General features: G+C 66.9%; 99 protein-coding genes and 3 pseudogenes (2 of these 102 cut by a window edge). 61 read left to right on the top strand and 41 right to left on the bottom strand.

All coding sequences use genetic code 11. From position 1 onward, the window contains the following. Positions 1–887: the 3' portion of a transglycosylase SLT domain-containing protein gene (locus tag K307_RS29165; RefSeq protein ID WP_042884375.1), read on the top strand. It extends 649 nt beyond the left edge of the window; 887 of the gene's 1536 nt are visible here — the last part of the coding sequence; the start codon falls outside the window, past its left edge; its stop codon occupies positions 885–887. Positions 888–967: 80 nt separating this feature from the next. Here K307_RS29165 and K307_RS29160 read toward each other — a convergent pair whose 3' ends face one another. From K307_RS29160 to K307_RS29150, 3 genes and pseudogenes are all read right to left on the bottom strand, one after another. Further along, positions 968–1255 (bottom strand): hypothetical protein, encoded by a 288-nt coding sequence (locus K307_RS29160; protein WP_042884373.1) that lies wholly within the window; start codon positions 1253–1255, stop codon positions 968–970. Between the two features lie 211 nt (positions 1256–1466). Further along, on the bottom strand, positions 1467–1838 hold the full coding sequence (locus tag K307_RS29155; RefSeq protein WP_042884371.1) for a cupredoxin domain-containing protein: 372 nt from the start codon (positions 1836–1838) through the stop codon (positions 1467–1469). Positions 1839–1841: 3 nt separating this feature from the next. Next, a pseudogene (locus K307_RS29150) lies at positions 1842–2730 on the bottom strand (metallophosphoesterase family protein); the annotation flags it as partial. A gap of 174 nt (positions 2731–2904) precedes the next feature. On the opposite strand from K307_RS29150, the gene K307_RS29145 reads away from it, so the two are divergent. Together K307_RS29145 and K307_RS29140 are read left to right on the top strand one after the other, a co-directional pair. Further along, a complete protein-coding gene (locus K307_RS29145) occupies positions 2905–3537 on the top strand; it encodes an RNA polymerase sigma factor (protein WP_042884367.1) in 633 nt (210 codons plus the stop codon). After that, the gene (locus K307_RS29140) at positions 3524–4327 is read left to right on the top strand and encodes an anti-sigma factor family protein (RefSeq protein ID WP_042884365.1); all 804 of its coding nucleotides are present in this window, start codon (positions 3524–3526) and stop codon (positions 4325–4327) included. Before K307_RS29145 ends, K307_RS29140 begins: the two co-directional genes overlap by 14 nt. A 34-nt stretch (positions 4328–4361) precedes the next feature. On the opposite strand, the gene K307_RS29135 is transcribed toward K307_RS29140, so the two are convergent. Both K307_RS29135 and K307_RS29130 read right to left on the bottom strand, forming a co-directional pair. Then, positions 4362–6620, bottom strand: a complete 2259-nt coding sequence (locus K307_RS29135) for a xanthine dehydrogenase family protein molybdopterin-binding subunit (RefSeq protein ID WP_042887525.1) — start codon at positions 6618–6620, stop codon at positions 4362–4364. A gap of 15 nt (positions 6621–6635) precedes the next feature. Next, positions 6636–7100 carry a (2Fe-2S)-binding protein gene (locus K307_RS29130; protein ID WP_042884363.1) on the bottom strand — a complete coding sequence of 155 codons (465 nt, stop codon included), beginning with the start codon at positions 7098–7100 and terminating at the stop codon, positions 6636–6638. A gap of 405 nt (positions 7101–7505) precedes the next feature. On the opposite strand from K307_RS29130, the gene K307_RS29125 reads away from it, so the two are divergent. Continuing rightward, the gene (locus K307_RS29125; protein ID WP_042887524.1) at positions 7506–8570 is read left to right on the top strand and encodes an acyltransferase family protein; all 1065 of its coding nucleotides are present in this window, start codon (positions 7506–7508) and stop codon (positions 8568–8570) included. Between the two features lie 3 nt (positions 8571–8573). Here K307_RS29125 and K307_RS29120 read toward each other — a convergent pair whose 3' ends face one another. The 4 genes from K307_RS29120 to K307_RS29105 all read right to left on the bottom strand — a co-directional run bounded on the left by K307_RS29120 (position 8574) and on the right by K307_RS29105 (position 12351). Further along, entirely contained in the window at positions 8574–9461 is an 888-nt protein-coding gene (locus K307_RS29120; RefSeq protein ID WP_042884361.1) for a c-type cytochrome, read from the bottom strand. A gap of 100 nt (positions 9462–9561) precedes the next feature. Continuing rightward, positions 9562–9966: a nuclear transport factor 2 family protein gene (locus K307_RS29115; protein WP_042884358.1), complete on the bottom strand. Its 405-nt coding sequence runs from the start codon at positions 9964–9966 to the stop codon at positions 9562–9564. A gap of 221 nt (positions 9967–10187) precedes the next feature. Then, a complete protein-coding gene (locus K307_RS29110) occupies positions 10188–11729 on the bottom strand; it encodes an RNA-guided endonuclease InsQ/TnpB family protein (protein ID WP_051975219.1) in 1542 nt (513 codons plus the stop codon). Beyond that, positions 11710–12351, bottom strand: a complete 642-nt coding sequence (locus tag K307_RS29105) for an IS607 family transposase (RefSeq protein WP_042884356.1) — start codon at positions 12349–12351, stop codon at positions 11710–11712. Before K307_RS29105 ends, K307_RS29110 begins: the two co-directional genes overlap by 20 nt. Before the next feature lie 765 nt (positions 12352–13116). Between K307_RS29105 and K307_RS29100 the strand changes: the two genes are divergently transcribed. From K307_RS29100 to K307_RS29060, 9 genes are all read left to right on the top strand, one after another. After that, the gene (locus K307_RS29100) at positions 13117–16509 is read left to right on the top strand and encodes a diguanylate cyclase (RefSeq protein WP_042884355.1); all 3393 of its coding nucleotides are present in this window, start codon (positions 13117–13119) and stop codon (positions 16507–16509) included. Positions 16510–16603: 94 nt separating this feature from the next. Then, positions 16604–17305 (top strand): histidine utilization repressor, encoded by a 702-nt coding sequence (gene hutC / locus K307_RS29095; RefSeq protein WP_051975218.1) that lies wholly within the window; start codon positions 16604–16606, stop codon positions 17303–17305. A gap of 962 nt (positions 17306–18267) precedes the next feature. After that, entirely contained in the window at positions 18268–19953 is a 1686-nt protein-coding gene (gene hutU / locus K307_RS29090) for a urocanate hydratase (RefSeq protein ID WP_042884351.1), read from the top strand. A gap of 82 nt (positions 19954–20035) precedes the next feature. Beyond that, positions 20036–21334, top strand: coding sequence for an MFS transporter (locus K307_RS29085; RefSeq protein ID WP_042884349.1), 1299 nt, complete (start codon positions 20036–20038; stop codon positions 21332–21334). Further along, positions 21331–22296 (top strand): formimidoylglutamase, encoded by a 966-nt coding sequence (gene hutG, locus K307_RS29080; RefSeq protein WP_042884348.1) that lies wholly within the window; start codon positions 21331–21333, stop codon positions 22294–22296. Before K307_RS29085 ends, hutG begins: the two co-directional genes overlap by 4 nt. A 563-nt stretch (positions 22297–22859) precedes the next feature. Then, complete coding sequence (locus K307_RS29075) at positions 22860–24170, top strand: dicarboxylate/amino acid:cation symporter (protein ID WP_042884346.1); 1311 nt, start codon at positions 22860–22862, stop codon at positions 24168–24170. Between the two features lie 171 nt (positions 24171–24341). Continuing rightward, complete coding sequence (locus tag K307_RS29070; protein WP_042887522.1) at positions 24342–26312, top strand: sensor histidine kinase; 1971 nt, start codon at positions 24342–24344, stop codon at positions 26310–26312. Beyond that, the gene (locus K307_RS29065; RefSeq protein ID WP_042884345.1) at positions 26302–27630 is read left to right on the top strand and encodes a sigma-54-dependent transcriptional regulator; all 1329 of its coding nucleotides are present in this window, start codon (positions 26302–26304) and stop codon (positions 27628–27630) included. Before K307_RS29070 ends, K307_RS29065 begins: the two co-directional genes overlap by 11 nt. A 484-nt stretch (positions 27631–28114) precedes the next feature. Continuing rightward, positions 28115–28711 carry a helix-turn-helix domain-containing protein gene (locus K307_RS29060; RefSeq protein WP_022533782.1) on the top strand — a complete coding sequence of 199 codons (597 nt, stop codon included), beginning with the start codon at positions 28115–28117 and terminating at the stop codon, positions 28709–28711. Between the two features lie 66 nt (positions 28712–28777). Here K307_RS29060 and K307_RS29055 read toward each other — a convergent pair whose 3' ends face one another. Continuing rightward, complete coding sequence (locus K307_RS29055; RefSeq protein ID WP_042884342.1) at positions 28778–29860, bottom strand: ornithine cyclodeaminase; 1083 nt, start codon at positions 29858–29860, stop codon at positions 28778–28780. A gap of 26 nt (positions 29861–29886) precedes the next feature. Then, complete coding sequence (locus K307_RS29050) at positions 29887–30765, bottom strand: dimethylarginine dimethylaminohydrolase family protein (RefSeq protein ID WP_042884339.1); 879 nt, start codon at positions 30763–30765, stop codon at positions 29887–29889. Positions 30766–30930: 165 nt separating this feature from the next. Between K307_RS29050 and K307_RS29045 the strand changes: the two genes are divergently transcribed. After that, entirely contained in the window at positions 30931–31353 is a 423-nt protein-coding gene (locus K307_RS29045) for an Lrp/AsnC family transcriptional regulator (protein ID WP_042884337.1), read from the top strand. Between the two features lie 16 nt (positions 31354–31369). On the opposite strand, the gene K307_RS29040 is transcribed toward K307_RS29045, so the two are convergent. Beyond that, positions 31370–33127 carry a chloride channel protein gene (locus tag K307_RS29040; RefSeq protein ID WP_042884335.1) on the bottom strand — a complete coding sequence of 586 codons (1758 nt, stop codon included), beginning with the start codon at positions 33125–33127 and terminating at the stop codon, positions 31370–31372. Positions 33128–33255: 128 nt separating this feature from the next. Between K307_RS29040 and K307_RS29035 the strand changes: the two genes are divergently transcribed. From K307_RS29035 to K307_RS29010, 6 genes are all read left to right on the top strand, one after another. Further along, positions 33256–34395 carry an HPP family protein gene (locus K307_RS29035; protein WP_042884333.1) on the top strand — a complete coding sequence of 380 codons (1140 nt, stop codon included), beginning with the start codon at positions 33256–33258 and terminating at the stop codon, positions 34393–34395. Between the two features lie 1042 nt (positions 34396–35437). Next, positions 35438–36658, top strand: coding sequence for an AI-2E family transporter (locus tag K307_RS29030; RefSeq protein WP_042884332.1), 1221 nt, complete (start codon positions 35438–35440; stop codon positions 36656–36658). After that, positions 36658–37413 carry a paraquat-inducible protein A gene (locus K307_RS29025; protein ID WP_042884330.1) on the top strand — a complete coding sequence of 252 codons (756 nt, stop codon included), beginning with the start codon at positions 36658–36660 and terminating at the stop codon, positions 37411–37413. Before K307_RS29030 ends, K307_RS29025 begins: the two co-directional genes overlap by 1 nt. Beyond that, positions 37410–38147, top strand: coding sequence for a paraquat-inducible protein A (locus tag K307_RS29020; protein ID WP_042884328.1), 738 nt, complete (start codon positions 37410–37412; stop codon positions 38145–38147). Before K307_RS29025 ends, K307_RS29020 begins: the two co-directional genes overlap by 4 nt. Continuing rightward, the gene (locus K307_RS29015; RefSeq protein ID WP_042884325.1) at positions 38134–39789 is read left to right on the top strand and encodes an intermembrane transport protein PqiB; all 1656 of its coding nucleotides are present in this window, start codon (positions 38134–38136) and stop codon (positions 39787–39789) included. The genes K307_RS29020 and K307_RS29015 overlap by 14 nt, the downstream gene beginning before the upstream one ends. Further along, the gene (locus K307_RS29010) at positions 39786–40397 is read left to right on the top strand and encodes a PqiC family protein (protein ID WP_042884323.1); all 612 of its coding nucleotides are present in this window, start codon (positions 39786–39788) and stop codon (positions 40395–40397) included. The genes K307_RS29015 and K307_RS29010 overlap by 4 nt, the downstream gene beginning before the upstream one ends. Before the next feature lie 42 nt (positions 40398–40439). On the opposite strand, the gene K307_RS29005 is transcribed toward K307_RS29010, so the two are convergent. Further along, a complete protein-coding gene (locus K307_RS29005) occupies positions 40440–41000 on the bottom strand; it encodes a nucleoside 2-deoxyribosyltransferase (RefSeq protein ID WP_042884321.1) in 561 nt (186 codons plus the stop codon). 200 nt (positions 41001–41200) lie between these two features. Between K307_RS29005 and K307_RS29000 the strand changes: the two genes are divergently transcribed. From K307_RS29000 to K307_RS28980, 5 genes are all read left to right on the top strand, one after another. Then, complete coding sequence (locus K307_RS29000; protein ID WP_042884316.1) at positions 41201–42142, top strand: 2-hydroxyacid dehydrogenase; 942 nt, start codon at positions 41201–41203, stop codon at positions 42140–42142. Positions 42143–42216: 74 nt separating this feature from the next. Next, a complete protein-coding gene (locus K307_RS28995; protein ID WP_042884313.1) occupies positions 42217–42411 on the top strand; it encodes a DUF1059 domain-containing protein in 195 nt (64 codons plus the stop codon). A 207-nt stretch (positions 42412–42618) separates the two neighbouring features. Further along, positions 42619–43401 (top strand): molybdate ABC transporter substrate-binding protein, encoded by a 783-nt coding sequence (modA, locus tag K307_RS28990; RefSeq protein ID WP_051975217.1) that lies wholly within the window; start codon positions 42619–42621, stop codon positions 43399–43401. 18 nt (positions 43402–43419) lie between these two features. Beyond that, the gene (gene modB, locus K307_RS28985) at positions 43420–44133 is read left to right on the top strand and encodes a molybdate ABC transporter permease subunit (protein WP_042884309.1); all 714 of its coding nucleotides are present in this window, start codon (positions 43420–43422) and stop codon (positions 44131–44133) included. Between the two features lie 8 nt (positions 44134–44141). After that, entirely contained in the window at positions 44142–44864 is a 723-nt protein-coding gene (locus K307_RS28980; protein WP_042884307.1) for an ATP-binding cassette domain-containing protein, read from the top strand. Here the strand turns inward: K307_RS28980 and K307_RS28975 are convergent. Next, positions 44834–45250, bottom strand: a pseudogene (locus tag K307_RS28975) (class IV adenylate cyclase); the annotation flags it as partial. The gene K307_RS28980 and the pseudogene K307_RS28975 overlap by 31 nt on opposite strands. A gap of 56 nt (positions 45251–45306) precedes the next feature. Here K307_RS28975 and K307_RS28970 point away from each other — a divergent pair. Both K307_RS28970 and K307_RS28965 read left to right on the top strand, forming a co-directional pair. Beyond that, positions 45307–45948, top strand: a complete 642-nt coding sequence (locus tag K307_RS28970) for an IS607 family transposase (RefSeq protein WP_042884305.1) — start codon at positions 45307–45309, stop codon at positions 45946–45948. After that, complete coding sequence (locus K307_RS28965) at positions 45929–47470, top strand: RNA-guided endonuclease InsQ/TnpB family protein (protein WP_051975215.1); 1542 nt, start codon at positions 45929–45931, stop codon at positions 47468–47470. Before K307_RS28970 ends, K307_RS28965 begins: the two co-directional genes overlap by 20 nt. A gap of 9 nt (positions 47471–47479) precedes the next feature. Here the strand turns inward: K307_RS28965 and K307_RS49900 are convergent. The 7 genes and pseudogenes from K307_RS49900 to K307_RS28935 form a co-directional block, all read right to left on the bottom strand. Continuing rightward, a pseudogene (locus K307_RS49900) lies at positions 47480–47600 on the bottom strand (adenylate cyclase); the annotation flags it as partial. A gap of 16 nt (positions 47601–47616) precedes the next feature. Next, positions 47617–48216, bottom strand: coding sequence for a LysE/ArgO family amino acid transporter (locus K307_RS28960; RefSeq protein ID WP_042884303.1), 600 nt, complete (start codon positions 48214–48216; stop codon positions 47617–47619). A gap of 185 nt (positions 48217–48401) precedes the next feature. Then, positions 48402–49196 (bottom strand): TOBE domain-containing protein, encoded by a 795-nt coding sequence (locus K307_RS28955; RefSeq protein ID WP_042884301.1) that lies wholly within the window; start codon positions 49194–49196, stop codon positions 48402–48404. A gap of 79 nt (positions 49197–49275) precedes the next feature. Then, entirely contained in the window at positions 49276–50055 is a 780-nt protein-coding gene (gene fabI, locus K307_RS28950; protein ID WP_042884299.1) for an enoyl-ACP reductase FabI, read from the bottom strand. 52 nt (positions 50056–50107) lie between these two features. Further along, positions 50108–52501: a DUF3141 domain-containing protein gene (locus K307_RS28945; RefSeq protein ID WP_042884298.1), complete on the bottom strand. Its 2394-nt coding sequence runs from the start codon at positions 52499–52501 to the stop codon at positions 50108–50110. Between the two features lie 285 nt (positions 52502–52786). After that, entirely contained in the window at positions 52787–53647 is an 861-nt protein-coding gene (locus tag K307_RS28940) for a tyrosine-protein phosphatase (protein WP_042884296.1), read from the bottom strand. 51 nt (positions 53648–53698) lie between these two features. Continuing rightward, on the bottom strand, positions 53699–53944 hold the full coding sequence (locus K307_RS28935) for an RNA-binding protein (protein WP_042887518.1): 246 nt from the start codon (positions 53942–53944) through the stop codon (positions 53699–53701). A gap of 428 nt (positions 53945–54372) precedes the next feature. On the opposite strand from K307_RS28935, the gene K307_RS28930 reads away from it, so the two are divergent. Continuing rightward, a complete protein-coding gene (locus K307_RS28930; protein WP_042887517.1) occupies positions 54373–55908 on the top strand; it encodes an anion permease in 1536 nt (511 codons plus the stop codon). A gap of 57 nt (positions 55909–55965) precedes the next feature. After that, positions 55966–56661 carry a transglycosylase domain-containing protein gene (locus tag K307_RS28925; RefSeq protein ID WP_042884295.1) on the top strand — a complete coding sequence of 232 codons (696 nt, stop codon included), beginning with the start codon at positions 55966–55968 and terminating at the stop codon, positions 56659–56661. Between the two features lie 264 nt (positions 56662–56925). Here the strand turns inward: K307_RS28925 and K307_RS28920 are convergent, their stop codons facing one another. From K307_RS28920 to K307_RS28900, 5 genes are read right to left on the bottom strand one after another with little or no spacing between them, the layout of a single operon-like run. Continuing rightward, positions 56926–57150 carry a formate dehydrogenase subunit delta gene (locus K307_RS28920; RefSeq protein ID WP_042884294.1) on the bottom strand — a complete coding sequence of 75 codons (225 nt, stop codon included), beginning with the start codon at positions 57148–57150 and terminating at the stop codon, positions 56926–56928. Next, positions 57147–58013: a formate dehydrogenase accessory sulfurtransferase FdhD gene (gene fdhD, locus K307_RS28915; RefSeq protein ID WP_042884292.1), complete on the bottom strand. Its 867-nt coding sequence runs from the start codon at positions 58011–58013 to the stop codon at positions 57147–57149. Before fdhD ends, K307_RS28920 begins: the two co-directional genes overlap by 4 nt. Positions 58014–58028: 15 nt before the next feature. Next, the gene (gene fdhF / locus K307_RS28910) at positions 58029–60911 is read right to left on the bottom strand and encodes a formate dehydrogenase subunit alpha (protein WP_042884290.1); all 2883 of its coding nucleotides are present in this window, start codon (positions 60909–60911) and stop codon (positions 58029–58031) included. A 36-nt stretch (positions 60912–60947) separates the two neighbouring features. Further along, positions 60948–62510 (bottom strand): formate dehydrogenase beta subunit, encoded by a 1563-nt coding sequence (locus K307_RS28905; RefSeq protein ID WP_042884289.1) that lies wholly within the window; start codon positions 62508–62510, stop codon positions 60948–60950. Next, a complete protein-coding gene (locus tag K307_RS28900) occupies positions 62507–63040 on the bottom strand; it encodes a formate dehydrogenase subunit gamma (protein WP_042884287.1) in 534 nt (177 codons plus the stop codon). Before K307_RS28900 ends, K307_RS28905 begins: the two co-directional genes overlap by 4 nt. 150 nt (positions 63041–63190) lie before the next feature. Here K307_RS28900 and K307_RS28895 point away from each other — a divergent pair, with 150 nt between their 5' ends. Beyond that, positions 63191–64291 (top strand): substrate-binding domain-containing protein, encoded by a 1101-nt coding sequence (locus tag K307_RS28895; protein WP_042884286.1) that lies wholly within the window; start codon positions 63191–63193, stop codon positions 64289–64291. On the opposite strand, the gene fdxA is transcribed toward K307_RS28895, so the two are convergent. The 3 genes from fdxA to K307_RS28880 all read right to left on the bottom strand — a co-directional run bounded on the left by fdxA (position 64288) and on the right by K307_RS28880 (position 67457). Then, positions 64288–64617 carry a ferredoxin FdxA gene (gene fdxA / locus K307_RS28890; RefSeq protein WP_042884285.1) on the bottom strand — a complete coding sequence of 110 codons (330 nt, stop codon included), beginning with the start codon at positions 64615–64617 and terminating at the stop codon, positions 64288–64290. The two genes, K307_RS28895 and fdxA, sit on opposite strands and share 4 nt — an antisense overlap. A 128-nt stretch (positions 64618–64745) precedes the next feature. After that, on the bottom strand, positions 64746–66467 hold the full coding sequence (locus K307_RS28885; RefSeq protein ID WP_230626161.1) for a M30 family zinc metallopeptidase: 1722 nt from the start codon (positions 66465–66467) through the stop codon (positions 64746–64748). A gap of 522 nt (positions 66468–66989) precedes the next feature. Beyond that, positions 66990–67457, bottom strand: a complete 468-nt coding sequence (locus K307_RS28880; protein WP_042884284.1) for a hemerythrin domain-containing protein — start codon at positions 67455–67457, stop codon at positions 66990–66992. Positions 67458–68187: 730 nt separating this feature from the next. Here K307_RS28880 and K307_RS28875 point away from each other — a divergent pair. The 4 genes from K307_RS28875 to K307_RS28860 all read left to right on the top strand — a co-directional run bounded on the left by K307_RS28875 (position 68188) and on the right by K307_RS28860 (position 71466). Beyond that, positions 68188–68856, top strand: coding sequence for a recombinase family protein (locus K307_RS28875; protein ID WP_080745259.1), 669 nt, complete (start codon positions 68188–68190; stop codon positions 68854–68856). A gap of 195 nt (positions 68857–69051) precedes the next feature. Beyond that, entirely contained in the window at positions 69052–69552 is a 501-nt protein-coding gene (locus tag K307_RS28870) for a hypothetical protein (RefSeq protein ID WP_051975214.1), read from the top strand. A gap of 263 nt (positions 69553–69815) precedes the next feature. Beyond that, positions 69816–70577 carry a PIG-L deacetylase family protein gene (locus K307_RS28865; RefSeq protein ID WP_230626158.1) on the top strand — a complete coding sequence of 254 codons (762 nt, stop codon included), beginning with the start codon at positions 69816–69818 and terminating at the stop codon, positions 70575–70577. Between the two features lie 277 nt (positions 70578–70854). After that, positions 70855–71466, top strand: a complete 612-nt coding sequence (locus K307_RS28860; protein ID WP_042887511.1) for a UdgX family uracil-DNA binding protein — start codon at positions 70855–70857, stop codon at positions 71464–71466. 175 nt (positions 71467–71641) lie between these two features. On the opposite strand, the gene K307_RS28855 is transcribed toward K307_RS28860, so the two are convergent. The 3 genes from K307_RS28855 to K307_RS28845 all read right to left on the bottom strand — a co-directional run bounded on the left by K307_RS28855 (position 71642) and on the right by K307_RS28845 (position 74422). Beyond that, positions 71642–72349, bottom strand: coding sequence for an RraA family protein (locus K307_RS28855; RefSeq protein ID WP_042884282.1), 708 nt, complete (start codon positions 72347–72349; stop codon positions 71642–71644). A gap of 32 nt (positions 72350–72381) precedes the next feature. Next, the gene (locus K307_RS28850) at positions 72382–73308 is read right to left on the bottom strand and encodes a hydroxyacid dehydrogenase (protein WP_230626155.1); all 927 of its coding nucleotides are present in this window, start codon (positions 73306–73308) and stop codon (positions 72382–72384) included. A 133-nt stretch (positions 73309–73441) separates the two neighbouring features. Beyond that, entirely contained in the window at positions 73442–74422 is a 981-nt protein-coding gene (locus K307_RS28845; protein ID WP_155301289.1) for a Bug family tripartite tricarboxylate transporter substrate binding protein, read from the bottom strand. A gap of 88 nt (positions 74423–74510) precedes the next feature. Between K307_RS28845 and K307_RS28840 the strand changes: the two genes are divergently transcribed. Next, positions 74511–75437 (top strand): LysR family transcriptional regulator, encoded by a 927-nt coding sequence (locus tag K307_RS28840; protein WP_042884279.1) that lies wholly within the window; start codon positions 74511–74513, stop codon positions 75435–75437. Positions 75438–75600: 163 nt separating this feature from the next. Here the strand turns inward: K307_RS28840 and K307_RS28835 are convergent, their stop codons facing one another. Genes K307_RS28835 through K307_RS28815 form a run of 5 tightly spaced genes read right to left on the bottom strand, consistent with a single transcriptional unit; the run spans position 75601 to position 80959 of the window. Beyond that, entirely contained in the window at positions 75601–76056 is a 456-nt protein-coding gene (locus K307_RS28835; protein ID WP_042884277.1) for an ion channel, read from the bottom strand. 11 nt (positions 76057–76067) lie between these two features. After that, positions 76068–77117 (bottom strand): DUF2955 domain-containing protein, encoded by a 1050-nt coding sequence (locus K307_RS28830; RefSeq protein ID WP_042884275.1) that lies wholly within the window; start codon positions 77115–77117, stop codon positions 76068–76070. Next, the gene (locus tag K307_RS28825; protein WP_042884274.1) at positions 77107–78249 is read right to left on the bottom strand and encodes an HlyD family secretion protein; all 1143 of its coding nucleotides are present in this window, start codon (positions 78247–78249) and stop codon (positions 77107–77109) included. Before K307_RS28825 ends, K307_RS28830 begins: the two co-directional genes overlap by 11 nt. Then, entirely contained in the window at positions 78246–79814 is a 1569-nt protein-coding gene (locus K307_RS28820; RefSeq protein WP_042884273.1) for an efflux transporter outer membrane subunit, read from the bottom strand. Before K307_RS28820 ends, K307_RS28825 begins: the two co-directional genes overlap by 4 nt. Before the next feature lie 17 nt (positions 79815–79831). Next, a complete protein-coding gene (locus tag K307_RS28815) occupies positions 79832–80959 on the bottom strand; it encodes an AI-2E family transporter (RefSeq protein WP_042884272.1) in 1128 nt (375 codons plus the stop codon). Between the two features lie 325 nt (positions 80960–81284). Between K307_RS28815 and K307_RS28810 the strand changes: the two genes are divergently transcribed. Further along, positions 81285–82745, top strand: a complete 1461-nt coding sequence (locus K307_RS28810; protein ID WP_042884271.1) for a patatin-like phospholipase family protein — start codon at positions 81285–81287, stop codon at positions 82743–82745. Positions 82746–82900: 155 nt separating this feature from the next. Here K307_RS28810 and K307_RS28805 read toward each other — a convergent pair whose 3' ends face one another. Continuing rightward, a complete protein-coding gene (locus tag K307_RS28805) occupies positions 82901–83464 on the bottom strand; it encodes a winged helix DNA-binding protein (protein WP_230626153.1) in 564 nt (187 codons plus the stop codon). A 108-nt stretch (positions 83465–83572) separates the two neighbouring features. Here K307_RS28805 and K307_RS28800 point away from each other — a divergent pair, with 108 nt between their 5' ends. The 14 genes from K307_RS28800 to K307_RS28735 all read left to right on the top strand — a co-directional run bounded on the left by K307_RS28800 (position 83573) and on the right by K307_RS28735 (position 100093). Beyond that, entirely contained in the window at positions 83573–84691 is a 1119-nt protein-coding gene (locus tag K307_RS28800; RefSeq protein ID WP_042884268.1) for an LLM class flavin-dependent oxidoreductase, read from the top strand. Then, positions 84678–85205: a flavin reductase family protein gene (locus K307_RS28795; protein WP_051975212.1), complete on the top strand. Its 528-nt coding sequence runs from the start codon at positions 84678–84680 to the stop codon at positions 85203–85205. The genes K307_RS28800 and K307_RS28795 overlap by 14 nt, the downstream gene beginning before the upstream one ends. Before the next feature lie 26 nt (positions 85206–85231). After that, positions 85232–86011, top strand: a complete 780-nt coding sequence (locus K307_RS28790; protein ID WP_042884266.1) for a cyclase family protein — start codon at positions 85232–85234, stop codon at positions 86009–86011. 45 nt (positions 86012–86056) lie between these two features. Then, positions 86057–87109, top strand: coding sequence for a porin (locus K307_RS28785; RefSeq protein ID WP_042884265.1), 1053 nt, complete (start codon positions 86057–86059; stop codon positions 87107–87109). A 191-nt stretch (positions 87110–87300) separates the two neighbouring features. Further along, entirely contained in the window at positions 87301–88638 is a 1338-nt protein-coding gene (locus K307_RS28780) for an MFS transporter (RefSeq protein ID WP_042884263.1), read from the top strand. Positions 88639–88775: 137 nt separating this feature from the next. Next, positions 88776–90971, top strand: coding sequence for an indolepyruvate ferredoxin oxidoreductase subunit alpha (locus K307_RS28775; RefSeq protein WP_042884262.1), 2196 nt, complete (start codon positions 88776–88778; stop codon positions 90969–90971). A 79-nt stretch (positions 90972–91050) separates the two neighbouring features. After that, a complete protein-coding gene (locus K307_RS28770; RefSeq protein ID WP_051975458.1) occupies positions 91051–92511 on the top strand; it encodes an indolepyruvate oxidoreductase subunit beta family protein in 1461 nt (486 codons plus the stop codon). Between the two features lie 37 nt (positions 92512–92548). Further along, positions 92549–93004 carry an acyl-CoA thioesterase gene (locus tag K307_RS28765; RefSeq protein ID WP_042884261.1) on the top strand — a complete coding sequence of 152 codons (456 nt, stop codon included), beginning with the start codon at positions 92549–92551 and terminating at the stop codon, positions 93002–93004. A 62-nt stretch (positions 93005–93066) separates the two neighbouring features. Then, positions 93067–95391 (top strand): bifunctional salicylyl-CoA 5-hydroxylase/oxidoreductase, encoded by a 2325-nt coding sequence (locus K307_RS28760; RefSeq protein ID WP_042884260.1) that lies wholly within the window; start codon positions 93067–93069, stop codon positions 95389–95391. A 60-nt stretch (positions 95392–95451) separates the two neighbouring features. Next, positions 95452–96576 (top strand): cupin domain-containing protein, encoded by a 1125-nt coding sequence (locus tag K307_RS28755; RefSeq protein ID WP_042884259.1) that lies wholly within the window; start codon positions 95452–95454, stop codon positions 96574–96576. 70 nt (positions 96577–96646) lie between these two features. Further along, on the top strand, positions 96647–97558 hold the full coding sequence (locus K307_RS28750) for a fumarylacetoacetate hydrolase family protein (RefSeq protein WP_042884258.1): 912 nt from the start codon (positions 96647–96649) through the stop codon (positions 97556–97558). Between the two features lie 52 nt (positions 97559–97610). Continuing rightward, complete coding sequence (locus tag K307_RS28745) at positions 97611–98645, top strand: carbon-nitrogen hydrolase family protein (RefSeq protein WP_042884257.1); 1035 nt, start codon at positions 97611–97613, stop codon at positions 98643–98645. 12 nt (positions 98646–98657) lie between these two features. After that, positions 98658–99416 (top strand): Asp/Glu racemase, encoded by a 759-nt coding sequence (locus K307_RS28740; protein ID WP_419187203.1) that lies wholly within the window; start codon positions 98658–98660, stop codon positions 99414–99416. Between the two features lie 59 nt (positions 99417–99475). After that, positions 99476–100093: a flavin reductase family protein gene (locus tag K307_RS28735; RefSeq protein ID WP_042884254.1), complete on the top strand. Its 618-nt coding sequence runs from the start codon at positions 99476–99478 to the stop codon at positions 100091–100093. 15 nt (positions 100094–100108) lie between these two features. Here K307_RS28735 and K307_RS28730 read toward each other — a convergent pair whose 3' ends face one another. Further along, a complete protein-coding gene (locus tag K307_RS28730) occupies positions 100109–100567 on the bottom strand; it encodes a MarR family winged helix-turn-helix transcriptional regulator (RefSeq protein WP_042884253.1) in 459 nt (152 codons plus the stop codon). 204 nt (positions 100568–100771) lie between these two features. On the opposite strand from K307_RS28730, the gene K307_RS28725 reads away from it, so the two are divergent. The 6 genes from K307_RS28725 to K307_RS28700 all read left to right on the top strand — a co-directional run bounded on the left by K307_RS28725 (position 100772) and on the right by K307_RS28700 (position 107909). Continuing rightward, a complete protein-coding gene (locus K307_RS28725; protein WP_042884252.1) occupies positions 100772–101845 on the top strand; it encodes an AraC family transcriptional regulator in 1074 nt (357 codons plus the stop codon). 240 nt (positions 101846–102085) lie between these two features. Continuing rightward, positions 102086–102874, top strand: coding sequence for an SDR family oxidoreductase (locus K307_RS28720; RefSeq protein WP_042884251.1), 789 nt, complete (start codon positions 102086–102088; stop codon positions 102872–102874). An 82-nt stretch (positions 102875–102956) separates the two neighbouring features. Continuing rightward, positions 102957–104246, top strand: coding sequence for a styrene monooxygenase/indole monooxygenase family protein (locus K307_RS28715; protein WP_042884250.1), 1290 nt, complete (start codon positions 102957–102959; stop codon positions 104244–104246). Between the two features lie 75 nt (positions 104247–104321). After that, positions 104322–104846, top strand: a complete 525-nt coding sequence (locus K307_RS28710) for a flavin reductase family protein (RefSeq protein ID WP_042884249.1) — start codon at positions 104322–104324, stop codon at positions 104844–104846. 86 nt (positions 104847–104932) lie between these two features. After that, a complete protein-coding gene (locus K307_RS28705; protein ID WP_042884248.1) occupies positions 104933–106534 on the top strand; it encodes a phytoene desaturase family protein in 1602 nt (533 codons plus the stop codon). Positions 106535–106652: 118 nt separating this feature from the next. Next, the gene (locus K307_RS28700; protein ID WP_051975211.1) at positions 106653–107909 is read left to right on the top strand and encodes an adenylate/guanylate cyclase domain-containing protein; all 1257 of its coding nucleotides are present in this window, start codon (positions 106653–106655) and stop codon (positions 107907–107909) included. 72 nt (positions 107910–107981) lie between these two features. On the opposite strand, the gene sodB is transcribed toward K307_RS28700, so the two are convergent. Together sodB and xseA are read right to left on the bottom strand one after the other, a co-directional pair. Next, positions 107982–108563, bottom strand: a complete 582-nt coding sequence (gene sodB, locus K307_RS28695) for a superoxide dismutase [Fe] (protein WP_042884247.1) — start codon at positions 108561–108563, stop codon at positions 107982–107984. Positions 108564–108753: 190 nt separating this feature from the next. Then, positions 108754–110139 carry an exodeoxyribonuclease VII large subunit gene (gene xseA / locus K307_RS28690; RefSeq protein WP_042884245.1) on the bottom strand — a complete coding sequence of 462 codons (1386 nt, stop codon included), beginning with the start codon at positions 110137–110139 and terminating at the stop codon, positions 108754–108756. Between the two features lie 1085 nt (positions 110140–111224). Between xseA and K307_RS28685 the strand changes: the two genes are divergently transcribed. From K307_RS28685 to kdsB, 5 genes are all read left to right on the top strand, one after another. Further along, the gene (locus K307_RS28685; protein WP_042887503.1) at positions 111225–111845 is read left to right on the top strand and encodes a MotA/TolQ/ExbB proton channel family protein; all 621 of its coding nucleotides are present in this window, start codon (positions 111225–111227) and stop codon (positions 111843–111845) included. Between the two features lie 18 nt (positions 111846–111863). Continuing rightward, positions 111864–112295 (top strand): ExbD/TolR family protein, encoded by a 432-nt coding sequence (locus tag K307_RS28680; protein ID WP_042884244.1) that lies wholly within the window; start codon positions 111864–111866, stop codon positions 112293–112295. A 149-nt stretch (positions 112296–112444) separates the two neighbouring features. Beyond that, positions 112445–113548: a tetraacyldisaccharide 4'-kinase gene (gene lpxK, locus K307_RS28675; RefSeq protein WP_042884242.1), complete on the top strand. Its 1104-nt coding sequence runs from the start codon at positions 112445–112447 to the stop codon at positions 113546–113548. Then, positions 113529–113741 carry a Trm112 family protein gene (locus K307_RS28670; RefSeq protein ID WP_042884241.1) on the top strand — a complete coding sequence of 71 codons (213 nt, stop codon included), beginning with the start codon at positions 113529–113531 and terminating at the stop codon, positions 113739–113741. Before lpxK ends, K307_RS28670 begins: the two co-directional genes overlap by 20 nt. An 11-nt stretch (positions 113742–113752) precedes the next feature. After that, positions 113753–113955, top strand: partial view of a 3-deoxy-manno-octulosonate cytidylyltransferase gene (gene kdsB, locus K307_RS28665; protein WP_042884240.1) — the start only. 607 nt of this gene lie beyond the right edge of the window; 203 of the gene's 810 nt are visible here — the first part of the coding sequence; the start codon lies at positions 113753–113755; its stop codon lies beyond the right edge, outside the window.

Below are 113955 nucleotides of genomic sequence, written 5' to 3'. Positions count from 1 at the left end.
GCCTGCGCCAGTCCGGCAAGGCACCGATGCAGCTGGTGCTGCTGCCCGACGCCCTCGAAGACGAAGACGTGCTCGAGATGGTCAATGCGGGCCTGCTGCCGATCGTCGTGGTCGATGACTGGAAGGCGGCCATGTGGGCGCAGATCCTGCCCGACATCAAGGTACGCCAGGACCTGGCAGTGCGCGAAGGCGGCTATATCGGATGGGCCTTCCGCAAGAACAGCCCGCAGTTGCGGCAGGCAATCGACGATTTCTATGTCAACCACGTCAAGAAGCAGGGCGTGGCGGAATACCTGCTCAAGCAATACATGCGCCGGATCAAGCAGATCAAGAACAACACCGAGGATACCGAGTACAAGCGCTTCCAGCAGACCGTTGCCTTCTTCGAGAAGTACGGCAAGGACTATCACTTCGACCCGCTGATGCTCGCCGCACAGGGGTTCCAGGAATCACAGCTCAACCAGCAGGCGCGCAGCCGCGTGGGTGCGGTCGGCATCATGCAGATCATGCCTGCCACCGGCAAGGAGCTCAGGGTGGGCAATATCCAGGTGGCCGAGTCCAACATCCACGCCGGCGCCAAGTACATGGACCGCCTGATGACGAAGTACTTTCCCGACGCGCATTTCTCGGAATCCGACCGGCCGCTGTTCGCCTTTGCCAGCTACAACGCCGGGCCCGGCAATATCGCCAAGATGCGCAAGGAGGCAGCGGCGCGCGGGCTGAATCCCGACAAGTGGTTCAACAATGTCGAGATCGTGGTGGCGGAGAAGATCGGCATCGAAACCACCACTTATGTGCGCAACATCTTCAAGTACTACGCAGCCTACCGGCTCATGGAGGAAAGGGAAGCCGCGCGTGAGCGGGCACTGAAGCAGGTCCGGAAATAGCCAGCCGATCCGGCGCCATTACCGGCGGGAAGGATGTGGAACCGGGCCGCAGCGAGATGCGTCCGGTCAGGTCGCGAGGATCAGTCAGCCAGGCCGCTGCCGTCGATATAACCCAGCGCATCGCGTACCGCGCGCCGGGCCTTGAGCACATAGCAGACCTGGCGCTCGCGGATGGCCAGTGCCACCACTTCAGCCTGCATCAGTTCCTGGAACATGTGCGCGGCGCGCGGCAGGCTCAGCCCGGCAAGTTGCGCCAACTCGGCGGCGGGCAGCCCGTCCTCGCCGGCTTCCAGCAGCGCGCGGCAGATCGTGGCCCGCGCGGGCTCGGTCATCAGGGCAAGCGTCAGCGCGCTCTCTTGGGTCTCCATGGCCACACCTCGATCCTCTGGCATTGTGCTCCGCCCGCGCATGACGGGCGGCTGCCGGCCCTCTCCAGGCGCCGTTTTTCTACGTTCTACGCGGCTCGAGGGGCAAAGGCAATAGAGCAGCCTATGGGCTGCGCGATTACAACACGCTGCCGCAGGCCGGCCAGGGCCGTGGGCAGGCGCTGCCGGCGTGACCTCCTCAGTGTGACCTCGCCTACGTGACCTCGATAATGCCGTTCATCGTCTCATGCCCCGATCCGCAGAAGATGTCGCACAGGAAGCCGTAGTTGCCGCGGCCGCGCGCCGTTGCCGGCAAACGCACGGTCACGCCCGGCGCCACGTCGGCACGCACGCCGAAATCCGGCACGCTGAAGCCCATGATCACGTCCTGTGCCGTGAGTTCGAATACGACAGACTCGCCGGCACGCAGCGGGATGTGATCCGGGGTAAAGACGAACTTGCGCGCGTGGATGCGGATGACGCGCGGCGCAGCCGCATCGCCCCGGCCAGCCCCTGCCAGCAAGGCCGCCGCGAGACCGAGCATCCAGCCCAGCGCCGCGCGCCGGCCGGGCATCGATGAATTCATGGCAGGCTCCGGTTCAGGTCGTGATCGGCTGCTCGGCCAGCGCGAACGCGCCGGGCGCCGGTTTCGCTTCGACCTCGCGCCAGCCTAGCCCGCGATAGGGCTGCGCGGCGTCCCACGGCACCGGCAGGCGCTGCGGCTGCGACCCCGGCGGCGGCAGGGGAAACATCAGCGAGCGTGCGGCGTGATGCGCAATGTGGCCCGTCGTGTGGTGATGCTCCTGGTGGATGTGGCCGTAGAACACGGTCACGTTCGGATAGGGCATCAGCGTGTCGATCACCTGCGCACCGTCGCGCGTGGCCCAGTCCCATTGCGGATACAGGTCGAACAGCGGGCGGTGCGTGAACACCACGATGCGCGCGCCCTTTGGTTGCCGCGCCAGGTCCGCCGCCAGCCACGCGCGTTGCGCATCCCCGACCCGCCCCGCGGGATCGGACACATTGTCGAGCACGACAAAATGCACGCCTTTGTGATCGAAGGTGTAGTGCGTCGGCCCGAACAGCTCCTGGTAGGCCGCGCCCGCATCGAGGCTGGCGTCGTGCTCGCCCGGCATCAGGTGGATCGTCCTGACGCCCAGACCGGCAATGACGGACTGGAACTCGCGCAGGCGGCGCCTGCGCTCCTGCGGGTCGTCGGTGGTGTGCGTGAGATCGCCGGTAAACATGATGAAGTCCGGCGGCTGACGCAGCGCATTGACGGCGGCGATGGCCTTGGGCAGCGTGCCCCGCGCATCGGGATTGGCCGGCCCCTGGAAGCCCCAGTGCGCGTCCGAAAGCTGCACAAAGTAGAAATCCTCATCGCGCCCGAAGGCCCAGCCCGGCAGCCCCGAGGCAAAGACCGCGCCGCCGGCGGCGCCCGCCAGCCGCAGGAAATCCCGTCGTTTCAGTGTGTCCATGGTGCCTCCGTCTGGTTGCAGGGATGTACCTGTCATACCGGCTTGCGGGAGGCTTTATTCCCGGCAATGCCGATCCGGCAAAAATCCGCCCGCACCGGGAATAAACTGAGTGGAACCCCGGTATACCCGGGACGTGCGCCACCGGCGCCGGTGCACAAACCGACCGAGGCACGAATGCAGCACGCATCCGACGATCGCCGCCGCTTCGATGAACTGGTGCTCCCGCACCTGGATGCCGCCTACAACCTCGCGCGCTGGTTGTCGGGCAGCGCCAGCGAGGCCGACGACGTGGTCCAGGAAGCCTTCCTGCGCGCTTACCGGCTCTTTGGCAGTTTCCACGGCGACCAGCCGCGGCCGTGGCTGCTGGCGATCGTGCGCAATACGTGGTTCACAGCCTGCCAGAAGCGCAAGGCCGCCGGCGAGGTGTGCAGCTATGACGACCTGCACGAGAACCAGCCCCTGCCGGCCTGGCACGATGGCCAGGACAGCCCCGAGCAGTGGCTGCTGCGGCAGGAAGACGTGCGGCTGGTGCACCGTGCGCTGGAGCAGCTTCCGGTGGTCTATCGGGAAGTGCTGGTGCTGCGCGAACTGGAGGAGCTGCCCTACCGCGACATTGCCCGCGTCGCGGATATCGCCATCGGCACGGTCATGTCACGGCTGGCGCGCGGGCGGCGGATGCTGGCGGCGGCAGTGACGGCGCTGCAGCAGCAGGGCACGGCGCAAGGGCCGGAACAGGCTCGCCCGCCATCCGGCGCGCTGGCGCCAGCACCGCACCCCGCCGGGGAGACAGGTCATGGACTGCAATGAGGTTTGCGAACTGCTGCCTGCCTGCGCCGACGACGAACTCGGCGCGGCGGAAAGCCTGCGCCTGGAGCAGCACCTGGCGCAATGTGCCGCGTGCTCGGCCGAACTGGGACGCCTGCGCGCGCTGCGCACGGCTGTACGGGAAGGCGCGACTTATCATCGCGCAAGTCCCGCCCTGCGCGCCCGGATCGCTGCTGCGCTGCCCGCGGCCGGCGTGCCGGCAGGGGGTGAGGCATCGCGCCCGCGCTGGCTCGAGTGGTTTGCCTGGCGCCCGGCCGTCAACGCCGGGCTGGCGGCATTGACCCTGGCCTCGATGGCGTTCGGGCTGACGTTGTTCATGCTGCAGGATTCCCCGCAAGACGCCATGGCCCGGGAGGTAGTCAGCAGCCACGTGCGCGCGCTGATCGCCGACCACGCCGTCGACGTGGCATCGACGGATCGCCACACGGTCAAGCCGTGGTTCAACGGGCGGCTCGACTACGCGCCGCCCGTCCATGACATGGCGGCCGAAGGCTTTCCGCTCGTCGGCGGACGGCTCGACTACATTCACGGGCAGCGGGTGGCGGTGCTGGTCTATCGACGCAACCAGCACCCGATCGATGTGTTCGTGCTGCGCGGCGCGGGCACGCGCAGGGCGGCGCCGGACCTTGACGGGGCCCTGACCCGGCAGGGCTACCAGATCGCGTACTGGCAGGCAGGCGGCATGGACTACTGGGCCGTGACCGATGCCTCGGCGGCCGACCTGCAACGCTTCGGCAAGGCATGGCGCATGGCCGGCGGCAGCACGCAATAGCGCGCACCGCCGCCGGTCATACTGCCCGCTCCGCCTACGCCATCACGAACGGCAACTGCCGCTGGCGCTTGCCCGTCAGCGCGAACAGCGCGTTGGCCACCGCCGGCGCGATCGGCGGCACACCGGGCTCGCCCAGGCCGGTGGGGTTCTCCTGCGAGGGCACGAAGAAAACCTCCACCACCGGCGCGTCGGTGATGCGCGGCGGCGGATAGTCCGGGAAGTTGCTGTTCTTCACGGCGCCGTTCTCGATCTCGATGGCAAACCCCGGCTTCGTCATCGCCAGCCCGAAGATGCACGCGCCCTGGATCTGCGCCTCGGCCGACATCGGGTTGACCACGCGGTTGGCATGCACGCCGGCGGTGACGCGATGCACGCGCGGCTCGCCCTTCACCAGCGACACGTCGACCACGTAGGCCACCACGGTGTTGAACGACTCGTGCACGGCCACGCCCCAGGCATGGCCCTTGGGAAGCTTGCGCTTGCCGTAGCCGGACTTGTCCACCGCGAGCTGCAGCGCGGCGCGGTGGCGCGCGTGCTTCTTCTCGTCAAGCCGGGCCAGGCGGAATGCCACCGGGTCCTGCTTGGCGGCGCCGGCCATTTCGTCGGCCAGCGTTTCCTTGACGAAGGCGGTGTGCGTGTTGCCCACCGAGCGCCACCACAGCACCGGCACGTCCACCTGTGGGTGGTGCACCGACATCTGCAGCGGCAGGTCATAGTCGTTCTCGACGATGCCTTCGGTCATGGTGGCATCGACGCCGTTCTTGACCATGAAGGCCTCGAACGGCGTGCCCTTCAGGATCGACTGACCGACGATGGTGTGCTGCCAGCCCACCACCTTGCCCTGCGCGTCCAGCCCGATGCGGGCGCGGTGCAGGTGCAGCGGGCGGTAGTAGCCGCCGCGGATATCGTCCTCGCGGCTCCAGATCACCTTGAGCGGCTCGGTGTGGCCGGCGGCGACCCAGGCCTTGAGCACGTTGGCCGCTTCCACGATGTAGTCCGAGGTCGGCACAGCACGCCGGCCGAAGCCGCCGCCGGCCATCATGGTGTTGAGCACGACCTTGTCCGGCGCGAGGCCCAGCGTGCGCGCGATCGCGGCCTGGTCGACGGTCTGGAACTGCGAGCCTACCCATACCTTGACCGCCTGCACCTTGCCGCCTGCGACTTCCGGTTGCAGCGTGCAGTTCAGCGGCTCCATCGGTGCGTGCGCCAGGTAGGGGAAGCGGAAGTCCGCCTCGATCTTGCGCGCCGCGCCGTTGATGGCCGCGCCGATGTCGCCCTCGCCCGCGCGCGCCACTGTGCCCGGTTGCGCGGCCAGCTTCGCGTATTCATCGAACAGCGCCTGCGACGAGACCTTCGAGCCCGCGTCTTCCCACTGGATATCGAGCGCATCGCGGCCCATCTTGGCCGGCCAGTAGCCGCTGGCGATCACCGCCACGCCGCTGCCGCCGCGATCGACCGGCACCTGCATCACGCCGCGCACACCCTGCACCGCGCGTGCCTTGTCGGCGCTGAAGCTCTTGACCTTGCCGCCGAAGCGCGGCGGGCGCGCCACCGTCACCACCACCATGTCCTTCAGGCGCGTGTCGATGCCGAACGGCGTGGTCGCTTCCATCTTGCCGCGCGAGTCCAGCCGCGGCGTGGGCTTGCCGACGATGCGGAACTGCGACGGGTCTTTCAGCGTGACCCGCTGCGGCACCGGCAGCTCCATCGCCGCGGGCGCCAGTTCGCCGAAGGTGGCGCGATGGCTGCCGGACGTGATGACGCCCTGCTCCACCTTGCAGCTGGCCGGATCGACCTTCCACTGCTGCGCTGCCGCCGCCACCAGCATGGCGCGGGCGCGCGCGCCCAGTTCACGGTATTGCTCGAACGAGTGGTTCAGCGCCGTCGAACCGCCGGTCATCTGCATGCCGAAGGCGGGGTCCTTGTATGGGTCGCCGGCCGGCGCGAGCGTGGCGCGGACGTTGCGCCAGTCGGCGTCCAGCTCCTCGGCCAGCGCCATCGGCAGCGCGGTGTGCACGCCCTGGCCGAACTCGAGCCGGTTCACGGCCACGGTGACGGTGTTGTCCGGCGCGATGATCAGGAACGCCTGCGGCGGCGGCGCCGTGGTCCTGGACCTGGCCGCGTCCTGCGCCTGCGCCAGCGGCGCCACGCCCAGTGCCAGCCCGCCGCCGGCCAGGCCAGTCAGCTTCAGGAAACTGCGCCGGTCCAGCGTGGCGATGCCGCTGTGTTGACGCGCTTCGCCATCATTGCCGCCCTGGCCGCCGGCCAGTGCCTCGATGCCTCGGATTCGCATGATCATTCCTCCCGCTCAGGCCAGCGCACGGGCGGCGTCTTTGATCGCCGCGCGGATGCGCTGGTACGTGCCGCAGCGGCACAGGTTGCCGGCCATGGCCTGGTCGATGTCAGCGTCGCTGGGCCGCGGCTTGGTGCGCAACAGGCCGATGGCGCTCATCACCTGGCCGTTCTGGCAGTAGCCGCATTGCGCGACATCGTGCTTGATCCACGCGTCGAGCACGGCGCGCCCGACCTTGTCGGTGGCGATGCCCTCGATGGTGGTGATACGCGCGCCGGCGGCGGCCGATACCGGGGTCACGCAGCTGCGCGTGGCCTGGCCGTTGATATGCACGGTGCAGGCACCGCACACGGCCATGCCACAGCCGAACTTGGTGCCGGTCATGTCGAGGTTGTCACGCAGCGCCCACAGCAGCGGCGTGGACGGGTCCACGTCGACTTCACGGGTCTTGCCGTTGACGTTGATATTGAGGGTGGTCATGGGGGACACTCCTTGGGTACGTTGCCCGCTTGTTCTTCCTTCTTACGGGTGCCCCGGCCAACACAATCAACGCCGGGAAGCGGCGCCGTGGGTTGCGCAAGGGGTGGCGGGGGCACGGCCCGTGCGCCACAGCCTGGCGCAAGGGACAAGTGAGGATAGTGCAATTTCGGTCACCTTGCCGGACGCGATGCGCCCTACCCTGCGCCCCGCGCCGATTTGCCCGAACTTTGTGCAACGGGCCGCTGTCAGTCATGGATTCAACACTTTTTGATTCCGCACGCTGAAACAGTGCCGTCAACTATTCCAGAACACCACCTTCCCCGGGTCGGCACCGCATCAACGCCGCAGGCCTCGTCACCGCCGGCCCGATCCGCAGTCCGTGCACACGCGACCCAGTCCCCCGCCATCACACGGCTCGACAGCATCCAGGCCCTGCGCGGACTGGCCGCTGCCTTCGTGGTGGTCTTCCACTCGGGCCTTGCGCTCGGCGGCCCGGACGCGCCGGTGCTAGGCTGGCTGACCGACAACGTGATCAAGCGCGGCCATGTCGGCGTCGATGTGTTCTTCGTCATCAGCGGCTTCATCATCGCGTGGGTCGCGGTGCTGGCCCGGCCCACGCCGGAGCGCCCGCTCAGCTTCCTCATCCGCCGCGGCTTCCGGCTGGCGCCGCCGTACTGGACCATGTCGGCGATCCATGCGCTGCTGCTCAACCCGGTGACGCCGGCGGCGTTCGCCGCATCGCTGGCCTTCCTGCCGACTTCCACCGCGCAGGCGCCCTATTACGGCTATCCGGCGCTGTATGTGGGCTGGTCGCTCAACTATGAGCTGGCGTTCTACGGGGCCTTTGCGCTTGGCCTGCTGCTGGCCGGGCGGCGCGCGCTGCTGGTGGTGCTGGCGCTGTTCGCGCTGGCCACGCTGGTGCTGCCGTGGTGGCGCTTCGGGACGCTGGTGGGCGATCCCGCGCAGGGCTACCCGTTTGCCTCGCCGTGGCTGGCGATGGCGAGCAACCCGCTGGTGCTGGAGTTCCTGCTGGGCTGCCTGCTGGCTTGGGCCTATGCGCGCTGGCGCCACCTGCTGACGCCCGCGATCGCGCTGGGCATGCTGGCGACCGGCGGCGCGGCGTTCGCGCTGTCGCTGCCGCTGGTCGGGCCGGACTTCAGCCTGATCGGCCGCGGCCTGCCCGCGGCGCTGCTGCTGGCAGGCGTGGTGGCGGCCGAGCACGCCGGCGTGCTGCGCGTGCCGCGCGCGCTGGTGTGGCTGGGCGAGCTGTCGTTCGCGCTCTACCTGACCCACCCCACGGTGATCGAAGGCGTCAAGCGGCTGATGCCGCAACTGACGCCGGACCAGACCGGGCTGCAGCTGCTGCGCTTTGCCATCGACGCGGCGCTGGCGCTGGGCCTGGCGCTGCTGCTGCACCGCTGGGTCGAGTTGCCCGGCATCGCCGCCGGCCGGCGGCTGGCGCGCGGGTGAGCCTTACTTGCGCGGCATGCCGGCAAGGTAGAGATACAGCGCCGTCAGCTCGGTATCGTTCATGCGCCCGAACGAATCGAACGGCATCACGCGGCTCAGCTGCGTGCCGTCGGGCCGCTTGCCGCTGCGCATCATCTCGATAAAGGCCGAGGCCTGGCCGTAGCGCGACATCGCTCCGCCCGAGACCGGTCGCAGGTCCGCCGCGGGCGGCCAGTCCGGCGGCGCCCCGGGGATCTTGCCGCCGCTGAAATCGTGCCCGTGGCAACCCAGGCAGGCATTGGCGACATAGCCGCCGTACTGCGCCGTGGCCGTCGGCACCATTGCAGGCTGCGCCGGCAGGCTGTGGTCGATCTTGGACGCCGCATCCCGCACCACGCCTACGCCATAGAGCGCGCGCACCATCCACGGCAGGCGGATATCGGCCGGCGCGCCCATGCCCGGCGGCAGGCTGCGCAGGTATCCCACCAGCGCCCCCAGGTCTTCGTCGCTGAGGCGGTTGTAGTCCTCGCTCGGCATGATCAGCAGCGGACGCCCCGAAGGCGCCACGCCGTGCCGGATGCTCCTTACCCAGTCAACGTTCCGGTAGCCAGCGATGTGGGGATTGCCGCTCGTCAGGTCGGGCGCGCGCACGCTCAGGCCGCTCGGATCGTCGAACACCTGCTTGCCGCCAGCGCCGGCGCCATGGCACTCCATGCAGCCGCGCGATTCATACAGGTACTTGCCATGAGCGATCGATGCGGGGTCCTCGCGCAAGGCCACGGGCGTCACCCTTACCGGCACGATGCGCGCCGCCTTGCGCTCGCCCACCCACACCGCGGCATAAGCCGCCGCAGCGACGACCACGGCCGTGCCGACCAGCCCCAACGCCGCCACTCGCAGAAAACGCGCCATTTCCCTTCCCCTGTCCGCCCGCCCTGGATTCAGCAGCTTGCAGCCAGGGACCGGGGGGCTGTCTGTGGGGAAGGACACTAAGCGGCGGGGCTCGCTCCGATCAGGCCAGCCCGGCCGGGGCGCGGTCGATAAAGCCGGTCATGCGCGCCAGCCGGCCGTCGGCCGACACGGAGGCGAAATCCGTGCCGACCACCAGCGCGGGCTCGCCCGCCGGGCCAAGCTCCCAGGTAAAGCGCAGGTGCTCGCCATGCGCGTCGACCGGGCTTACGCGGGTGAAGCGGAACCCGGGGAATTTCGCCTGCACCGCGGCGATCATGGCGTCGATGCCGGCATGACCGTCGCCGCGCATCAGCGGATCGACATAGCTTGCCGATTCCGTCCACGCCAGCGCGATCAGCTCACGCCGGCGCGCGGCATCGGTTTCGTTCCAGGCGGCGAGGTAGCGGTCGGCGAGAGTGGCGTGGTCGGCAGCGGGGGTGGCTTGGGCTTGGATGGCAGCGGACATGGCGTTCTCCTGGTCTTGGTTGGGAATCCTGAAAGGCTGGCGTCAGGCCATGGCTGCATGATGGTCGCGGCGGCACCGCGGCGCGATTACCCGTGAGGTTATTGGCGGGGTTACTGGGGGCAACTGCGAAGCTCGAAGCCAAGCTTGCGGAAGAGCTGCTGCGAGGTCACATTGCCGGGCGAAATCCTAGCTCGGCAGAAGGGAAAGCCGCTCTTCCAAATCTAAGCAAGCCTACGCATCGCTGATGGCGACGTCTTTGCAGATTTGGACGCGCGGTCACCAACCCGAGCGCGCGGTAACGCGCGCATTCGCTGCCGGTACTCCGGCAGGCGCATTGAATTCACATTGGCGCTCCCTCTCGGGACTCCCGTCCATCCTTGCGGATGGAATCGCCAATCACACCGCCCGATAATCTGAACGGGGCCCGAGCAGGGCAGATGGGAGCAGTCCACAGCCTCGCCGACTTGCGTCAGCAGCCGCCGCAGACCGTTTTGACAGGCATTCTCGTCGCGCAGGTGGCAGGTGCCGCAGCCCGGGCAATCCCACTCCCGAATTGCGGGCGCTATCCCGCCCTCGACAACGTGACCACACGCATGGCACGTTCGCGTGGTGCCGGTTTCATCCAGCACCAGCGCATGCTTTCTGGAGCGCGTCGCGACCCACGAGACAATGTCCTTGAATGCACCGTGCATCGTTCTGTTTCTTACCGCGCGGTTGTATTTGCGGCCCTTGCCGTGGTTGGTGTTCTCCGGCACGTAGTTGCCGATCCCAATCACGTCGTAGTGCCTGCAGAGCTGGTTCGCCAGCGAATACATGAAGTGCTTTTTCTGTTCTCGCACTTTGGTTTGCATTCGCTCCACAGCGTCGTCCAAACCCTTCCAGCGGCGACTGGGACGCCAATGCGTCGACACCGTGCCATCGCCGTGGACGGTATCTACCCACAGCGACTTTGCTATGCACCGGTCACGCAGACTCGTTAGCCGATCGAGAATGCGCTCCGACTCCTTCAACTTCTCAAGATTGGACAATTCGAAGGCGCGCCCCTCAGTATCCAGAGCGTAGCCAAAGTTCTTCAGGTTCGGATCGATGTAGACCACGCGCGTGCCGCGTTGCCTGGCCTTCTTCTGCCCCTTGAACGTGAACACAGCGAAATAGCGGTCGCGGCCCTCGCGGACGATCCGGCAAGTGCGAGCGCTCGCGATCTCCTTGGGTGTCTTCTCCATCTTCAGGCGCAGCGACAGCCGCTGTCCTTGCGCGTTCGCGCCGAACGATAGGTTGAGCCAACCGAACTGGGAAACATTCCAGCCTTTGCCTGGCTCGTCGTATTCCAGGCTCATCCAGTGCTTGGCCCATGCCTTGTACTTGACCCAGCCCACGTCTGGGCCGCAGCGCTGTCCGTTCTTCGACTTTCGATGCGAGGCAATGGCCTTGGCCATGCGCAGCGCGACATTCTTCAGCGGTGAAGAAAACACGCAGCGCAAGAACGGATGACGCTCCTTGAGCGGCGGCACGAGGTTGCGAAGCCCGATCTCGGAATAGACCTCCGACAGGAGCTTCTTGGTTCGCGCCTCATCAAGATAGCCATAGCCGCCGACGATGGACAACTCCGCCATGCGCGTCTCGACTTCGTCCTTGAGTCGATTCCATAGCCAGTTGCAGATTTTGGATTGCCCGTCGAGCTTGCCCGCAGCATCAGCGTCCACCACCAGACGGACCTTCCTCGCGAACTGGATAGTGCTGGGATCAGCCCTCTTGAATGGCATCTGCAGCCTCTTTCAGGGCTTTCATGGCGTGACGATTCTTGTGGGAACGGCTGCCATAGAGGCGCGCCGAAAAGACGCTAATGATCTCAAGCACGTCGCAGGCAAGATCCTCCTCATACGTCGAATCGCCTTTGGCATTGATGATGACGACTTCCGTTCCGAATTGCTCGCACAGAGCAAAAACGAGCTCTGCACCAAATCGCAAGAGCCGGTCCTTGTGTGTGATGACAAGCCGATCAACGCCTCCGGCACAGATACGTTTGAGCAGTTGCTTGAGGCCCTTCATCTCATAGTTCATGCCGGAGCCGAGATCCCGGATGAGTTCGAAGGGCCATCCCTTCGCAGCGCAGAACGACTCCAGCACCTGGCACTGACGCTCCAGATCGGCCTTCTGGTCGTGGCTGGAAACGCGCGCATAGGCGAGCGTAGTACGCCCGCGCTCTGCTTCCTCGACCTTCTTGCCGGCCAACTCCATTAGAGCGGTCAAATTATAGCGACGATGACCACCCGGAGTCCGATCGGCGGAGATCTTCCCGTCGAACTCCCATCGGCGAAGCGTGCCAGGGTGGATGCCCAGCATCGCGCACGCCTCCTTCATCGTAACTTTAGCAAGTATGCTCATGGGTGATCATAATTACGCACCTATAAGCAGTTTACAAGGGGCTGCTCACTTGCCCCTATCAGAAAGCGCCCGGATACAGCCGCACAGCAAGTAGGAGCCCAAGCCACTGTGCTGCGCCCCCGGAGCGACCGCGATCAGCGCGATGACGGGGCCTTTGTAGAGAGGAAAATCAGTGGCGAGAACAGTCCCAGCCAATTCTCCGGAAGGCAGTTCCGCAACGAAGGAGGCCGTTGGCAGAAAGGTCCCATACCCATTGCTTACGATGGCCGAAATCTTGCGGGCCCATAGCTGCCGCGGTGCGCTATCTACCGTACGTGCGAAGGCCGCATAAGCCAGCGTAGCGAGCTGTTCCAGGTCACCACTGGCGAGACCTCGTACCGCCAGGTTGCACGATCCAGGTTCGAGCCCGGAACACGCGCGTTCCCAAAGAGGTTCTGCGTGCTTTTCAGTTTTCTGAAAGCCGGCACACATGACTGTTGATTTCTCCCCGATCGGCATCCACCACTGGCATGATCCGCGCAACTGCCAGCCCTCGCGTCGTCTCGAACCACCTCCTACCAAAAAATCGCCCTGAACACCAGTGGCAAATAGCGCCCCCACCTGCCCGCTGTCCCTGTTATGGCGAGCCCCCCACCTCCGTTACATTCCGCTCTACGCTGGCCGGCAGTGCGTCCGCGCGCGGCCGGCGGCCTAAGCCGCCCGGGCGCGCCGACCGTGCCGACTCCTCCCAACCCATCATCACCGCCTTTTGCACCACTCCCGTCCATGACGCCCGACACGGCCCCACCGAGCCACCAGGCCGCCACCGCCCTCCCCGCCCCGCCGCGCCGCCGCTGGCAGCAATTGCTGCTGGCGGGCACCGGCTTTTTCGTGCTGGCGGCGGCGGGCCTCTGGCTGGCGCGACTGCCCGGCACCGTAGCGGCGATCTGGCTGGCCAATGCCTTCGGGCTCGGGCTGCTCTTGCATCGCCCGCGCGCGGAGGGGCCCTGGCTGCTGGCGGGCATGCTGGCCGCCGGCGTGCTGGCCAACCACGCCGCCGGCGACAGCCTCAGCACCGCGCTGATGCTGTCCGGCGCCAACCTGTTCGAGATCCTGTGCGCCGCCGGGCTGCTGCGCTTGCTGGACCGGCATGCCGGGCTCGATCGCCATGGCCCGCTGGCCGCCTTCGCGGTGATGCTGGCGGTGGCCGGGATCCTGGCGCCGGCGCTGGGCGCCAGCGCCGGCGCCGCGGTCGTCGCCCATGCCTATGGCAGCCCCTTTGCGCCGGTGTGGTGGACCTGGTGGCAGTCCAGCGCGCTGGGCATGGCGGTGCTGCTGCCGATGATGCTGTCGATGACGGCCGCGCGCGTGCGTGCCGCCTTCGCGCGGGCGCTGCTGGCGCCGCAGGCGGGCCTGCTGGCGCTGAGCCTCGGCTTCGGCGCCTTCGCCCAGTGGCAGGGCCACGACCCGTTCGCGGCGATGTCGCTGCCGCTGGTGCTGGTGGCGCTGGCCGGCAACCCGTTCGCCACCGCGCTGCTGACGCTGGTGGCGACGCTGTGCATGGAGGTGCTGATGCTCGCCACCCACGGCCATGAGCCGGTGCCGGTGCCGCTGTCGGCGGCGGTGATCATGGTGTTCCCGGTCTGCATCGCCTACCTGACCGAGCAGAACCGGCAGGGCGCCGCCAGCCTGCGCCGTAGCGACAAGCGCTTCCGTCAGGCGATGGAGCATTCGGCGATCGGCATGGCGCTGGTCGGCAAGGACGGCCGCTGGCAGACCGTCAACCGCGCCTTGACCGAGCTGCTCGGCTACAGCGCGGACGAGCTGTGCGAGCTCAGTTTCCAGCAGATCACCCACCCCGACGACCTGGACGACGACCTGCGCGCGGCCCGCAGCCTGCTGGCGGGCGAGGTCGAGTCCTACCGCCGGGAAAAGCGCTACCGCCACAAGGACGGCCAGTACCGCTGGGCGCTGCTGGCGGTATCGGTGGTGCGCGACGAGCACAGCGGCGAGCCGCAGCATTTCATCACGCAGGTCGAGGACATCCACACCCGCAAGCTTGCGCAGCAAGAACTGGAACGGCTGTCGCGCCGCATCCAGCTGGCGGTGGAAGCCGGCGGCGTGGGCATCTGGGAATGGGACTTCACCAGCGCCGGCATTACCTGGGACGCACGCATGCATGCGCTGCACGGCACCGATCCCGCCGCGGGTGCGCCGGTGGTGGACCAGTGGATCGAGATGCTGCATCCGGAGGACGTCAACCGCGTCAGGGGCGAGATGCGCCAGGCCATCCGCGGCGACGCCCCGTTCGATACCGAATACCGCATCGTGCGTCCCGGCGGCGAGGTGCGCCACGTGCGCGCGATGGCGACTGTTACCCGCAACGCCGACGGCATCGCATACGCGCTGGTCGGCACCAACTGGGACATCACCGAGCAGCGGCACCTGACCGAGGCCTTGTTCGAAGAGAAGGAACGCCTGCACATCACGCTGCGCTCGATCGGCGATGCGGTGATCTGTACCGACGCGGCCATGCGCGTGACCTTCATGAACCCGATCGCCGAGCAGCTGACCGGCTGGACCATGGCCAGCGCCACCGGCCTGCCGCTGGAGCAGGTCTTCCGCATCGTCGACGAATCCACCGGCAACGCGATACCCAGCCCGGTCGAGGCCTGCCTGCGCACGCTCGTGCCTGCCTACCTGCAGGACGGCGCGGTGCTACAGAGCCTGACCGGCGAGCGCCACGACGTGCAGGACTCGGCCGCGCCGGTGCTGACCGCGCGCGGCGAGGTGCTGGGCGCGGTGCTGGTGTTCCAGGACATCACCACCGCGCGCGCGCTGCAGCGCGAGCTGGCGCGCTCGGCCATGCACGATGCGCTGACCGGCCTGCCCAACCGCACCTGGTTCGAGAAGCGCCTGCGCGAGGCCTGCGATGCCGCGCGGCTGCAGGGCCACCGCGCTGCGCTGTGCTTTATCGATCTGGACCGCTTCAAGATCGTCAACGACACCGCCGGCCACGGCGCCGGCGACGTGCTGCTGCGCGAGCTGGGCTACCTGATCCGCAACCACGTGCGGCCCGACGACGTGCTGGCGCGCCTGGGCGGCGACGAGTTCGCGCTGCTGCTCAAGGACTGCACCGTGGACCAGGCCGAGCAGGTGTGCCAGGACGTGATCGACGCCATCCGCGGCCGCCGCTTCCCGTGGGAGGGGCGCGTCTACGACGTGGGCGCCAGCATCGGCATCGCCGCGATCGACCTCGACGTGCCGCCGGTCAGCGAACTGATGAGCCGCGCCGACGTGGCCTGCTACGCCGCCAAGGCCGCCGGCCGCAGCCGCGTCTCGGTCTACCGCCGCGACGAGAGCGACGCGCGCCGTCATCACCGCGAGCTGGAAATCGCCGCCGGCATCCATTCCGCGCTGGAAGCCAACCGCTTCCGCCTGTTCGCGCAGGAGATCCGCGCGCTGCAGCCAGAGGATGCCGATGAGGGCAGCGAACCCCGCCACATCGAGATCCTGGTGCGCATGGTCGACGAGCACGGCGAGCTGATCATGCCCGGCGCCTTTATCCCCGCGGCCGAGCGCTACGACCTGATGGGCCATATCGACCGCTGGGTGATCCACCACGTGCTGCGCGGCTACGGCGAGCGGCTGCGCGCAGTGCCGGGGCTGTCGGTGTCGATCAACCTGTCGGCCAACTCGCTGGGCGAGCCGTTCCTGCTGCCCTTCCTGCATGCCGAGCTGGAAGCGAGCGCGCTGCCCGCCAGCCGCATCCGGCTGGAGATCACCGAGACCGCGCTGATCAACAACATGTCCGCGGCCAACCGACTGGTGCTGGAGATGCGGCGCGCGGGCTGCACGGTGTCGCTGGATGACTTCGGCTCGGGGCTGTCGTCGTTCGCGTACCTGAAGCAGTTCCCGGTGGATTACCTGAAGATCGACGGCAGTTTTATCCGGCAGTTGGTGGATAACGCGGTGGACCGCGAGATCGTCAGCGCGATCAACGATATCGGCCACCGGCTGGGCGTGCTGACCGTGGCGGAGTGGGTGGAGGATGAACGCACCCTCGACGCGCTACGCGCGATCGGCGTCGATTATGCGCAGGGGTATGCGATCGGGCGGCCGGAGCCGCTGGATGCGTTCCTGCAGTCGTGTGGGCCGCGGGATGTGGAGATGTCCTGACGGCGGCGGGGCTGCTGGCGCGGCGTGATAAATTCGGCGGCTCTCGCTACCTCGCCTATCCAAGGGGAACCCGTTGTCGCTCGTGTCCGACTCTATGCCGGCGCCGCTTTATGCGCGCGTCAAGCAGCACATCAGCAGCAAGATTGCTGACGGTAGCTGGCCGCCCCATCATCGCGTGCCGTCGGAGACGGAGCTGGTGGAGGCGCTTGGGGTGAGCCGGATGACGGTGCATCGCGCGTTGCGGGAGTTGACGGCGGAGGGGATGTTGGTGCGGTTGCAGGGGGTTGGGACGTTTGTGGCCGAGCCCAAGCGGCGGACTGCGCTTTATGCGGTCAACAATATTGCCGATGACATTTTTTCACGCGGGCATCGGCATCGGGCGCGGGTGATCAGTCTGGGAGAGGAACGCGCCGGGCCGGCGCAGGCGGCGGCTTTGGATGTGGCGCTGGATCAGCGGGTGTTTCATTCGATGATCGTGCATTACGAGGATGATGTGGCGATTCAGTTGGAGGATCGGTATGTCAATGCTGCGGTGGCGCCGGATTATCTGGAGCAGGATTTCACGCTTGAAACGCCCTATCAGTATCTCTCTCGTGTTGCGCCGTTGACTGAAGGGGAGCATGTGGTAGAGGCCGTGTTGGCGTTGCCCGAGGAATGCGCGTTGCTGAACATCGAGCGAGGCGAGCCTTGTTTGTTGATTCGGCGGCGGACGTGGTCTGCGGGGCGGGTGGTGACTTCGGTGCGGTTGGTGCATCCGGGGTCGTTGCATCGGCTGGAGGGGAGGTTTACGTCTTAGCGGTTTTGCGGTCTTGTGTGTCGATGTTCGACAGCCCTCGCTGTTGGTGACATGTTGTCGTTGTTGAACCGCTTGGTTCCGCCCTCCTGGGCGGGTCTTTTGTCCGAGCGACAAAAGTAACCCAAAGCGCATCGCCTGAGCGGCTGGCTATCAAGGGGGCGCTTCTGGTCGTATAGGCGGCTTTGGTTTCCGTGAGGCGCGGTCGCGATTCCACCCTGCTACGCCAGGTGAGTCAGTGACGGTGCCTGCGTCGACCGGCTTTTGAACGATCCCCATGCAGGGTGGTGGCCGCCTGCTTACCACCGTATCGCATCAACGCGTTCGGCTGCGCTTCGCGCGGCGTCCAATGGTGGCTGACCCACCGACCGCGTTCTACTCCAGCGATGGTTCTTGAGCCCGTGACCGGCGTCGTCGCTGCGAGCGCAGCGACGCACTTCCCTGCGCGAGCGCCTCGCCCCCAGCTGATGAGCCGCGCGCAGCGCAGCCGTAGGCGTTGACGCGATGCCCGTGTCAGGAGGCGGCCTACGCCCTGCATGGGGATCGTTCAACAGTGGGCCTTCGCAAGGGCACTGTCACTCACCTGGCGTAGCAGGCTCGAACGGCTGACCACATAAAATCGGAAATCACCGCCGCCCGAACCCCCCACGCCGCCTCCTTGATAAAGGCCAGCCGCAGGCGACGCGTTTTTGGTTACTTTGTCGCTCGGACAAAGTGACCCGCCCAGGAGGGCGGAACAGAGCGGTTCAACAACGACAACATGTCACCAGCTGCGCGTGCCGTCGAGCATCGCCAAGATGTTAGCCGCAGCGCACGCCTCGGCCCAAAACCATCCAAATCCCTCCCCCACATCCGGGAATACCCCAATTCATCCATACTTGTATATACAAGACTATACATGCCTATGCGCCGCCGATAAAACCACCGCGCCGCCCAATGCACAGCAAGCCCCAAAGGAGCACTTCGTGACCAATCCCACCCGCTTCCGCGACACCGAAATCCGCGCCCCCCGCGGCACCAAACTCACCGCCAAGAGCTGGCTCACCGAAGCCCCCTTGCGCATGCTGATGAACAACCTCGACCCCGAGGTCGCAGAAAACCCGAAAGAACTCGTCGTCTACGGCGGCATCGGCCGCGCCGCCCGCAACTGGGAATGCTACGACCGCATCGTCGAAGCCCTCACCCGCCTGGAAGACAACCAGACCCTGCTGGTCCAGTCCGGCAAACCCGTCGGAGTGTTCCAAACCCACCGCGATGCCCCCCGCGTGCTGATCGCCAACTCCAACCTGGTCCCCCACTGGGCCAACTGGGAACACTTCAACGAACTCGACGCCAAGGGCCTGGCCATGTACGGCCAGATGACCGCCGGCAGCTGGATCTACATCGGCAGCCAGGGCATCGTGCAGGGCACCTACGAAACCTTCGTCGAAGCCGGCCGCCAGCACTACAACGGCGACCTGAAGGGCCGCTGGGTGCTGACCGCCGGCCTCGGCGGCATGGGCGGCGCGCAGCCGCTGGCCGCGACGCTGGCCGGCGCCTGCTCACTCAACATCGAATGCCAGCAAAGCCGCATCGATTTCCGCCTGAAGACCCGCTACGTCGACGAACAGGCCACCGACCTGGACGACGCCCTCGCCCGCATCGACCGCTACACCTCGCAGGGCAAGGCGATCTCGATCGCCCTGTGCGCCAACGCCGCCGAAGTGCTGCCCGAGCTGGTGCGCCGCGGCGTGCGCCCGGATATGGTCACCGACCAGACCAGCGCCCATGACCCGCTCAACGGCTACCTCCCCGCCGGCTGGAGCTGGGACGAATACCGTGAGCGCGCGCAGCGCGAACCGGCGGTGGTGGTCAAGGCCGCCAAGGCCTCGATGGCCGCGCACGTGCAAGCCATGCTGGCGTTCCAGAAGATGGGCGTGCCCACCTTCGACTACGGCAACAACATCCGCCAGATGGCCAAGGAAGAAGGCGTGGCCAACGCCTTCGACTTCCCCGGCTTCGTGCCCGCCTATATCCGCCCGCTGTTCTGCCGCGGCATCGGCCCGTTCCGCTGGGCCGCGCTGTCGGGCGATCCGCAGGACATCTACAAGACCGACGCCAAGGTCAAGGAACTGATCCCCGATGACGAGCACCTGCACCGCTGGCTCGACATGGCGCGCGAGCGCATCAGCTTCCAGGGCCTGCCTGCGCGCATCTGCTGGGTCGGTCTGGGCCTGCGCGCCAAGCTGGGCCTGGCATTCAACGAGATGGTGCGCAGTGGCGAGCTGTCGGCACCGATCGTGATCGGGCGCGACCACCTGGACTCGGGCTCGGTCGCCAGCCCCAACCGCGAGACCGAAGCCATGCAGGACGGCTCGGATGCCGTGTCGGACTGGCCGCTGCTGAACGCGCTGCTCAATACCGCCAGCGGCGCCACCTGGGTCTCGCTGCACCATGGCGGCGGCGTGGGCATGGGTTTCTCGCAGCATTCCGGCGTTGTGATCGTGTGCGACGGCACTGACGAGGCTGCCGCCCGCATCGCCCGCGTGCTGCACAACGACCCCGCCACCGGCGTGATGCGCCATGCCGACGCCGGCTACCAGATCGCCGTCGACTGCGCGCGCGAGCAGGGCCTGGACCTGCCGATGTTGCGTAACTCATTGCGCGACTGATCCCGCGGCCGACAAGAGCCGTTGTGCCGAGCCGGGCCGCCGAGCGCGCCCGGCCAACTCCATTTCCTTTACGGAGACACCCATGTCCATCGACACCACCGCCGGCGTGGCGGTCGCGGCGCCGCAGGCGCAGCTGTCACGCGCGCGCGCCATTGCCGCCATCACCATCGGCAACGGCCTGGAGTTCTACGATTTCGTGGTCTACAGCTTCTTTGCCACGCTGATCGGCCGCCTCTATTTCCCCGTCGACAATCCCACCGGGCAGTTGCTGATGTCCTTCGCCACCTTCGGCGTCGGCTTCCTGATGCGCCCGCTGGGCGGCCTGCTGATCGGCATGTACGCCGACCGCGCCGGGCGCAAGCCGGCCGTGTCGCTGACGCTGTGGCTGATGGGCTTGAGCTCGCTGATCTTCGTGGTGACGCCGCCGTACGCGCAGATCGGCATCCTGGCGCCGATCATGGTGGTGGTGGCACGGCTGGTGCAGGGCTTTGCCATCGGCGGCGAAATGGGCGCGTCGACTGCGCTGCTACTGGAATACGCCGATGACCGCACGCGCGGCTTCTACACCGCGTGGCAGCCGTTCAGCCAGGGTCTGGCGGCGCTGCTAGGTGCCATTACCGGCCTGGTGCTGAGCAATGTGCTGGCGCCGGCCGATCTGGAAGCCTGGGGCTGGCGCCTCGCCTTCCTGATCGGCATCCTGGTCATTCCCGTTGGCCTGGTGATCCGCCGCCGGCTGGAAGAAACCGCCACGCCAGTGCGCCACGGCGAGCACGCCGCGCAATGGCCGCTGCTGCGCCGCCACGGGCGCGAGGTCATCGCCAGCATCCTCCTGATGATCGGCCTGGCCTCCTCCACCTATATCGTCGTCTACTACATCAGCAACTACGCCGTGAGCGTGCTCAAGATGCCGCTGTCACTGAGCATCTGGGCCGCCTGCGTCGCGGCGCTGGTGCAGGTGGTGCTGTCGCCGTTCGCGGGCTGGCTGAGCGACCGCATCGGCCGCAAGACCGTGGTGCTGTGGTCGCGCGTGGCGCTGCTGGTGATGATCTACCCCGCCTTCGTGCTGATCAACGCCGAGCCGTCGCTGGCGCGCCTGCTGCTGGTGGTCGGTTGCCTGTCGGTACCGATGTCGATGACCGCGCCGGCCTCGATGGTGCTGGTCAGCGAGGTGCTGCCGCAGCGCCTGCGCGCCACCGGGCTGTCGATCGCCTATTGCGTGGCGATCGCGATCTTCGGCGGCTTTGCGCAGTATTTCTCGACCCGGCTGATTCAGATCACCGGTGATGCCAATGCGCCGGCGCTGTATGTGATCGGTTGCGGACTGGTGTCGCTGATCGGGCTGGCGATGGTGCCGGAAACGCTGGGGCGCCGCTTGAAATGAGCGAGCTTGCAACCCTGGCGGCGCCGCTGGCACCGGACACGGTCTGGCGCGGCCGCCGCGATGCCGGCGAGGTGGGCGACACCCGCCGGCTGTTCGAGATCGTCGCCGGGCGCGCCACGGCGCGCGAGGCGGGCGTGCCGGTGCTGCTGGGCTTTTGCTGCGATGCCGGCGTGCTGCGCAACCAGGGCCGCCCCGGCGCCGCCGGCGGCCCGCGCGAGATCCGCCGCGCGCTCGCCGGCGTGCCGGCCCACGGCATCGGCCGCTTGATCGACGGTGGCGATATCGGCTGCGAAGGCGATGCGATGGAACACGCGCAGCAGCGGCTGGGCGCAGCGGTCGCCGCCGAACTGGCCGCGGGCGCGTTCCCGCTGGTGCTCGGCGGCGGGCACGAAGTGGCGTGGGGCACGTGGCAAGGGCTGCGCGCACACCTGGATGCGCATGGCGATCGCGGCCGCGTACTGATCGTCAACCTCGACGCGCACTTCGACCTGCGCAGCAGCCGGCCCGGCAGCTCGGGCACGCCGTTTGACCAAATCGCTGCGGACTGCCTGCGCCGCGGCGACCGCTTCGACTATGCCTGCCTGGGCGTGAGCCGGCTCGGCAATACCGCCGCGCTGTTCGCGCGCGCCAATGCGCTGGGCGTGCACTATGTCGAGGATGTCGACATGCAGGAACGGCACCTCGACGCACGCCTGGCCACGCTGGACGAGTGGGTGGCCGACGCCGACCACGTCTACCTGACCATCGACCTCGATGTGCTGCCCGCGGCCGTGATGCCAGGCGTTTCGGCCCCGGCGGCCTATGGCGTGCCGCTCGCCGTGGTCGAAGCCGTCACCACGCGGCTGCGCGACAGCGGCAAGCTGCGCGTGGCCGATATCGCCGAGTTCAATCCCCTTTATGACCGCGACGGCTGCAGTGCGCGCGTGGCGGCGCGGCTGTGTTATCGGCTGCTCGGCGGCTAGCGCAAACCCCTCCTTTTTAGCCGTCCCCAGGCCCCTCGCCACCGCCTCCGGCGGCCCCGGTTGGGGCGCCTCAAACATCACTTTCCCCTCCGCTCCGACAGGCAACCGCGCGTGCCAGGCTCGCGCAAATTCGCGGGTTAACACCTAGAACGCCGTTCGGGTTTCCGAACACCACCCTCGCGCCCCAGTCCGGATTCCCGAACTGTGCGCCGGAAGCACATCATTTTCCCCTTTGAATTCAACAAGTTGTAGGGCAGCCGAGACCCCTTCGAGCTGGCACGGCGCGTGCAATATAGGCCGCCGCTAACAGCGCCCAACAGGTCGGCCGGCACGTTTCCCAGCGTCCCGGCCCATGCCAAAAAACAAAGGAGGAAACACATGACTGACCCCGCCTTGCCCACCCCCCACATCGCCGCCCAGGCGAGCCGCAGGCACCTGTTGCCGCGCTGACAAAACACACGGCCGGCCCGGCGCCCCAAACGCCGTCCAGCCATCCCGCAATACAGACGCCCGTCCCCTGCATCAATACTCGCCGGGGAATGGACGCACAGGCCTGATCCACGATGAAACTGAATCGACTGCCCACCCTGATCTTCATTGCGATGCTGCTCGGCGTGCTGGTCGGCACCGCCGCGCACAACATGGCGCCGGACGCCGCCACCGCCAAATCGATTGCGGACCACCTGTCCATCCTGACCGACGTGTTCCTGCGGATGATCAAGATGATCATCGGGCCGCTGGTGTTCGCCACGCTGGTGGCCGGCATCGCCAGCATGGGCGACGGCCGCGCCGTGGGCCGCATCGGCCTGAAGGCGATGATGTGGTTTGTCGCCGCCTCGATCACCTCGCTGCTGCTCGGCCTGGTGATGGCCAACCTGCTGCAACCGGGCCACGGCATGAACCTGCCGCTGCCGGCCGCAGACGCCGCCTCGAACCTGAAGACCGGCGCGCTGAACCTGCGCGACTTCATCGCCCACATGTTCCCCAAGAGCTTTGCCGAGGCGATGGCGCACAACGAGATCCTGCAGATCGTGGTGTTCTCGCTGTTCTTCGGCTTCGCACTGGGCACCGTCAAGGACGGCGTCGGCAAGCCCGTGCTGCAAGCCATCGAGGGCCTGGCCGCCGTGATGCTGAAGGTCACCAACTACGTGATGGCCTTCGCGCCGGTGGGCGTGTTCGGCGCGATCGCTGCGGTGATCACCGCGCAGGGCCTGGGCGTGCTGGCCGTGTACGCCAAGCTGCTGGGCAGCCTGTACCTGGCGCTGGCCCTGCTGTGGGTCGCGCTGGTCGCCGGCGGCTACTTCTTCCTGGGCCGTGACGTGTTCCGCCTGCTCAAGCAGATGCGCGCTCCGCTGATGATCGGCTTCGCCACCGCCAGCAGCGAATCGGCCTACCCGAAGGTGATCGACCAGCTGACCCGTTTCGGCGTCAAGGAGCGCATCACCAACTTCGTGCTGCCGCTGGGCTACTCGTTCAACCTGGACGGCTCGATCATGTACACCTCGTTTGCCGCGCTGTTCGTGGCGCAGGTGTATGGCATCCAGCTGTCGCTGACCCAGCAGATCACCATGCTGCTGGTCCTGCTAATCACCAGCAAGGGCATCGCCGGCGTGCCGCGCGCCTCGCTGGTGGTGGTCGCCGCCGTGCTGCCGATGTTCGGCCTGCCGGAAGCCGGCATCCTGCTGGTGCTGGGCATCGACCACGTACTCGACATGGGTCGCACCGTGACCAATGTGCTGGGCAATGCGATTGCCACCGCCGTCGTCGCCAAAAGCGAAGGCGCCATCGGCGCGCCGGTACCGTCCGAGGAGGATGAACCCGTCGCGGATACCACCACCGGCCTAGCATCTGTCCAGGTCGTGGCGGGCAAGTAACAGCGTCCGCCAGGCGTGCCAAGGCCCGGTTGCCGACGAGGCAACCGGGCCTTTTTGCATTCCGGCGCAGAAACTGTCCGCCCTGGTGTGGTAAAAGTAGGCACCCGCGCCGGCCCACTCGCCACCTGCTTGCGGCGCGGCGGCTATGCCACCTGCCTTACCCAACACCTGATGACCGGCCCGCTACACCCTCCCGGCGATACTACCCGCCCGCCCTCCTCCCATGCAGCGTCCGATGCCGGCACCGCCGGCGCCACGGGCCTGGCGCGCCTGCCTCACGGCCTGCGCGGCGCCGCCCCGCTGCTGGCCCTGCTGGCGCTGGCGGTGCTGGTGGGCCTGGCGGGCGCGCTCGGCTACCGCTATAGCTACGACACCGCGCTGGCGCGCCAGGCCGAGCGCGGCCAGGTGCAGCTGCGCCTGTACACCCAGGCACTGGAAAGCGAGCTGGCCCACTACGACTACGTGCCCGGCCTGCTATCGCTGGACGAGCGCATCGCCGCGCTGCTGCTGCGCCCGGACGACCCCGCGCGCGCGGCGCGCGCCAATGACTACCTCGCCGCCCTCAATATCCGCGCCGGCACGCGCGTGGTCTATGTGCTGGATGCGCACGGCAAGGTGCTGGCCACCAGCAACTGGCAGCGCCCCGACAGCTACCTGGGCGAGGACCTGAGCTTCCGCCCCTACTTCCGCTCGGCCATGGAAGGCCAGCTGGGGCGCTTCTACGGCGTGGGCACCACGCGCAGCGAATCCGGTTATTACCTGTCGGCGCCACTGGGCGAGCGCTATAATCCGTCCGGCGTGGCGGTGGTCAAGATCGGCCTGGAGCCACTGGAGAACCGCTGGCAGGGCGCCGACAGCCAGATGCTGTTGACCGACGAGAACGGCGTGGTGATCCTGGCCTCGGACCCGTCGTGGAAGCTGGCCGCGCTGCGCCCGCTGTCGGCCGAGGCGCGCGAGCGGCTGTCGCGCAGCCTGCAGTACAACCGCGCCCCGCTGCCGCAGCTGCCGCTGGAGACGGTGCGCAAGCTCGCCAATGGCAACGGCGGCAGCAGCGACGAACTGGTGCGCCTGCGCCGCGGCCCGCCGATGCTGGCGCAGCACGCCGCGCTGCCGGGCACCGACTGGCAGCTGACGCTGCTGACCAATACCTCGCAGGCGCGCGTGGCCGCGCTCAACACCGCCGCGCTGGCGGGCGTGCTGACCGCCTTCGTGCTGCTGCTGGGCGCGGCCTGGAACGTGCGCCGGCGCATCGTCAACGAACGGCTGGCGGCGCGCGCGGCGCTGGAAGCGGCCAACAGCGAGCTGGAACGCAAGGTTGCCGAGCGCACCGCCGACCTGTCCGCCGCCAACCAGCGCCTGCAGGCCGAGGTGGCCGAGCGCATCCGCGCCGAGACCGTGCTGCGCCAGGCGCAGGATGGGCTGCTGCAGGCCGGCAAGCTGGCCGCGGTGGGCCAGATGTCGACCGGCATCGCGCATGAGCTGAACCAGCCGCTGGCGGCGCTGCGCACCATTTCCGGCAATACCGGCAAATTTCTCGAGCGTGGCGACTACGGCACGGTGCGCGCCAACCTTGACACCATCATCGGCCTGGTCGAACGCATGGGCCGCATCACCGGCGCGCTCAAGTCGTTCGCGCGCAAGTCCGGCAACGGCAAGCGCCAGGCACGCCTGGCCGAGGGGGTGGACAACGCGCTGTTCCTGCTGCAGACGCGCGTGGACGCGGTCCAGCCCGAACTGCAGCGCGATATCGACCCGACGCTGGCGGTGGTGTGCGATCCCAACCGCCTCGAGCAGGTGCTGGTCAACCTGCTCGGCAATGCGCTCGATGCCGTCGCCGGAAAACCCGGGCCGCGCATCGCGCTGCACGCGCACATCGCCGGCGGCATGGTCCACCTGACCGTGCGCGACAACGGTTCGGGCCTGTCGGAAGAAGCCTTTGCGCGGCTGTTCGAACCGTTCTTTACCACCAAGCCCGCCGGGCAGGGACTGGGGCTGGGCCTGACCCTGTCGGCCGGCATCCTCAATGAAAGTGGCGGCAGCCTGTCCGCCACCAACCACCCCGACGGCGGCGCCTGCTTTACGCTGGTGCTGCCGCTGGCGCCGCAGGACGCCACCTCCAAGGACGCATCCCATGCCGGCTGACCTGACCGTACTGATCGTCGAGGACGATGCCGACGTGCGCCTGGGCTGCGAGCAGGCGTTGCGCCTGGAAGGCATCGCCACGCGCGGCGTGGGCAGCGCCGAGGCGGCGCTGCGCGAGGTCGGGCCGGGCTATGCGGGCGTGGTTGTCAGCGACATCCGCCTGCCCGGGCAGGACGGCATGGCGCTGCTGGCGCAACTGCGCGAGCGCGACCCGGCGCTGCCGGTGATCATGATCACCGGCCACGGCGACGTCGGCCTGGCGGTGCAGGCGATGAAGCAAGGCGCCTACGACTTCCTGGAGAAACCGTTCTCGCCCGAGCAGCTGGTGGACGCCACCCGGCGCGCGCTGGAACAGCGCCGCCTGGCGCTGGAAGTGTCAGAACTGCGCGATCGGCTGGCGGGACGCCAGAAACTCGAAACCCGCCTGATCGGCCATTCGCCCGCGGTCGAGCGGCTGCGCCGGCTGATCGCCGACCTCGGCGGCACCGACGCCAACGTGCTGATCCATGGCGAGACCGGCACCGGCAAGGAACTGGTGGCGCGCTGCCTGCACGAGTCCAGCCAGCGCCAGGCGCGCAACTTTGTCGCGATCAACTGCGGCGGGCTGCCCGAGCAGCTGTTCGAAAGCGAGATTTTCGGACACGAGGCGGGCTCGTTCACCGGTGCCGCGCGACGGCGCATCGGCAAGATTGAGCATGCCGAGGGCGGCACGCTGTTCCTCGATGAAATCGAGAGCATGCCGATGCCGCTGCAGATCAAGCTGCTGCGCGTGTTGCAGGAGCGCGTGGTGGAGCGGCTCGGCTCCAACCAGCCTGTGCCGGTCAACGCGCGCGTGGTGGCCGCCACCAAGGCCGACCTGCGCTTGCTGTCCGATGCCGGCCAGTTCCGCGCGGACCTGTACTACCGCCTGAACGTGATCACGCTGGAACTGCCGCCGCTGCGCAAGCGGCGCGAAGACGTGCCGGCGCTGTTCGAACACTTTGTCGCGCACGCCGCGCTGCGCTTCGGGCGCGAGGCGGTGCCGGCCACCCCAGCCGAGCTGGCCGCGCTGGTGGCCTACCCGTGGCCGGGCAATGTGCGCGAGCTGCGCAACCTGGCCGAGCGCCATGTACTGGGGCTGGGCTGCAACCCGGGCCACGGCACCACCGCACCCGAGGCCCTGCCGCTGGCGCAGGCGGTCGAGCAGTTCGAGCGCGCGCTGATCGCCGACGCCATGCGGCGCCACGACGGCAACCTGAGCCGCGCTAGCGAAGCGCTGGGGGTGGCCAAGACCACGCTATTCGACAAGGTGCGTAAATATGGATTGCAAGGGTTGTAAGCCAGTTGTAAACCTGACCTTGCATCCTCCCGCTGCCAGCGATCCATCACGACATGACAAGACATTTCTGCAGCGACTGCTGAATTTCGGACAGCGGCCACGGGCGTTGCGGCGCGCGCCGGGGAACCACCTCCGCGCTCCGGTGTCTGCGTACTGTCGCTGCCCCACACCCCCGCGGGACAAATGTGCGGTGAAGTACAAAAGTGCGACGGAATATAGTTTTTTCTTACTTATAGACTTGCCTTTGCGGCATATTATGGGCTTCCGGCAAATCCGGACCCGAGGCAATGCAAGTTGCGGAAATAGCTGCAGCCCCGGGAAATGACAAAAACGTTAAATCAATAACAAACAGCCGTCCGGCCGGCGGGGAGCGGGCCAGGACACAGGGTCAGTCAACCATTGGCAGTGAGACACACGCGGCGCAGGTGCCTGGCGCCGCGCACGCCCTCCTGGCGCGACTGCCTTCAGGACTACGGGTGATTGGATGAAACTGGATCCGGCACTGGCTGAAAAGCCTTATTACAGCACGCGTACAGCGGCAAAACTGCTCAATGTCTCATTGGGCACCGTCCAAAAGATGGTCGAACGCGGCGAACTCGGCGCGTGGAAAACCAACGGCGGCCATCGGCGCATCCACAAGGAAACCGTGCATCGCCTGCTGGCCACGCGCATCGGCCACGAACCGGCATCGCCGCACGGCCTGGACCTGGTGGTGTTCCACCCCAACCACCAAGAAGCGCAACGCATCCACGGCCAGCTCGGCAAGTGGGGGCTGCCGCTCAAGAGCGTGGTGGTCGACGACGTGCTCGACACCGTCATCACCTCTGTGAGCGAGCATCCGCGCGTGGTGCTCTACTACGTCGACGAGCTGAACGACAACGAGTCGGCCACCATCGAGAAGCTGCAGAACTTCTTTGCCAGCCAGCACGTGATCTTTGCGGTGATCACCAACCGGCAGGCCTATGACGGCGTGGCCGACGCGCTGCAGCACTGGGGCATCATGGTGTTCCTGAAGACGCCGTCGCTGGAAGAGGTCAAGGGCTTCCTGCGCGCGCAGCTGATGATGGGGCGCGCCCCCTAACGCCTGCGCAGCGCCATCGCGCAACAAGAGAACAGGGGCCACGCAGGCCCCTGTTTGCCGTTGGCCTCAGGCCACCGCTACGTGGCGCGGCGGTGCCAGCCCCGCTTGCCCGTCGGCCTGCGCCATCATCCAGCCGTACAGGTTGCGCGGGTCGGGCGGCATCGCCACCAGCTCCACCGCCCTGCCCGCGCGGTGCGCGTGCGCCGCGGCGTAAAGCCAGCGCAGCGCGGCATAATCTTCCAGCGCAAACCCCACTGAATCGAACACCGTCACCTCGTCCGCGGTGGCGCGTCCCGGCGCGTGACCGGCCAGCACTTGCCACAGCTCGGTCACCGGCGCATCCGCCGCCAGCTGCTGGATCTCGCCTTCGATGCGGGTCTGCGGTTCGTACTCCACCACGATGCGCGCGTGGCGCAGGATATCCGGATGCAGCTCGGTCTTGCCGGGGCAGTCGCCACCGACCGCATTCAGGTGCATGCCCGCACGGACCATCGCCGGCGTCAGGATGGTGGCGCGGGTCTTGTCGGCAGTGACGGTGGACACGATGTCGGCGCCGGCCAGCGCCGCCTCTGTCGACGCCGCCGGACGGATCACCAGCCCCGGCACGCCTGACAGGTTGCGCATCAACCTTGCCGTGGCGGCCGGATCGATGTCATAGGCGGCAATCTCGCGCACACCCAGCATGGCGTGAAACGCCAGCACCTGGAATTCCGCCTGCGCCCCGTTGCCGATCAGCGCCATGCTGTGCGCGCCGGGCCGCGCCATGACGCGCGCGGCCAGGGCCGAGGTGGCCGCGGTGCGCAGCGCGGTGGCCAGGGTCAGGTCGGCCAGCATCAGCGGAAAGCCGGTTTCCACTTCGGCCAGCAGGCCGCACGCCATCACCGTGGGCATGCCGTGCTGCGCGTTGCGCGGATGGCCGTTGACGTACTTGAACGCGTACTGGACGCCGTCGCTGACCGGCATCAGCTCGATCACGCCACGCGCCGAATGGCTCGCCAGGCGCGCTGACTTGTCAAAGGCATGCCAGCGCAGGAAGTCCTGCCGGACCTGCTCGGCCATCTGCACGATGGCGGCCTGCGCGCCGATGGCGGCGACCAGGCGGGCCACGTCGTTGGCGTCGAGGAACAGCGACCGGGCGGTATCTTTCATGATCGTCTCCTTGGCTGTCCATGGTGTCAGGCGGCCGCCGCAGCGATGGCCGGACCGCTGCTGCGGTCCAGCCGCAGCGTCATGCAATACGCGCCACCGCCGGACAGCATGAAGGGCGACAGGTCGACCTCGTGCAGCGTGTAGCCGCGCCGGCCCAGTTCCGTGCGCAGGTGCGGCGTGGTACGGGTCATCACCACCTGGTCGTTCAGGTTGACCGCGTTGACGCTGAAGTGGCGCAGATCGTCTGCGGTGGCCTCGATGCGCAGCCGTGCCGGCACGCGTGCGCGCAGCTCGCGCAGCGCGGCTTCGCTGAAGGCGGGCGGGTAGTACAGCACCTCGCCGCCGGACAGCGGGCAGAAGCACACGTCGAGGTGGTAGCTCTGCTCGGTGGCCAGTTCCAGCGCCACCACGTCCTTGCCGAAGTAGTTCGATACGGCGGTGGCCGCCTTGTGCGACGAGCGCGGTCCGAAGCCAGCCCAGAAGTGGCCGCGGCTGGCGTCCCAGATGCAGTCGCCCGCGCCTTCCTGGAAACAGCCTTCAGGCAGCAGCGCGACCTCGTCGAGCAGGCCGCGCTCGCGCAGTGCGCCAAAGATCGTCCCGAACGGGGCTTCTTCGCCGCGCCGCTGCGGGTAGCGGAAGCGCGCCAGCAGCGCGCGGCCGTCGAGCACCACCGCGGCGTTGGCCGGGAACACCATGTCGGGCAGCCCCGGCGCGCCGGCGGCCACCTCCACCGCAAAGCCGGCCCGGCCCAGCGCCTCGCGCAGCGCGTCGAAGGACTCCATGGCGCTGCGGTGCATGCCGCGCGGGTCGCGCGCCCAGGCGGCCGGATCCATCCACGGATTGATGCTGTACGACACGTCGTAGAAAGTCGGCTCGACAAGCAGGATCGTGGGGGTGTTGATCACGGTGGCTCCTTTTTTCGTGATGGCGGTTGGGAAAGAATTCGGTCGATTGAATTCTCGGGGAGTCTGGTGCTAACTAATAGCCAGCACCTTGCGCAATTTGCGCCTACCATTCAGCAAATCGCCAGATCGCTCTGGCAAATCGCCAACAACCCCTTTCGCCCCGCCATGGATGCCACTGATCACCAGCTCTTGTCCCTCCTGCGCGACAACGCGCGCATGCCCGTCACGGCGCTGGCCCAGGCGCTGCGCGTGTCGCGCGCGACCGTGCAGAACCGGATCGACAAGCTGGAAAAGGAAGGTGTGATCGTCGGCTATACGGTGCGCCTGCGGCCCGAGGCCGAGGCACACCGAATCCGCGCGTGGATGACGATTGCCGTGGAAGGCAATAAGGCCCGTACCGTGCTGCAGGCGCTGCGCGGGGAGCCCAATGTGCAGGCGCTGCACACCACCAACGGGCGCTGGGACATCATTGCCGAGCTGCGCGCCGACAACCTGGAGGCGTTCGACCGCACGCTGGACCGGATCCGGCTGATCGACGGCATCAGCGCCACCGAGACCAGCATCCTGCTGTCGACCTACAAGCTGTAGCGCGCGGGCGGACTACTCAGGCCGCGACGCGCCCGCGCAGGCGCTCGCGCCGCGATTCCTCGTGGTGGACATGACCGCTGGGGCGAAGCAGGTCACGCAGGGACAGGATCCCGGCCAGGCGCATGGTTTCCACGCTCTCCACCACCGGCAGCCGCGCCACGCTCAGCGCCGCCATGCTGCCGGCGGCGGCGCGCGCGGTCTGTCCGGGCAGCAGCACATGGGCCGGGGTGGTCAGCAGGTCGCGGCAGCGCATGCCTTGCGGCACCTCGCCCGCCGCCAGGCCACGGATGGCGGTGCGCTCCAGCATGCCGAGCACGCGCCCGTCCGCCACCACCGGATAGGCGCGATGCGCGGCATGCTCGCCGAAGTAGCACGCCATGGCCTCGGCCACCGGCAGGTCGGCGTCGATGGCGACCACCTCGCGCGACATCAACTCGTCCACGTGCGCGCGCTCGAGTGGATCGACGCCGTATTCGCGATAGATATGCAGGCCGCGCCGCGCGATCTTCTCGGTCATGATCGAACGCTTCATGGTCAGCACCGAGAAGCCATAAGCCACCGCGGTAGTCAGCAGCAGCGGCAGCAGCGCCGGCGTGTCATGGGTCAGGCCGAAGGCAAAAACGATCGCAGTCAGCGGCGCGCCCAGCACGCTGCCGAGCACGCCGGCCATGCACACCAGCGCCCACAGCTGCGGCGAGCCGCCCGGCAGCCACGGCGCCAGCACCACGCCCAGTCCCGCGCCCAGCATCAGCAGCGGCGCCAGCACGCCGCCCGAAGTGCCCGAGCCCAGCGCCGCGATCCAGATCAGGGCCTTGACGGCCAGCAGCGCCACGGCGATCTCGATGGCGATGCGGTTGTTCAGCAGGTCGCCGATCACGTCATAGCCCACGCCGAGCGCGCGCGGCTCGAAATAGCCGCCGATGCCGACCACCAGCCCGCCGAGCGCCGGCCACCACATCCAGTGCACGGGCAGACGCGAAAAGGCGTCTTCAGTGCGGTACAGCGCCAGCGTCAGGGCCGCGCCCAGCGCGCCGCACAGCAGCCCGGCCAGCACGCACGAGGCCAGCGCCTGCGTACCGGCCGCGGCGGTCTGCAGCGGGAACAGCGGGCCCGCCTCGAAGAACAGCGGGCGCAGGAAGCCCGCCACCGCGCACGCGAGCGCCACCGGCAGCAGGCTGCGCGGGCGCAGCTCGAACAGCAGCAGTTCGACCGCCAGCAGCACCGCCGCCACCGGCGTGCCGAAGATTGCCGTCATGCCGGCGCACGCGCCCGCCACCAGCAGCGCCTTGCGCTCGCCCGCGGTCAGGTGCAGGTACTGCGCCAGCAATGAGGCCAGCGAGCCGCCGGTCATGATGATCGGCCCCTCGGCGCCGAACGGCCCGCCGCTGCCGATCACGATGCCCGACGACAGAGGCTTGAGCACCGCCACGCGCGGCGACATCTTGCTCTTGCCGAACAGCACCGCCTCGATCGCCTCGGGGATGCCGTGGCCGCGGATCTTGTCGCTGCCGTAGCGGGCCATCAGCCCGACGATCAGCCCGCCCAGCACCGGCACCGCGATCACCCACGCGCCCAGCGCATGGCCGGCCGGCGAGCGCTCGGCCAGCGACAGTGTCTGGTAGAAGAACAGGTTGGTGAAGAAGCGGATCAGGTTGACCAGCACGTCAGCCGCGACGGTGCTCAGGGCACCGATGCCGAGCGCGATGACGGACAGCATCAGCAGGCGGCGGTTGACGGTGTAGTCGCGCTTTTCGGACGGTGCGGCTGACGACATTGGGGGCTCCTTGTCTCTTGTGCGGTGCAAGATGCGCCAATGTTGGGATGCGCTGCACCAAAGGCGACCGAATATATCACCGCGTGATATATTACGTGCACCATTCCAAAGCGCCCCCCGTCACAAGAATGCCAACCGCCCCCGCCGTCTCCGCCCTGGCGCAGAATGCCCGTGCCTGGCTACGCACTTTCGTCCCGCTGCCGGTCGCCGCGAACCGCCACGAGCGCCTCAAGAGTTGCATTGGCGCCCTGCTCGGCCTGTTCTGCACCGAGTGGATCAGCCACCAGACCCTGGGTGGCTTCAACCCCTGGTTCGTCGCCCCGATGGGCGCCTCGGCAGTGCTGCTGTTCGCGGTGCCGTCGAGTCCGCTGGCGCAGCCGTGGTCGATCATCGGCGGCAATCTGCTGGCTGCGCTGGTCGGCGTGGCCTGCGCGCGCTGGATCCCGGATCCCGGCCTGGCCGCGGCGACGGCCGTGGCGGTGGCGATCGCGCTGATGTTCCAGTTCCGCTGCGTGCATCCACCCAGCGGCGCCGTGGCGATCACCGCGGTGTTCGGCGGGCCGGCGGTCAGTGCGCTGGGCTTCGGCTTCGTGGTCGTGCCGGTGCTGTTCAATTCGATGCTGCTGCTGTTGATGGCGCTGGCCTTCAACAACCTGTCGCAGCGGCGCTACCCGCACCGCCCGCCGGAGCCCGCGATGCAGCATGGCACCAAGGACGTGCCGCCGACGCAGCGCATAGGCTTTACCCGCGCCGACCTGGACGCGGCACTGCAGCAACGTGGCGAATTCCTCGACATCGAGGAAGACGACCTCGAGCAGATCCTGGTGGCCGCGCAACTGCGCGCCTACCGCCGGCACTTCGGCAACGTGCTGTGCGGCGAGATCATGTCGCGCGACGTGGTCACGGTGCGGCCCGACCAGCCCGCCCATGAAGCCGGTCACCTGCTGTCGCGGCACCGCATCAAGGCGCTACCGGTGGTGGACGCCAACAGCAGGCTGGAAGGCATCATCACGCAGAGCGATTTCTTTGCGGCGCAGCGAGATACCGGGGCGCGGCGGCTGGCCGGGACTGTGCGGGATCTGATGACGCGTGCGGTGGTCACCGCCCGTGCCGACCAGCCGATGGTGGAACTGGCCCAGGCGTTTTCCGACGGCGGCCTGCATCATGCGCCGGTGATCGACGACCACCGCCGCGTGGTCGGCATGGTCACGCAGTCCGATCTGGTGGCCGCGCTGCTCAAGAGCGGCGTGATGGCGGTGCCGGGTTGAAGATCTTGTAATGTCGATGATCGGCGGCTCTCGCTGCTGGTGACATGTGTCGCTGTTCGACCGCTCGTGCGGCTGGGATTCAAGGGCTTTCGCGGCTGGTGACATGTTGTCGTTGTTTGAACCGCTTGGTTCCGCCCTCCTGGGCGGGTGACTATTGTCCGAGCGACAAAAGTCACCAAAATCGCATCGCCTGAGCGGCTGGCTATCAAGGGGGCGCTTCTGGTCGTATAGGCGGCTTTGGTTTCCGTGAGGCGCGGTCGCGATTCCACCCTGCTACGCCAGGTGAGTGTGTGGGGGTGCCTGGCGTTAACCCACTTTTGAACGATCCCAGGCAGGGTGGTGGCCGCCTGCTGAGCACCGTATCGCATCAAGGCGTTCGGCTGCGCTTCGCGCGGCGTCCAATGGTGGCTGACCCACCGACCGCGTTCTACTCCAGCGATGGTTCTTGAGCCCGTGACCGGCGTCGTCGCTGCGAGCGCAGCGACGCACTTCCCTGCGCCAGCGCCTCGCCCCAGCTGATGCGCCGCGCGCAGCGCAGCCGTAGGCGTTGACGCGATGCCCGTGTTAGTGGGCGGCCTACGCCCTCCATGGGGATCGGTCAAAAGTGGCCCTTCGCAAGGCACCGCCACTGACTCACCTGGCGTAGCAGGCTCGAACGGCTGACCGCATAGAACGGAAATCACCGCCGCCCGACCTACCAACGCCGCCTCCTTGATAGCCAGCTGCTCAGGCGACGCGCTTTTGGTGACTTTTGTCGCTCGGACAAAGTGACCCGCCCAGCAGGGCGGAACCAAGCGGTTCAACAGCGACAACATGTCACCAGCAGCGACCAGCCATCGAACAATCACCGACTGACCCAGCAACCATGCCATATCCCCAACCTGTTCAACCTCACAAACCTATGGCACTGTGGACCCATCCGGACACCCCGCACCGCGGTGACGCCTGAAGCACCCACCCCCACCCATTCGGATGCCCCACCGCGACGTAAGCTATATTTACGCCGTTTCCGTCACCCGGACGGACCCAGGGAGAGCCATCAATGAGTTCCGGCCAGTTAATCGAGAAAATCGCAGCGGTTTTCGCCCTGATCGTGCTGATCGGCGGCTCGCTGCTGGTGCTCGCGCCGTTCACCACGGCGCTGCTGTGGGGCGCCATCCTGGCCTTCAGTTCGTGGTACCCATACACGGTGCTGTCGCGCTGGCTCGGCAACCGGCGCGGCCTGGCGGCGCTGATCTGCGTGCTGCTGGCGACCGTGATCGTGCTGGGCCCGTTCGTCTACGCCGGCGCCAGCTTCTCCGCGCACCTGGACGAACTGTCCGCACTGGTCGACCGCTATGTGGAGCAGGGCCTGCCACAGCTGCCCGATTGGCTGAGCAGCCTGCCCTTCGTCGGCGCCTACCTGCACAGCTCCTGGGAGAGCGTGATCCACGCCGACTCCGAGATGGTAGCCAACCTGCGCAAGCTGATCGCGCCGGTGGGCCACGTACTGCTCGGCGCCGGGCTCTCGATCGGCGCAGGCCTGGGGCAACTGGCCCTGTCGATCATCCTGGCGTTCTTCTTCTATACCGGCGGCGAGTTCGCCATCGCCTGGCTGCGCGCGGGCATGCGCCGCGTTGCCGGCGAGCGTGCCGACCACCTGCTGGAGCTGGCCGGCAGCACCGTCAAGGGCGTGGTCTACGGCGTGCTGGGCACCGCCTTTATCCAGGCCGTGCTGGCCGGCATCGGCCTGTGGATCGCGGGCGTGCCGGGCGCGGCCATCCTGGGCTTCATCACCTTCTTCCTGTCGGTGATCCCCGTCGGGCCGCCGCTGGTGTGGCTGCCGGCGGCGCTGTGGCTGTACCATACCGGCTCCACCGGCTGGGCCATCTTCCTGGTGGTGTGGGGCGTGGCGGTGGTCAGCATGGCGGACAACATCGTCAAGCCGCTGCTGATCAGCAAGGGCACCGGCTTGCCGCTGATCTGGATCATGCTGGGCGTGCTCGGCGGCGCGCTGGCGTTCGGCTTCCTGGGCGTGTTTATCGGGCCGACGCTGCTGGCAGTGGCCTATGCGCTGCTGCGCGACTGGACCATCGGCTCGGAGGGCGAGCTGAAGCAAGACCTGATCGCCGGCGATGCGATCGCCGCGACCCCGGCCGCGACCCCGGCCGCGGCCCCTGCCGCCCCTGCCGCCGCCTCGGCCGTGCCGGCCAGCCCTTCCGCACCGGCCGTGGTCGACAACCCCGACGTCCCGCCGGCCGCCACCGGCAAGCATCCCGGCTGATGGCAGTACACGACGCGCCCCCGGCGGCCGGCAGCTCGCCCGATCCCCCCGGTACCCCCGCTACCCCGCCCGGCACCCTGCCCGACACCTCGCCCGCCGCGCTGCACCGGCTGGTGGCGTGCGAATACTGTGACGCGATCTACGAGCGCACGCCGATCTCGCCGGGCGAGCGCGCGCTGTGCCTACGCTGCGGCGGCGAGCTCTACCGCGAGAGCCGCCGACACTACCGCCGCCTGCTGCCCCTGGTCATCACCGCGCTGATCCTGTTCCTGATCTCCAACGCCTTCCCGATCGTGGAGATGGACCTCAAGAGCGTGCGCACCCAGACCACGCTGTTGGGCGCGGTGCAGGCGCTGTACGACGACCACATGGCGCTGGTGGCGGCCCTGGTGTTCGCGACCACCATCCTGTTCCCGCTGGCCGAGCTGCTGATGATGGCCTACCTGCTGGTGCCGATGGCGCAGCACCGCATGCCCGCCGGCTTCGACCGCATCGTGCGCGGCATCCGCCAGACGCGGCCGTGGGGCATGATCGAAGTCTTCATGATCGGCGTGCTGGTCACGCTGGTGAAGCTCTCCACCATGGCGCGCGTGCTGCCCGGCATCGCGCTGTGGTCGTTCGGGGCGCTGGTGATCGTGCTGGCGGCGATGCTGTCGTTCGACCCGCGCGACCTGTGGCGCTACCTGGAGCCGCCGGACGGCGATGCGCAGCCCGCGGCCAGCGATGCCGGCATCCCGGGCGAGGAAGGCCGATGACAGGCACCCCGCAACCGCCCCGGCAGCCGGTCCGGCTGGCCCGCCCACGCCAGCTCGCGCGCGAGGTCGTGGCAGAGCTCACCGACGACGACGAACGCACCCCGCTGCCGCAGGTGCCCACCGCCAGCCGCCTAGGGCTGCTCTCCTGCCACGCCTGCGACCAGGTCAGCCCGCGCACGCTCGAAGGCGAGCCCTGCCCGCGCTGCGGCGCCACGCTGCACCATCGCAAGCCAGAGAGCCTGGCGCGCACCTGGGCCTTCCTGCTGGCGGCCTATATCCTCTATATTCCGGCCAACCTGCTGCCGGTGATGGTCACGCAGTCCATCGTCGGCACGCAGCAGGACACCATCCTGTCCGGCGTGATCTACCTGTGGCTGTCCGGCTCGCACCTGCTGGCCGTGGTGGTGCTGATCGCCAGCATCATCGTGCCGCTGCTGAAGATGGTGATCCTGACCTTCCTGCTGCTTTCGGTACATTTCCGCTCGAGCTGGCGGATCCGGCAGCAGACCCGGCTCTATGGCCTGGTCGAGGTGATCGGCCGCTGGTCCATGCTCGATATTTTCGTGGTGGCGCTGCTGGCCTCGCTGGTGCGGGCCGGGGCGCTGGCCACCATCATCCCCGGCGGCGGCGCGCTCGCCTTTGCCACGGTGGTGGTAATGACAATGCTGGCTTCGCTGAGCTTTGATCCGCGCCTGCTGTGGGATTCGCTGGAAGATGACAATGCCCGACACTGACAACCAACCCTCCACGCCGCCGCCTGGACAGCCTGCACCGCCGGGCCTGCCGCGGCCCGAGCGCCGGCGCCGCGCGCGTTGGATCCCCTCGCTGGTCTGGCTGATCCCGATCGTCGCCGCCGTGGTCGGCGTCTCGCTGCTGGTGCATACGCTGGCGTCGCGCGGGCCCGAGATCACCGTCACCTTCCGCACCGCCGAGGGCCTGACGCCCGGCAAGACCGCGGTGCGCTACAAGGATGTCGATATCGGCCTGGTCAAGTCGGTGCGCCTGGCGCGCGACCGCTCGCATGTGATCGCCATGATCGACCTGACCAAGGACGCCGAGAACTTTGCCGTGGCCGATACCAAATTCTGGGTGGTGCGTCCGCGCTTTGCCGCCAGCGGTGTGTCGGGGCTGGAGACGCTTTTGTCCGGTGCCTATATCGGCGTCGACGCCGGCAAGTCGGGCGAATCCGCGCGCGACTTCAAGGGCCTGGAAGTGCCGCCGGTGGTGACCACCGACGCCTCCGGCAAGCAGTTTGTGCTGCGCGCTTCGGAACTGGGCTCGCTCGATATCGGCTCGCCGGTGTACTACCGCCGCGTGCAGGTGGGCCAGGTGGTGGCCTACCAGCTTGAGCCCAACGGGCGCGACATCACGCTGCGCGTGTTCGTCAACAAGCCCTATGACAAGCTGGTCACCGCCGATTCGCGCTTCTGGCATGCCAGCGGCGTGGACCTGAAGCTCGATGCGGGCGGCCTCAAGCTGTCGACGCAATCGCTCGTGACGGTGCTGCTGGGCGGCGTCGCCTTCCAGGCGCCGGACCACACCGCCGCCACCGAGGCCGCCGCCGAAAATACCCAGTTCCTGCTGGCCGCCGACCAGACCGAGGCGATGAAGGAGCCGGAAGAGCTGGCGCCGACGCTGGCCGTGCTCAATTTCGACCAGTCGGTGCGCGGGCTGTCGCCGGGTGCGCCGGTGGACTTCCGCGGCGTGATCGTGGGCCAAGTGCGCTCGATCGGCATCGAATACCAGCGCGACAAGAAGGCCTTCCGCATGCCGGTGGTGGTGGAGCTGTACCCGTCGCGCATGGGCTTCCGCGAGCGCGACGTGCAGGACCGCGCGCGCGCGAGAGAGATCATCGAGGGGCTGCTCAAGCGCGGCATGCGCGCGCAGCTGCGCACCGGCAACCTGCTCACGGGCCAGCTCTACGTTGCGCTCGACTTCTTCCCGAAGGCGGAGCCGGCCAAGGTCGACCTGGACGCGCCGATCCCGGAATTCGCCACCACGCCGGGCACTTTCGACCAGCTGCAGGCGCAGGTTGGCGACATCGTCAACCGCATTGACAAGGTGCCGTTCGACCAGATCGGCCAGGACCTGCGCAAGACGGTGGCGAGCCTGAACCAGACGCTGGCCACGGCCGACAAGCTGGTGCAGCAGCTCAACGGCGACGTCGCGCCGCAAGTGCTGGCGGCGCTGCAGGACGCGCGCAAGACGTTGACCACGGCCAACGGCACGCTCGCGTCCGACGCGCCGCTGCAGCAGGACACGCGCCGCATGCTGCAGGAACTGACGCGCACCGCGACCTCGCTGCGCACACTGACCGATTACCTCGAACGTCATCCCGAAGCGCTGGTGCGCGGCAAGACGGAGAAAGACCGATGAAGCGACTTACTCTCACCAGCCTCCTCGGGAGCGCGCTGGCCGCGGCCGTGCTGGCTGGCTGCGCCTCGCCCGAGCCGCGCTACTACACGCTGGCGCAGGGGCCCGCCGCCGTGGCGACGTTGCCGGCAACGACGCCGGCGGCCTCCACCAATACGCTGTGGCTCGAAGTCGCGCCGGTGCGCGTGCCCGAGCGCCTCAACCGTCCGCAACTGGTGGTGCGCGATGGCGCGGGCGGCGACGCCAGCCTGCGCCTGCTCGACCTGGCGCGCTGGTCGTCGCCGCTGCCGGACGAGCTGCGCGATGCGCTGTCGCAGCGGCTGCAGGCTACGCTGGGGGCGGTCGATACCTACCAGCAGGGATTGTCGGACGTGCAGCCGCTGTATCGCATCACGACCGAAGTGCTGCGGCTCGATGCGGATGTGGGACAGCGGGCGGGTGCCACCATCAACTGGACTGTGCGGCGATTGCCGGATGGCAAGGTGGTCAGCGGACGGACGCAGGCGGAGCTGCCGGCGCCGGGCGAGGTGGATGGGGTGGTGGCGGCGTATCGCGAGATCGTGGCGAGTACGGCGGCGGATATTGCCGCCGGCGTGCAGTCGCTGCGGTGAGCCGGAAGCGCCCGGGGTGACCAGAGAGAAACGACAGCGCCGTCAGTCATCCCCCCACGCCGCCAGATCCCGCTCCCGCCGCGCGGCAGCTTCAGCGGCGCGACGCCGGTCCGCCGCGGCCATCGCCGCCAGGCACTCCGCCGCCCCGCCCTGCACCAGCTTCACCGAACACGCCAGCATCAGGTTCTTGCCGAGCCCGAAATCCTCCACCACGAACCCGCGCGCATCCAGCGGCCGTCCTTCCTCATCGATCACGACCGTGGCACGCTCGCGCAGCGTGCCCGTATCGGAGCTGTAGCCCCACACAGGTTTCTGCAGCGCCGCCGCGAAACCCACCTCGAACGCCGTGCCGGAATCCGGCTCGCCCGGCCCGCGGAAATCGTCGAGGTTGGCCATCACCATGTCGGCGCGGCGCAGCAGCACGATATTGGCGTCATAGATCCAGCGCGCGGCGTCGGGGCCCGACAGGCCCTGCGGCGCGGACTTGTCGAGCGGGTACAGGCCGGTGAAGCCGTGCGCGGCGCACAGCGCCTTGAGATGCTCGCCCCAGGCGAGCGCATCCTTGCGAAAGACGTCGAAGCCAGCCAGGTAGATGGTTTTCATGGCACGTAGGGTCAGGGAAAGACGACGCCCGCAGCATAACCCGGCGGTGCCGCGCGGCGTGCCCGAACATCGCACAATCTTGCACGCGCGCAAGATCCACTGCGCTTTGCCGCCGCCTGCGCGGCACGGGGCCCTGCGCTACCATTGCCCGTCAGGGCCGACGCCCTGCCCCGATCATCCCAACGACTTCCGCTCTTCCCATGTCCGCTCCCCAGATCCTCCAGGTCGGCCCGCTCGCGCCGCAGACCAACGCCACCCTCCAGCAGCAATACGGCGCCGCCGCGTTGTGGCAGCAGGCCGATCCGCTGGCGTGGGCGCGCAGCGAGGGCCAGCAGGTGCGGGTGGTGGTGACCTCGGCGCGCCATGGCTGCAGCGCCGCGCTGATCGAGGCGCTGCCGCGGCTGGAGGCCATCGTCAGCTTCGGCGTGGGCTATGACTCCATTGCGCTGGACGCGGCCCGCGCGCGCGGCATCCAGGTCAGCAACACGCCCGACGTGCTCAACGACTGCGTGGCCGACCTGGCCTTCGGCCTGCTGCTCGACGCCGCGCGCGGCATTGCATTTGGCGACCGCTTCGTGCGCGCGGGGCGTTGGCCGCAGGGCGGCTTCCCGCTGACCACGCGCGCGTCGGGCAAGAAGCTCGGCATCCTGGGGCTGGGCCGCATCGGCGAGATCGTCGCGCGCCGCGCGCAGGGCTTCGACATGGAGATCGCCTACAACAACCGCCGCCCGCGCGAGGGCGCGCCGTGGCGCTTCGAGCCCGACCTGAAGGCGATGGCCGCGTGGGCCGACTTCCTGGTGGTGACCTGCGTCGGCGGCCCGGCAACCGCCGGTCTGGTGTCGCGCGAGGTTATCGACGCGCTCGGGCCCAAAGGCATCCTGGTCAATGTCTCGCGCGGCAGCGTGATCGACGAGGCGGCGATGGTGGCGGCGCTGGCTGAAGGACGCTTGGGCGGCGCGGGGCTGGACGTGTTCCAGGACGAGCCCAAGGTACCGCCCGCGCTGCTGGCGCTGGACAACGTCGTGCTGGCCCCGCACATGGCCAGCGGCACGCACGAGACGCGCGCCGCCATGACCGCGCTGACGCTGCAGAACCTGGATGCGTTCCTCAAGAACGGCAAGGTGCTGACGCCAGTGCTGTAGCGGCCTGTCGCCCTGCCTATACTGGATGCACCGGCTTCATTTCACCCTGCGGGCCGGTGTGTCTGGAGGCCAAAATGGGACGCAAGTATATCGATTGCCGCGAGTACCCGAGCGACACCCACTGCACGGTTGCGATGAGCGCCGACAGCGAAGACGAACTGCTCGAAGCCGCGGTCCAGCATGCGGTGGCGGTGCACCAGCATCAGGACACCCCTGAGCTGCGCAGCCAGTTGAAATCGTTGTTCAAGGAAGGCACGCCGCCGGCCTGAAACCGGCAAGGCTGGCGCCCGGGGGCGCCGGCCCCCGCCACGGGGTGCATTCGCAGCCCCTGATACAGCACTTAAGTCACGCCGAATACCCATGACAGCTGTCATGGCGCATCATTGACGCAGCGCTATATACAGACTTATATTGCGCCTGACACTCCACCGGCCGCTCCCACGGTACCGCCGGCCAGAGCTTCCCAAGGATTTCCGATGTCCCCTTTCCGTTCCCGCCGCTGCGGGATGCTGCCGCGCCTGCTGGCCGGCATCGCCGCCGCGCTGGCCCTCGCCGCCCCACCCGCTTTCGGCGCCGACCTGGTGGTTTCCGCCGCCGCCAGCCTGACCAACGCCTTCAAGACGCTGGCCGAGTCCTACCAGCGCGCCCATCCCGGCACGCAGGTGGTGCTCAACTTCGGCGCCTCGGACGTGCTGATGCAGCAAATCATCAAGGGCGCGCCGGCCGATGTGTTCGCCTCGGCCGACCAGGAAGCGATGAACAAGGCCGAGGCCGAGAAGGTGATCGCCCCGGCCTCGCGCCGCAACTTTGCCGCCAACCAGGTGGTACTGATCGTGCCATCGGACAGCAAGCTGGCGATCGGGTCGCTGCAGGACCTGACGCGCCCCGAGGTCAAGCGCATCGCCTACGGCAACCCGGCCTCGGTGCCGGTGGGCCGCTACACGCGCGGCGCGCTGGAAGCGGCCGGGCTGTGGGATGCCGTCGCCGCCAAGGGCGTGCCGGCGCAGAACGTGCGCCAGAGCCTGGACTACGTGGCGCGCGGCGAGGTCGAAGCCGGCTTTGTCTTCGCCACCGATGCGGCGGTGATGCCGGACAAGGTCAAGGTCGCGGTACGCGTGCCGAGCCGCACGCCGGTGACCTATCCCATCGCCGTCACCAGCCAGTCGCGCCAGCAGAAGGAAGCCGCGCAGTTCGTCGACTACGTCGCCTCGCCCGAAGGCCAGGCGATCCTGTCGCGCTACGGCTTCCAGAAGCCCTGACGCAGTCTTGCCCGAACCATGGACGCCGTCTGGGTACCTCTGCTGCTGTCGCTGAAGGTGGCCGGCTGGGCCACCGCGCTGAACGCCGTGCTCGGCGTGGGCGCGGCGTGGGCGCTGGCGCGCTGGCGCTCGCCGCTGCGCGACGTGGTGGATGCGGTGCTGACGCTGCCGCTGGTGCTGCCGCCCACGGTGCTGGGCTACTACCTGCTGGTGCTGGTGGGCCGGCGTGGCGTATTTGGCGAGTGGCTGGCACGGCTGGGCATCGAACTGGTCTTCACCTGGCAGGGCGCGGTGCTGGCGTCGACCATCGTCGCCTTCCCGCTGGTGCTCAAGTCCGCGCGCGCCGCGTTTGAAGGCGTGGACCATCAGCTCGAGAACGCCGCGCGCGTACTGGGCGTGCCCGAGGCCGGCATCTTCTTCCGCGTCACGCTGCCGCTGGCCGCGCGCGGCATCATCGCCGGCGTGCTGCTGGCCTTTGCGCGCGCGCTCGGCGAGTTCGGCGCGACGCTGATGGTCGCCGGCAACCTGCCCGGGCGCACGCAGACGCTGTCGGTGGCCATCTATGAAGCCGTGCAGGCCGGTGACGACAACACCGCCAACCTGCTGGTGCTGGTGACCTCGGTCACCTGCGTGCTCTTGCTGGTAATCGCCGGGCGGCTGGTGCCGGCGGCCGCGCGCAATCCCGCCCACCTCTACGAACGCCGGCGCCTGCGCCCTCGCGCTCTTCGCTGAGTTACACCATGAGCATGCATGTCAGCATCCGCAAGCAGATGGTGTCGGCCGACCGGCATTTCGCGCTCGATATCGATTTCGATTCGGAGAGCCGCCGCATCGCGCTGTTCGGCCCCTCGGGCGCGGGCAAGAGCCTGACGCTGCGGGCCATTGCCGGCTTGCTGGCGCCCGACAGCGGCCGCATCGTGCTGAACGAGCGCACGCTGTTCGATGCTGAGGCCGGCATCGACATACGGCCGCAGGACCGCCGCGTGGCCTACCTGTTCCAGGAATATGCGCTGTTCCCGCACCTGACCGTGGGCCAGAACGTTGCCTTCGGCCTGTTGCGCGGCTGGCGCAATCCGCGCCGCGGCGCGATGCATCCGGAAGCACAGCGCTGGATCGATGCCTTCGGCCTGGCCGATATCGTCGGCAACTACCCCGCCGAGATCTCCGGCGGCCAGAAGCAGCGCGTGGCGCTGGCGCGTGCGCTGGTGGCGCAGCCGGATATCGTGCTGCTGGACGAACCCTTCTCCGCACTGGACCCCGCGCTGCGCGCGCGCATGCGCGCCGAGCTGCGCGCGCTGCAGGCCAGCCTAGATGTGCCGATGCTGGTGATCTCGCACGATCCCGCCGACGTGGAGGCCCTGGGCGACCACGTGCTGGAAATCCGCGAGGGTCGCATCTTCGGCAGCGGCACCAGCCGCCACCATCCGCCGGTCTACGCGCCGGTATCGGCGCGCGTGGCCTGAGCGCGCAGCAGGTCGACGTAGGCGCCTTCGATCAGGTTCGACGCCGCGATGCCGAGCCGCGCCAGCAGCGCGTGCGCCTCGGCCACGCCATCCTCCACGCTTTCCTCGTCGGCCAGCACCACTTCCAGCTCCAGGAAATCGCCCAGCGCCTCGACCCGGTCCAGGTGCACACGGGTGCGGCCGGCCAGGTAGAGCGTGCGCAGCTTGCGCACGCGCCCGCCTTCGCCATGCGCGGCGGCCAGCGCGGCGCGCAACGTATCCGGGGAACGCGTCGGCGACAGGATGTAGAAGCTCTCCTTGGGCCCAGCCTCGTCAGCGCGCGCATAGAAGATCAGCTCGCCATGGTCGGGCGCGAACTCGCGCAGCTTGAGCCGCCCGTTGGCGCAGGGGCAAGTGAGCAGCCCCTTGTAAACTGCTTATAGGTGTGCAATTATTATCACCCATGAGCATACTTGCTAAAGTTACGATGAAGGAGGCGTGCGCGATGCTGGGCATCCACCCTGGCACGCTTCGCCGATGGGAGTTCGACGGGAAGATCTCCGCCGATCGGACTCCGGGTGGTCATCGTCGCTATAATTTGACCGCTCTAATGGAGTTGGCCGGCAAGAAGGTCGAGGAAGCAGAGCGCGGGCGTACTACGCTCGCCTATGCGCGCGTTTCCAGCCACGACCAGAAGGCCGATCTGGAGCGTCAGTGCCAGGTGCTGGAGTCGTTCTGCGCTGCGAAGGGATGGCCCTTCGAACTCATCCGGGATCTCGGCTCCGGCATGAGCTATGAGAAGAAGGGCCTCAAGCAACTGCTCAAACGTATCTGTGCCGGAGGCGTTGATCGGCTTGTCATCACACACAAGGACCGGCTCTTGCGATTTGGTGCAGAGTTCGTTTTTGCTCTGTGCGAGCAATTCGGAACGGAAGTCGTCATCATCAATGCCAAAGGCGATTCGACGTATGAGGAGGATCTTGCCTGCGACGTGCTTGAGATCATTACCGTCTTTTCGGCGCGCCTCTATGGCAGCCGTTCCCACAAGAATCGTCACGCCATGAAAGCCCTGAAAGAGGCTGCAGATGCCATTCAAGAGGGCTGATCCCACCACTATCCAGTTCGCGAGGAAGGTCCGTCTGGTGGTGGACGCTGATGCTGCGGGCAAGCTCGACGGGCAATCCAAAATCTGCAACTGGCTATGGAATCGACTCAAGGACGAAGTCGAGACGCGCATGGCGGAGTTGTCCATCGTCGGCGGCTATGGCTATCTTGATGAGGCGCGAACCAAGAAGCTCCTGTCGGAGGTCTATTCCGAGATCGGGCTTCGCAACCTCGTGCCGCCGCTCAAGGAGCGTCATCCGTTCTTGCGCTGCGTGTTTTCTTCACCGCTGAAGAATGTCGCGCTGCGCATGGCCAAGGCCATTGCCTCGCATCGAAAGTCGAAGAATGGACAGCGCTGCGGCCCAGACGTGGGCTGGGTCAAGTACAAGGCATGGGCCAAGCACTGGATGAGCCTGGAATACGACGAGCCAGGCAAAGGCTGGAATGTTTCCCAGTTCGGTTGGCTCAACCTGTCGTTCGGCGCGAACGCGCAAGGACAGCGGCTGTCGCTGCGCCTGAAGATGGAGAAGACACCCAAGGAGATCGCGAGCGCTCGCACTTGCCGGATCGTCCGCGAGGGCCGCGACCGCTATTTCGCTGTGTTCACGTTCAAGGGGCAGAAGAAGGCCAGGCAACGCGGCACGCGCGTGGTCTACATCGATCCGAACCTGAAGAACTTTGGCTACGCTCTGGATACTGAGGGGCGCGCCTTCGAATTGTCCAATCTTGAGAAGTTGAAGGAGTCGGAGCGCATTCTCGATCGGCTAACGAGTCTGCGTGACCGGTGCATAGCAAAGTCGCTGTGGGTAGATACCGTCCACGGCGATGGCACGGTGTCGACGCATTGGCGTCCCAGTCGCCGCTGGAAGCGTTTGGACGACGCTGTGGAGCGAATGCAAACCAAAGTGCGAGAACAGAAAAAGCACTTCATGTATTCGCTGGCGAACCAACTCTGCAGGCACTACGACGTGATTGGGATCGGCAACTACGTGCCGGAGAACACCAACCACGGCAAGGGCCGCAAATACAACCGCGCGGTAAGAAACAGAACGATGCACGGTGCATTCAAGGACATTCTCTCGTGGGTCGCGACGCGCTCCAGAAAGCATGCGCTGGTGCTGGATGAAACCGGCACCACGCGAACGTGCCATGCGTGTGGTCACGTTGTCGAGGGCGGGATAGCGCCCGCAATTCGGGAGTGGGATTGCCCGGGCTGCGGCACCTGCCACCTGCGCGACGAGAATGCCTGTCAAAACGGTCTGCGGCGGCTGCTGACGCAAGTCGGCGACGCTGTGGACTGCTCCCATCTGCCCTGCTCGGGCCCCGTTCAGATTATCGGGCGGTGTGATTGGCGATTCCATCCGCAAGGATGGACGGGAGTCCCGAGAGGGGGCGCCAATGTGAATTCAATGCGCCTGCCGGAGTACCGGCAGCGAATGCGCGCGTTACCGCGCGCTCGGGTTGGTGACCGCGCGTCCAAATCTGCAAAGACGTCGCCATCAGCGATGCGTAGGCTTGCTTAGATTTGGAAGAGCGGAAAAAGGTATCGTCCTGGCGGATGTATTCGGGACCTCGATCGGCCAGTGCCGCGGCGCGAGGCAGCACTGCCTCCACGCTGTCGATGCGGGCCTTGATCTCTACGTTTCTTGGCATACGGATCTCTGTGCAATCAGCCGAGCAGCAGGCGCGCGGCAATCACCCACATGGTGATACCGATCACCACTTCCAGCACCTGCCATGCGCGCGGGCGCGCAAACACCGGGCGCAGCAGCGCCGCGCCATAGCCCAGCGAAAAGAAAAACAGGAACGAGGCGGTCATCGCGCCCGCGGCGAATTCCGTCGCGTGTCCGGCGAACTGCGTCGACACCGAGCCGATCAGCATCACCGTGTCGAGGTACACGTGGGGATTGAGCCAGGTGAAGGCGAGGCATACCGCCAGCGTCGCGCCCAGCGGGCGTGGTGCGGCATCACTCGGGTCCAGCACCGCGCTCGAGCGCCACGCCGCCAGGAAACTGCGCGCGCCATACCAGATCAGGAAGGCCGCGCCGCCATAGCGCATCGCCGTATCCAGCCACGGCAGCTTGCGGATCATCACGGCAAATCCGGACACGCCCAGCAGGATCAGCAGCGCATCCGAGAGTGCGCACACCAGGCAGACCCAGAACATATGCTCACGGCGCAATCCTTGTCGCAGTACGAAGGCATTTTGGGAACCGATGGCAAGGGTAAGGGAAAGGCCGAGGGAGAAGCCGGCCAGGGCGGCGTGCATTGGTTGTGGAACGGCTGTTTTTTTTGGGTGCTTATTATTGCATGCAACCCTTGCGCCGCTTGTTGCAGCATCTTGAGGCTTGTCGTGCTTGCCTAAGGCCTGCCCTCTCCCCCTGCCCCTCTCCCGCATGCGGGAGAGGGGAGCAAACCGCCGGCAGGCGATGACTCTGGGATCGATTCGGCGCGCTACCCCACCACGCCGAGAATCACACTAGAGGCCTTGAACACCGCCACCGCAGGCACACCCACTTGCAGCCCCAGCGTCTTCACACTCCCATTGGTCACGATCGCCGCAATCGTGCCGCCACCATCCAGCTCGATCACCACTTCGGCATTCACTGCCCCCGGCATCACCCGCGACACCACCCCAGGCAACTGATTGCGCGCCGACAACCGCATCCCCGGATCCGGCAATCCCACCAGCACCGAAGACGCCTTGATCAGCGCAAACGCTTCGACACCTTCAGCCAGCTCCAGCGTCTCGACACTTTCATGCGTGATGGTGGCGACCACCTGCTGACCGCCTGGCAAGTCCAGCACGACCTCATCATTGACCGCGCCGCCGCGCACGCTGGCAACGCGCCCGAACAGCTTGTTCCTCGCACTGGTCTTGATCATCATCCTCCTCATCAGATGGATATCCTCGGCCGCGCCTTCGCCCAGACGAGACAGCTGCGAAAGAAAGCGCCGGTGCTCATCCTCGAGCGCACGATAGGTGCGGATCAGTTGCTCGCCGCGCTCGGTCAGCCGCGTGCCGCCGCCGCCCTTGCCGCCGGCGGCGCGCACCACCAGCGGCTCGCCGGCGCTGTTGTTCATCGCGTCAATGGCATCCCACGCGGCCTTGTAGCTGATGCCGACGGCGCGCGCGGCCGCGGTGATCGAGCCGTGTTCGCCGATCGCGGCGAGCAGCGCGATGCGGTCCTTGCCGCCCCAGTCTTGCGAGCCGGAGCGGAACCAGATGGCTCCCTGGAGTTCGAGCATGGTTGCGGGGCGCCCGCAGGCGCCGCGAAGAAGTGGGAAACGCGGCTATGGTAATCCGATTCCGCGCCCGTTCGAGGCCCTACGCCATGATGTGCACGCCGCCATCCACGTACATCGTATTGCCGGAGAGGCGCCGCGCATACGGCGTGGCCAGGTAGGCGGTGGCAAAGCCCACGTCCATGATGTCGACCAGCTCGCCCAGCGGCGCGCGCCCGGCGGCTTCGGCCAGCAGCAGGTCGAAGTCCTTCAGCCCCGACGCCGCGCGCGTCTTCAGCGGCCCTGGAGAGATCGCATGGACGCGGATGCCCTTCGGTCCCAGCTCGTGTGCCAGGTAGCGGCAGCTCGCTTCCAGCGCGGCCTTGACCGGCCCCATCAGGTCGTAGTTGGGCACCACGCGGTTGGCGCCTTCATAGCTCATCGCGAACAGCGTGCCGCCTTCCTTCATCAGCGGCACCGCATGGCGCGCCATGCGGATGAACGAATGGCACGAGACATCCATGGCGCGCGCAAAGCCCTCCGCCGACGAGTTCAGCAGGCCGCCCTGCAGGTCGGCCTTGGGTGCGAACGCGACCGAATGCACCACCGAGTCGAGGCCGCCCCACACGCTGTCGATGCGTGCAAACAGTGCCTCCATCTGCCCGGCGTCTTCCACATTGAGCGGCATCAGGATCGGCGCCTGCACGGCCTCGGCCAGCGGTGCCACATGCGGGTAGGCCTTGTCGTTCAGGTAGGTCATGGCGACCTGCGCGCCGAGTTCGCGAAACGCTTTTGCGCAGCCCCACGCGATTGAATCGGCATTGGCCACGCCGACCACCAGCACGCGAGCATCTTTCAGGGGCGGATTGGATACGTTGACCATGGCGTGGCTCCGGGGATGACGTCTTTCGCGAATGTGTATTCGATTGCAGCGCTCAGTTGCGCGGCCGCGGTGGCGTGCCCGCAGCCGGCTTGCGCGGCGGCACTGCGCGCGACGCCTGCGGCTTGGCGGCCTGCTTATGCTCGTCGGGCGATGCCGCCTCCTGCGCGCGCTCCTCTGCCTCGGCCCCGGCGGCAGGCCCGGCGTTATCCGCAGCCTCCGGCGCATGCCCGGTGCCCATCACCTCGGCGACCTCGCGATAGCGCGCCAGCCGCTCGCCATCCAGCGGGCCGTTGACCGTCATCACGCGATGCGCCGCCATCATCAGCTTGCGGCGCGTGTCGCGATCCGCCACCAGTACCGGCAACGCCTGGATCGCCCGCTTCGGATCGAGTCGCACGATAAAGCTCTGCTGGCGCACCGCCGCCTTGAAGGTCGCCAGGTCGGCATGCCCCGCGCCCTCGGGCTGCTCGCGCGCCATGCGGCGCAGCAGGTTGAAGGGGCGTTCCTCGATGGAACTCGGGCGGTCGGCCACATAGGCCAGCACGCGCACGAAGGCTTCCAGCGGGCCGCCCTGCCCGATCGCCGCCTCGGCATCGCGCAGCCGGCGCTCCGCCAGCTCCTTGCGCAGCGCCACGGTGACGGGCGATTCCACGTTGACTGGCGCCTGCGCGCGCAGGCCCACCAGCGCCGCCATCACCGGCGAGTCGTAGATCGCCTCGAAGGCGCGCTCGTACCAGGCGTCGCGTGCATCGCGGAACTGGTCGAGCACGCTGATGATCTGCGCCGAGGCCGCCTTCTCCATCGTCAGCAACGGATTGTCCGGCGATACCGGCGTGCGGTTCGCGCGCACCATCGGCGCCATCGCGCCGATCCAGGCCATCCACGGGTTCATGTCGGTCGCCACCGCGCGCTCCAGCCGCGCGGGGTGCAGCGCGCGCATCCACTGCGCGCTGAATGCATTGGACATCGCGCGCACCCACGGCGAAGCGAAGGTGTCGTAGATGTGCTGGTTGATCTCGGCCACGCGGCGCACCACCTCGAAGGGGCGCTCATCGTCGCGGCCATCGTCCAGCGCCAGGATATCGGCCACGCTGCGGCGCTCGAAGCGGATCAGGTAGCGCCCTTCGACCAGGTCGCGGTGCCGCAGGTCGGGCGCGACGTCCTCGATCCTGGCCTCGTACAGGCCCGGCGGCAGCACGTCGATCAGGTCCAGCGCGCAGAACAGCTCGCTGTGCTCGCGGTTGGCCACGCCGGCGGAAACGAAGATGCCCAGGTGGCCCACGGTCGGGTGCAGGCAGTAGACGATCACCTGGTCGTTGGCGACCAGCTCTGCGTCGGTGGGGTACAGGTCCGGGATCCAGTTCAGCGCCTGTTGCGGCGGCGTGATGTTGTCCCCCCAGGACGCGAACACGATCACCGGCGAGCGAATGTTGCGCAGGTCCACCTCGGTCTTGCCGTCGCTGCCGCGCACCTCGCCCGCGGTCAGCCGGTTGCCGACGAACAGGTTCTGCACGATCCAGTCGATCTCTTCGCGGTTCATCAGGAAGTGGCCGCCCCACCAGCGCTCGAATTCCAGGAAGCGCGGGCCTTCGGTATCGGCCTTGGCGTAGACGTCGTAAAGCTTCTGCCACAGCGTGTTGGCGGGATTGAGCTGCTCGAAGTTCTGCACCAGCCAGGCACCGTCGAAGCGGCCATTGCCCATGTCGGCGGTCAGCGAGGCCAGCCAGGAGCCGCCCAGCAGCCCACCGCTGTAGCGCATCGGGTTGCGCCCGCGCACGCCCGACCAGTACGCCAGCGGCGCGCCCGCCACCAGCAGCGGCCCGGTGCGCTCGGGCGCGACCGCCGCCAGGATCATCAGCGCCCAGCCGGCCTGGCAGTTGCCGACCACGAAGGGCTTGCCCGGTGCGTCCGGGTGGCGCTCGCCGACAATTTTCAGAAAGGCGGCCTCGGCGCGCGCCACCGATTCGATGGTCTGCCCCGGGCAGGGCTCCTGGAAGAAGGTGACGAAGTAGCAGGGATGCCCGCTGCGCAGCGCGATGCCGATCTCGCTGTCGGCCTTGAAGCCGCCGATGCCGGGGCCGTGGCCCGCGCGCGGGTCGATCACCACGAAGGCGCGCTTGGTGGGATCGGTCGGGCTCTCCGCCGGCGGCACGATGCGCAGCAGCGCGTAGTTGACGGGCTCGGGCAGTTCGCGGCCGTCGGCCAGCAGTTCGTGTTCGAACACCAGCACGGCCGGCATGCCTTCGCGCTCATGCTCGGCGGACTCGTTGCCGCGCTGGCGCAGGATATCGAGCAGCAGCACGGTCCGCTGCCAGGCGTCGGTGAAATATTCCAGCGCCGGCTGGCCTAGTGCCGCGAACGGATTTGCGGCGCCTGCAGGCTGGGTGGTGGAGGGTGTTGTTGCGGAGCCGCCCTGCGGCGGCCCGGCGGGTATGCGTGCGGTCATGCCACTTCCCCCTGTTGGCGCCGCGCCAGGCATGCGCGCGCAGTCGGCGCAGCCGGGGTGACGCATGTTGCATTGCAACTCAACAAGCCTAGCAGCCGCTTGGGGGTGCTGCAAGCCGGGAACGGGTGGTGCGTGAAGCCGCACGGCGGGCCGCCCGAGCCTGTCATCACAGCGATAAGTTCGTCGCCTATACTGGCCGATTGCGCTTGCGCATTGCAGCAAACCGGTGCCCCGCCCGCCCTGCTTGAAACTGGACGGACCTAGGGATAGTAGGCAGGCCGCGCTTCAGCCAACCAGATAGTGTTCGCGCAGTTGCGCGACGTCGACTTCCAGCGCGTCCCGCAGGTAGTTGTCCAGGCTGCCCCACCCCTGCTCGATGGCCTGCACCGAGGCATCGAGATAGCTGGCGCGGACTTCCAGCAGCGGCATCATCACTTCAGCCGGCACACCGAGCTGCGCCATCCGCGCCAGCGCGGTCTCATTGAACTGCGCGTTGCGCCGGTTCGATTCCAGGTAGTTGGCCAGAATGTCGTCCTGCGCCACGCCCAGCGCCGCCAGCAGCAGCAGCGAGGCAAAGCCGGTGCGGTCCTTGCCCGCGGTGCAGTGGAACAGCAGCGTCTTGCCGCCCTGCGCGGTGCGCATGAAGCCGGCGAAGGCGTCGCGGTAGCGCCCCGGGAAGTCGCGGTAGAGAGCCAGCATGAAGGCGTCTATCTGCGCCGGCGTGCTGGCGCGCAGACGCGGCATCAGCACATCCATCGCCATGCTGCCGTCCAGCACCGGCACCGCCATCCAGCGGAAGCGCTGGCCGAAGGCGGCCTCGTCCGGCGATTTCTCGCCGGGCGAGCGGAAGTCCACCACCATGTCGAGTGCCAGCGCATGCAGCCGGTCAAGATCCGCGGCGCTGGCCAGCGCCGGGTTGCCGCTGCGGTACAGCCGGCCGTGGCGCACGCGGCGGCCATCGGCGCCGGCCAGGCCGCCAAGGTCGCGCGCGTTGCTGATGGTGTCGAAAATAAGCTCTGCCTGGCTGGCGTTGCTGGCAGTGCCGTTCATGTTGTCACTGACAGCCCCGTCGATGCCGGCGGCCGGTGCCGGCGGCACGACCGCATGGGCGTGCAGCAGGCCCGCCCGGTGAATCCACTTGATCATTGTTGTTCCCTGACTGTTCTTGTCGAGGCGGGCTCGTGCGCTGCAGCAAGTTCAGCGGCTCCGGTAGGCCGGCACATGCCAGCGCAGGTGGCACCCGGCGATATAGCGCCGGTCCAGCTTCGCCACCAGCTTCCATACCGCGAGTGCGCTGGCGTCGATATCGACCCACGCCCACGGATGCTTCGGGTCGCCGGCCTCCACCAGCTCCACCGAGCGGATGCTGGCGTATCGTGCGAGTGCCTTGCGCAGCGCCGTTGCACTGAGTCCTGCTTTCAGCCCGCGTACTAAAACCTTCATCATTCGGCTCCAATTATTTCAGATCACCCCGACGCGTGCATCACCCGCGCGAGGCAGCGGTGCGCATGAGGTCCGGCAACCACCGCCGGGCCTTGCAGCGCCTGCGTTTATAGGTGGGATCCCGGAAGTGCCGCAGAAATCCGTCGCCCAAAGCAGAGCTTGATCTACGTCATGGCCGGCGCAAACAGGCGCCGCGCGGCCTCGACAGCCGCCCTCGTCACATCGGAAAATTCCTATCATGTCGACGCGGCGGCCGCGTCAAAAGCCCGGCCGCTTGCAGCACTCACAACGCGGATGCCATCTCGCGACCGACATTGCCCGCCGCACCGGCAACCCGCCGGTACCTCGCGCCGGTGTGCCGCCCGATCGCCGAGAGCCGTCCGTGCCGTGGTGTCCGACCAGGATCATCAACCACAAGGATGACGGCGATGCCCGACCCTTCCTCCCCCGCCTCCGCGGCCTCCCCCCTGCCGCCCGCCCCGCCCACTGCAGCAGTCGTCCCAGCCGCGCCCAAGGTGACGCTGCACTGGGGCCTCTATGTCGCCGTCGCCGTGCTGATCGGCGTGCTGGCGATCCCGCTGCCTGAAGGCCTGGCCGTCGCCGGCCACCGCATGCTCGCGATCCTGGCCTTTGCCATCGTGGTGTGGATCACCGAAGCGGTCTCGTACGAGACCAGCGCGATCATGATCACCTCGCTGATGGCGGGGCTGATCGGCTTTGCGCCGACCGTCAACGACCCCAACGTGCTGTACGGCACCTCACGCGCGCTGGGCATGGCACTGGCCGGCTTCTCCAACACCGCGCTGGCGCTGGTCGCCGCGGCGCTGTTTATCTCGGCGGCGATGACCGTGACCGGGCTGGACCGCCGCATCGCGCTGGTGACGCTGTCGGCCATCGGCACCAGCACGCGCCGCATCCTGGTCGGCACCATCGCCGTCACCATCGCGCTGAGCCTGGTGGTGCCGAGCGCCACCGCGCGCAGCGCCTGCGTGGTGCCGATCATGATGGGCGTGATCGCCGCCTTCGGTGTCGACAAGAAGTCCAATATCGCCGCCGGCATCATGATCACGGTGGCGCAGGCCACCAGCATCTGGAACGTCGGCATCCAGACCGCCGCGGCGCAGAACCTGCTGACCGTGGGCTTCATGGACAAGCTGCTGGGCGAGCGCATCACCTGGCTGCAATGGCTGATCGCGGGCGCGCCCTGGGCCATCCTGATGTCGGTGGTGCTGTATTTCCTGGTGCGCTTCCTGCTGCCTGCCGAGACCGACGCCATCCCCGGCGGCAAGGAAGCGGTGCAGCGCGAACTGTCCGCGCTCGGGCCCATGACCGCGCCGCAGAAGCGCCTGGCCGCGGTCTCGATCGGGCTGCTGCTGTTCTGGGCCACCGAAGGCAAGCTGCACAGCTTCGACACCGCCACCGTGACCTTCGTCGGGCTGGTGATCCTGATGCTGCCGCGCATCGGCGTGATGGACTGGAAGACCATGCAGCAACGCACGCCGTGGGGCACGCTGATCGTGTTCGGCGTCGGCATCAGCCTGGGCACTGCGCTGCTGAGCACGCAGGCCGGCCAGTGGCTCGGCAAGTTCGTGGTCGCGCATTCGGGCCTGGCCACGCAGGGGCCGGTGATGGTGTTCGCCATCCTTGCCGCCTTCCTGATCCTGATCCACCTGGGCTTTGCCAGTGCGACCGCGCTGACCGCGGCGATGCTGCCGATCCTGATCTCGGTGCTGCAGACGCTGCCGGGCGACATCAACCGCGTCGGCATGACCATGCTGCTGGGCTACACCGTGAGCTTTGGCTTTATCCTGCCGATCAACGCGCCGCAGAACATGGTGTGCCTGGGCACCGAGACCTTCAACGGCCGGCAGTTCGCGCGCATCGGCATCCCGGTCACCATCGTCGGCTACGCCATGATGCTGCTGTTCGCGGCGACGTACTGGCGCTGGCTGGGCTGGGTGTAGGGAGCGGCGGCGGCGGTTTGGCGACCTCGCCGTCGCGCACTGGCACAATATGCGGATATGAAAAGCCTCTGGTCCGCCTTCATCAAGCTGCTGGTGCTCGCCGTGATTGGCGGCACGCTGCTCGCCATTATTGCCATCCTGGCTGTCGACCGGCAATTGCCGTCGCTCGATGCGCTCACTGCGTTCCGCCGCACGCCCGACTACGTGCCCTTCGACAAGATCCCGCGCGAGCTGACCGACGCGGTGATCGCGATCGAGGACGAGCGGTTCTATGTGCATGACGGGATTGACTATGTCGGTGTGATCCGAGCGGGGATTGCCAACCTGTCGGATGACCTGTCGCAAGGGGCGTCGACCATCACCATGCAGGTGGCACGGAATTTCTACCTGTCTCGCGACAAGACCTATACGCGCAAGCTCTATGAGGTGCTGCTGTCCTACCGGATCGAGAAGGCGCTGAGCAAGGATGAGATCCTTGAGCTGTATATGAACAAGATCTACCTGGGCCAGGGGGCGTATGGCTTTGCCGATGCGGCGCGGACTTATTTCGGCAAGCCGCTGGAGCAGCTGACGTTGGCGGAGTGTGCGATGTTGGCGGGGTTGCCGAAGGCACCCTCGGCCAACAACCCCGTGGCCAACCCCAGGCGAGCGCGGCAGCGGCAGGCTTATATCCTGCATCGGATGCTGGAGCTTGGGAGGATTTCGCGGGGAGAGTATGACAGTGCGTTGTTGGAGCCGTTGAGGCTTAGGTGAAAGTGCGGGCCTGTCACTGACTCACCTCGCGTAGCAGGGTCGAACGGCTCATCCCATAAAAAGGGAAATCACCGCCGCCCGCGCCACCCACGCCGCCTCCTTGATAAAAGGCCAGCCGCAGGCGAGGCGCTTTTTGGTTACTTTTTGTCGCTCGGACAAAAAGTGACCCCCCAGGAGGGCGGAACAGAGCGGTTCAACAACGGCAACATGTCACCAGCAACGCGGGCCGTTGATCATCCGACAAGATGTTAGCCACACCACCCCTCACTCCAACATCCCCCGATACCTCCCCACCGCCTCCTGCACAATCTCAAGCAGCCCACCGCCTGCCTCGGCATCCACATGCCCAAGCAACGCCCTCCGCATCCGCGGCTCCCAAAACCGCTTGATATGCCCGGCAATATCCGAAACAGCCTCCTCCCGATCCGGCATCGCCTCGAAGAAGCTGCCAATCTGGTTGGCCATGGTAATCAGGTTATCGACATTCATGCCAGGCTCGCTTCGTGTTGCAAACGTTGGGGATGGGCGTACACCACGTGCGCACCCGCGCGCACGAAGCCGGCCAGCGTGATGTTCGACTGCTCGGCCAGCCGTACAGCCAGCGCAGTGGGCGCAGACACTGCCGCCAGCAGGCCGGCGCCGATGGCCGCAGTCTTCAGCACCATTTCATAGCTCGCACGGCTGGTCACCAGCACCGCGCCGCTGGCGATATCCTCGCCGCTGCGCGCCAGCGCGCCCGCCAGCTTGTCCAGCGCATTGTGGCGCCCCACATCCTCGCGCACCAGCGAGACATGACCGTCTGCGCGCAGCCACGCCGCGGCGTGCGTGGCGCCGGTGTGGCGCTGCAACTCCTGTCGCAATTGCAGCTGCACAAACGCAGCCTGGATCACGTCGGTGTGGAAGCTGGCATCGCTGCGCACCGGCGCCGGCATGCGCATCACCTGCTCCAGCGACTCGGTGCCGCACAGCCCGCAGCCGGTGCGACCCGCGAGCGAGCGGCGGCGGTCCTTGAGCTGCATGAAGGCTTCCGACGCAATCTCCAGCCGCACCGCGATACCGTGCTCGCGCATCTCGACCTCGATGTCATAGACATCGCGCGGCGCGGACACAATGCCCTCGCTCAGGCTGAAGCCCAGCGCAAAGTCCTCCAGGTCGGCCGGCGTCGCCAGCATCACCGCGTGCGAAATGCCGTTGTACTCCAGCGCGACCGGCACTTCCTCGGCCACTTCATCCGGGCTCAGCATGATTTCGCCCTGGCGCCAGCGGTTGACCGCGAAGGTGCTGTGCGTAGCCGGCACGGCGTCTTCCGACGTGGCCGGATCGATCTCCGGTGACTGCATGCAGCGCATCATGATCCGACCCTCCGCTCAGTTCGCCGCGGCTTGCGCCGGATCGGCGCTAGCCGCTTCCAGCAACTGCAGCTGCTGCGTATTGAAATCGTGGTACTGCTGCTGCCACGCCGACGGTTGCGCCACCGGCATCACCTGCACCGCGGTCACCTTGTATTCCGGGCAGTTGGTGGCCCAGTCCGAGTTGTCGGTGGTGATCACGTTGGCGCCGGATTCCGGGAAGTGGAAGGTGGTGTAGACCACGCCCGGCTGCATGCGCTCGCTGACGATGGCACGCAGCACGGTATCGCCCGCGCGGCTCTGCACGCCGACCCAGTCACCGTCCTTGATGCCGCGTTCCTCCGCATCGTGCGGGTGGATTTCGAGCCGGTCTTCGGCGTGCCAGTGGACGTTCTCGGTCCGGCGCGTCTGCGCGCCGACGTTGTATTGCGACAGGATCCGCCCGGTGGTCAGGATCAGCGGGAAGGCGCGCGTGATCTTCTCGGTGGTCGGCACGTACTTGGTGATGATGAACTTGCCCTTGCCGCGCACGAAGGTGTCGATATGCATGGTCGGCGTGCCTTCCGGCGCGTCGGCGTTGCACGGCCACTGGATGCTGCCGAGCTGGTCCAGGCGCTTGTAGCTGACGCCCGCGAAGGTCGGCGTCAGGCGCGCGATCTCGTCCATGATCTCCGACGGATGCTTGTAGTCCATCGGGTAGCCGAGCGCATTGGCCAGCAGGATGGTCGCTTCCCAGTCGGCATAGCGCGCCTTGGGCGGCATCACCTTGCGCACGCGCGAGATGCGGCGCTCGGCGTTGGTGAAGGTGCCGTCCTTCTCCAGGAACGACGAACCCGGCAGGAACACGTGCGCGTACTTGGCGGTCTCGTTCAGGAAGATGTCCTGCACCACGATGCATTCCATCGACGACAGCGCTTCCGATACGTGCTGCGTGTTCGGGTCGGACTGGACGATATCCTCGCCCTGGCAGTACAGGCCCTTGAAGCTGCCGGCCAGCGCGGCTTCGAACATATTGGGGATGCGCAGGCCCGGCTCGGGGCTGATCTCGACATTCCACGCGGCTTCGAACAGGCCGCGCGTGGTCGAGTCCGACACGTGGCGGTAGCCCGGCAGCTCGTGCGGGAACGAGCCGATATCGCACGAACCCTGCACGTTGTTCTGGCCTCGCAGCGGGTTCACGCCCACGCCTTCGCGGCCGATATTGCCGGTGGCCATGGCGAGGTTGGCGATGCCCATCACGGTGGTGGAGCCCTGTGCATGCTCGGTCACGCCCAGGCCGTAGTAGATCGCGGCATTGCCGCCGGTGGCGTACAGGCGCGCGGCGCCGCGCAGCTGTTCGGCCGGGATGCCGGTGACGCTTGCCATTGCCTCGGGCGAGTTCTCCGGCAGCGAGACGAAGTCGCGCCATTGCTGGAACGCGCGATCCTCGCAACGCTCGGCAATGAAGGCTTCGTTGAGCAGGCCTTCGGTCACGATCACGTGCGCCAGCGACGTCACCAGCGCAACGTTGGTGCCCGGGCGCAGCTGCAGGTGATAGTCGGCGCGGATATGCGGCGAATCGACCAGGTCGATGCGGCGCGGATCGACCACGATCAGCTTCGCGCCGGCACGCAGGCGCTTCTTCATGCGCGAGGCGAACACCGGGTGGCCGTCGGTCGGGTTGGCCCCGATCACCATGATCACGTCGGCCTTCTCGACCGACTTGAAGGTCTGCGTGCCGGCCGATTCGCCCAGCGTCTGCTTCAGGCCGTAGCCGGTCGGCGAATGGCACACGCGGGCGCAGGTGTCGACGTTGTTGTTGCCGAAGGCGGCGCGCACCAGTTTCTGGACCAGGTAGCCTTCTTCGTTGGTGCAGCGCGACGACACGATGCCGCCGATAGAATCCTTGCCGTGCTCGGCCTGGATGCGCTTGAACTGCGAGGCGGCGTAGTCGATCGCCTCTTCCCACGACACTTCGCGCCACGGATCGGTGATCTTCGCGCGGATCATCGGCTTGAGGATGCGGTCCTTGTGCGTGGCATAGCCCCAGGCAAAACGGCCCTTGACGCAGGCGTGGCCTTCGTTGGCCTTGCCGTCCTTGTACGGCACCATGCGTACCACCTCGTTGCCCTTCATCTCGGCCTTGAACGAGCAGCCCACGCCGCAGTAGGCGCAGGTGGTCACGGTGCTGTGCGAGGCCTGGCCGAGCTTGATGACGGACGTCTCGGTCAGCGTCGCGGTCGGGCAGGCCTGCACGCAGGCGCCGCACGAGACGCAGTCCGATTCCATGAACGACTGGCTGGTGCCCGGCGACACGCGGGAATCGAACCCGCGTCCGCTGATGGTCAGCGCGAAGGTGCCCTGCGTTTCCTCGCAGGCGCGCACGCAGCGATTGCAGACGATGCACTTGGACGGGTCGTAGGTGAAGTAGGGATTGGATTCATCCTTCTTCATCTCCGTGTGCGTGGCAATCGGCTTTGCTTCCGGGCCGCCGTCGTTGTAGCGCACTTCGCGCAGTCCCACCACGCCGGCCATGTCCTGCAGCTCGCAGTTGCCGTTGGTCGGGCAGGTCAGGCAATCGAGCGGGTGGTCGGAGATGTAGAGCTCCATCACGCCGCGGCGCAGGTCGGCCAGCTTGTCGCTCTGGGTCTTCACCTTCATGCCGGCTTCGACCGGCGTCGTGCACGATGCCGGATAGCCGCGGCGCCCTTCGATCTCGACCAGGCACAGGCGGCACGAGCCGAAGGATTTGAGGCTGTCCGTGGCGCACAGCTTGGGCACGGCGATCTGGGCTTCCATCGCGGCGCGCATCACCGAGGTGCCGGCGGGCACGGTGACGCTGACGCCGTCGACCTCCAGGGTAACCAGCTCCGTGGATTCGCTGGGGGGGGTACCGAAGTCGATCTCGTTGCGGGCGTTCATGGCGATTTGTCTCCCGATTCTTGTAGGACCCGGCGCTCAGGCGGCCTTGGCAGGGTTGGAGGCGAGGCCGAAGTCCTCGGGGAATTCGTTCAGCGCGGACAGCACCGGGTACGGCGTCATGCCGCCCATCGCGCACAGCGAGCCGTTGAGCATGGTGTCGCACAGGTCGCGCACCAGCGCCACGTGTTTCACGGGCTGCTCGCCGGCGATGATGCGGTCCATCACCTCGACGCCGCGGGTCGAGCCGATCCGGCACGGCGTGCACTTGCCGCACGATTCGACCGCGCAGAACTCCATCGCGTAGCGGGCCTGCTTTGCCATGTCGACGGTCTCGTCGAACACCACGATGCCGCCGTGCCCGACCACGCCGCCGAAGGCGGCATAGGCCTCGTAGTCGAGCGGCACGTCGAAGCGCGACTGGGGCAGGTAAGCGCCCAGCGGGCCGCCCACCTGTACCGCGCGGATGGCGCGGCCGCTGCGCGTGCCGCCGCCGTAGTCGACCAGCAGCTCGCGCAGCGTGACGCCGAACGCCTTCTCGACCAGGCCGCCCTGTTTGATATTGCCGGCGAGTTGGAACGGCAGCGTGCCGCGCGAACGGCCCATGCCGTAGTCGCGGTAGTACTGCGCGCCGCGTGCCAGGATCACCGGCACCGTGGCCAGCGAGATCACGTTGTTGATCACGGTGGGCTTGCCGAACAGCCCTTCCAGCGCCGGCAGCGGCGGCTTGGCGCGCACCACGCCGCGCCGGCCTTCCAGGCTTTCGAGCAGCGCGGTTTCCTCGCCGCAGACGTAGGCGCCGGCACCCTTGCGCACGTCCAGGTGGAAGCGCTTGCCGCTGCCGCGAATATCGTCGCCCAGCCAGCCGGCCGCGCGCGCGGTGCCGATCGCGCTTTCCAGCACCGCGATCGCATGCGGGTATTCGGAACGGCAGTAGATGTAGCCCTGCTCCGCGCCCACGGCCAGGCCGGCAATGGTCATGCCTTCGATCAGCATGAAGGGATCGTCCTCCATCACCATGCGGTCGGAGAACGTGCCGGAGTCGCCTTCGTCGGCATTGCAGACGATGTACTTGACCGCGGATTTCGCACCCAGTACGGTCTTCCACTTGATGCCCGTGGGGAACGCTGCGCCGCCGCGGCCGCGCAGGCCGGAGTCTGTGACTTCCTGCACGATGTCGGCGGGCTGCATGGACAGCGCGCGTTCCAGGCCGGCAAAGCCTTCATGCGCGCGATAGTCCTCCAGCGACAGCGGATCGGTGATGCCGACGCGGGCAAAGGTCAGGCGCTCCTGTTTCTTCAGGAACGGCATTTCGTCGGTCAGCCCATGCGCCAGTGCATGCGCGCCGCCTTGCAACAGGCCGGCGTCGAACAACGCGGGCACGTCCGCCACGCCAACCGGGCCGTAGGCCATGCGCCCGGCGTCGGTCTGCACCTCGACCAGCGGCTCCACCCAGAACATGCCGCGCGAGCCGTTGCGCACGATGCGTACGTCGTCGCCGCGTGCCGCGGCTTCGCGGGCAATGGCGCGGGCGACGTCGTCGGCGCCGAGCGCCAGCGCGGTGGAATCGCACGGCACGAAGATGGTGGTAGTGGCGCTCATGCCTGGGCCTCCGTGGTTTCGTTGGAAGCCTGCGCCTCGCGCAGCGACCGGATCAGCGCATCGAAGCGCTTCGCATCGACATAGCCGTGCAGCTGCTCGCCCACCATCATGGCCGGGCCGCAGGCGCACTGGCCCAGGCAATAGACCGGCTCAAGCGTCACCTGGCCGTCCGCGCTGGTTTCATGGAAGCCGCAACCGAGCGCCCGCTTCGCGTGCTCGGCCAGCGCTTCGGCGCCGACCGCCTGGCAGGCTTCGGCGCGGCAGACCTGGACCACGTGCCGGCCCGCCGGCTGCTGGCGGAAGTGGTGGTAGAAGGTGATCACGCCATGCACCTCGGCGCGCGACAGGTTCAGCGCGCGGGCAATCACGGGCACGGCATCGTCGGGAATGTAGCCCTGCGTGTCCTGGATCTCGTGCAGGATCGGCAACAAGGCGCCCGGCAGGTCCTGCCGTGCCGCCACGATCGCCGCGATCGCAGCGGTGCGCGCGGCGTCGGCGGATGCCGGTGCGATGGGAGCGGTTTCTGGCATGGAGTCTCCTGTGGGGGCCTCACGGAGCGGGCAGCGCGGGCCTTTATATGCTATTTTTTTCCTATTTCCGGGCTTGCGATCACGCCTTGCTGCCCGTTGGAGCGACTATATGAGAGTGACAGCGCCCCTTCAATAAGCTATTTTCTACATATGATCCGCATCTCGATCCTTCCCCACCTGCAGATCCGGGACGACACGAGCCCCGGCGACGAGGCCCTGGACGTGTCCCGGCTGGTCGCCCTGCTCGGCCATATCGGGGAATCGGGCAGCATCAGCCAGTCGGCGCAGGCCGTCTCCTTGTCCTACCGCTATGCCTGGGGCATCCTGCGCGACGCCGAGGCGCTGTTCGGCGGCCCGCTGATCGACAAGACCCGCGGCCGCGGCAGCGCCCTCACGCCGCTGGCGCAGCAGCTGGTGTGGGCCAGCAAGCGGATCGGCGCGCGCCTGTCGCCGACGCTGGACAGCCTTGCGTCCGAGCTGGAAATCGAGCTGAAGAAGTTGATGGACCAGTCCGAGGCGCCAGTGCGGCTGCATGCCAGCCACGGCTTCGCGGTGGCGGCGCTGCGCGACTTCCTGGACGAGCAGCAGGTGCGGCACGACCTGAAATACTGCGGCAGCGTCGAGGCCGTGGCGGCGCTGGCCGAAGGCGCGTGCGATATCGCCGGCTTCCACGTGCCGGTGGGCGAGTTCGAGCACGGCATGTGGCGCCATTTCACCACGTGGCTGAAACCCGACACGCACTGCCTGGTGCACCTGGCGGTGCGCAGCCAGGGGCTGTTCGTGCGAAAGGGCAACCCGCTCGGCATCCACACGCTGGAAGACCTGACGCGGCGCGAGGTGCGCTTCGTCAACCGGCAGGTGGGCTCGGGCACGCGACTGCTGCTGGACCTGATGCTGGCCGCGCGCAGCATCGACCCGGCGCGCATCGAGGGCTACAGCAACGGTGAGTTCACCCACGCCGCGGTGGCGGCGTATATCGGCAGCGGCATGGCCGACGTGGGCTTCGGCGTGGAAACGGCGGCGCGGCGCTTCGGCCTGGGGTTCGTGCCGGTGATCAAGGAACGCTACTTCTTTGCGATCGAGAAGACCATGCTGCGCAGCGCGGCGCTGGCCGGCGCGGTGGGCGCGCTCACCAGCGAAGCCTTCCGCCAGCGCGTCAATGCGCTGCCGGGCTATGACGGCGCGCTGACGGGCGCGGTGCTGACGCTGGAGGAAGCGTTCCCGGACTACGCGGGCGCGCGTGTGCGCTAGCGTTGCAGCAGCGCAAGCCGGTCAGGATGGTCGGCCCATTGCTCATGCCCGGGGATCGGGCCCTTGGCCTGCAGCAGCGGCGGCCAGTCGGGCCGGCGCGACAGTTCCGCGTTCAGCGCGATGAAGTGGCGCTGGTCCTCGGGCAGGTCGTGCTCCGAGTAGATCGCGCCGACGGGGCAAAGCGGGACGCACATCGAACAGTCGATGCACTGGTCGGGATCGATGGCGAGGAAGTTGGGACCTTCGTGGAAGCACGACATCGGGCAGACTTCCACGCAGTCGGTATGGCGGCACTGGATGCAGGCATCCGTCACGACAAAGGTCATGGAGCGGGGGCGGTACGACGGTAAAGACCTCCCAATCGTAGCGCCCTGCCCTGCCGCGCGGGGCGGGCCGCCTTGTGCGACTCATTCAAATCGCCTGAAGCGGCATCGCGCCCTTCTTCTTTCTTGCGTCAGTACGCCACCACCGACAGCGTGGTGCTGGCCGGCACGCGCACGGTGTTGCTGTAGGTGCCCGTGACCGCGCCGGTGCGGACCAGGTAGCTGCCGTAGGCGGACAGGTACGGCAGCGTCGATGCCGCCGGCTTGATCGCCGCGTAGTTCTGAAGGTCGATCGCCGGCAGCGTGAAGCCGCTGTCCGTGCGCGCCGGGTAGCCATAGCCGGCTGGCAGGCCCGTGCTCGGCATCAGCGTATTGGTGCTGACCGCCCAGCGACGCATCTGCTCGGCCAGCGTCATGCCGACCTGCGCACTGGCGGTGGACTGCTCCAGCACCGTCTTCGAGCTGGTGGTGGTGCCGCGCGCCAGCAGGTCCTTGAAGAAGGCCAGGCCCAGGTGCCGGTTCAGGAAGCCGCCGAAGGTGCCCGACACCGAATAGCTTTCACAGAACGCGCCGAAGCCGGTGAAGGAGAACAGGTTGCAGTTGCTGCTGTTGGTGCGCACGTAGTCGGGCATGCGCACGTCGCGGATATTGTTGAAGCCGGCGTCGATGGTGTGGCTGGCAAAGTCCTCCATCATCATCGCGGTCATTTCCTCGAGCCAGTCGTCGAATGAGTAAGACGGTCCCATCCGCACGCTGCGGCGGTAGAAGTTCTGCATGTGCATGCCTTCATGCGCCATCACCATCTTCATCGACTGCATCCCGTCGGCGCCGCCGAGGTAGAGCGTCTCGGCGTCCAGGTACAGCGACACCGATTCATTGCTGGTGGGGTCGACCGAGCGCAGCAGGTTATGCAGCCCCCAGAAGTAGCCGACCATGCCGAACGGCTTGTTGTTGCGGTCGAAGTTCAGGATCACGATGTCGATCGGCTGGGCGCTGCCGGCGATCAGCGTGGTCGGGTAGCTGTGCGCACCCCACAGCGGGCCGCCCACGGACTTGAGCATGTCGTAGACGCCCTGGGCGCTGCCGGCACCGACGAAGGCGTCGGCGAGCGCGCCGACCAGCGCCGCATCGACCTTGCCCGTGGTGAATTCCGCGTCTTCCACCCACAGCCTGACCGTCACGCCATCCTTGGTGGTGACTTGCTGTACCACGCTGGCGGTGCGCGTGGTCGCGTCGGTGTGGTACCACCCACGGGTGGTGGCCATCGACGCGGCCTGCGGCGCGGGCGCGCTCATCACGCTGCGCAGCGGCGCTGCCGCGGCGACGCGCTCGGCCCAGCCGCTGCGGTTGAAACCGGCGATCTCGCGGCGCGTGGCTTCGGCTTCGGCGCTGGCTGCCGCGTCCGGCTCGCTGACGCTGGCCAGCGAGCGCGTCGACAGGCCGGTCACTGACTCGCTCAGCGCCGAGGGCTTGATGGACGGCAGCGTCAGGCTGGTGCCGCTGGTATTGGTCAGCATCAGCGACAGCGACTGGCCGCCCAGCCCGCTGATCGAAAACCGGACGTCGATATCGGCACTGCCCGCGTTACGCTGCTGCCAGATGCCGGTGCCGCTGCCCGCATAGGTCGAGCCGGTAGCCGCGCCGCAACCGGTGCAGGCCTGCTCCAGGCCGTTGACCACGAGCGGCTGCGCGACCGTGACGGGCTCGCTGTCCGTGGTGGTCGTGGTCGCGGGCGGCTGCGACGATGCCGCGTCATCACCGCCACCGCCACCGCAGGCGGCAAGCACGGCCGCCGCCATGGCGGCGGCGAGCAGGTTCAGGGGCAGGTGCAGTCCATCGGCAATCCGGGGCATTTCCGCGCAACTCCGTTGAAGGTGGGAATCAGGATCTGAAAAAATCAGGGTCGCCGCGCGGCCCGGAAACGGGCGGCTTGCGGCGGTATCCGGACGATAACGGCAGCAATCCGCAGCGCTTGACCCTGCTTGCAGGTGGTAGGCAGGCAAGCTGGCGACCGGCCTGCTGGCTGGCTGGCTGGCTGGCTGGCTGGCTGGCTGGCTGGCTGGCTGGCTGGCTGGCTGGCGACACAGCATTGTTGTCGATGCAGGTTACGGCGGCGAGTTGGCAGCGAGGATCAGTGGCAGCGGCGCCACAGGTGCGCGGGGCCGCAAAGCGGGAAGACGGCGCGGGAGAGCGCGCGAAAGATCGCGCGGGATGGCATTGCGTTGGCGCAGCCCGTTATCGACGCTGGCTGCGCCGGGCTGGCATGAAGGCCTCGCGGAAGCAGGAGGCCATCGAAGAAGACGCGGGTGATGGCGCATGGGCGCCCGCCGTTGCAGCAACCGCCCACCGGTCCGCCCGCCACCACCCGCGGCGGATCAGGCGGTTTCGCGCATCAGCTCGTCCTTGCGCGCGGCCATGGTCTGGGCCACCTCGCGCAGGTTGACCTTTTCCTTGATCGCGTTCTTGAACAGTTCGCCTTCCTCTTCCTCGATATGGTGGGAGACGTATTCGGACAGCACCGTGAAATTGGCTTCCAGCAGGTCCCCGGCGGGGTCGTCCTCGATCGCGGCGATCAGGTCCTTGGCTACCTGGTGCTCGACCTGGGCCTCGTCCAGCATGTCATCGATCTCGTCGCTGGCGCCGCGCAGCGCCGGGTAGAAGATCTCTTCCTCGACCGTGGCGTGCACGGTGAGCTGGTGGCAGACGTCCAGCGCGATCGATTCCTTCTCGTCGCGGTCCTCGGTGTCCTTGAACGCCTTGAACTGCTTCTTGACCGCACGGTGGTCGTCCATCAATGCGCCGATCGCTTCGGCCTGGTCTGCGGGGATCTTCGACTTGTCCACGGTGTTCTCCTTGGTGGGGGTGCCGGCGTTTCGGCTTCGCTACGTCGTAGGCAGGTTCCGTGCCCGTACACCTGCCGCCCCCCAACTACGCCCGCAGCACATGCGTGGGCAGCGTGTGGACCCGCGCCGCGTGCCGCATTGCAATTCCTGCGCGAAGGCTTGTAATTGTGCCCGCGGCGCCGCGTCGGCGAGGGCAGCGTGGGACGCAATGCGGGCGTGCGCGGCGCGGCATGAAAGTTGCGCGGGTCGGGTCATCCGGGCGGTCCCCGCCGCCACGCATATTCCACAGACAGGAGACAACCGTGACCACTGAAGCCCGCACCAGGATCCGCAAACGCAGGTCCTTGAAACGCCATGTCGGCCCTGCGCTGGCCCTCCTGCTGTTCCGCAAGGCGTCGCGAACGGATCGCGCGACAGCGATGTGCGCGAGCTCGCGAAGTCACTGTACACGCCGGAGCAGCACCTGGAGCAGGCCAGCACGATGGCCTCCGAAGTATCGCGATAGTGAGTCGCTTCAGTGAGCCGCGTTAGTGCCCACAGTCAAGCCCAGGCCCCCTGTCCGAAAGCGCCCGCTTATGCACAGCCGCATTTAATGCGTTTTTCCCGCACACTATGCGGCTGCCGTGCAGAGCTGCTCTTTGCTTGAACTGAAGCACCGGGAACGCGAAGACTGCCTTTGCTCCGCGTTCGCCGCAGACGTTTGTTGCAGACTGCCGTGCGAGATCCCGCCATGCCGTCAACATTCATATATTCGAATCGCGCCGTTGGCCCCGAGGCCATCGACGAAGAACTACAAGCCGCCGCCGAAGCCGGCTACAGCGTGGACGCGCGCCACGCCTTCTGGGAATGCGAGCCAGCCTCGGTGCCGGCGTTGCAGCGCCCGCGCCTGCGCGCGCTGCAGCAGCAGGTGCAGCCCGGGGATGCCGTGGTCATGCTGCGCCTGTGCAGCATGGGCTGGAGCGTGCCGGAGGTGCTGGCCACCATCCGGCGCTTCCGACTGCTGGGCGTAGTGCTGCATTGCGTGCAGCTGTCGCGCGCGAACCTGTCCAGCGCCTCGCCGCCCGAAGCGGTGGAGGTGTTGCGCGCCGTGGCGGCGCTCGAAGGCACCACGCGCAGCGTGCGCGTGCGCGAAAGCCTGGCGGCCGCCAAGGCGATGGGGCGGCAGGTCGGCCGTCCGCCCAAGCACACCCCCGAGCAGCGCAGCGCCATCCTGCATGCGCTGCGCGCCGGCCTTTCGGTCAGCGAGATCGCGCGCCAGTTCAATACCTCGCGCCAGACGGTGCTGCGCATCCGCGCCGCGGAACCGGCCGTGCAGCCGGTGCGGCACGACACGCGACCCACTGCAGCGCCGGCCACGGAACCGGAAGCGGAAGCGGAAGCGGAAACCGCCGACGAATGACGCGGCCATCCCCGGAGCGGCCGTGGGTCGACGTATTTACGCGCACCGTTGCAAGAATCCCATGCGTTGCCGAGCCGCGGGCGACGACCTGGCGCCGCCCGCGGCTTGGAACGTTCCTTGCAAAAGTCTCTGAGCAGAACGTCCCCGGCAACAAGCCCTGCTGAACGCAGGCGTGCCGCGGGACCGGCACCCGACATGACTATCCGACTACAGAAGGCCGTGGACATGCCGCCGGCACTGGCCGATCCGGCCGGCGGCGGCAGCGCGCTGACGCACGCGCAACTTGCTTCCACACCCTCTACCCCTTCGTCCCCGTCGTCATTGCATGCCCGCCCCGGGGCGACGCTGCACTTCGCGCGCCCGACCGTGCTGCTTGAAACGCTGCTGGCCACGCGGCTGGAGTTGCTGAGCCGCGACCAGGCCTGGCCAGCGCACACCCTGGCGCGGCGCCAGGCGGTGCTGATGCGGCTGTGGCAGGAACGCCCGCCCGGCCTGTTCGAGCACGGCGGCACGGCCGAGACCATCGCGTGCTGCCTGCACGCAGCGTTCGCCGAAGCCGCCGCGGGACGCAGGCTGGAAGCCGCGCAGCACTTCAAGCGCGCGTACTACCTGGTCTGCTGCACGGCCTCGGCCGGCACGCGCGGTCGGATGCGTCCCGATGCCGTCAATGAAAGCCGCGGCGGCGAGCCGGCATGACGGGGCGTAGCGCCGCGTCATGTCACGTTATGTCGCGTTATGATGCATTATGTGCCGGGCTACGCCGCCGCGCTCACGCTGTCACCTCGCGCAACGTCTCATCACACTCGCTCTCTACTTCGCCGCACTCCTTGCCGCCAATGCCCATGAGCAGGGCGCGCCGGGCAATGTGGTGCTGGTTTCCGCCACCGCCCGCGAAGCGCGTGCCGCCGCGCTAGAATGAGTGCGGCGCGCCACCGCGCGCGCCGCTTTGCAGGATGGCGATGGCGATAGTGACGGACCTCACCGGAACGGTGACCGTGATCTCTCCACATCTCGACGACGCAGTGTTCAGCTGCGGGAGTCTGCTCACGGCCGCGCGCGCCGCGCGCGTGATTACAGTGTTCGCGGGCGCGCCGCCGGCCGGGATGGCGGCGCCCGACCGGGACCGCGCCGCCGGCTTCGCCACCGCCGAGCAGGCGGTGCTGGCGCGACGGCGCGAGGACAAGCGCGCGCTGACGATGCTGGGCGCGCATCCGATCTGGCTGGATTTCTGGGACAGCCAGTATGGCCGCACCTACACGCCGCGCGAGATCGCCGCCGGGCTGCAGCGAGTACTGCTGACGCAGACCGACGGCGTGGTGATCGCACCGCTGGGCCTGTTCCATGCCGATCACGCGCTGGTGCACGACGCCTGCCGGCAGCTGATGCAGGCCGCGCATGGGCGCGCCACCACGCGGAGCGCACTGCTGGAGGCCGGCCAGCCGGCGGTCACGGTGGCGCCGCCGGTGCAGTGGCTCTATTACGAGGACGCGATCTACCGCCGCATGCCCGGGCTGCTGCAGCAGCGCCTGGCCGAATGCCTGCGCGTCGGCTTGTGCGCGACGCCGGTGAACCTGCCGGTGGGCCAGTACCTGGCGCAGAAGAGCTATGCGCTCAACGCTTACCAGAGCCAGTTGCAGCTGTTCGGCGAGGACAAGCTGTGCGACCTGTGCGCGCCGGAGCGTTACTGGTCGCTGACCTTCGCCGACACGGACCATCGCTGAATGCCGATGCTTTCAGGCGCCCACGCGCCACGCGGCAGTCCCTGCGACATCAGCGTCGGTGCGTATGGCGCTTGCACACCTGAGCGCATTGCCCGAGCGCCCGCCCATCGCCGTGGTCGACAACGCTTCCGAGGACGGCACCGCGGCGATTGCACTGCGGGGTCTTGGCGCGAGGCAAGTTCCATACCGGTCTCACGCTTCTGCACGCGCCCCGCGCATGGCGCGGAACGTGCTGCGCACATGAGGCATATTGCCCGCCGCAGCACTCGCCACCGCCATGCCAGAGCGCAAGAAACCTCCCATCAGCCGCACCGAATTGAACGAATGCCGGCGTTGCGCGCTGTGGCGCAACGCCACCCAGGGCGTGCCCGGCGAGGGCGCCGCGCACGCGCGCATCATGCTGGTGGGCGAGCAGCCCGGTACGCAGGAGGATCTGCAGGGCTCACCCTTCGTCGGGCCGGCGGGCCACCTGCTGGACGAGGCGCTGGGCAAGGCCGGCCTCGACCGTGACAAGCTCTTCATGACCAATGCGGTCAAGCATTTCAAGTTCGAATGGCGCGGCAAGCGGCGCCTGCACAAGTCGCCCGCGCAGCAGGAGATCGAGGCCTGCAACCTCTGGCTGGAGCGCGAACTGGAACAGGTCAATCCGAAAGTCGTGGTCGCGCTGGGCGCCACCGCGGCGCGGGCGGTGCTGGGGCGCAAGAGCGTGACGCTGGGCGAGATGATGGACACGCCCGTCGAGCACGAGGGGCGGCTGGTGATCGCCACCTATCACCCGTCGTTCGCGCTGCGCCAGCGCTCGGACGAAGCGCGCACGGCGGCGTTCGAGCGCATCGTGCGCAGCCTGCGCGCCGCCGCGCGGCTGGCGCGCGGCGGCGAAGAGACCTAATTCCTTCAGGAACGATTTACAGTCGGCGGCGCGTCGGGATCGCGCGCGCATTGGCGGGCGCGGCATCGCGCTTGTAAGAACCACCAGCGCTTGTAGAAAGTGCGCCCGGACCGCTTGCCGGCAGCGCCGTGGCGGCACCGAACGGGCAGCCGCACCAGGCGTAGTTGAAGGCGCTTCAGACCGGCAGGCCCTTGGCGCGCAGCGCCGCATCGAAGCGCTCCGGATCCGATGTGCCCGCTGCGTTATCCGCGCGAATCCTGGCTTCCTTCTTCAGGTGCGCCCGGCACCGTTCGAGAACGTCGGCGGCCTCGGCGGCGGGCACCGCGATCAGCCCATCCGCATCGCCGACGACGAGATCACCGGGCAACACCGCCAGGCCCGCGCAGGCAACGGGAATGTTGATCTCCCCGGGGCCATCCTTGCTCGGCCCGCGATGGGTGTGCCCCCTGGCGAAGATGGGCATGCCGTCCGGCGCCCATTCGCACAGGTCGCGGATGGCCCCGTCGATGACCAGTCCGCCCAGCTGCTTCGCCATGCACGTCGTCCGCATCAGGCCGCCCACGAGCGCCTGCGTGACATCGCCGCCGCCGTCGATCACCAGGACGTCGCCAGGCTGCACCAGCATCAGGGCCTTGTGGATCATCAGGTTGTCCCCCGGGCGCACCCGGACCGTCACGGCGGGCCCGCACAGCACGGTGTCCAGACGCGCATGGTATTGCCGCAAGCCGACCGTGCCGATGTTGCGGCTCATCGAGTCGCCGATGGCTGCGACGGGCATGTCGCGGAAGGCCTCCACGATGTCCGGAGCGGGTCCGTCAACACGCGGGTTGATACGGTAACCGGCGGGCCATTGCACCGGCGCGGTGGTTTCGGAAGCGGTCATCAGGGTCTCCAGATCAAGGGGAATCGAGCCGGTCAGGAAAGGACTTGTGGATTGGCGCAAGCGGAGCGGTCGGCCGGAACGCCGTCCAGCCATCCCAGTACATTGCGGGCAGCGGCGCTCGCCATGGCCGCCAGCGCCGCCGGCGTGGAGCCTCCCACATGCGGGGTGAGCACAACGTTCGGAAGTGTCGAGAGCGGGCTGTCGGCGGGCAGCGGTTCGACAGCCATGGTGTCCAGTCCGGCGGCGTAGAGCTGGCCGCTTTGCAGCGCAGCAATCAGGGCCGGCTCGTCCACCACCTCGCCGCGCGCCGTGTTGACCAGGATCGCGCCGCGCGGCATCCGGCTGAACTCCGCTTCGCCAAGCATGTTGCGCGTGTGTTTATTGAGCGGCACGTGCAGGCTCAGCACATCGGCACGCGGCAGGAGTTCGGCCAGCGAAGGCAGCAGTTGCGCGCCATCGACGGGGCTGGGGCCGTCCTTCAGCGCCGGATCAAACGCCACGACCTTCATGCCCAATGCAAGGCATACCGTCGCCACGCGCTGGCCGATCTGCCCGAAACCGACCAGGCCGATGGTCTTTCCGCGCAGTTCCATACCATCCTGCGCGCGCGACCAGCGCCCCCCGTGCAGCTCGGCATCCATCCAGCCGATGCGCCGCGCGGCCGCGAACATCAGGCCCAGCGTCATCTCGGCCACCGACTGCGCGTTCGCCCCCGGCGTGACGTAGACCGGAATGCCCCGGCGCGTGGCCGCGTCCACATCGATATTGCTGACCCCCACGCCGTGCTTGGAAATCACCTTGAGCGTGGGGCAGGATTCGATGGCCTGCGCCGATAGCTGGACCGTCCGCGAGATCACCGCGTCGATAGGCTCCGAGGCCATGACGCGCTCCACCTCCTCCACGCTGTCAGGCTGGGACAGATAGAGCACGCGGGCGCCGGCCCGGGCGAGCAGTTCCACGCCGGCTGGTGCAAGCCTGGGGGCGGTGACGAAGATTGTGGTCATGAAATTCCAGTGTTGCGGCACAAGCGTTCATACAGGGACGAATCCGTGAAGCTTTTGCCGGTTGGGTGCAGAGAATTCGTTCGGACGCTCACTCGAGCTTGATATTCGCCTCGCGGATCAACGCGCCCCACTTCTGATGCTCGGTACGGATGTACTCGGCGAACTGCCCGGGCGTTCCACCCATGGGCGTACTGCCCTCGGCGGCCAGCTTGCCTTGCACGTCAGGGTTCTTCAGCGCCTTCTGCACTTCCGCGTTGATGCGGCCCACCACGGTCTGAGGCGTGCCTGCCGGCGCGATCAGGCCGGTCCAGGTGATCGCATCAAAGCCGGGGTACCCCGATTCGGCAACCGTGGGCACGTTCGCCAGCTCAGGTACGTTCTTCACGCGTTGCGCGGAGCTCACCGCCAGGGCGCGGACTTTCTTCCCCGCGAGCTGCGGAATGGCCGCCGCGGTATTGGCGAAATTGAGGTCCACCTGGTTGCCGAGCAGATCCACCATGGCCGGGCCGGCGCCCTTGTATGGCACGTTCAGCATCCGGATGCCGGCGCGCCGCTCCAGCATTTCGCCGGCGAGATGGCCTACCGTGCCGTTGCCGGCAAGGCCGATGCGCAGGGACTCTGGCTTGCTCTTCGATGCCGTAACGACATCCGCCAGCGTCCTGAACGAAGACGCGACATTGACCACCAGCACAACTGGCTGGGACGCAACTGTCGTGATGGGTGCAAAGTCCTTCAGCGGATCGAACGGCATCTTCGGATAGAGCGCCGGGTTGATCGCGAGATTGGCGGTCTGACCCAGACCGATCGTGTAGCCGTCGGCCGGCGCCTTCGCCACCACGTCGAGACCGACGTTGCCACCCGCGCCGGGCCGGTTCTCCACCACCACAACCCAGCCCGCCTGCGACGTCAGCTTCTCCGCCACCAGCCGCGCAACCGTGTCGGTGCCGCCTCCGGGCGGAAACGGGACCACCAGCCGGATCGGCCTGGCTGGCCAGGCTTGCGCGAACGCGCTGCCCGCGAGCATGGCAAGCGCGGCGGCGGCCGCGAGGAATCGCGTTTTCGTCATCATGTCTCCTGTGTTATGGCTTGTATTCTTGGCTGGCCAAACGATTCCGTCCATTTGATAATGTTCATGTTTTCATTCCCTCGAGTTATCGATGGACATCCAGCTTCGGGACCTCAGGTACTTTGAGGCAGTCGCCGAACTCGGCCACGTCGGCAAGGCTGCCGACCAGCTGGGGCGAACTCAGCCCGCGATCACGAAGGCGGTGCAGCGGCTGGAAGATGCGTTCGGCAGCGCCCTGTTCGAGCGCAAGGGCCGCGGCATACACCTCACCGCGGTGGGCGAGGTACTGCTTGCACGGGCGCGCATGCTGCGCGGCGCAACGGAAGAGGCGCTCAGGGAGGTTGGCGACTTCGCCAGGGGGAACGCGGGACACGTCCGCATCGGCAGCGGACCGATTGCCGCTGAACATGTGTTGCCGGAGATCTGCAATCTCCTTCTCGCCGAAGCGCCGGAGACGACGATCGAGATCACCGTCGCACCGAGCCTGGTCTTGCGCGAGCGCCTCAGGGAAGGTGCGATCGACCTGCTGATCGGCCTCATGCCCGAGCCCGACGACGCCTTTGTCAGTCGCGCCATCGTCGAAGACGTGGTCGTGGTTGCGGCGAGCCACCATCACCCGGTCTTCGACCTGCCTCGCATCACGATGAAATCACTGCTGTCGTGGCGCTGGGTGTTGCCGGCCCGGTCCATCCCCAGCCGGCAATGGCTCGATGCGGCCTTCCAGTCGCATGGCTTGCCGCTGCCCACGGCGCAGATCGATGCGAACTCGATCCCCCTGCTGCCGCGCCTCATTGCGAAGAGCGAGCTGCTCAGCTTCCTGTCCCGCCACACGCTGGCTGCCGGGCGCGGCAGCCAGCACCCGCTGCGCGAAGTGCCGCTGAAGGAGGCCACACTGAAACGCCGGCTCGGCGTGACATACCGGCGGGAAGGCTACCTGTCGCCTGCGGCGCACCGCCTGATGGCGCTCTTGCAGGAGCGCGGCGAGCGCTTGTTCAACGCTGGCCGGGGGGATGAGTAGCGGCTGTGGTTACTGGCGGCAGTCGCTACATGAGGGCGCTGCAACACCCTGGGCGAGCATGTCGAACTGATGCTGAATGCGGGACGCGAGCTTTCGTATATGATTTCCGGAAGGCGGGCACAGCCGCCCAGGCCCACGACCTGGCACCCTTAGCCACACTTGCCTAAGGTTTTGGCTGCTCGCTGCCCCGCAGCCCGGCGAGGTTGTGCTTGATCACGTCCAGCACCGCAGCAGTCATCACCGAGGTGGAGACGCCGAACATCAGGATCCCGTTGGCCGCCTCCAGCGGCCCCAGCAAACGCCGGTCCGCGGACATGACGATATCGCCGTAGCCCAGCGTGGCGAAGTTGACGCCGGAGTGGTACAGGGCGGTGGCGTAGTCGCGGAATTCGCCGAGCAACATGAACAGGACCGCCCAGATCGCCATCTGCACGAAATTGCCGAGCAAGGTCACCAGCATCACCATCGCCAGCATCAGGATATCCAGCGACACCGATGCGCGGTTACGCCGGACATTGTCGAGGCGTACGTAGTAGCGCAGGCAAATGGTGACGAAGACGGCCTGCAGCAGCAGGCAGAGCATCATCACGGGAAGGCCGATTAGCAGATTGCGCAGCATGATGGGCCGGTTCAGGAGCCGTGTCGGCGCACACGGCGGGGTTGGTCGAGCAGCTGGAGCATCATCCAGGCATACAGGGTGACGCCCATGAACAGCGCCATGCGCACGGCGAACGCCGTATAGACATCCTTGCCGGCGGCGCTGTCCTGCACTGACTGGCCCAGCAGGATGATCAGGGTCACCAGCGTATTCAGCCAGAAGCTCGGCGGCTGCCGCGTCGGGCTCAGCCCATAGAGCTTGCGCGCGACCAGCAGGCCGAACAGCAGCATCCACAGGAAGAACATCCACAGGTGCACGAACAGGCTGAGTGCGCCCCAGAACAGCATCGCCAGCACGCCGCCGAGCAGCGTCGAGCCGATGAGTTCGCGGCCGGCGTTGCGAGCCGTGGTGGTGCAGCTCTGCCGACCGAGGCTGACCGTTTTCATGATGATCGGCATGTAGGAGGCCGGGTCGTTCAGCGCCAGCAGGTAGGCCGGCATCACCACCAGGGTAGCGCGTAGCGCAATCCAGGCGGCCTGGTCAGCCGGCAAGACCGGGGCGGCGGGCGGTGCCGGCGCACCGGCGGGTTCGGGAAACAGCCAATGGCCGATGGCCAGCACTGCCACCGCGACCAGCAGCCCCTTGACCAGCGCCTCGATGACCGTGACCGCCAGCCCGAAATCGAAGGTGCCGGCAGCCGAGATCATGGTCAGTCCGACCACCAGGAAGGTGGAGACCAGGTTGTTGCCGCCGCGCAGGCCAAGGCGGAAGGCCAGGAACAGGCCCAGGCCGATCAGCAGCACGCCGCTCAAGGCGTAGTGGCGCAGCAAGGGAATCAGCAGCAGCCCACTGCCGGTGGTCAGCATCACGACCAGCGCCAGGCCCAGCCCGGCCTTGAACGACAGCGGCCGGTTGACGCTGGCAAGCAGGAACACGGCCAGTACCGGGGCGACCATCGGGATCGGCAGCTGCAGGCCAAAGCTGGCCGCCAGGCACAGCGCGGTGCCGCTGGCCAGGCGCAGCGCACGCTGCGCGCGGGGCGAGCGCGCGGCGGACAGGGGCTCGGAGCTGTCAGTAGACATAGGAAAGCCAGCTCATCAGGTACAGGAACACGCGGCCGAGCGGATTGAGCGGATTGCCCTGCAGGGGAAACGCCATGACCTCGGCCTGCCCGCCTACGCGGATGCCGCGCAGCGTGCTCAGTTCGCCCGGGTTGAACTCGACGATCACCGGAAAGCGTTGGGCCGGGCGCAGCCAGTCGCGGCTGTTCTGCACGGTCGGCAGGCTGCCGGGCGGCGAGCTGGGGCCGGTGTTGACGCCGTAGCCGACGCTGCGCACGCGGCCTTCGAAGATCCTGCCTGGCAGTGCGTCCAGCACGATGGCAACCGGTGTGCCAGGCTCGACGTGGCCCAGGTTGTTCTCGGTCATTTCCGCATTGATCCACATATCGTGGATCGTGATCAGCGTCATGACCGGGTTGCCGGCGGCGGCAAACTGGCCGGCGTCGGTGCGTAGGTCGGTGACCAGGCCGGCCGAGCGCGCCCGCACCCGGGTATTGGCAAGGTCCAGCTCGGCCTTCTCCAGCGCCGTTGCGGCGCTGCGCAGCTTGGCATTCTCTTCCTCGCTGCCCCCCTGCTGTTCGCGCGCGCGCTGCACCTCGGCCTTGGCCGCCGCGACCTGGCTGGTGGCTGCCTCCAGGCTGGCGCGCGCGATTTCGAGGCGGCGCAGTGAAATGGTGCCGGGATCTTCGCGGTACAGGCGTTCCAGGCGTTCGCTGTCCTGGCGTGCCTTGAGCTCGTTGGCGCGCGCGGCACGCAGGGAGGCCTGCGCCGACTCGATGCCGGCGGTGCTGGCGCCGATCTGCCGGCGCGTCGACTCGAGATCGGCGCGGGCGCGGTCCACGGCAATCTTGTAGTGCTGCGGATCGACCTCGAACAGGACCGCGCCGGCCGCAACGTCCTGGTTGTTGCGCACATGCACCCGGGTCACGCGCCCGGACACTTCGGACGCGACCGGCACGACAAAGGTCTGCACCCGTGCCTGCTGCGTGTATGGGGTCAGCCGGTCGGCCAGGAGGTACCAGGCCAGGCTGATGAGGATCACCACCAGAACCCACCTGATCCCCTTCCTTGCCGGATCGGCGGCGGCGGATTCAGGCGCGGGTGGCGCGGGCGGCGCAGGCGCGTCGGCTGGCTGCGGAGTGTCGTCGCTCATCGTTGCTCGCTGACAGGAACCTGCCTCTGGTCTGCAGGCAGGCTGGCATCGGCGGGTCGGGGACCCGGCTCATTCAGCAGGTCCCCCCAGTTGGTGCGATGCTGCATCTGTTCACGGGTGGCCGCGTCGACCAGCGGCCGCTCGCTGTACCACCCGCCACCGAGGGCCTTGTACAAGGCGATCAGGTTGCTCACGGCGCTGCTGCGATTGAGCAGGTAGGCGTCCTGCTGGGTGGCAAGCGCGCGCTGGGCATCCAGGACGCGCTGGAAGTCCGAGTAGCCTTCGCGGTACAGCGCGTTGGCCAGCGTCAGCGAGCGATTGGCAGCGACCGTCCCGTCGCGCAGGATTTCCTCGCGCTCCAGCGCCTTGATCAGGCCGCTGGCGGCATCGTCGGCCTCGCGCGCGGCCTGTCGCACGGCGTCCTGGTAGGCGACGATCAGTTGCTGCAGGCGGGCATCCTGGACGCGCACGTTGTTGCGGATCCGGCCATAGTCGAACACGTTCCAGCGCAGGCTGGGGCCGCCGAGCAGGGCCAGGCTGTTGGGTGTGCCGGCCAGCGTGCTGGCGGACCAGACGATGCTGCCCAGCAGCGTCAGCGACGGATAGAGCTCGGCTTCGGCCACGCCGATCAGCGCCGATTGCGCGGCAATCTGCAGCTCGGCGGCGCGGATATCCGGGCGGCGCAGCAGCAGGTTGGCGGGCACGTCCTGCAGCACGGCGCGGTCGATCAGGGGAACCTCACCTTCCTTTTCCGCCAGTTCCGACAGTTCGGGCATCGGAGCGGGGGGGCGGCCCACCAGCACCGCCAGGGCATTGCGCGTGCGCATGATCTGGCTTTCAAAGTCAGGAATGGTGCTCAGCGTGCCCAGGTATTGCGTCTTGGCTTGCTGCAGGTCGAGCTCGTCGGTCTCGCCGCTCTTGAACAGCCGCTCGGTGATCTCGAAGCTGCGCTTTTGCAGCCGGGCATTGTCACGGGCAATGCGCAGCCGCGCCTCAGCCGTGCGCAGCGCGAAGTAGGTTTCCGCCATCTGGGCCCGCAGCAGTACCAGCACGTCTTCATGGTTGGCGCGGGCGGCAAAATAGGCGGCATCGGCAGACTCGATGGCGCGGCTGAAGCGCCCCCAGAAATCCAGCTCCCAGCCGATGTCGAAACCGGCGCTGTATTGCCAGAAGCGATTGTTTTGCGGGTTGCGGCCGCCGGCCTGCCGGCTATCCGTGTACAGGACATCGGCCCTGGCCTGCTGCAGCTGAGGGTAGCGCCCGCTCTGGGCGATGCCCAGCTGCGCGCGGGCTTCCATCACGCGCAGGCCCGCGATCCTGAGGCCGGCGTTGTTCGCATCGGCCTCGGCAATCAGGCGTTCGAGGGTCGGGTCGGCGAACACCTGCCACCAGTCGCGGAGGTCCGGCTGGGTACGCATTTCGGTCGCCTGGTCGAGCGCCGGGCTGTGCCACTGCTGCGCCCAGGGCTCGCGTTGTGGCTGGAAATCCGGGCCCACGCGCGCGCAGCCGCTGAGGCAGAATGCGCCGGTCAGCAAGGCGCGGAACGGTAGATGCCAGCGCGACATGGGCGCCCCGGACCACCTCAGACCTGTTGCCGGCTTGCCAGGTCTCCCTCCTGCTCCTGCTCCTGCGCCTGCACCTGCGGCTGGTCTTCCACCCATTGCCAGAACAGCTGATAGCCGACCGCGAGCACCACCGGGCCGATAAACAGGCCAATGACGCCGCCGGTGACCATGCCGCCCAGGGCGCCGATCAACACCACCGGCATTGGCACATCGACGCCACGCCCCAGCAGCAGCGGCTTGAGCACGTTATCAGCCAGCCCCGCGATGAAGACATAGATGGAGAAGACAATGGTGGCAGCGTTGGCGCCCTCCGTGGCCAGGACATAAATGATCACCGGGATGGTGATCAGCGTGGCCGGCAACTGCGCGATCCCCAGCAGCAGCACAAGCAAGGCCAGCACGCCCGCCGCGGGAACACCCTTGATCACGAAGGCGACACCGATCAACAGCATCTGGATAAAGGCGATGCCGACCACGCCCTGCGCCACCGCGCGGATGGTCGCGGTGCATAGCCTGGCGATGTGCGGGCCTCTGGCCGGGCTGAAGATGCGCGAGGCGATCTGCTCGGCGCTGCGGCTGCCGGCCTCGCCGTAAGCCATGAAAATGCCCCCGATGATCAGCGCGAAGATAAAGATCAGCAAACCCTTGCCAAGGCCGGCGATCGCGACCAGCAGGGCAAGGGTGATGTCCTTAATCTGCGGCGCATACTTCTGTGCCAGGCCGGTCAGGTCCGTGGCGGCGTGCTGCCACAAGTCATACACGCGCTGGCCAATCAGCGGCCAGGCGGCTACCGACTCGGCCGGGGGCGGAATATGAATGCCCTCGCTCTTGACCATGGCCATGGCATTCTCCACCGAGTCGACCATGGCGGAGCCCAACAGATAGGCCGGCACCGCGATGATGGCGATCGCTATCACGACGATCAGCGTGGCGGCACGGCCGTCGTTGTTGCCCAGCTTGCGCCTGAGCCTCACCTGCAGCGGATAGATCGTAATCGCCAGGATCACGGACCAGACGATGAGATTGAGGAAGGGATTGAATATCTGGAAGCAGAAAATCGCCAGCACGGCGATCAGCCCGGCACGGATCAGTACGTCGAGCAGTCCCCGGGACAGCGCTCTCTCGGAAATGGGCGTGGGCAACATCGATTGCCTCCTTGCAGGTCGCCGCAAAGGTTCGGATCGGTAAGCCACTTGCTGGCTCAACGGGCGGCCGAGTCCCGCCTGCAAAAGGCGCGCCCGCCGTGTCATCCACGCCAACGCGCGGCCCTGGCCATCTCACCGCCGCGCGTTAGCCAAACGAGGTTAAGTACTGGTCTCTTGGACCGGTGAAATCTAGTCTAGTCCATGGGCGCTGGCCGGGACAACCTCGAAAGTTGCGCCTGCAGCCACATTAGCCGCCTAGTATGGTGGTAGCCCAGGACGCCGACACGTCCGGTCTTGTTCGTCCTGAATTCGCTGCGGAGGACCTATGGCCAGATTGCCGACGCCAGCATGGGTAATCGCCGCTGCGTTGCTGCTTCTGCTCGGCGGCTGCGCCAGCCGGCCTGTCAATCCGCCGCTTGCCCACGCCGATCCTGCTACCGGCTATCGATACACGACGCGCCCCCACTATTCGAAGACCAGCGAGAACCTGGTGATCCTGGCTTTCTCGGGCGGCGGGACACGCGCCGCCGCCTTCTCGTACGGCGTGCTGGAATTCCTGCGCAATACGGAAGTGGTCGGGCCCAGAGGCGTCAAGTCGCGCCTGCTCGACCATGTCGGCGTCATTACCGGCGTGTCCGGCGGGAGCTTTACCGCGCTCGCCTATGGCCTTTATGGCGACAAGCTCTTCGACGACTACGAGCAGCGCTTCCTCAAGCGCGATGTACAGGGCGAGATTACGTTCCGCACGCTCAATCCCGCCTACTGGCCGTCACTGTGGTCGGGCGGCTGGGGCCGCTCCGAACTGGCGGCCGATCTGTACGACGAGATCCTGTTCAACGGGGCGACGTTTGGCGACCTGAACCGGGGACAGGGCCCCTTCATCATTGCATCCGCCACGGACATTTCCACAGGTGCCCGCCTGCCATTTACGCAGGCCACCTTCGACGTACTCTGCTCGGACCTGAATGCGGTACGCCTTTCCCGCGCCGCTGCCGCTTCGTCTGCCGTGCCGGTCGTGCTGACGCCCGTTACGCTCAATAACTACGGCGGCAACTGTGGCTACACACCACCCGACTGGATCAAGCCTTTTATCGATGCCGCCGACCCGCCGAGGCCGGCTGCGCGTGCGACCCGGCACCTGAAGGAAGGGGCGGAACTCGAAGACAGCGTCAACCGGCCCTACATCCATGTGGTGGACGGCGGGGTTTCCGACAACCTCGGCATGCGCGCGGTGCTGGACGCGCTGGAGCTCATGGAAGCGCTGCACCTCGTCGGCCAGCCTACGCCGCTCGACCATACGCGCAGGATCGTGGTCTTTGTCGTCAACTCGCTGTCCACGCCCAAGACGGCATGGGATAAATCGGAATCCTCGCCCGGCACGCTTGAGATACTGGTCAAGGCAACGGGCGTTCCCATCGACCACTACTCCTATGAGGCAACCGAGCTGCTGAAGGACAGCCAGGCGCGCTGGCACTCCATGAGCCAGGTCCGGCAGTCCTCTGCCTTCAAGGCGAACAAGGATGCCGCGGTGGCCACCACGCTGCGCACGCCGGACGCCACCATCTACGCCATCGATGTCTCGTTCGCCCAGCTGGAGGATAAGGCGGAACTGGCCTACCTGAACGAGTTGCCCACCTCGTTCTCGCTGCCGCCCGAGGCCGTCGACCGGCTCCGGGCAGCGGCGGGCAAGATCATCCTGGCGTCGCCCGATTTCCAGCGGCTGCTGCGCGATGTCGGCGCCAGGATTGTGGCCGAACCGGCGCAAACCCGACCGTCAGCCCCCTAGTGTTTCCCCTAATGCGAAAACCGTGGCGAAGCCCGCGGCAGTGCGCTACATTTGCATCAAATAAATCTTCTATTTGATTATTTATTCGATTCGCGCGATACGTCACGCGCCACCAGGAGACAACGCCCCTCAATGAGTTTCCAAAACCACTCCTTCTAGCGACGGCGGTGATAGGTCGCGATTTCGCGCGTCGCGATCTCGTAGACCTTTTCCAGTTGTTCCAGCTGTCCGGCCGCCTTCAGAGCGCCGGATTTAGGGCCGAATTCGCCTTGCGCGGTCTCGAGCAGCGTCTCGCGCCGCAACCGGGCAAATTCGTCGCACACCCTTATGCCTTCGTCAGTGGCGAAGTAGTAAATGCCCGTGCGTGCGCTGCCGTATTTGTCGACCAGTTCGGCCTTGAGCAGCTTGCGCAACTCATATTGCATGTTGGGCACGTCCTGGCGATTGGTCATGTGCAGCAGGTCCTTGATGGTCTTGGGCCGCTCGTGCATCCGGATGATATGCAGCAAGGCATTTTCCTGCCCGCTCAGCGTAATTCCGGTCACGGCCGCCAGGCATTCGGACTGCCACCGCAGGAACGACTGATAAACCCGCATGACGGCGTATTCGAGGTCCGTGATCTCGACGCTGAAATCATCCGTCGCCAGGTGCCAGCGATGTTGCTCGGCAGTGCGGTCGATTTTCGCGGATGGCGTGGAGTTACTCGAGGTCTTGGGCATTGTCAGCTCGACGCACGTTGCGTGCGTGGGTTTTTCAGGGCAGTACGGGCGCCGCATTATCCGCGGGCGGCGCCTGCTTCAGGGATTCTACTTGGCCGGGAGATACGCATGAGAAAAATTCTGAACACGAAGGACTTTTTACTGGGCACGTTTGCCACCAATTGCTCGGGCGGCATGTCGGTAACCAGGATCGACGAACGCTGGGACAACTCGTGGGAAAACAACGCGAAGCTGGCGCAGATGCTGGACGACGCCGGCATCGACTTCATGCTGCCGATCGCGCGCTGGATCGGCTACGGCGGCGAGACCGACTTCCACGGCTCGGTGCTGGAGACGATCACTTGGGCCGCCGGGCTGCTGGCGCAGACAAAGAACCTGACGGTATTCGCGACCATTCACACCGCGGCCAACCACCCGGCGGTGGTGGCCAAGCAGATCGCGACGCTGGACCAGATCGGCCAGGGCCGCGCGGGCCTGAACATTGTGGCGGGATGGAACCGCCCCGAGTACGAGGCCTTGGGCCTGCCGCTGGCCGCCGGCCATGACAAGCGCTACAGCTATGCGCAGGAGTGGTTCGACGTCATCAAGCAGATCTGGGAGCGCGACGGCGCCTTCAACTACGACGGCGAGAACTTCCACCTGAAGGGCATCTACGGCCTGCCCAAGCCGTGGCACGGCGAGCGCCCGCCGATCCTGAACGCCGCGGGTTCCGGCGAAGGCCGCGATTTTGCCATCCAGAACGCCAACTTCCTGTTCACGCCGGCGATCGACCTGGCGCGCTCCAAAGTGGAAGTGGCCGAACTGAAAGCCAAGGCCCGCGCGGCAAACAAGCCGGTGGAAGTGCTGACCTTCTCGCACGTGGTGTGCCGCCCGACCGAGCAGGAAGCGCGCGACTACCTGCGCCACTTTGCGCAGGACAAAGCCGACTGGGCCGCGGTGGACAACCTGGTGGCGCTGCAGTTCGCCAACGCGCAGTCGTTCCCGCACGACCTGCTGGCATTGATCCGAGACCGCATGGCGGCGGGCCACGGTGGCTTCCCGCTAGTGGGCACGCCCGAGCAGGTGGCCGACGGCATCTGCGCGCTGGCCGAAGCCGGCTTCAAGGGCACGACGCTGTCGTTCGTCGACTACGTGAAGGAGTTCCCGTACTTCCGCGACACGGTGCTGCCGATCCTGGAAGCACGCGGCCTGCGCCAGCCCGGAGGGTCGAAAAATGGCGGCCAGTAAGCACGACCCTCTGGCGGCGCTGCAGCAACAGTTCAAGCAGGCGATGCGCGGCTTCGCCGGCGCGGTGACCGTGGTGACGGTGGCCGAAGGCGAAGAGCGCAGCGGCTTTACCGCAACCTCGGTGTCGTCGTTCTCGGCCGAGCCGCCGATGCTGGTGGCGTCGATGAAGGCGACGAGTTCTTCGGCCGGGCTGCTGCAGCGCACGCGGCGCTTCGGCGTGAACCTGCTGCGCGTGGAGCAGCAGGCGATCGCGCAACGCTTCACCGGTTTTGGCGGCGAGGCCGGCGCCGCGCGCTACGGCAGCGACGCCTGGACCCAGCTCACCCGCGACGGCGCGCCGGTGCTGGCCGACGCCGTGGTGGCGATGGATTGCGAGGCGGACGAACTGCTGGAGCGCCACGGGCACATCCTGATCATCGGGCGGGTGCGGGCGGTCCATGTCGCCGAGCAGACGCCGGCGCCGCTGCTCTACTGGCAGGGGCGATACACGCGGCTGGCACACGCGTCGGCCTGACACGGCGCACACAACAAGGAGACCCCATGAGCAACACCGTGCAACAGCTTGCCGCGGACCTGTCTGGCGGCAAGGCAAGGATCATCGACCTGACGCAGACCCTGTCGCCGGACTTCCCCGCGCTGGTGCTGCCCCCTGAATTCGGGCAGGTGTGGGCGTTCAAGATGGAACGCATCAGCCAGTACGACGACAAGGGACCGGGCTGGTACTGGAACAACTTCTCCTGCGGCGAGCATACCGGCACGCATTTCGACGCGCCGGTGCACTGGATCTCGGGCAAGGACCACGCCAACAACAGCGTGGACACCATCGACCCGGCCAACTTCATCGCCCCCGCGGTCGTGGTCGATGCCAGCGCCGAAGTGGCGGAGAACCCCGACTGGGTGCTGACAGGGTCGCACCTGCAGCGCTGGGAAGCCGAACACGGCCGCATTCCCGCCGGCGCCTGGGTGCTGCTGCGCACCGACTGGAGCAAGAAGACCGACCCTGCCGAGTTCCTCGGCCTGCGCGAGGACGGTGCCCATACGCCTGGCCCGGAACAGGCCGCGGTCGAGTGGCTGATCCATGAACGCAACGTCCACGGCTTCGGCGTCGAAACCATCAACACCGATGCCGGCCAGTCCTACGCCTGGCCGCTGCCCTACCCGTGCCACACGCTGATGCACGGCGCGAACAAGTACGGCCTGCAATGCCTGAAGAACCTGGACCAGCTGCCGCCCACCGGCGCGTTGATCGTGGCGGCACCGCTGAAGATCCAGAACGGGTCGGGCAGTCCGTTGCGGGTGCTGGCGATCGTGGCCACCTGACAAAGCCGCGGACGTCCACAAAAGAAGAGAGAGGAAAGGAAGACAATGAAGCACCAACGCAGGATCCTGGCCGCCGTAACGGCCGCCGGCAGCCTCGCCTCCGGCGCCGCACAGGCCCAGAGCGCCATACAGCTCTACGGCACGATTGACGCCTTTGCCGGCTCCGTGCGCACCAGTGGCGATGCGCACAGCACCGCGGTCGTCGACAGTTCCGGCCTGACCACCTCGTACTGGGGCATTGGCGGGCAGGAAGCGCTGGGCAACGGCCTGAACGCCGAGTTCACGCTGGAGAGCTTTTTCCGTACGGACAATGGCAAGGTCGGCCGCTTCGACGGCGACGTCATGTTCGGGCGCAATGCCTTTGTCGGCCTGAATGGCGGCTTCGGCGCGATCAAGCTGGGTCGCAACACCACGCCGTGGTTCGTGTCCATGCTGCTGTTCAATCCGCTGGCCGACTCGGCGGTGTTCTCGCCGATGTTCCTGCACTCCTACACCACGCCGCCGGGCTCGCCGGTGGGCAACTCGGTCGCAGGTGACACCGCCTGGGACAACTCGGTGCTGTACCAGAGTCCGGGCTTCGGCGGGCTGCGCTTCAATGCGATCTACTCGACCGGCGAGAGCACCGGCCACCAGGGCAAGCAGAGCTACGGCGGCAATGCCACCTATTTCAACGGCAACTTCGGCGCCACGCTGGCGGTGCAGCGGGTGGGGGTCAACGCGCCGGAGTTCACGGCCAACGGCGCCAGCTACCAGATGGCCTACCTGGCGGGCGTGTCTTACGACTTCAAGATGGTCAAGCTGTTCGGCCAGTACGCGCAGTCGGACAACAGCTTCAGCACGCTGAGCCGGCAGCGCAACCGCACCATGCAGGTGGGTGCGAGCGCCCCGCTGGGGCCGGGCTCGCTGATGGCAACCTGGGTGCGTACCTGGCAGGGCGGTAACGAGACCCTGGGCTCGGCCCGCCGCGATACCACTACGCTGGCCTACGACTACCCGTTCTCCAAGCGCACTGACCTTTATGCCGCCTGGCGCTATGACAAGGTGACCGACCTGAACCCGGGCAACACCTTCGGCCTGGGCCTGCGCCACAAGTTCTAGTTGCGGCCTCGGCGCCTCCCATCGAGGCGCCGACCAGGCTACCCTTGCCGCGCCTCAAAAACTATTTCCATAATCATATGTTTATGCCTAAACTATGTGGGACAACAGCGAGCGCGTGGCGACGATCGCGCGAAGCAGGTTCCCTGGCGGCTTCTCCAGTTCCGTATCCGCCACCCATCAGGAGACAGACAATGACACCAGCTGGCACCGTTCAGCCCTGGCGCCCCGCTTCCCGCGCGACCTATACCGTACTTTTCGTATGCTTCCTTGCGATTCTTTTTGAAGGCTATGACGTCGGCGTCATGGGCGCGGTACTGCCCGCGCTCGCCGACGACCGCAACTGGAACCTGACGCCGCTGGAACTCGGGGCCCTCAGCAGCTATGCCCTGGTCGGCATGTTCTTTGGCGCCTTCCTGATTGGCACGCTGAGCGAGATGATCGGCCGCCGCCGCATGCTGCTGCTCTGTGTTTCCTTGTTCTCACTGACCATGCTGGGCGCGTCCTATGCGCCCACACCGGCCATCTTCGGCGTCTTACGATTTATCGGCGGGCTCGGCCTCGGTGGCGTCATTCCCGTCGCCGCCGCCTTGACCATCGAGTACTCGCCGCCGCACCGCCGCAGCTTCAACTATGGCCTGATGTACTCGGGGTATTCCGTGGGCATTCTTTGCGCCGCGCTCATTGCGATGTGGCTGTTGCCCAGTCTTGGCTGGCGTGGCGTGATTGGCCTGGGTGCGGTGCCCATGGTGGTGATACCGCTGATGGCGTGGCTGCTGCCCGAGTCGCTGGAGTACCTGGTGGGGCAAGGGCGGATCGATGAAGCGCAGGCATTGGCCGATCGCACTGGCCATGGCCGGCTGCCGTCGCAAGCCCGGCCCGCGAACAGCGCCGCCCGCGCCACCTGGCGCGACGTGATGTCGAGCATGTTCGCCCGCAAGCAGCTGCGCGCGACAGCGTGCTTCTGGATCGCACTGTTCTTCGGCTTGCTGCTGGTCTACGGCCTCAATACGTGGCTGCCGACCATCATGCGCAAGAATGGCTACGACCTCGGCTCCAGCCTTTCCTTCCTGGTTATCTTCAGTCTTGCTTCTGCGGTGGGCGGCCTCTTCCTGGGCAGCGCGGCCGACAAAATTGGGGCACGTGGCACCGTTGCGGTCTTCTACCTGATCGGCGCTCTCGCCATCGGCGCGCTGATGTTCCGCAACTCCGTTGCCGTCATTTACCTTCTGGTCGCGCTGGCAGGCGTGGGCACCGTCTCGGCATCCCTGATCCTTACCGGCTATCTCGCCGGTTACTACCCGGCACATGCACGGGCCGCGGCAACAGGATGGGCCCTGAGCTTCGCGCGCTTCGGCGCCATGAGCGGCCCGCTCGTCGGCGGCTACGTGGCGGGTTCAGGCCTGAGTTTCGGCTGGAACTTCATCACGTTCTCCATTGCCGGCCTTGCCGCTGCGCTGGCTGTGGCGCTGCTGCCATCGGCACGGGAACCAGTCGTCGTGGCACGCGCCGGCCAGCAAAGCAACGCATAAATCGCCTGAGGAGGGACTTCGGCTTCAACGGAAGCCGTCCCCGTGACCTCGAGCCCCGCGCATACATATGATTACGGAAATGTTTATGTTTAAACTATATTCGCCGCGCCCCAACGTGAGCGTCAGGAAGAAAAGTCATGGCTGAGCGTTCGTTTGTCGAAGAAGTCAAGAAGCTGCGCCTGGGTTCCGGCGAAGTATTCAGCGGCGAGGGCATCCTCGCGGTCACCAAGGCGCTGCTGGAATCGGGCGTCGCCTACGTGGCCGGCTACCAGGGCTCGCCGATCTCGCACCTGATGGACGTGCTGGCCGATGCGCAGGACATCCTAGCCGAGCATGGCATCCGCTTCGAGAACAGCGCGAGTGAAGCCACCGCGGCTGCGTCGCTGGCGGCCTCGGTCAACTACCCGCTGCGCGGCGCGGTCACGTTCAAGGCCACCGTGGGCACCAACGTGGCGTCGGATGCGCTGGCCAACCTGGCTTCGGGCGGCGTCACGGGCGGCGCGCTGATCATCGTCGGCGAAGACTACGGCGAAGGTTCCTCGATCATGCAGGAGCGCAGCCACGCCTTCGCGATGAAGTCGCAGATGTGGCTGCTCGATCCGCGCCCCAACCTGCCCTGCATCGTGCAGGCGGTGAAGGACGGCTTCGACTTGTCCGAAGCTTCCAATACACCGGTGATGCTCCAGCTGCGCGTGCGCTCGTGCCACGTACATGGCCAGTTCGTCGCTTCCGACAACCGCCGCAGCCGCTTCTCCATCCAGGACGCGCTGGACCACCCCACGCGCGACCTCAGCCGCATCGTGCTGCCCCCCGCGAGCTTCGCGCACGAGCACGAGAAGATCAAGCAGCGCTGGCCCGCCGCTGTGAAGTTCGTCGAGGAGCGCCAGCTCAATGAGTTCTTCCAGGGCGAGATGGACGACATCGGTATCGCCGTGCAGGGCGGCAGCTACAACACGCTGATCCGCGCACTGGAGCAGCTCGGCCTGGCCGACGTGTTCGGCGAGTCGAAGATCCCCCTGTACGTGATGAACGTGGCCTACCCGCTGATCGATTCGGAGTGGGAACGCTTCTGCGCGGGCAAGCGCGCCGTGCTGGTGCTGGAAGAAGGCCAGCCCAACTTTGTCGAGCAGAACGCCGCCAACATCCTGCGCATGGCCGGCGCCACTGCGGCGCTGCATGGCAAGGACCTGCTGCCGCTGGCTGGCGAGTACAACACCGCGACCGTGCTCAAGGGCCTGCGCGCCTTCCTGGAGCAGTACGGCAAGCTTGAACCGCTGCCTGAGCCGAAGCCGGCCCGCAAGGTGATTCCGCTGGTGCAGGCGCCGGCCGCCACCGTCGATGCCGTGGCTGCCGAGGTGCTGGAACCGCAGAATCTCGTCGACGAGAGCGTGCATGCACGTCCGCCCGGCTTCTGCACCGGCTGCCCGGAGCGACCGATCTTCACCGCGATGAAGCTGGTCGAGCGCGAGATCGGCGAGCACCACGTGAGCGCCGACATCGGCTGCCACCTGTTCTCGATCCTGCCGCCGTTCAACCTGGGCAACACCACCATGGGCTACGGCCTGGGCAGCGCCAGCGCCGCGGCCCTGAACGCGCCCGGCGGCAAGCGCGCAATCTCCGTGATGGGCGACGGCGGCTTCTGGCACAACGGCCTCACCAGCGGCATCGCCAACGCGGTCTTCAACAAGAGCGACAACCTGACCATCGTGGTCGACAACAGCTACACGTCGGCCACCGGCGGGCAGGACATCCTGTCCTCGACCGCGCTGAACGACACCCGCAGCACCGGCCACGCCATCGAGGACGCGGTCAAGGGCGTGGGCGTCAAGTGGGTGCGCACGATCCGCCGCACCTATGACCTTAAGGCGATGAAGGCCACCCTCAAGGAAGCGCTGACCACCGGCGCCAAGGGTCCCAAGGTGCTGATCGCGCAGAGCGAATGCATGCTGAACAAGCAGCGCCGCGAGAAGCCCAAGGTCCGCAAGGCGATCGCCGACGGCCAGCGCGTAGTGCGCGAGCGCTTTGGGGTGGATTCGGACACCTGCACCGGCGATCACTCGTGCATCCGCCTGTCCGGCTGCCCTTCGCTGACGATCAAGCCCAACCCGGACCCGCTGCGCACCGACCCGGTCGCCTCCGTGCTGGACAGCTGCGTGGGCTGCGGCCTGTGTGGCGAGGTCTCGCACGCAGCGGTGCTGTGCCCGTCTTTTTACCGCGCGCAGATCGTCACCAACCCGACCCGCGTCGACAAGCTGCGCCAGCGCCTGCGCGACGGCGTGATCGGCTTCCTGCAGCGCCGCGATGCCGCGCGCCGCACCCGCCTTGCATTCTGAACACCAAGTTTCGAGAGGTTCCATCGTGAACACACCCAATAACCTCAGCGCCAAGCCGATCAAGGTCGCCATCCTCGCCATGGGCGGCGAAGGCGGCGGCGTGCTGGCCGACTGGATCGTGGATCTGGGCGAGCACAACGGCTATATCGCGCAGACTACGTCGGTGCCCGGCGTGGCGCAGCGCACCGGCGCCACCATCTATTACGTCGAGCTGTTCCCGCGCGACCTGGCCGAGCAAGCCGGCCGCCAGCCGGTGCTGGCGCTGATGCCCACCCCGGGCGATGTCGATGTGGTCCTCGCCTCCGAACTGATGGAAGCCGGCCGCGCCGTGCAGCGCGGGCTGGTGACGCCGGAGCGCACCACGCTGGTGTCTTCCACCCATCGCGTGTATTCCATCGCCGAGAAATCCGCGATGGGCGACGGCCGTGTCGACAGCAATGAGCTGATTGCCCATGCCGGCAAGGCTGCCAAACGCTTTGTACGCTTCGACATGGCGCAGGCCGCCGAAGCCAGTGGCAGCGTCATCAGCGCCGTGCTGTTCGGCGCGCTGGCGGGCACCGGCGTGCTGCCGTTCAGCCGCGCGCAGTTCGAAGCCACGATCGAGCGTGGCGGCGTGGGCGTGAAGCCCAGCCTGCGCGCTTTTGGCGCGGCGTTCGCCACAGCCGAGGCCGCTGAGACGCCCGCTGCAGAATCGGCAAAGCCGCTAGGCGAACTCACGCCGCAGGATCCCGGGGTTGCGCAGTTGCTGCAGCGCGCCCGCGCCGAACAACCGGCCGAGAACTGGCCCGTCGTGGTCGAAGGCGTGCGCCGCATGATCGACTACCAGGACGTGGCCTACGCCGGCCTCTACCTGGATCGGCTGGCCGCCGTGCGCCGGGCCATCGGCAACGACGATATCGCGCTCCTGCGCGAAACCGCGCGCCACCTGGCGCTGTGGATGTCGTACGAAGACACCATTCGCGTGGCCGACCTCAAGACCCGCGACTCGCGCTTCGCGCGCGTGCGGGGCGAGGTGCGCGCCAGCGACAAGCAGCTGCTGGCGATCAACGAGTTCATGCACCCGCGCCTGGAAGAAATCTGCGAGACGCTGCCGGCCGGACTCGGCCGCTGGCTGATGCAGCCGCATGTCGTGCACCGCCTGGTGCGCCGCTTCACCACCTCTGGCCGCGTGGTCACCACCAGCTCGCTGCGCGGCTACCTGATGCTGTGGGCGGTCTCGCGCCTGCGCGGCATCCGCCGCTGCACGCTGCGTTATGCGCTGGAAACCGAGCGTATCGAAGGCTGGCTGGCCCAGGTGCTGGCCGCCGCCCGCCTCAATCCGGCGCTGGCGCTGGAAGTGGTGCAGTGCCAGCGGCTGGTGAAAGGCTACAGCGACACCCATGTGCGCGGCCTGACCAACTACCAGACCCTGATGAACGCCGTGATGCGGGCGGGTGCCCGCCTGGCCCCGGCCACGCTGCGCGAGTTGCGCGAGGCCGCGCTGGCCGACGAGCACGGCAAGAAGCTGAAGGAAGCCCTCGCCCGCCACACGCTGGCATGACCTTCACGTGCCAACCCCATAGCAGGAACCGCAGACCATGAGCACTACGCATACCTTCCGGCGCCAGCACAAGATCCATTTCTCGGAATGCGACCCGGCCGGCATCGTCTTCTACCCGCAGTACTTCGTGCTGTTCAACGACCTCATCGAACGCTGGGTCGACACCCTGTTGCCGGACGGCTACCACGGCGTGATCGGCGCGCGCCGGCTCGGCATGCCGACCGTACACCTGGAGGTGGACTTCAAGGCGATCAGCCGCTTTGGCGACCAGGTCTGGCTGGCGCTGGACGTGGTGCGCCTTGGGGGCAAGTCAATCACGCTGGCCTGGCGCTGCACTGGCGAAGACGGCGAACTGCGCATGGCGGCCACGCAGACCATCGTGATGACCTCGCTGGACACGCACCTGGCGATTCCGGTGCCCCATGACCTGCGGGCCGCCATCGAACACGGCCCTGCCCCCGCAGACCGGCCTTTTCCCGAAACCACCGTCTGAATGCCGACGTACCCGCTGCGCGGGTGCCGAAGGCTCCGGTAGTAACCTGATTGGAAGCAGCCATGAACATCGTATGTATCGGCGGCGGCCCCGCCGGCTTGTATTTCGGCCTGTTGATGAAACTCCAGGATCCCGCCAGCAAAGTCGTGGTGGTGGAGCGCAACCGTCCCTATGACACCTTCGGCTGGGGCGTGGTGTTCTCCGACGCCACCATGGACAACCTGCGCGAGGCCGACCCGGTCTCGGCCGAGACCATCGGCGATGCGTTCAACCGCTGGGACGATGTCGAGGTCCACTTCAAGGGCCGCGCGGTGCGCAGTGGCGGCCACGGCTTCATCGGCATCGGCCGCAAGAAGCTGCTGAACATCCTGCAGGCGCGCTGCGAGGAAGTCGGTGTGGAACTGGTGTTCGAGAACTACGTCGAGGACGACCAGGCCATCGCGCGCAAGTACAACGCCGACCTGGTGCTGGCTTCCGACGGCCTCAACAGCCTGGTGCGCAAGCGCTACGCCGACACCTTCCGCCCGGACATCGACACGCGCAACTGCCGCTTTGTCTGGCTGGGCACGAAAAAGGTGTTCGACGCCTTCAACTTCATCTTCGTGCCGACCGAGCATGGCTGGTTCCAGGCACACGCCTATCGTTTCGAGGACGGCACCTCGACCTTCATCGTCGAGACCCCGGAAGAAACCTGGAAGGCCGCCGGTATCGACCAGATGAGCCAGGAAGAAGGCATCGCCTACTGCGAGAAGCTGTTCGCCCCGTACCTGAACGGCAACCCTCTGATCAGCAACGCCAGCCACCTGCGCGGCTCGGCGATCTGGATCCAGTTCCCGCGCGTGATCTGCGAGAAGTGGGTGCACTGGAACAACCTGACCGACGACAGTGGCCTGGAGAAGAAGGTGCCCGTGGTGCTGATGGGCGATGCCGCCCACACCGCGCACTTCTCGATCGGCTCCGGCACCAAGCTGGCGCTGGAAGATGCCATCGAGCTGGCGCGCACCATCCGCAACACCGACGGCTCGCTGGAAGATGCACTGAAGCACTACGAAGCCGTGCGCTCGGTGGAAGTGCTCAAGATCCAGAACGCTGCGCGCAACTCGACCGAATGGTTCGAGAACGTCAGGCGCTATGAAGAGCTGGAGCCCGAGCAGTTCGCCTACTCGCTGCTGACCCGCTCGCAGCGCATTTCGCACGAGAACCTGCGCGTGCGCGACAAGGCCTGGCTGGAAGGCTACGAGTCGTGGCTGGCCGAACGCGCCGGCACCGATGCCGCCGCCGTACCGCCGATGCTGACGCCGTACACCGTGCGCGGCGTGGAACTGAAGAACCGCGTGGTGGTGTCGCCCACCGCCATGTACTCGTGCCAGATGGGCGTGCCGGGCAATTTCCACATGGTGCACCTTGGCAGCCGTGCACTGGGCGGTGCCGGCCTGGTGATGGTGGAAATGACGGCGGTCTCGCCGGACGGCCGCATCACTGAGGGTTGCCCGGGCCTGTGGAATGACCAGCAGGCGGCGGCATTCGCCGGCATCGTCGGCTTCGTGCATGAGCACACCAGCGCGCGCATCGGCGTGCAGATCGGCCACGCCGGGCGCCGTGGTTCGACGCAACTGGGCTGGGAGCGGATGGACCACCCGCTGGCCGAGGGCAACTGGCCGCTGATCTCGGCCTCCGCACTGCCGTACCTGCCGGGCGTTTCGCAGACGCCGCGCGCAATGACCCGCGCAGACATGGACCGCGTGCGCGATGACTTCGTCGCCGCCACCCGGCGTGCCGCCGCCGCCGGCTTTGACTGGCTGGAGCTGCAGGCCGGCCACGGCTACCTGCTTTCGAACTTCCTCTCGCCGGTGACCAACCAGCGCAGCGACGAATACGGCGGCTCGCTGGAAAACCGCATGGCCTTCTCGCTGGAAGTGCTGCGCGCGGTGCGCGCGGCATGGCCGCAGGAAAAGCCGGTGTCGGTGCGCATCTCCGCCACCGACTGGGTCGAAGGCGGCAACAGCGCCGACGACGCGGTGGCCATGGCGCGCCTGTTCAAGGAAGCCGGCGCCGACATGATCGACTGCTCTTCCGGCGAAGTCACGCCGGCGCAGAAGCCGGTCTACGGCCGCATGTTCCAGACCCCGTTCGCCGACCGCGTGCGCAACGAGGCAGGCGTGCCGACCATCGCCGTGGGCGCGATCACCGAAGCCGACCACGTCAACGGGATCATCGCCTCCGGCCGCGCCGACCTGTGCGCGCTGTCGCGCCCGTACCTGGCTGATCCGGCCTGGCTGCTGCGCGAGACCGCGCAACTGGGCTACCGCAGCGTGGAATGGCCAAAGCAGTACCTGTTCGCCAAGGATCAGCTGGAGCGCAGTATCAAGCGCGCGGCGGCGGTCTGACGATGGCTCGTCCCTCTCTCGTCGACGGGAGAGGAGGAAACCAGACCAAAGAGGAAGACGATGTCGAATACCTCGTATGACACTTACCGCGAGAACGTAGCCGGCCGCGCCGACGTGGAAGACACGCCCGAGCTGGTCGCCTACTACAAGGAGCTCGATGCGCTCAAGACCGGCGCGCTCTGGACCGTGGCCAACAAGATCGAGCCGTGGCAGCCGAAGTCCGAATCGGTGCCGGTGCTGTGGCGCTACCGCGATCTGCGTGACCACGTGCTGCGTTCGGTCGACCTGGTGACGCCGGAGAAGGCCGGCCGCCGCGTGATCTACCTGAACAATCCGGGCCGCCAGGACGTTTCGGCAGCGGTGGGCTGGCTCTATTCGGGCCTGCAGGTGATGCATCCCGGCGAAGCCGCCTCGGCACACGCGCACTCGTCCTCGGCGCTGCGCTTCATCATGGAAGGCAGCGGCGCCTACACCATCGTCGACGGCCACAAGATGACGCTGAACGCCAACGACTTCGTGCTCACGCCCAACGGCACCTGGCACGAGCATGGCGTGGCGGCCGAAGGCACCACCTGCATCTGGCAGGACGGCCTGGATATCCCGCTGGTCAATGCGATGGAAGCCGGCTTCTACGCCGTGCACCCGGACCTGCAGCAGGCCGTGACACACCCGGTCGATGACATGCCGGCGATCTGGGGCGGCAAGGGCCTGCGCCCGCACGAGGGCAACTGGAGCAAGCCGTATTCGCCGTTGTACAAGTACGAATGGGCGCCGACCTACGAGGCGCTGGTGCGCCACAGCAAGGTCACCGATGGCAGCCCGTTCGACGGCGTGCTGATGCACTACGTCAATCCGGTCACAGGCGGCCCGGTGATGCCGACCATCGGCGCCAGCATGCAGCTGCTGCGTCCGGGCGAAGCCACCAGGGCCCACCGCCACACCGGCAGCTTTATCTACCAGGTAGCCAAGGGCAGTGGCTATTCGGTCATCAACGGCCAGCGCTTCGACTGGACCGAGCGCGACATCTTCTGCGTGCCGTCGTGGGCCTTCCATGAGCACGCGAACGCGTCGGCCAGCGATGACTCTGTGCTGTTCTGCTTCAACGACCTGCCGGTGATGCATTCGCTGGGGCTTTATCGCGAGCAGGCGCTGGCGGAGAACGGCGGGCATCAGGTCGTCCTTTAAACCTCAGCAGTACCTGTTTTCCAAGTTATGCAGCCGCACCGATTGCGGCCTTTTCTGGAGTTATCAAACCATGCGTCTCGTAACCTATCGCGCTGAAGTCGCTGCCGCCGCCCGCCTGGGCGCCATCGTCGACGGCAATGTCGTTGACCTCGCCCGCTTCGGCGCCGCCGTCGGCGTGGACATTCCCTCCACCATGCTCGAGTTTATCGACCTGGGCCCCGAGGCAGTCCGCTCGACCAGCGCGCTGCTGAACGAATATCGCGGCAAGCTCCCGTTCGGCGTGGCGGTGCCAGCTTCCAACGTCAAGCTGCTGGCGCCGATCCCGCGCCCGCGCAAGAACATCTGGGGCATCGGCCTGAACTACGTCGAGCACGTAGCCGAATCCAGCCGCAGCCTGGATACCTCGAAGGAGCTGCCAAAGGAGCCGGTGATCTTCTCCAAGCCGCCCACCACCGTGATCGGCCCGGGCGACGCCATCGAGCACAACAAGGAAATCACACAGCAGATGGACTGGGAAGTCGAGCTGGCCGTCATCATCGGCACGCGCGGCAAGGGCGTGAAGGAAGCCGACGCGCTCAACTACGTGTTCGGCTACAGCGTGATGATCGACATCTCAGCGCGCGACTGCCGCCGCGCCGGCCAGTGGATCTATTCCAAGGGCCAGGACACCTATGCCCCGTTCGGACCGGTCATCGTCACCGCGGACGAGATCCCCGACCCGCACACGCTGGACCTGTCGCTGACCGTCAACGGCGTGACCAAGCAGAGCTCCAACACCCGCCACATGCTGTTCAAGGTGCCGGCGCTGATCGCGGACATCAGCAAGGGCATGGCGCTGGAACCCGGCGACATCATCGCCACCGGCACGCCCGACGGCGTGGGCGCGGGCCGCACCCCGCAGGAGTGGCTGTGGCCGGGCGACACCGTGGTGGCCACGGTGGAAGGCATCGGCAAACTGCGCCACCCGGTGGTGGCCGTCTAAACCCCGTCGTCCCCGCGCATGCGGGGATGATCGCTGCAAGCGAGGCACAAAAATGCTCAACCTGCCCAAGTTCAAGGCCGCGGCCGTACAGGCCGCTCCCGTCTTGCTCGACGCCGACGCCACGGTCGACAAGGTCTGCCGCCTGATCAAGGAAGCCGCCGACAACGGCGCGAAGCTGGTCGCCTTTCCGGAAGTATTCGTGGCCGGCTACCCGTACTGGAGCTGGCTGACCAACCCGGTCGACGCCAGCCCCTGGTTCGAAAAGCTGGTCAAGGCTTCCATCGAGATCCCCGGCCCGGAGATCCGCAAGATCGCGCAGGCGGCGCAGGCCAACCACATCAACGTGATCGTTGGCGTGAACGAGCGCAGCCGCACCGGGGTCGGCACCCTCTTCAATACGCTGGTGACCATCAGCGACGAAGGCCGCATCCTGGGCCGCCACCGCAAGCTGGTGCCCACCTGGGCCGAGAAGCTGACCTGGGCCAATGGCGACGCCTCGGCACTGCGCGTGCACCAGACCAGCGTCGGCCCGCTCGGCTCGCTGGCCTGCGGCGAGAACACCAACACGCTGGCGCGCTTTTCGTTGCTGTCGCAGGGGGAGCTGATGCACGTGGCCAGCTACATCGCGCTGCCGGTGGCACCGGCCGACTACGACATGGCCGAGGCCATCAAGGTGCGCGCCGCCGCCCACTGCTTCGAGGGCAAGGTGTTCACCGCGGTGTCATGCTCGACCGTATCGGAGGAAATCATCGAGGCCATGAGCCCGCTGAATCCCAAGGCGCGCGAGCTGCTGTCGCGCCGCAACAGCGCCTTCTCCGGCTTCCTGGGGCCGGATGGCCGCGTCATCGGCGAGCCGCTGATCGACGTGGAAGGCATCGTCTACGCCGACATCGACCTGTCGCGCTGCATCCAGCCGCGCCAGATGCACGACATCACCGGCCACTACAACCGCTTCGATATCTTCGACCTGCGCGTCGACCGCCGGCCGCTGCAGCCCGCCCAGTTCCTGGACGGCGCCAGCCAGGCCTTCGACCTCGACGCCGAGGAAGCGGAACTCAACGCATTCGACCTTTCCGAGAGCAAGTAAATGTCTTTCCTGCTGACGCCCCAGAAGCCGCTGCGCATCGGGCAGATCGTGCCGTCTTCCAACACCACCATGGAGACGGAAATCCCCGCCATGTTGCGCGAGCGTGAAAAGGACTTCGCCGAGCGCTTCACCTTCCACTCCAGCCGCATGCGCATGAAGAAAGTGGTGAAGGAGGAGCTGGAGGCGATGGACCGCGACAGCGACCGCTGCGCCATCGAGCTCTCTGACGCGCGCGTGGATGTGCTGGGCTACGCTTGCCTGGTGGCCATCATGAGCATGGGCAAGGGCTATCACCGCGTCTCTGAGGCGCGCCTGACGCAGCGCACCGTCGACAACGGCAACCCCGCGCCGGTGGTGACCAGCGCAGGCGCGCTGGTGGACGGCCTGCACGCCATGGGCGCGAAGCGCGTCTCGGTGGTGTGTCCGTATATGAAGCCGCTGACGAAGATGGTGGTCGAGTACATCGAGAGCGAGGGCATCGAGGTCAAGGACTACACCGCCCTGGAAATCCCCGACAACCTGCAGGTCGCCGCGCAGGATCCGGCCAACCTGCTGGAGATCTACAAGCGCATCGACACCACCGGCGTCGACGCCATCGTGCTGTCGGCCTGCGTGCAGATGCAGTCGCTGCCGTCGATCCAGAAGGTCCAGGACGAGTCGGGCATTCCGACCGTATCGGCCGCCGTGGCCACCACCTGGCAGATGCTGCGCAAGCTGGACCTGCGCACCGAGGTCGCCGGTTGCGGCGAGCTGCTGAGCGGCAAGTACTGAGCGCCAGCCCACGCTTTCGTCGTCCCTGCCCGTGCGGGGACGACGCTTCGCACACGCACATGGACGACATTCACTTCTACGAGCCCACGCGCGGCCACGGGCTGCGGCACGATCCGCTGGCCGCCATTGTCGGCCCGCGCCCGATCGGCTGGATTTCGACGGTGGACAAGGCCGGGCGCGCCAACCTGGCGCCCTACGCGTTCTTCAACGTCTTCAACTACACGCCACCGGTGGTGGCGTTCTCCAGCGTCGGCTACAAGGACACCGTGCGCAACGTCGAGGACACCGGCGACTTTGTCTGGAACCTGGTGACGCGCCCGCTGGCCGAGCGCATGAACGTGACCAGCGCCGGCGTGGCGCCCGAGGTCGACGAATTCGGCCTGGCGGGCCTGACGCCGGCGCCGTCGCGCCTGGTGTCGGCGCCTCGCGTGCAGGAGAGCCCGGTATCGTTCGAGTGCCGCGCGACCAAAGTCATGCAACTGAACCAGGCCGACGGCGCCATGCTCGATACATGGATGGTGCTGGGCGAGGTAGTCGGCGTGCATATCGACCGCGCCTTCCTGCCGGACAGGGTCTATGACACCGCCGCCGCACGCCCCATCCTGCGCGGTGGCGGCCCGGCCGACTACTACGAGGTCAGCAAATCGACGCTGTTCCAGATGCGCCGGCCGGCCTGAGGCGCGGACCTGGTCTCAGTTGGCAGGGCGGTGCAGGTGGATCAGCAGCTTCAGCGTGGCGCGCAGCTCGTCGGCCTTTTTCTTGCCGAGCGGCGCCAGCACGTGATCCTCGTGGGTCCGGGCCTGTGCGATCAGGCTGGAGGTCAGCTTCTGCCCGCGCGGCGTGATGCGCACCAGCGTGATGCGCCGGTCGGTCTCGTGCGGGATGCGCTTGACGTAGCCCTGCGCCTCCATGCGGTCGAGCAGGCGCGTCACAGTGGGCTGCTTGGTCACCGAGATCTGCGCCAGCTCCCCGATGCTGATTGGCTTGCCGCCGGACAGCGTGGACAGGACGCGCCAGTCTGAGATGGTGAAACCATTGGCCTGCACGATCACGTGGAATTCCCCCGATATCAGCTGGCTGGCCTGGGCCAGCAGGGCCGGGGTGTAGTTGTCGACGAAATCATCGTCGGCGGTGTCGATGGGCTGGTTCATGCGGTCCGGTGGGCGGGAAGCGGCCTCGTCGGCCGCGCGACGGGCAGAACATACCACGGCGGGGCTCGTCCACGGCAAGGCAAGCTGTCAGTGTGGCCCTTTCTTGCTGCCCGCAGGAAGTTTAAGTATAAAGCAACTGATTGCGCAGGCTTCTCTCGCTGCGCAGGCGAGCCAGACACGCTGCAATCCTCCAGGAGGGAGACGATGCAGACCGCCCCCCAGTCACCCGCCGACACATCGTCTGCCCCGGCGAGTGATGACAACTGCGCGCCGCAAGGCATGCTGGCGAACTACCCCTTGTTCCGCTCCGAGGATGCAGAGGAGGCCCAGGGCAAGGTCGCAGCGGTCTTTTGCCCGCATGAGTTGCGCGTGGTCGGCGCACTGCAGCAATTGCACGTCCGGCACAACCTGGTGCGGCTGCATGAAACCGCCATCAACTTCCTTGCCTATGGCGCTCACGTAGAGATCGACCCTGGCTGCCTGGGGCATTTCTATCTCGCCCAGATCCCGGTAGCGGGCCATGCGGAAATCCAGTGTGGACCGCAGGAAATACTCTCTGACGTCCGCACCGCCAGCCTGCTGAGTCCCGACACCCCGACCCGGATGCACTGGCACGAGGATTGTGCGCAAGTCTTGCTGTGGATCCAGAAGGAAGCGATCGAGCACCGCTTCGCATTGCTGACCGGGCGCGATCCCGGCGGTCCTCTTTCATTCGATCCCGCGCTGCCCCAGCACACGGGGCTTTCGAGCCCATGGAGCCAGGCCGTACTCGACCTTGCCAGGAATATCGACCAGCACGGCACCAACTGGCTCCAGTTCCCTGCCGCGGTGGCGTCGATGGAGGACTACCTCCTGCGGACGCTGCTGCTGCTTCAGCCGCACACCTACACCTATCTCCTTGCGCGTAGCGCCGAACCCGCCAGGCCGCGTCATATGCAGCGGGTGATAGATTACGTCCGCGCCAATGCCGACACGCCGCTGACTGTCGCCGACCTTGCGCAAGTCGCCTGTGTGAGTATCCGGGCGCTGGAGGAAGGCTTTCGCCGCCATCTCAATACGACGCCGTTAGCGTATCTGCGGGACGTCAGGCTGGACTGCGTGCGACAGGCGTTGATTGTCGCCGCCGGCGCGGAGCAGGCCTCCATCACGGATATTGCATATCGCTTTGGCTTTACGCATCTCGGCCGGTTTGCGGCTTACTACAAGAAGCGCTTCGGCGTGTCTCCGTCGGCGACCCTGCGCGGGGCGACAACAGAGCGACATTTCACCCCCTTGTAGTTGTTGATACAACAACGCCAGCCCGCGCTCGCGGGTGAATGGATACCTGCACGCCAGGCAATCCACCAAGGCTGCCGCCCCGCCCTCTCCTGACTCCACCGCCTCCTTTTCCCGACCCGCCAGCAACGGCTCGTTATCTGGATATCGGCCGGCGGATTGTGGATAGCAGCGTCATCACCGCTACACCAAACTACGTTGCACATGGCCACATGCGAGCCAATACAACAACTGGAGACGAACATGCAATCCATCGAAGGCAAGACGGCGATCGTGACCGGGGGCGCGACGATGATTGGCGAGGCGGTGGTATCGGCCCTGGTCGCGGCAGGCGCCAACGTCGTTGTCGTCGACATCGACCAGCAAGGCGGCCGCCAGGTTGCGCAACGCCATCCGGCGCGCTGCCGCTATGTCGCCGTGGACGTGACCAGCGATGCCGACATCGTCGCCTGTATCGCCGACACGGTCGATGCCTTCCGTGGCATCGACCTGCTCGTCAACTGCGCCTGCACCTACGTGGACAACGGCGCCGATTCCACGCGCGAGCAATGGCTGGAGTCCTACAACGTCAATGTCGTCGGCGCGGCGATGATGCTGAAGGCGTGCGTGCCGGAGATGAAAAAGCGCGGCAGCGGAGCGGTGGTCAACTTTGCCTCGATCTCCGCGGGTGTGGCGCAGTCGGGGCGCTGGCTGTACCCGATTACCAAGGCGGCGATGCAGCAGTTCACCCGCAGCGCGGCGCTTGACCTGGCCCCCGACAACATCCGCGTGAACTCGGTCTCGCCAGGATGGACATGGTCGTCGGTCATCAGCGCGCTCAGCGGCGGCGACAAGGCCAAGGCCGACAGCGTTGCCGCCGACTTCCACCCGCTCGGACGTCTCGGCAAGCCTGAGGAAGTTGCGCAAGTGGTGCTCTTTCTCCTGTCCGATGCAGCGGCCTTCGTCACCGGTACCGACTACGCCTGCGATGGCGGCTATGGCGCCCTGGGCCCGGAGGGCCGGCAGGCAGCCATCCACCGGCTCACGGCATAACCCGTCCGCCAAACCCTGGCGCAGGCAACCAGACGGTGCCAGCCCAGCGCCAAACACACACAAGCCCCCACTGGAGAGACACATGACAACCCATCCCATTGCCAGGATCACGCCGCGCAAAATTGCCATTGTCGGCGCAGGCCAGGCCGGCCTGTTGCTCGGATGCGCCCTGCTGCATCAAGGCTACGAGGTGACGCTCGTGACCAACCGCACGGCGGAGGAAGTCTGGAGCGGCAAGGTGATGTCCTCGCAATGCATCTTCGACCAGTCCCTGCAGATCGAGCGCAACTGCGGCATGAATCAATGGGAAGCGCTTTGCCCCACCGTGGACGGCATCGGCCTCACCATCCCCACGCCAGATGGCAAAGGCGAGATGGCCATCCATTGGCGCGCCCGCCTCAATGCCTATGCGCAGTCGGTGGACCAGCGCGTCAAGATGCCGGGCTGGATGGCGGAATTCGAACGTCGCGGCGGCACCTTGCGGATCGAGAACGTTGAGATAGCCGAGCTTGAAGCATTGGCCGAAAGCCATGAGCTGGTTCTGCTGGCAGGCGGCAAGGGGGAGATCGTCAACCTGCTGACCCGCAACGATGCGCGCTCTCCCGTGCGCCATCCGCAGCGCCAGCTGGCACTGGCCTACGTGACCGGCATGCAGCGCAGCGGCTCCTTTGAGTGTGTCAATTTCAACCTGATTCCCGGCGTCGGCGAGTACTTCGTGTTTCCGGCCCTGACCACCAAAGGCAGCAGCGAAACACAGGCCTGCGACATCATGGTCTTCGAAGCCATTCCGGGCGGCCCGATGGACCGCTGGGCCGACGTCAGGTCCGCCGACCAGCATCTGGAGGTCTGCCTGGGCATCCTGCGCGACTACCTTCCCTGGGAAAGCGAGCGCTGTGCCAACGTACAACTCACCGATGCCAACGGGATCCTGAGCGGGCGCGTCACGCCGACCGTGCGCAACCCCACCCTTACGCTGCCCTCCGGCCGGCTGGTGATGGGTCTCGGCGACGCCGTCATGGTCAACGATCCGATCACCGGCCAGGGCTCGAACAACGCCACCAAGGGTGCCCTTCACTATTTCGAAGCCATCCTGCGCCATGGCGACCGGCCCTTCGACAAGGCATGGATGCAGAAGACCTTCGACGGCCTTTACGAAGGCTACGCCGAGCCGGTCATCCGCTGGACCAACTCCCTGCTGTTTCCGCCGCCCGACCACATCGTCAAGCTGCTGGCTACAGCGCAGCACGCGCCACGTATCGCCCAGCGCATCGCCAACGGGTTCAACGATCCGCGCGACTACGGCAGCTACTGGTTCGACGAGGAAGCCACTGACGCCTGGATCGCGCAAGAATCCCAGTCCCGGGCCGCCTGAGACAGCGCCACAGCCACACGAAAACAAGCCGCCTGCTCGCCTCATCACCGGTGAAGCAGGCCACAGGAGACAACCATGACCGACGCTCGCGAGTTTCGGAATGCCCTCGGCCGTTTTGCCACGGGTGTAACCATCGTCACGACCCGCACCCCCGACGGCGAACCCTGGGGCGTGACTGTCAATAGTTTCAGCTCGGTATCGCTGGAGCCTCGCCTGGTGCTCTGGAGCCTCGCCAGGAAGTCCTACAGCCTCGAGGCTTTCCGGAAGACCAGCAGTTTCGTGATCCACGTCCTGGCAGCCGACCAGGAACACCTCTCCAACCGCTTTGCCCGCGGCGCCGACGGCAAGTTCGCTGGCGTCCCATGCACGGACGGCATCGACGGCTCTCCCATCCTGCCGGGATGCGCGGCGGTCTTCCAATGCCGGAACACGCACCAGTATGACGGCGGTGACCACGTCATCTTCATTGGCGAGGTTCGGCATTACGACGCATCGGACCGCGAAGCCCTGCTCTTCTACAAAGGCAGCTATGCCCGCGCCGCGAATGACCTGACCGATCTTGCCGACCTGATCCGCAGCGAATACGCCGCCGCGAGCTGATTCCGGTACCGCCGGCGGCCAGGCGTCGATGGCATAGGCATGCCAGCGCCTGGCTCCTCCTCTCATCCTTGCCCCCGGGATATTCCATGAGTACGTATGACGCCGTCATTGTCGGCAGTGGTATCAATTCGCTCGTCTGTGCCGCTGTCCTCGCCAGGCGCGGCAAGCGCGTCTGCGTGCTGGAACGGAACAGCACCCTGGGCGGATGCATTCGCACCGAGGCGTTGAACGCCCCCGGCTACCTGCACGACACGTTGTCGACGGCACACCCGCTGTTTGTCACGTCGCCCGGCTACGCCGAACTGAAGGACGATCTCCATGACGCGGGACTCAGCTACGGCAACAACGACACGCCCACCGGTGTCTTGTTGCCCGACAACCGTTCGTTGATCCTGAGCACCTCCCGCGACCGCAACGTCAGCGCCTTCAATGCCCTCGCAGGCGGCGACGGCGATGCCTATCTGGCAGCGATGCAGGAGGTCGAGCAGAATGCCGGCCTGGTGTTCTCGCTCCTCGGCAACGAACTGTGGAGTGCCGGCGTCGCCAGGGCCGTGGCCGGCCGCCTGTGGAAGCACGGCGTGCACGACACGGTTGCCTTCTTTTCCCCTGCCCTGATGAGCTGCCGGAGCTGGCTGGAGACGCGGGTCAGGTCCGACCTGGTCCGCGCGCTGCTGGCACCCTGGGTCTTGCATACCGGCCTGGGCCCTGAGAGCGCGATGTCTGCCCTGATGGGGAAAGTGGTCGCCTTCACGCTGGAGGCGGTGGGGCTGCCGATCGTCCAGGGAGGCAACGCCCGCACCGTCGAGGCATTCCGCCGCATCGTCGAGAGCCGTGGCGGTGCTTTCCACGTCAATGCCGACGTCGAGGACATCCTGGTCGAAGGCGGCTCGGCGCGTGGCGTGCGGACGCGAGACGATCGCGTATTCATGGGCAAGGAGATCATCTGCAACGTCACGCCCGGCCAGCTCTACGGCAAGCTGCTGGCCCCGGTGAACGTTCCGCCTGGCCTGCGCCAGCAGGCTGCGGAGTACCGCTATGGCAAGGGCAATATGCAGATCCACCTAGCGTTGTCCGCCCCACCTGACTGGCCACAGGACCATCTCAGGGACGTCATCTACCTGCACCTCACCGCGGGACTGGATGGCGTCTCCCGGGCCGTCAGCGAAGCAGAGCGAGGCCTGCTTCCGGCTGAAGGCACGATTTGCGTTGCCCAGCCGTGCGCGGTCGATCCGTCCCGCAGCCCGGCCGGTGGCTGGGTGCTCTGGATCCAGGTCCCCGAGTGCCCACGGCAGGTCAAGGGCGATGCGCTGGGTGAAATCGAGGTTCCCGCGGACGGCCGCTGGACGCCGGAACTCAGGGAACGCTACGCCGACCGGATCATCGACCGCATTGCGCGCCAGGTTCCCAACCTGAAGGCGAGCATCGTCGGCCGGACTGTCCTGTCGCCTGCGGACCTCGAAGCGATGAACATCAATCTCGTCGGCGGCGATCCCTATTCCGGCGAATGCAGCATCGATCAGTTCATGTTCTGGCGCCCGGTCCCTGGCGTCAAGGATCACGCGACCCCGGTCAGGCATCTCCACCATATCGGCGCCTCCACCCATCCGGGGCCGGGACTCGGCGGCACGTCCGGATTCCACGTCGCCAATGCGCTCGCCAGGAAGCGGGCGAAATCCATCTCAAAGTGAAAGCAGCGAATCAAAAGAACCGGTTTGGCGGCGACAAACTATGGTTCAAGGTAGTCACGGACTTCTGACGAAAATGGGCCCGCGCTCGTCGCGGTGCCCGAGGCGCGGGAGGTGAAGCATGGCTACCATTCACCGCCGGGTGTTCCCCGACCCCCTGGAACTCCGGGTGCGAGATGTCACGCTTTCTGCGAGCGACGATTTCCAGACCAAGCGGGACAAGCTCGCGCACATCATGCTGGACGCGATGTACCAGTTCGTGGGCCTGCTGGATGTGCACGGCACGATGCTCGAGATCAACCGTGCCGCGCTCGAGGCGATTGGCATACGGATGGACGACATCCGGGGGAAGCCGTTCTGGGAGGCCCGCTGGTGGGTGGTCTCGCCAGAGACCCAGGCGTCGCTGCGAGAAATGATCCAGCGCGCAAGCCAGGGCGAATTTGTCCGTTGCGACTTCGAAAACTACGTCCAGCCCGAGGGCAACGAGACGATCATTGTCGACTTCTCGCTCCTGCCGATCAGGGATTCGAACGGGAACGTTGTATTCCTGCTTCCGGAAGGCCGCAATATCACCGAGAAGAAGCGCGCCGAGGCCGCGCTGGCGCGGAAGAACGAGGAACTGCAGGCAAGCTGGGAACTGATCCGCCGCCAGCACGACGAGCTCCGGAGCCTCTATGACAGGCTTCTGGCCGAGCAGGAATTGTCGGAGCGGCTGCTGCTCAATCTGCTGCCCTACTCGATCGCTGAACGGCTGAAAGCGCGTCCTGACCTGATCGCCAGCGGCGATCCGGAACTCATCGCCGACAGCTTTCCGGACGTGACGGTCCTGTTCGCGGACATCGTGGCCTTCACGCGGTTTTCAGCGGGCATGAGCCCCGAGCAGCTGGTTGCCGTCCTCAATGAGATCTTCACCGAGTTCGACACCATTGCCGACCATCGCGGCCTCGAGAAGATCAAGACCATCGGCGACGCCTACATGGCAGCCGCGGGGCTGCCGGAGCCGGCGCCCGATCATGCGGTGCGGGCAGCGCAGATGGCGTTGGACATGACAGAGGCGTTCATGCACTTCAACCAGCGCACCGGCTTCAACCTGCAGATGCGCATTGGCATCAATAGCGGGCCAGTGGTCGCCGGTGTCATCGGCAAGCGCAAGTTCATCTACGACTTGTGGGGTGCGGCGGTCAACATCGCCAGCCGGATGGAATCCCACGGCGTGGCCGGACGGGTGCAGGTCACCGACGCGACCAGGCGCCTGCTCGGCGAGTCGTTCCTGTTCGAAGAGCGCGGCGCAATCGAGGCGAAAGGAATCGGCACGCTGCATACCTGGTTCCTGACCGGCCGCAACCCTGCCTGCCAGGCTGGTGCGATGGCCAGGTGAGGTAAGGCACCAAAGCAAGAAAGCCCTCGCGCTGGAGGGCTTCCTTACTGTCGATTCGCGCAGAACCGTCGATCAGCCAGCGAAATTCTGGCCGGCGAAGTCCCAGTTCACGACGTTCCAGAATGCCTCGACGTATTTCGGACGGGCATTGCGGTAGTCGATGTAGTAGGCGTGTTCCCACACGTCGCAGGTCAGCAGCGCCTTGGCGTCGGTGGTCAGCGGGGTGGCGGCGTTGGAGGTCGAGACCAGGTCCAGCGAGCCGTCGGTCTTCTTGACGAGCCAGGCCCAGCCCGAACCGAAGGTGCCCACGGCGGTCTTGGTGAACTCTTCCTTGAACTTGTCGAACGAGCCCCACTTGGCGTTGATGGCATCAGCCAGCGCGCCGGTCGGCTGGCCGCCGCCGTTGGGCTTCATCGAGTCCCAGTAGAAGGTGTGGTTCCACACCTGGGCAGCGTTGTTGAAGATGCCGCCCGACGACTTCTTGACGATTTCCTCGAGGGTCGAGTTCTCGAACTCGGTGCCCTTGATCAGGTTGTTCAGGTTGGTGACGTAGGTCTGGTGGTGCTTGTCATGATGGAACTCCAGCGTCTCCTTGGAGATGTGCGGAGCCAGGGCATCATGCGCGTACGGGAGCGGGGGGAGCTTGTGTTCCATTGTTCTGTCTCTGTGGGTTGGGAGTTGTAGGGTCCGGAATTGCCGATTGTAGGGGACTTGCCACACCCGCGCAAACCGCGCGGCAATGTCCCCTGCTCCGATGTTAGTTTGTCCGGGCGCGGCTTTCCGGGCGATTTCCCGCAGGTCTCGCAAGCGATTCCTGGCGCGCCAGCGCCGCTGGGCCGACGCTTCAGAAATCCATCAGTTTTGCCTGCACGCCGGCGATCGCCAGGTCGGCCACGCCCTCGGCCAAGTGGGCTTCGACCACGCTGCCGGGGCGGATCTCGTTGGGCGAGCGCAGCGCGCGCCCGCGCTGGTCGAGCAGCACCGCGTAACCGCGTTCGAGCGTGCGCTGCGGCGCCAGCAGCTCGAGCGCGCCGGCGGCGCGCGCCAGGCGCTGGCCGGCACGCTCCTGCTGGCGCACGGCGGCGTTCTGCAGGCGCTGCCACAACCGTGCCACATGGGCGTGTTCGGCGGCGGTGTCGGGACGGCACGCGCTCCAGCGCATCGCCAGCAATTGTTGGCGATGGCGCTGCGACACCACGGTGTCGCGCAATGCCGACCGCAAGTGTCGGGCCAGATTGTCCACGCGCGCGCGCCGCTCCTGCAGTTGCGCCTGCGGGCTGCGCAGCCGGCGCGCGAGCCAGTCCAGGTGCTGGGCGCGCAGGTCCAGCCCGCGCCGCATGCATTGCGCCAGCGCGTCGCGGGCGCGGCTGGCCTGCGCCAGCAGGTGCGCGCGGTCGGGGCTGACCAGTTCGGCCGCGCCGGTGGGCGTGGGCGCGCGCACATCGGCAACGAAGTCGGCGATGGTGAAGTCGGTTTCGTGGCCCACGCCGGAAATGACGGGCAGCGCGCAGCGCGCGATCGCGTGCGCCACCACCTCTTCATTGAACGACCACAGGTCTTCGATGCTGCCCCCACCGCGGCACAGGATCAGCACGTCGCACTCGCGCCGCGCATCGGCGGCGTCGATCATGTCGGCGATCTTCTGCGCCGCGCCCGCACCCTGCACCGGCACCGGGTAGACCACCACCGGCACGTGCGGCGCACGCCGGCGCAGCGTGGTCAGCACGTCGCGCAGCGCGGCGGCCTGCAGCGACGTGACCACGCCAATGGTGCGCGGATGTTCCGGCACCGGGCGCTTGCGCTCCGGCGCGAACAGCCCCGCCTGCGCCAGCTTTTCCTTGAGCCGCAGGAAGGCCTCGTACAGGTTGCCCAGGCCGGCGCGGCGCATTGCCTCCACGCCCAGCTGCAACTCGCCGCGCGCCTCGTACATGGTGACCACGGCGCGCACCTCCACCGCCTCGCCCTCGCGCGGCTGGAAGTCGACATGCTGGTTGCGGCCGCGGAACATCACGCAGCGGATCTGCGCGCGCGCGTCTTTCAGCGAGAAATACCAGTGGCCACTGGCCGCGCGCGTGAAGTTGGAGATCTCGCCGCGCACCCACGTGAGCGGGAAGCTGCGCTCAAGCAACTTCGCGATTGTGTGGTTTAGCTCACCGACAGGGATGACTTCCCGGCCGTTGCGCTGCACGGTGGAGGAAGAGTCACGCGAAAAATTCGACAGATCGGGCATGGCGCGGCGGCGGCGAGCGGCGTGAATGGGACATGTCCACAGCATAACTGGTCTGTCAAGGGGGTAGCGCTGACGTGCGCAGCCTGCCCCGAAAGCCGCATGGGTTCGTGCAACTCTTTGATTCTTATGCAGATTGTGTTCGCAATAAAAATTAGGCAATGTAACTGTTTCTCTTATGCATCAATCACTTACATAGTGTCGGATGTGCTTGTTCACAAAGTTATCCACAGAAATTCTGGATAAAAAGGCTCGTATACCTCACTTTTTTCCATAAAAATGCCGTAAGACGTTTCGGCGCCACTCGCAAAGCGGCGCTCTCTGCGCGTAGCCATTGTCTTCGGCTTTGTCCCATGACCCCCAACGTACGCCTGCTGCACCTGCACATTATCTAAGCAACAGGCCGTCATGCCATATAAATCAATGACTTAGATCGCTTCTCCCGACATTGTCCACAGGGCATCCACAACGCTCTCCCTGCGGATTGTGGAAAAACCGGGGTTTACCCAAGCCAGGCCTCAGGCCAGGCTCGCGCCAGCCCGGCGCGCCCTTCTGCCTGTTTTTTAAGCAACGGTCACTCGCACCTTTGGAATCAACGACTTAGGTGCCTTCTCAGACAGCTTTCCACAAGCCCTCCACAGTCCTGTCCCGCTCCTGTGTGGAAACCCGCACCGCAACGTGCGCCGGCGCACAGACCGGGCCTTTGCGGGTGTGGAAAGCGAGTTTGGCGGGAGTGCGCAATGCGCCGCCGGGCCAAAGGCAGGTGTTTGCACAAGATTTAAGCAGCCTTTGCATTGGCCTTTCGGATCAATGGCTTAGCGCGCTTGTCAGGCAGCTTTCCACAATCGATCCACAACACTGTCCCGCTGCGCTGTGGACAGACGGGGCCACAACCCCGCGCGGCGATGCGCGCCCGAGACAGCGGCGCACGCTGTCGCTTGCCGCGCGACAGGGCGCAGGTTAGAGTGGCGCCTGATTTTTCAGAGCAATGCCGGAGCGCGCGCGGCGCTAGCGTGCCAGCTGCGCATCAAGGCATGCCGACCAGGTGGTTGGGGTTTTGTTATTGGTTGTCGATCCCGGGGGTCCAATTGTTTTCCATCATTCAAGCGGCCGGCTGGCCGATCTGGCCGCTGTTGCTCGCCTCGGTCATCGCGCTGGCGCTGATCGTCGAACGTTTTCTTACCCTCAAGCGCAGCAAGGTGCTGCCCACCCGCCTCTATGAAGAGGCGCTGGCCGCCGCGCAGCAACGCCGCGCCACGCCGGAAGTGGTCAATACGCTGGAGCAGAACTCGCCGCTGGGCCGCGTGCTGGCCGCCGGCCTGCGCCACGTGGTGCTGCAGCCGCATACCTCGCGCGATGCCGCCAAGGACGTGGTCGAGGAAGCCGGCCGCGCGGTCGCGCATGAGCTGGAGCGCTACCTGAACGCGCTCGGCACGATTGCCTCGGTGGCGCCGCTGATGGGGCTGCTGGGCACGGTGATCGGCATGATCGAGATCTTCGGCAGCCAGGGCGGCACCGGCGCCAGCCCGGAACAGCTCGCGCACGGCATCTCGGTGGCGCTGTACAACACCGCCTTCGGCCTGATCGTGGCGATCCCGGCGCTGATCTTCTGGCGCTACTTCCGCCGCCGCGTGGACGACTACGTGGCCGAGCTGGAATCGCGCGCCACGTCGTTCCTCGACGCGATCCTGCCGCAGCGTCGCGCCTGATCCGGGAACGCCATCGCCATGCAATTCCGTTCCCGCCAGCGGCGCGAAGAGCCGGAGATCAACCTGATCCCGCTGATCGACGTGCTGCTCGTGATCCTGATCTTCCTGATGATCACGACCACGTACTCGCGCTATACCGAGCTGCAGATCCAGCTGCCCACCGCCGACGCCGAGCGCGCCCAGCAGCGGCCGCGGGAAATCGTGGTGTCGGTGTCGGCGCGCGGCGTGTACTCCGTCAACAAGCAGGTGCTGGAGCAGAAGGACGTCACCAGCCTGGCCGACCAACTGCGTGCGGCCTCCGGCGACGCCGGCAGCGGCCAGCCGCCGGTGGTGATCGTCAACGCCGACGCGCAGGCCTCGCACCAGGCCGTGATCAACGTGATGGAGGCCGCGCGGCTGGCCGGGCTGTCGCGCCTGACGTTCGCCACGCAGAGCGCCCAGCCGCGCTGAGCGGCGCTCCCACCCAGGCGCACGCGGCAGGCGGGCTTGCCGCATGCGCTGCGCAGTGCCCATAATGGTTGAGCCGCCGCGAGCCGGGGGCGAGACCCCGAGCGCACTACAATCCCATCCTTACGACGATTCCACCGCCCGCCGCATCCATGCCCGTTCCCCGCCACGCCCTTGCCGACTTCGTCACCGCCCAGTGGCAGCGCCGCGGCTGGTTCGCGTGGGTGATGCTGCCGTTCTCGCTGTTGTTCGGCCTGGTGGCGCTGGTGCGCCGGCATGGCTACCAGCGCGGCTGGTTCAAGTCGACGCGGATGCCGATGCCGGTGGTGGTGGTCGGCAACGTGACCGTGGGCGGCACCGGCAAGACACCGGCGGTGATCGCGCTGGCGCAGGCGCTGACCGAAGCCGGGCTGCGCCCGGGCGTGGTGTCGCGCGGCTATGGCGTCGAGCTCAAACACCCGCGCCGCGTCAAGCCGACCTCGCAGGCCAGCGACGTGGGCGACGAGCCGCTGCTGATCGCGCGCGCCGCCGACGTGCCGGTGTGGGTCTTCCCCGACCGCGCGCTGTGCGCGCAGACCATGCTGGTCTCGCACCCCGGCGTCAACGTGCTGCTGCTCGACGACGGCCTGCAGCACTACAAGCTGCAGCGCGACTTCGAGATCGTGATGTTCGACTCGCGCATGGGCGGCAATGGCCTGATGCTGCCGGCGGGCCCGCTGCGCGAACCGCTGACGCGCCCGCGCGACGCCACGCTGATCAACGACCCCAACTTCCGCGCCACGCCGGACCGCCCCGGCGTCTACGGCATGCGCCTGGAGCTGGACGACGCCTGGCAGCTGAACGACCCGACCATGGCGCGCCCGGTCAGCGCCTTTGCCGGCCGCCGCGTGCTGGCCGCGGCGGGCATCGGCAACCCCGAACGCTTCTTCGCCAGCCTGCGCGCCGCGGGGCTGTCGCCGAAGACGCTGCCGCTGCCCGACCACTATGACTTTGTCGTCGACCCGTTCGCCGACCACCCCGACGCGCTCGCCGCCGACGTGATCCTGATCACCGAGAAGGATGCCGTAAAATGCGAGCGCTTCGACGACCCGCGCATCTGGGTCGTGCCCACCAGGCCCGTGATCGACGCGGGCCTGATCGACAAAATCCGCAGCGCCGTGCTGGCGCAAATCAAACCCGCGCCGGCCGCCGCGGCCGCCACGCCCGGCGCCGCCGGGCGCAACGAGGAACACCGAGATGGACAACCGGCTGCTTGAAATCCTGGTCTGCCCGCTGTGCAAGGGCAAGCTGGAATACGACCGCGCCGCGCAGGAACTGATCTGCCACGCCGACAAGCTGGCATACCCGATCCGCGACGGCATCCCCGTGATGCTGGCCGACGAGGCACGCCAGTCGGTCCCGGGCCGCGTGGTCAATAATCCCGAGCCCGACGCCCCTGCCGGCAACTGAGCGGGGGCGCCATGACTGTCCCAGCGTTTACCGTCGTCATTCCCGCGCGGCTGGCTTCGACCCGGCTGCCTGACAAGCCGCTCGCCGATATCGGCGGGCGCCCGATGATCGTGCGCGTGGCCGAACGCGCGCACGCATCGTCGGCGCAGCGCACGGTGGTGGCCACCGACGCGCCCGCGGTCGCGCAGGCCTGCGCCGCGCACGGCGTCGAAGC

The organism is Cupriavidus necator A5-1, assembly GCF_000744095.1.
Classification (GTDB): Bacteria; Pseudomonadota; Gammaproteobacteria; order Burkholderiales; family Burkholderiaceae; genus Cupriavidus; species Cupriavidus necator_A.
Note: the sequence above shows the minus strand (reverse complement) of the source record. Positions and strands in the feature narration are given on the sequence as shown.

What these genes read in the sequence shown, in the direction of transcription:
- K307_RS29160 (WP_042884373.1), bottom strand. Translation starts at nt 1,255, where the DNA reads ATGGAGACCCAAGAGAGCGCGCTGACGCTTGCCCTGATGACCGAGCCC.
- K307_RS29155 (WP_042884371.1), bottom strand. Translation starts at nt 1,838, where the DNA reads ATGAATTCATCGATGCCCGGCCGGCGCGCGGCGCTGGGCTGGATGCTC.
- K307_RS29145 (WP_042884367.1), top strand. Translation starts at nt 2,905, where the DNA reads ATGCAGCACGCATCCGACGATCGCCGCCGCTTCGATGAACTGGTGCTC.
- K307_RS29140 (WP_042884365.1), top strand. Translation starts at nt 3,524, where the DNA reads ATGGACTGCAATGAGGTTTGCGAACTGCTGCCTGCCTGCGCCGACGAC.
- K307_RS29135 (WP_042887525.1), bottom strand. Translation starts at nt 6,620, where the DNA reads ATGCGAATCCGAGGCATCGAGGCACTGGCCGGCGGCCAGGGCGGCAAT.
- K307_RS29130 (WP_042884363.1), bottom strand. Translation starts at nt 7,100, where the DNA reads ATGACCACCCTCAATATCAACGTCAACGGCAAGACCCGTGAAGTCGAC.
- K307_RS29120 (WP_042884361.1), bottom strand. Translation starts at nt 9,461, where the DNA reads ATGGCGCGTTTTCTGCGAGTGGCGGCGTTGGGGCTGGTCGGCACGGCC.
- K307_RS29115 (WP_042884358.1), bottom strand. Translation starts at nt 9,966, where the DNA reads ATGTCCGCTGCCATCCAAGCCCAAGCCACCCCCGCTGCCGACCACGCC.
- K307_RS29110 (WP_051975219.1), bottom strand. Translation starts at nt 11,729, where the DNA reads ATGCCATTCAAGAGGGCTGATCCCAGCACTATCCAGTTCGCGAGGAAG.
- K307_RS29105 (WP_042884356.1), bottom strand. Translation starts at nt 12,351, where the DNA reads ATGAGCATACTTGCTAAAGTTACGATGAAGGAGGCGTGCGCGATGCTG.
- K307_RS29100 (WP_042884355.1), top strand. Translation starts at nt 13,117, where the DNA reads ATGACGCCCGACACGGCCCCACCGAGCCACCAGGCCGCCACCGCCCTC.
- hutC (WP_051975218.1), top strand. Translation starts at nt 16,604, where the DNA reads ATGCCGGCGCCGCTTTATGCGCGCGTCAAGCAGCACATCAGCAGCAAG.
- K307_RS29085 (WP_042884349.1), top strand. Translation starts at nt 20,036, where the DNA reads ATGTCCATCGACACCACCGCCGGCGTGGCGGTCGCGGCGCCGCAGGCG.
- hutG (WP_042884348.1), top strand. Translation starts at nt 21,331, where the DNA reads ATGAGCGAGCTTGCAACCCTGGCGGCGCCGCTGGCACCGGACACGGTC.
- K307_RS29075 (WP_042884346.1), top strand. Translation starts at nt 22,860, where the DNA reads ATGAAACTGAATCGACTGCCCACCCTGATCTTCATTGCGATGCTGCTC.
- K307_RS29070 (WP_042887522.1), top strand. Translation starts at nt 24,342, where the DNA reads ATGACCGGCCCGCTACACCCTCCCGGCGATACTACCCGCCCGCCCTCC.
- K307_RS29065 (WP_042884345.1), top strand. Translation starts at nt 26,302, where the DNA reads ATGCCGGCTGACCTGACCGTACTGATCGTCGAGGACGATGCCGACGTG.
- K307_RS29060 (WP_022533782.1), top strand. Translation starts at nt 28,115, where the DNA reads ATGAAACTGGATCCGGCACTGGCTGAAAAGCCTTATTACAGCACGCGT.
- K307_RS29055 (WP_042884342.1), bottom strand. Translation starts at nt 29,860, where the DNA reads ATGAAAGATACCGCCCGGTCGCTGTTCCTCGACGCCAACGACGTGGCC.
- K307_RS29045 (WP_042884337.1), top strand. Translation starts at nt 30,931, where the DNA reads ATGGATGCCACTGATCACCAGCTCTTGTCCCTCCTGCGCGACAACGCG.
- K307_RS29040 (WP_042884335.1), bottom strand. Translation starts at nt 33,127, where the DNA reads ATGTCGTCAGCCGCACCGTCCGAAAAGCGCGACTACACCGTCAACCGC.
- K307_RS29035 (WP_042884333.1), top strand. Translation starts at nt 33,256, where the DNA reads ATGCCAACCGCCCCCGCCGTCTCCGCCCTGGCGCAGAATGCCCGTGCC.
- K307_RS29030 (WP_042884332.1), top strand. Translation starts at nt 35,438, where the DNA reads ATGAGTTCCGGCCAGTTAATCGAGAAAATCGCAGCGGTTTTCGCCCTG.
- K307_RS29025 (WP_042884330.1), top strand. Translation starts at nt 36,658, where the DNA reads ATGGCAGTACACGACGCGCCCCCGGCGGCCGGCAGCTCGCCCGATCCC.
- K307_RS29020 (WP_042884328.1), top strand. Translation starts at nt 37,410, where the DNA reads ATGACAGGCACCCCGCAACCGCCCCGGCAGCCGGTCCGGCTGGCCCGC.
- K307_RS29015 (WP_042884325.1), top strand. Translation starts at nt 38,134, where the DNA reads ATGCCCGACACTGACAACCAACCCTCCACGCCGCCGCCTGGACAGCCT.
- K307_RS29010 (WP_042884323.1), top strand. Translation starts at nt 39,786, where the DNA reads ATGAAGCGACTTACTCTCACCAGCCTCCTCGGGAGCGCGCTGGCCGCG.
- K307_RS29005 (WP_042884321.1), bottom strand. Translation starts at nt 41,000, where the DNA reads ATGAAAACCATCTACCTGGCTGGCTTCGACGTCTTTCGCAAGGATGCG.
- K307_RS29000 (WP_042884316.1), top strand. Translation starts at nt 41,201, where the DNA reads ATGTCCGCTCCCCAGATCCTCCAGGTCGGCCCGCTCGCGCCGCAGACC.
- K307_RS28995 (WP_042884313.1), top strand. Translation starts at nt 42,217, where the DNA reads ATGGGACGCAAGTATATCGATTGCCGCGAGTACCCGAGCGACACCCAC.
- modA (WP_051975217.1), top strand. Translation starts at nt 42,619, where the DNA reads ATGTCCCCTTTCCGTTCCCGCCGCTGCGGGATGCTGCCGCGCCTGCTG.
- modB (WP_042884309.1), top strand. Translation starts at nt 43,420, where the DNA reads ATGGACGCCGTCTGGGTACCTCTGCTGCTGTCGCTGAAGGTGGCCGGC.
- K307_RS28980 (WP_042884307.1), top strand. Translation starts at nt 44,142, where the DNA reads ATGAGCATGCATGTCAGCATCCGCAAGCAGATGGTGTCGGCCGACCGG.
- K307_RS28970 (WP_042884305.1), top strand. Translation starts at nt 45,307, where the DNA reads ATGAGCATACTTGCTAAAGTTACGATGAAGGAGGCGTGCGCGATGCTG.
- K307_RS28965 (WP_051975215.1), top strand. Translation starts at nt 45,929, where the DNA reads ATGCCATTCAAGAGGGCTGATCCCACCACTATCCAGTTCGCGAGGAAG.
- K307_RS28960 (WP_042884303.1), bottom strand. Translation starts at nt 48,216, where the DNA reads ATGCACGCCGCCCTGGCCGGCTTCTCCCTCGGCCTTTCCCTTACCCTT.
- K307_RS28955 (WP_042884301.1), bottom strand. Translation starts at nt 49,196, where the DNA reads ATGCTCGAACTCCAGGGAGCCATCTGGTTCCGCTCCGGCTCGCAAGAC.
- fabI (WP_042884299.1), bottom strand. Translation starts at nt 50,055, where the DNA reads ATGGTCAACGTATCCAATCCGCCCCTGAAAGATGCTCGCGTGCTGGTG.
- K307_RS28945 (WP_042884298.1), bottom strand. Translation starts at nt 52,501, where the DNA reads ATGACCGCACGCATACCCGCCGGGCCGCCGCAGGGCGGCTCCGCAACA.
- K307_RS28940 (WP_042884296.1), bottom strand. Translation starts at nt 53,647, where the DNA reads ATGATCAAGTGGATTCACCGGGCGGGCCTGCTGCACGCCCATGCGGTC.
- K307_RS28935 (WP_042887518.1), bottom strand. Translation starts at nt 53,944, where the DNA reads ATGAAGGTTTTAGTACGCGGGCTGAAAGCAGGACTCAGTGCAACGGCG.
- K307_RS28930 (WP_042887517.1), top strand. Translation starts at nt 54,373, where the DNA reads ATGCCCGACCCTTCCTCCCCCGCCTCCGCGGCCTCCCCCCTGCCGCCC.
- K307_RS28925 (WP_042884295.1), top strand. Translation starts at nt 55,966, where the DNA reads ATGAAAAGCCTCTGGTCCGCCTTCATCAAGCTGCTGGTGCTCGCCGTG.
- K307_RS28920 (WP_042884294.1), bottom strand. Translation starts at nt 57,150, where the DNA reads ATGAATGTCGATAACCTGATTACCATGGCCAACCAGATTGGCAGCTTC.
- fdhD (WP_042884292.1), bottom strand. Translation starts at nt 58,013, where the DNA reads ATGATGCGCTGCATGCAGTCACCGGAGATCGATCCGGCCACGTCGGAA.
- fdhF (WP_042884290.1), bottom strand. Translation starts at nt 60,911, where the DNA reads ATGAACGCCCGCAACGAGATCGACTTCGGTACCCCCCCCAGCGAATCC.
- K307_RS28905 (WP_042884289.1), bottom strand. Translation starts at nt 62,510, where the DNA reads ATGAGCGCCACTACCACCATCTTCGTGCCGTGCGATTCCACCGCGCTG.
- K307_RS28900 (WP_042884287.1), bottom strand. Translation starts at nt 63,040, where the DNA reads ATGCCAGAAACCGCTCCCATCGCACCGGCATCCGCCGACGCCGCGCGC.
- K307_RS28895 (WP_042884286.1), top strand. Translation starts at nt 63,191, where the DNA reads ATGATCCGCATCTCGATCCTTCCCCACCTGCAGATCCGGGACGACACG.
- fdxA (WP_042884285.1), bottom strand. Translation starts at nt 64,617, where the DNA reads ATGACCTTTGTCGTGACGGATGCCTGCATCCAGTGCCGCCATACCGAC.
- K307_RS28885 (WP_230626161.1), bottom strand. Translation starts at nt 66,467, where the DNA reads ATGCCCCGGATTGCCGATGGACTGCACCTGCCCCTGAACCTGCTCGCC.
- K307_RS28875 (WP_080745259.1), top strand. Translation starts at nt 68,188, where the DNA reads ATGCCGTCAACATTCATATATTCGAATCGCGCCGTTGGCCCCGAGGCC.
- K307_RS28870 (WP_051975214.1), top strand. Translation starts at nt 69,052, where the DNA reads ATGACTATCCGACTACAGAAGGCCGTGGACATGCCGCCGGCACTGGCC.
- K307_RS28865 (WP_230626158.1), top strand. Translation starts at nt 69,816, where the DNA reads ATGGCGATAGTGACGGACCTCACCGGAACGGTGACCGTGATCTCTCCA.
- K307_RS28860 (WP_042887511.1), top strand. Translation starts at nt 70,855, where the DNA reads ATGCCAGAGCGCAAGAAACCTCCCATCAGCCGCACCGAATTGAACGAA.
- K307_RS28855 (WP_042884282.1), bottom strand. Translation starts at nt 72,349, where the DNA reads ATGACCGCTTCCGAAACCACCGCGCCGGTGCAATGGCCCGCCGGTTAC.
- K307_RS28845 (WP_155301289.1), bottom strand. Translation starts at nt 74,422, where the DNA reads ATGATGACGAAAACGCGATTCCTCGCGGCCGCCGCCGCGCTTGCCATG.
- K307_RS28840 (WP_042884279.1), top strand. Translation starts at nt 74,511, where the DNA reads ATGGACATCCAGCTTCGGGACCTCAGGTACTTTGAGGCAGTCGCCGAA.
- K307_RS28835 (WP_042884277.1), bottom strand. Translation starts at nt 76,056, where the DNA reads ATGCTGCGCAATCTGCTAATCGGCCTTCCCGTGATGATGCTCTGCCTG.
- K307_RS28830 (WP_042884275.1), bottom strand. Translation starts at nt 77,117, where the DNA reads ATGTCTACTGACAGCTCCGAGCCCCTGTCCGCCGCGCGCTCGCCCCGC.
- K307_RS28825 (WP_042884274.1), bottom strand. Translation starts at nt 78,249, where the DNA reads ATGAGCGACGACACTCCGCAGCCAGCCGACGCGCCTGCGCCGCCCGCG.
- K307_RS28820 (WP_042884273.1), bottom strand. Translation starts at nt 79,814, where the DNA reads ATGTCGCGCTGGCATCTACCGTTCCGCGCCTTGCTGACCGGCGCATTC.
- K307_RS28815 (WP_042884272.1), bottom strand. Translation starts at nt 80,959, where the DNA reads ATGTTGCCCACGCCCATTTCCGAGAGAGCGCTGTCCCGGGGACTGCTC.
- K307_RS28810 (WP_042884271.1), top strand. Translation starts at nt 81,285, where the DNA reads ATGGCCAGATTGCCGACGCCAGCATGGGTAATCGCCGCTGCGTTGCTG.
- K307_RS28805 (WP_230626153.1), bottom strand. Translation starts at nt 83,464, where the DNA reads ATGCCCAAGACCTCGAGTAACTCCACGCCATCCGCGAAAATCGACCGC.
- K307_RS28800 (WP_042884268.1), top strand. Translation starts at nt 83,573, where the DNA reads ATGAGAAAAATTCTGAACACGAAGGACTTTTTACTGGGCACGTTTGCC.
- K307_RS28795 (WP_051975212.1), top strand. Translation starts at nt 84,678, where the DNA reads ATGGCGGCCAGTAAGCACGACCCTCTGGCGGCGCTGCAGCAACAGTTC.
- K307_RS28790 (WP_042884266.1), top strand. Translation starts at nt 85,232, where the DNA reads ATGAGCAACACCGTGCAACAGCTTGCCGCGGACCTGTCTGGCGGCAAG.
- K307_RS28785 (WP_042884265.1), top strand. Translation starts at nt 86,057, where the DNA reads ATGAAGCACCAACGCAGGATCCTGGCCGCCGTAACGGCCGCCGGCAGC.
- K307_RS28780 (WP_042884263.1), top strand. Translation starts at nt 87,301, where the DNA reads ATGACACCAGCTGGCACCGTTCAGCCCTGGCGCCCCGCTTCCCGCGCG.
- K307_RS28775 (WP_042884262.1), top strand. Translation starts at nt 88,776, where the DNA reads ATGGCTGAGCGTTCGTTTGTCGAAGAAGTCAAGAAGCTGCGCCTGGGT.
- K307_RS28770 (WP_051975458.1), top strand. Translation starts at nt 91,051, where the DNA reads ATGGGCGGCGAAGGCGGCGGCGTGCTGGCCGACTGGATCGTGGATCTG.
- K307_RS28765 (WP_042884261.1), top strand. Translation starts at nt 92,549, where the DNA reads ATGAGCACTACGCATACCTTCCGGCGCCAGCACAAGATCCATTTCTCG.
- K307_RS28760 (WP_042884260.1), top strand. Translation starts at nt 93,067, where the DNA reads ATGAACATCGTATGTATCGGCGGCGGCCCCGCCGGCTTGTATTTCGGC.
- K307_RS28755 (WP_042884259.1), top strand. Translation starts at nt 95,452, where the DNA reads ATGTCGAATACCTCGTATGACACTTACCGCGAGAACGTAGCCGGCCGC.
- K307_RS28750 (WP_042884258.1), top strand. Translation starts at nt 96,647, where the DNA reads ATGCGTCTCGTAACCTATCGCGCTGAAGTCGCTGCCGCCGCCCGCCTG.
- K307_RS28745 (WP_042884257.1), top strand. Translation starts at nt 97,611, where the DNA reads ATGCTCAACCTGCCCAAGTTCAAGGCCGCGGCCGTACAGGCCGCTCCC.
- K307_RS28735 (WP_042884254.1), top strand. Translation starts at nt 99,476, where the DNA reads ATGGACGACATTCACTTCTACGAGCCCACGCGCGGCCACGGGCTGCGG.
- K307_RS28730 (WP_042884253.1), bottom strand. Translation starts at nt 100,567, where the DNA reads ATGAACCAGCCCATCGACACCGCCGACGATGATTTCGTCGACAACTAC.
- K307_RS28725 (WP_042884252.1), top strand. Translation starts at nt 100,772, where the DNA reads ATGCAGACCGCCCCCCAGTCACCCGCCGACACATCGTCTGCCCCGGCG.
- K307_RS28720 (WP_042884251.1), top strand. Translation starts at nt 102,086, where the DNA reads ATGCAATCCATCGAAGGCAAGACGGCGATCGTGACCGGGGGCGCGACG.
- K307_RS28715 (WP_042884250.1), top strand. Translation starts at nt 102,957, where the DNA reads ATGACAACCCATCCCATTGCCAGGATCACGCCGCGCAAAATTGCCATT.
- K307_RS28710 (WP_042884249.1), top strand. Translation starts at nt 104,322, where the DNA reads ATGACCGACGCTCGCGAGTTTCGGAATGCCCTCGGCCGTTTTGCCACG.
- K307_RS28705 (WP_042884248.1), top strand. Translation starts at nt 104,933, where the DNA reads ATGAGTACGTATGACGCCGTCATTGTCGGCAGTGGTATCAATTCGCTC.
- K307_RS28700 (WP_051975211.1), top strand. Translation starts at nt 106,653, where the DNA reads ATGGCTACCATTCACCGCCGGGTGTTCCCCGACCCCCTGGAACTCCGG.
- sodB (WP_042884247.1), bottom strand. Translation starts at nt 108,563, where the DNA reads ATGGAACACAAGCTCCCCCCGCTCCCGTACGCGCATGATGCCCTGGCT.
- xseA (WP_042884245.1), bottom strand. Translation starts at nt 110,139, where the DNA reads ATGCCCGATCTGTCGAATTTTTCGCGTGACTCTTCCTCCACCGTGCAG.
- K307_RS28680 (WP_042884244.1), top strand. Translation starts at nt 111,864, where the DNA reads ATGCAATTCCGTTCCCGCCAGCGGCGCGAAGAGCCGGAGATCAACCTG.
- lpxK (WP_042884242.1), top strand. Translation starts at nt 112,445, where the DNA reads ATGCCCGTTCCCCGCCACGCCCTTGCCGACTTCGTCACCGCCCAGTGG.
- K307_RS28670 (WP_042884241.1), top strand. Translation starts at nt 113,529, where the DNA reads ATGGACAACCGGCTGCTTGAAATCCTGGTCTGCCCGCTGTGCAAGGGC.